This is a genomic window from Bradyrhizobium hereditatis (genome assembly GCF_020329435.1).
Taxonomy (GTDB): domain Bacteria; phylum Pseudomonadota; class Alphaproteobacteria; order Rhizobiales; family Xanthobacteraceae; genus Bradyrhizobium; species Bradyrhizobium hereditatis.
The window spans coordinates 438,871-521,736 of the sequence record NZ_JAGKJK010000005.1; the positions used below are offsets into that span (position 1 = coordinate 438,871).

Annotated in this window: 75 protein-coding genes, 1 tRNA gene and 1 riboswitch (1 of these 77 only partly in view); of the genes, 35 read left to right on the forward strand and 41 right to left on the reverse strand. The window is 63.5% G+C overall.

The annotated features are described in order from the left end of the window. From J6524_RS14850 to J6524_RS14865, 4 genes are all read right to left on the reverse strand, one after another. Positions 1-635, reverse strand: partial view of an FAD-dependent oxidoreductase gene (locus tag J6524_RS14850; RefSeq protein WP_225671655.1) — the 5' portion only. 1,579 nt of this gene lie to the left of the window's left edge; the window shows 635 of its 2,214 coding nt (coding positions 1-635); it begins with the start codon at positions 633-635; the stop codon falls past the left edge of the window. Positions 636-803: 168 nt separating this feature from the next. Next, complete coding sequence (locus J6524_RS14855) at positions 804-2,012, reverse strand: acetyl-CoA C-acetyltransferase (protein ID WP_225671657.1); 1,209 nt, start codon at positions 2,010-2,012, stop codon at positions 804-806. A gap of 64 nt (positions 2,013-2,076) precedes the next feature. After that, positions 2,077-3,867 (reverse strand): acyl-CoA dehydrogenase C-terminal domain-containing protein, encoded by a 1,791-nt coding sequence (locus J6524_RS14860; RefSeq protein WP_225671659.1) that lies wholly within the window; start codon positions 3,865-3,867, stop codon positions 2,077-2,079. Positions 3,868-4,052: 185 nt separating this feature from the next. Beyond that, the gene (locus J6524_RS14865) at positions 4,053-4,439 is read right to left on the reverse strand and encodes a nuclear transport factor 2 family protein (RefSeq protein WP_225671661.1); all 387 of its coding nucleotides are present in this window, start codon (positions 4,437-4,439) and stop codon (positions 4,053-4,055) included. Positions 4,440-4,568: 129 nt separating this feature from the next. On the opposite strand from J6524_RS14865, the gene J6524_RS14870 reads away from it, so the two are divergent. The 5 genes from J6524_RS14870 to J6524_RS14890 all read left to right on the forward strand — a co-directional run bounded on the left by J6524_RS14870 (position 4,569) and on the right by J6524_RS14890 (position 11,579). Further along, positions 4,569-5,162, forward strand: a complete 594-nt coding sequence (locus tag J6524_RS14870) for a PadR family transcriptional regulator (RefSeq protein ID WP_225671663.1) — start codon at positions 4,569-4,571, stop codon at positions 5,160-5,162. Between the two features lie 190 nt (positions 5,163-5,352). After that, a complete protein-coding gene (locus J6524_RS14875) occupies positions 5,353-8,682 on the forward strand; it encodes a tetratricopeptide repeat protein (protein ID WP_225671665.1) in 3,330 nt (1,109 codons plus the stop codon). 258 nt (positions 8,683-8,940) lie between these two features. Then, complete coding sequence (locus J6524_RS14880) at positions 8,941-9,591, forward strand: COG3904 family protein (RefSeq protein WP_312002387.1); 651 nt, start codon at positions 8,941-8,943, stop codon at positions 9,589-9,591. A gap of 282 nt (positions 9,592-9,873) precedes the next feature. Continuing rightward, entirely contained in the window at positions 9,874-10,800 is a 927-nt protein-coding gene (locus tag J6524_RS14885; protein WP_225671669.1) for a sulfite exporter TauE/SafE family protein, read from the forward strand. A 17-nt stretch (positions 10,801-10,817) separates the two neighbouring features. After that, positions 10,818-11,579: a TIGR02186 family protein gene (locus J6524_RS14890; protein ID WP_225671839.1), complete on the forward strand. Its 762-nt coding sequence runs from the start codon at positions 10,818-10,820 to the stop codon at positions 11,577-11,579. Between the two features lie 90 nt (positions 11,580-11,669). Here the strand turns inward: J6524_RS14890 and J6524_RS14895 are convergent, their stop codons facing one another. The 3 genes from J6524_RS14895 to J6524_RS14905 all read right to left on the reverse strand — a co-directional run bounded on the left by J6524_RS14895 (position 11,670) and on the right by J6524_RS14905 (position 14,839). Next, positions 11,670-13,028, reverse strand: a complete 1,359-nt coding sequence (locus tag J6524_RS14895; protein WP_225671671.1) for an NRAMP family divalent metal transporter — start codon at positions 13,026-13,028, stop codon at positions 11,670-11,672. A gap of 99 nt (positions 13,029-13,127) precedes the next feature. Continuing rightward, positions 13,128-13,910: an MBL fold metallo-hydrolase gene (locus J6524_RS14900; RefSeq protein WP_225671673.1), complete on the reverse strand. Its 783-nt coding sequence runs from the start codon at positions 13,908-13,910 to the stop codon at positions 13,128-13,130. A gap of 11 nt (positions 13,911-13,921) precedes the next feature. Continuing rightward, a complete protein-coding gene (locus tag J6524_RS14905; RefSeq protein WP_225671675.1) occupies positions 13,922-14,839 on the reverse strand; it encodes a DMT family transporter in 918 nt (305 codons plus the stop codon). Positions 14,840-14,936: 97 nt separating this feature from the next. Between J6524_RS14905 and J6524_RS14910 the strand changes: the two genes are divergently transcribed. Then, the gene (locus tag J6524_RS14910; protein WP_225671677.1) at positions 14,937-15,800 is read left to right on the forward strand and encodes a LysR family transcriptional regulator; all 864 of its coding nucleotides are present in this window, start codon (positions 14,937-14,939) and stop codon (positions 15,798-15,800) included. Between the two features lie 206 nt (positions 15,801-16,006). Here the strand turns inward: J6524_RS14910 and pdeM are convergent, their stop codons facing one another. The 4 genes from pdeM to J6524_RS14930 all read right to left on the reverse strand — a co-directional run bounded on the left by pdeM (position 16,007) and on the right by J6524_RS14930 (position 21,896). Continuing rightward, the gene (gene pdeM / locus J6524_RS14915) at positions 16,007-16,678 is read right to left on the reverse strand and encodes a ligase-associated DNA damage response endonuclease PdeM (protein ID WP_225671679.1); all 672 of its coding nucleotides are present in this window, start codon (positions 16,676-16,678) and stop codon (positions 16,007-16,009) included. A 51-nt stretch (positions 16,679-16,729) separates the two neighbouring features. Next, complete coding sequence (locus tag J6524_RS14920; RefSeq protein ID WP_225671680.1) at positions 16,730-19,327, reverse strand: ligase-associated DNA damage response DEXH box helicase; 2,598 nt, start codon at positions 19,325-19,327, stop codon at positions 16,730-16,732. Between the two features lie 306 nt (positions 19,328-19,633). After that, on the reverse strand, positions 19,634-20,863 hold the full coding sequence (locus J6524_RS14925; RefSeq protein WP_225671682.1) for an ABC transporter substrate-binding protein: 1,230 nt from the start codon (positions 20,861-20,863) through the stop codon (positions 19,634-19,636). Positions 20,864-20,969: 106 nt separating this feature from the next. Next, the gene (locus tag J6524_RS14930) at positions 20,970-21,896 is read right to left on the reverse strand and encodes a class I SAM-dependent DNA methyltransferase (protein ID WP_225671684.1); all 927 of its coding nucleotides are present in this window, start codon (positions 21,894-21,896) and stop codon (positions 20,970-20,972) included. A gap of 201 nt (positions 21,897-22,097) precedes the next feature. On the opposite strand from J6524_RS14930, the gene J6524_RS14935 reads away from it, so the two are divergent. The 5 genes from J6524_RS14935 to J6524_RS14955 all read left to right on the forward strand — a co-directional run bounded on the left by J6524_RS14935 (position 22,098) and on the right by J6524_RS14955 (position 27,487). Then, on the forward strand, positions 22,098-23,135 hold the full coding sequence (locus tag J6524_RS14935) for a ligase-associated DNA damage response exonuclease (RefSeq protein WP_225671841.1): 1,038 nt from the start codon (positions 22,098-22,100) through the stop codon (positions 23,133-23,135). Continuing rightward, positions 23,132-25,000, forward strand: coding sequence for a cisplatin damage response ATP-dependent DNA ligase (locus tag J6524_RS14940; protein WP_225671686.1), 1,869 nt, complete (start codon positions 23,132-23,134; stop codon positions 24,998-25,000). The genes J6524_RS14935 and J6524_RS14940 overlap by 4 nt, the downstream gene beginning before the upstream one ends. Before the next feature lie 97 nt (positions 25,001-25,097). Further along, positions 25,098-25,400, forward strand: a complete 303-nt coding sequence (locus J6524_RS14945) for a DUF6460 domain-containing protein (RefSeq protein WP_225671688.1) — start codon at positions 25,098-25,100, stop codon at positions 25,398-25,400. A gap of 24 nt (positions 25,401-25,424) precedes the next feature. Continuing rightward, positions 25,425-26,159, forward strand: coding sequence for an MBL fold metallo-hydrolase (locus J6524_RS14950; RefSeq protein WP_225671690.1), 735 nt, complete (start codon positions 25,425-25,427; stop codon positions 26,157-26,159). Positions 26,160-26,161: 2 nt separating this feature from the next. Then, a complete protein-coding gene (locus tag J6524_RS14955) occupies positions 26,162-27,487 on the forward strand; it encodes an MATE family efflux transporter (RefSeq protein WP_225671692.1) in 1,326 nt (441 codons plus the stop codon). A gap of 76 nt (positions 27,488-27,563) precedes the next feature. Here the strand turns inward: J6524_RS14955 and J6524_RS14960 are convergent, their stop codons facing one another. Continuing rightward, on the reverse strand, positions 27,564-28,661 hold the full coding sequence (locus J6524_RS14960) for a quinone-dependent dihydroorotate dehydrogenase (protein WP_225671694.1): 1,098 nt from the start codon (positions 28,659-28,661) through the stop codon (positions 27,564-27,566). Beyond that, the gene (locus tag J6524_RS14965; protein ID WP_225671696.1) at positions 28,658-29,002 is read right to left on the reverse strand and encodes a DUF952 domain-containing protein; all 345 of its coding nucleotides are present in this window, start codon (positions 29,000-29,002) and stop codon (positions 28,658-28,660) included. Before J6524_RS14965 ends, J6524_RS14960 begins: the two co-directional genes overlap by 4 nt. A 296-nt stretch (positions 29,003-29,298) precedes the next feature. On the opposite strand from J6524_RS14965, the gene J6524_RS14970 reads away from it, so the two are divergent. Next, positions 29,299-29,952, forward strand: a complete 654-nt coding sequence (locus J6524_RS14970) for a S24 family peptidase (protein ID WP_225671698.1) — start codon at positions 29,299-29,301, stop codon at positions 29,950-29,952. 1 nt (position 29,953) lies between these two features. Next, positions 29,954-30,469 (forward strand): mismatch-specific DNA-glycosylase, encoded by a 516-nt coding sequence (locus J6524_RS14975; RefSeq protein ID WP_225671700.1) that lies wholly within the window; start codon positions 29,954-29,956, stop codon positions 30,467-30,469. Between the two features lie 68 nt (positions 30,470-30,537). On the opposite strand, the gene J6524_RS14980 is transcribed toward J6524_RS14975, so the two are convergent. The 6 genes from J6524_RS14980 to J6524_RS15000 all read right to left on the reverse strand — a co-directional run bounded on the left by J6524_RS14980 (position 30,538) and on the right by J6524_RS15000 (position 36,027). Beyond that, positions 30,538-31,320, reverse strand: a complete 783-nt coding sequence (locus J6524_RS14980; protein WP_225671702.1) for a class II aldolase/adducin family protein — start codon at positions 31,318-31,320, stop codon at positions 30,538-30,540. Positions 31,321-31,736: 416 nt separating this feature from the next. Continuing rightward, on the reverse strand, positions 31,737-33,377 hold the full coding sequence (locus tag J6524_RS14985) for a lysine--tRNA ligase (protein ID WP_225671704.1): 1,641 nt from the start codon (positions 33,375-33,377) through the stop codon (positions 31,737-31,739). Between the two features lie 178 nt (positions 33,378-33,555). After that, the gene (locus tag J6524_RS14990) at positions 33,556-34,461 is read right to left on the reverse strand and encodes a transporter substrate-binding domain-containing protein (protein ID WP_225671706.1); all 906 of its coding nucleotides are present in this window, start codon (positions 34,459-34,461) and stop codon (positions 33,556-33,558) included. 91 nt (positions 34,462-34,552) lie between these two features. Continuing rightward, complete coding sequence (locus tag J6524_RS14995) at positions 34,553-35,143, reverse strand: SCO family protein (RefSeq protein ID WP_225671709.1); 591 nt, start codon at positions 35,141-35,143, stop codon at positions 34,553-34,555. 22 nt (positions 35,144-35,165) lie between these two features. After that, on the reverse strand, positions 35,166-35,291 hold the full coding sequence (locus tag J6524_RS37365; RefSeq protein WP_283812108.1) for a hypothetical protein: 126 nt from the start codon (positions 35,289-35,291) through the stop codon (positions 35,166-35,168). A 265-nt stretch (positions 35,292-35,556) separates the two neighbouring features. Continuing rightward, on the reverse strand, positions 35,557-36,027 hold the full coding sequence (locus tag J6524_RS15000) for a hypothetical protein (RefSeq protein ID WP_225671711.1): 471 nt from the start codon (positions 36,025-36,027) through the stop codon (positions 35,557-35,559). Positions 36,028-36,314: 287 nt separating this feature from the next. Here J6524_RS15000 and J6524_RS15005 point away from each other — a divergent pair, with 287 nt between their 5' ends. Then, on the forward strand, positions 36,315-37,973 hold the full coding sequence (locus tag J6524_RS15005) for an FAD-binding dehydrogenase (protein ID WP_225671713.1): 1,659 nt from the start codon (positions 36,315-36,317) through the stop codon (positions 37,971-37,973). Positions 37,974-38,121: 148 nt separating this feature from the next. Beyond that, positions 38,122-38,472 (forward strand): RidA family protein, encoded by a 351-nt coding sequence (locus tag J6524_RS15010; protein ID WP_225671715.1) that lies wholly within the window; start codon positions 38,122-38,124, stop codon positions 38,470-38,472. Between the two features lie 56 nt (positions 38,473-38,528). Here the strand turns inward: J6524_RS15010 and J6524_RS15015 are convergent, their stop codons facing one another. Next, positions 38,529-39,686, reverse strand: coding sequence for an alpha/beta fold hydrolase (locus J6524_RS15015; protein WP_225671718.1), 1,158 nt, complete (start codon positions 39,684-39,686; stop codon positions 38,529-38,531). A 234-nt stretch (positions 39,687-39,920) separates the two neighbouring features. Between J6524_RS15015 and J6524_RS15020 the strand changes: the two genes are divergently transcribed. The 4 genes from J6524_RS15020 (at position 39,921) to J6524_RS15035 (ending at position 42,242) form a co-directional block, all read left to right on the forward strand. Then, a complete protein-coding gene (locus J6524_RS15020) occupies positions 39,921-40,283 on the forward strand; it encodes a nuclear transport factor 2 family protein (protein ID WP_225671720.1) in 363 nt (120 codons plus the stop codon). Between the two features lie 199 nt (positions 40,284-40,482). After that, positions 40,483-41,166 (forward strand): RNA polymerase sigma factor, encoded by a 684-nt coding sequence (locus J6524_RS15025; RefSeq protein ID WP_225671843.1) that lies wholly within the window; start codon positions 40,483-40,485, stop codon positions 41,164-41,166. 222 nt (positions 41,167-41,388) lie between these two features. After that, positions 41,389-41,910 (forward strand): DUF4142 domain-containing protein, encoded by a 522-nt coding sequence (locus tag J6524_RS15030; protein ID WP_225671722.1) that lies wholly within the window; start codon positions 41,389-41,391, stop codon positions 41,908-41,910. 11 nt (positions 41,911-41,921) lie between these two features. Continuing rightward, positions 41,922-42,242, forward strand: coding sequence for a cupredoxin domain-containing protein (locus tag J6524_RS15035; protein ID WP_225671846.1), 321 nt, complete (start codon positions 41,922-41,924; stop codon positions 42,240-42,242). Positions 42,243-42,343: 101 nt separating this feature from the next. Here the strand turns inward: J6524_RS15035 and J6524_RS15040 are convergent, their stop codons facing one another. Beyond that, complete coding sequence (locus J6524_RS15040; protein ID WP_225671724.1) at positions 42,344-44,419, reverse strand: methyl-accepting chemotaxis protein; 2,076 nt, start codon at positions 44,417-44,419, stop codon at positions 42,344-42,346. A gap of 174 nt (positions 44,420-44,593) precedes the next feature. Further along, complete coding sequence (locus J6524_RS15045) at positions 44,594-45,169, reverse strand: hypothetical protein (protein WP_225671726.1); 576 nt, start codon at positions 45,167-45,169, stop codon at positions 44,594-44,596. A 296-nt stretch (positions 45,170-45,465) separates the two neighbouring features. On the opposite strand from J6524_RS15045, the gene J6524_RS15050 reads away from it, so the two are divergent. Genes J6524_RS15050 through J6524_RS15060 form a run of 3 tightly spaced genes read left to right on the forward strand, consistent with a single transcriptional unit; the run spans position 45,466 to position 48,772 of the window. Continuing rightward, positions 45,466-45,873 (forward strand): Hsp20/alpha crystallin family protein, encoded by a 408-nt coding sequence (locus J6524_RS15050; protein ID WP_225671728.1) that lies wholly within the window; start codon positions 45,466-45,468, stop codon positions 45,871-45,873. A 9-nt stretch (positions 45,874-45,882) separates the two neighbouring features. After that, the gene (gene lon, locus J6524_RS15055) at positions 45,883-48,276 is read left to right on the forward strand and encodes an endopeptidase La (protein ID WP_225671730.1); all 2,394 of its coding nucleotides are present in this window, start codon (positions 45,883-45,885) and stop codon (positions 48,274-48,276) included. Between the two features lie 25 nt (positions 48,277-48,301). Further along, positions 48,302-48,772 (forward strand): NUDIX hydrolase, encoded by a 471-nt coding sequence (locus J6524_RS15060; RefSeq protein WP_225671732.1) that lies wholly within the window; start codon positions 48,302-48,304, stop codon positions 48,770-48,772. Positions 48,773-48,838: 66 nt separating this feature from the next. Here J6524_RS15060 and J6524_RS15065 read toward each other — a convergent pair. Further along, positions 48,839-48,912: transfer RNA gene (locus J6524_RS15065), tRNA-Gly, on the reverse strand. 340 nt (positions 48,913-49,252) lie between these two features. On the opposite strand from J6524_RS15065, the gene J6524_RS15075 reads away from it, so the two are divergent. From J6524_RS15075 to J6524_RS15085, 3 genes are all read left to right on the forward strand, one after another. Beyond that, positions 49,253-50,092 carry a helix-turn-helix transcriptional regulator gene (locus J6524_RS15075; protein WP_225671734.1) on the forward strand — a complete coding sequence of 280 codons (840 nt, stop codon included), beginning with the start codon at positions 49,253-49,255 and terminating at the stop codon, positions 50,090-50,092. Positions 50,093-50,145: 53 nt separating this feature from the next. Continuing rightward, the gene (locus J6524_RS15080) at positions 50,146-50,505 is read left to right on the forward strand and encodes a VOC family protein (protein WP_225671735.1); all 360 of its coding nucleotides are present in this window, start codon (positions 50,146-50,148) and stop codon (positions 50,503-50,505) included. Positions 50,506-50,706: 201 nt separating this feature from the next. Continuing rightward, a complete protein-coding gene (locus tag J6524_RS15085) occupies positions 50,707-51,108 on the forward strand; it encodes an SRPBCC family protein (RefSeq protein ID WP_225671737.1) in 402 nt (133 codons plus the stop codon). Positions 51,109-51,130: 22 nt separating this feature from the next. Here the strand turns inward: J6524_RS15085 and J6524_RS15090 are convergent, their stop codons facing one another. Further along, a complete protein-coding gene (locus J6524_RS15090; RefSeq protein WP_225671739.1) occupies positions 51,131-52,573 on the reverse strand; it encodes an MATE family efflux transporter in 1,443 nt (480 codons plus the stop codon). A 231-nt stretch (positions 52,574-52,804) separates the two neighbouring features. Between J6524_RS15090 and J6524_RS15095 the strand changes: the two genes are divergently transcribed. The 5 genes from J6524_RS15095 to J6524_RS15115 all read left to right on the forward strand — a co-directional run bounded on the left by J6524_RS15095 (position 52,805) and on the right by J6524_RS15115 (position 58,302). Next, complete coding sequence (locus J6524_RS15095; protein WP_225671741.1) at positions 52,805-54,142, forward strand: PQQ-dependent sugar dehydrogenase; 1,338 nt, start codon at positions 52,805-52,807, stop codon at positions 54,140-54,142. A gap of 151 nt (positions 54,143-54,293) precedes the next feature. Continuing rightward, the gene (locus J6524_RS15100) at positions 54,294-55,514 is read left to right on the forward strand and encodes an acyltransferase family protein (protein WP_225671742.1); all 1,221 of its coding nucleotides are present in this window, start codon (positions 54,294-54,296) and stop codon (positions 55,512-55,514) included. An 11-nt stretch (positions 55,515-55,525) separates the two neighbouring features. Then, positions 55,526-56,659, forward strand: coding sequence for an ABC transporter permease (locus J6524_RS15105; protein WP_225671744.1), 1,134 nt, complete (start codon positions 55,526-55,528; stop codon positions 56,657-56,659). Positions 56,660-56,718: 59 nt separating this feature from the next. Continuing rightward, entirely contained in the window at positions 56,719-57,390 is a 672-nt protein-coding gene (locus tag J6524_RS15110) for an ABC transporter ATP-binding protein (protein WP_312002390.1), read from the forward strand. Positions 57,391-57,405: 15 nt separating this feature from the next. Then, on the forward strand, positions 57,406-58,302 hold the full coding sequence (locus J6524_RS15115) for an alpha/beta hydrolase (RefSeq protein ID WP_225671748.1): 897 nt from the start codon (positions 57,406-57,408) through the stop codon (positions 58,300-58,302). A gap of 24 nt (positions 58,303-58,326) precedes the next feature. Here J6524_RS15115 and J6524_RS15120 read toward each other — a convergent pair whose 3' ends face one another. Next, positions 58,327-59,433, reverse strand: coding sequence for a 2'-deoxycytidine 5'-triphosphate deaminase (locus tag J6524_RS15120; protein ID WP_225671750.1), 1,107 nt, complete (start codon positions 59,431-59,433; stop codon positions 58,327-58,329). A 122-nt stretch (positions 59,434-59,555) separates the two neighbouring features. Then, positions 59,556-59,635, forward strand: a riboswitch (SAM riboswitch). 73 nt (positions 59,636-59,708) lie between these two features. Here J6524_RS15120 and J6524_RS15125 point away from each other — a divergent pair. Further along, positions 59,709-60,902: an O-succinylhomoserine sulfhydrylase gene (locus tag J6524_RS15125; RefSeq protein WP_225671752.1), complete on the forward strand. Its 1,194-nt coding sequence runs from the start codon at positions 59,709-59,711 to the stop codon at positions 60,900-60,902. A gap of 170 nt (positions 60,903-61,072) precedes the next feature. Here J6524_RS15125 and J6524_RS15130 read toward each other — a convergent pair whose 3' ends face one another. The 3 genes from J6524_RS15130 to J6524_RS15140 are packed head-to-tail and all read right to left on the reverse strand — an operon-like array spanning position 61,073 to position 64,128. Continuing rightward, positions 61,073-62,110 carry an SGNH/GDSL hydrolase family protein gene (locus J6524_RS15130; protein ID WP_225671754.1) on the reverse strand — a complete coding sequence of 346 codons (1,038 nt, stop codon included), beginning with the start codon at positions 62,108-62,110 and terminating at the stop codon, positions 61,073-61,075. Between the two features lie 12 nt (positions 62,111-62,122). Next, positions 62,123-62,884 carry an SGNH/GDSL hydrolase family protein gene (locus J6524_RS15135; RefSeq protein WP_225671755.1) on the reverse strand — a complete coding sequence of 254 codons (762 nt, stop codon included), beginning with the start codon at positions 62,882-62,884 and terminating at the stop codon, positions 62,123-62,125. Further along, the gene (locus J6524_RS15140; protein WP_225671757.1) at positions 62,881-64,128 is read right to left on the reverse strand and encodes an OpgC domain-containing protein; all 1,248 of its coding nucleotides are present in this window, start codon (positions 64,126-64,128) and stop codon (positions 62,881-62,883) included. Before J6524_RS15140 ends, J6524_RS15135 begins: the two co-directional genes overlap by 4 nt. Before the next feature lie 238 nt (positions 64,129-64,366). Here J6524_RS15140 and apaG point away from each other — a divergent pair, with 238 nt between their 5' ends. Then, on the forward strand, positions 64,367-64,759 hold the full coding sequence (gene apaG / locus J6524_RS15145; RefSeq protein WP_225671759.1) for a Co2+/Mg2+ efflux facilitator ApaG/CorD: 393 nt from the start codon (positions 64,367-64,369) through the stop codon (positions 64,757-64,759). 916 nt (positions 64,760-65,675) lie between these two features. On the opposite strand, the gene J6524_RS15150 is transcribed toward apaG, so the two are convergent. The 3 genes from J6524_RS15150 to J6524_RS15160 form a co-directional block, all read right to left on the reverse strand. Then, positions 65,676-66,680 carry an Hsp33 family molecular chaperone gene (locus J6524_RS15150; RefSeq protein ID WP_225671761.1) on the reverse strand — a complete coding sequence of 335 codons (1,005 nt, stop codon included), beginning with the start codon at positions 66,678-66,680 and terminating at the stop codon, positions 65,676-65,678. A 213-nt stretch (positions 66,681-66,893) separates the two neighbouring features. After that, the gene (argF, locus tag J6524_RS15155) at positions 66,894-67,820 is read right to left on the reverse strand and encodes an ornithine carbamoyltransferase (RefSeq protein ID WP_225671763.1); all 927 of its coding nucleotides are present in this window, start codon (positions 67,818-67,820) and stop codon (positions 66,894-66,896) included. Further along, positions 67,820-69,028 carry an aspartate aminotransferase family protein gene (locus tag J6524_RS15160; RefSeq protein WP_225671765.1) on the reverse strand — a complete coding sequence of 403 codons (1,209 nt, stop codon included), beginning with the start codon at positions 69,026-69,028 and terminating at the stop codon, positions 67,820-67,822. Before J6524_RS15160 ends, argF begins: the two co-directional genes overlap by 1 nt. Positions 69,029-69,525: 497 nt before the next feature. On the opposite strand from J6524_RS15160, the gene J6524_RS15165 reads away from it, so the two are divergent. Next, the gene (locus J6524_RS15165) at positions 69,526-70,038 is read left to right on the forward strand and encodes a GcrA family cell cycle regulator (RefSeq protein ID WP_225671767.1); all 513 of its coding nucleotides are present in this window, start codon (positions 69,526-69,528) and stop codon (positions 70,036-70,038) included. Positions 70,039-70,234: 196 nt separating this feature from the next. On the opposite strand, the gene phoB is transcribed toward J6524_RS15165, so the two are convergent. The 10 genes from phoB to J6524_RS15215 form a co-directional block, all read right to left on the reverse strand. Further along, a complete protein-coding gene (phoB, locus tag J6524_RS15170) occupies positions 70,235-70,942 on the reverse strand; it encodes a phosphate regulon transcriptional regulator PhoB (protein WP_225671769.1) in 708 nt (235 codons plus the stop codon). 111 nt (positions 70,943-71,053) lie between these two features. Continuing rightward, positions 71,054-71,770, reverse strand: a complete 717-nt coding sequence (phoU, locus tag J6524_RS15175) for a phosphate signaling complex protein PhoU (RefSeq protein ID WP_225671771.1) — start codon at positions 71,768-71,770, stop codon at positions 71,054-71,056. A gap of 13 nt (positions 71,771-71,783) precedes the next feature. Continuing rightward, positions 71,784-72,605 (reverse strand): phosphate ABC transporter ATP-binding protein PstB, encoded by an 822-nt coding sequence (pstB, locus tag J6524_RS15180; RefSeq protein ID WP_225671773.1) that lies wholly within the window; start codon positions 72,603-72,605, stop codon positions 71,784-71,786. Next, on the reverse strand, positions 72,602-73,447 hold the full coding sequence (gene pstA, locus J6524_RS15185) for a phosphate ABC transporter permease PstA (RefSeq protein ID WP_225671775.1): 846 nt from the start codon (positions 73,445-73,447) through the stop codon (positions 72,602-72,604). Before pstA ends, pstB begins: the two co-directional genes overlap by 4 nt. 1 nt (position 73,448) lies before the next feature. Further along, on the reverse strand, positions 73,449-74,447 hold the full coding sequence (gene pstC, locus J6524_RS15190; RefSeq protein WP_225671777.1) for a phosphate ABC transporter permease subunit PstC: 999 nt from the start codon (positions 74,445-74,447) through the stop codon (positions 73,449-73,451). Positions 74,448-74,591: 144 nt separating this feature from the next. Further along, positions 74,592-75,602 carry a phosphate ABC transporter substrate-binding protein PstS gene (pstS, locus tag J6524_RS15195; protein ID WP_225671779.1) on the reverse strand — a complete coding sequence of 337 codons (1,011 nt, stop codon included), beginning with the start codon at positions 75,600-75,602 and terminating at the stop codon, positions 74,592-74,594. A 140-nt stretch (positions 75,603-75,742) separates the two neighbouring features. Beyond that, positions 75,743-77,044 carry a sensor histidine kinase gene (locus tag J6524_RS15200; protein ID WP_225671781.1) on the reverse strand — a complete coding sequence of 434 codons (1,302 nt, stop codon included), beginning with the start codon at positions 77,042-77,044 and terminating at the stop codon, positions 75,743-75,745. A 44-nt stretch (positions 77,045-77,088) separates the two neighbouring features. Continuing rightward, positions 77,089-78,147 carry a lysylphosphatidylglycerol synthase domain-containing protein gene (locus J6524_RS15205; RefSeq protein ID WP_225671784.1) on the reverse strand — a complete coding sequence of 353 codons (1,059 nt, stop codon included), beginning with the start codon at positions 78,145-78,147 and terminating at the stop codon, positions 77,089-77,091. Positions 78,148-78,425: 278 nt separating this feature from the next. Beyond that, positions 78,426-78,722, reverse strand: coding sequence for a hypothetical protein (locus J6524_RS15210; RefSeq protein ID WP_225671785.1), 297 nt, complete (start codon positions 78,720-78,722; stop codon positions 78,426-78,428). Between the two features lie 2 nt (positions 78,723-78,724). Next, complete coding sequence (locus tag J6524_RS15215) at positions 78,725-80,119, reverse strand: OmpA family protein (RefSeq protein WP_225671787.1); 1,395 nt, start codon at positions 80,117-80,119, stop codon at positions 78,725-78,727. A gap of 167 nt (positions 80,120-80,286) precedes the next feature. On the opposite strand from J6524_RS15215, the gene J6524_RS15220 reads away from it, so the two are divergent. Further along, on the forward strand, positions 80,287-81,345 hold the full coding sequence (locus J6524_RS15220; RefSeq protein WP_225671789.1) for a polysaccharide deacetylase family protein: 1,059 nt from the start codon (positions 80,287-80,289) through the stop codon (positions 81,343-81,345). A gap of 198 nt (positions 81,346-81,543) precedes the next feature. After that, entirely contained in the window at positions 81,544-82,344 is an 801-nt protein-coding gene (locus J6524_RS15225) for an SDR family NAD(P)-dependent oxidoreductase (protein WP_225671791.1), read from the forward strand. Positions 82,345-82,866: the final 522 nt, after the last annotated feature.

Sequence of the window (82,866 nt, forward strand, 5' to 3'; positions counted from 1 at the left end):
TCCTTGGCCGCCTTGATCAGGTCGGCGGCGGGCACGATGGCGTGAATCAGGTTGAGCGACTTGGCCTTCTCCACGGTGACAGGATCGCCCTTGAGGAGGATGGTCATCGCATCCTGGGGCGGCACGAGGCGCGGCACGCGCTGGGTGCCGCCGGCGCCGGGGAACAGGCCGACCTTCACCTCGGGCAAGCCGAGCCGGGTCTTGGGGTTCTCGGCCGCGACGCGGTAGTGGCAGGACAGCGTCACCTCAAAACCGCCGCCGAGCGCGAGCCCGTTGATCGCGGCCGCCCATGGCTTGCCGCAGGTCTCGATGCCACGCAGCACCAGCGAGAAGCGTCGGCTCTGGTCGAACAGCATCTGGTTAGCCTCGACCTCGCCCTTCTCTTTAAAGACCTTGGCGTATTCCTTGTTCATGCCCTCCAGCATGGAAAGATCAGCGCCGGCGCAGAACGCTTCCTTAGCGGAGGTGATGACGACACCCTTCACCGCGGCGTCGGCGGTGGTCTGCTTCAAAATCTCCTCGAGCTCGGTGGTCGAGGTCTCGTCCAGCACGTTCATCGAACGTCCGGGAATATCCCAAGTGACGAGCGCAATCCCGTCGGTGTCGGTCTCTAGCTTGAAATTCTTGAAGGCCATGTTGGTGCTCCCTCGGTGCCGCAGCCGATCTCAGGCGCGGCGGTTAAGCTTGAATTCGTAGGGTGGGTCAGCGAAGCGTAACCCACCAATCTCTTGCCGTGGCACGGTGGGTTACGCCTTCCGCCTTCGCTCGTTGAGCTACGGCGGCGGCTAACCCACCCTACGCACTCAGACTCGTTCGATAATCGTCGCCGTCCCCATGCCGCCGCCGATGCATAGCGTCACCAGCGCGGTCGACTTGTTGGTCCGCTCCAGTTCATCGAGCACGGTGCCGAGGATCATCGCGCCGGTCGCGCCGAGTGGATGGCCGAGCGCGATTGCGCCGCCATTGACGTTGATCTTCGCGTTATCGATGTCGAACGCCTGGATGTAGCGCAGCACGACCGAGGCGAAGGCCTCGTTCAATTCGAACAGGTCGATGTCCGACTTCTTCATGCCGGAGCGCGCGAACAGCTTTTCGGTGACATCGACCGGGCCGGTCAGCATCATCGCGGGCTCGGAGCCGATATTGGCGAAGGCGCGGATCTTGGCGCGCGGCTTCAGGCCGTGCTTGGCGCCCGCTTCCTTGCTGCCGAGCAGCACGGCGCCAGCGCCGTCGACGATGCCGGAGGAGTTGCCGGCATGGTGCACGTAATTGACGCGCTCGATTTCCGGATGCGACTGGATCGCTACCGCATCGAAGCCGCCCATCTGGGCCACCATGGTGAAGGACGGCTGCAGTTGCGCCAGCGACTGCATGGTCGTGGTCGGGCGCATGTGCTCATCCTTGGCAAGGATAGTCAGGCCGTTGATGTCCTTCACCGGCACCACTGACCTATCGAAGCGGCCCTCATCCCACGCCTTGCCCGCGCGCTGCTGACTCTGCACCGCATAGGCATCGACATCGTCGCGCGAAAAACCGTATTTGGTCGCGATCAGATCGGCCGAGACGCCCTGCGGCATGAAATAGGCCGGCACCGCCATCGAGGGGTCCATCGGCCAAGCGCCGCCGGACGCGCCGATGCCGACGCGGCTCATCGATTCGGCGCCGCCGCCGATCACCAGCTCATGCTGGCCGCTCATGATCTGGGCGGCCGCGAAATTCACGGCGTCGAGGCCGGAGGCGCAGAAGCGGCTGATCTGCACGCCCGGCACGGTCTCGCCGAGGCCCGCCTTCAAGGCGGCGAAGCGCGCGATGTCGCTTCCGGCTTCGCCGACCGGATCGACCACGCCGAGCACGACGTCGTCGACAACGTCTTCAGCGAGATTGTTACGCTCCTTCAGCGCCTGCAGCGGCACGGTGGCCAGCGCCAGCGCGGTGACCTCGTGGAGCGCGCCGTCGGGCTTGCCGCGGCCGCGCGGGGTGCGAACGTGATCGTAGATATATGCCTCAGGCATGACGCCCTCCTGGTATGAGGATCATAATATTATAGGCGAAAGATCGGAGAAACGGCGGAAAATCTCAGAACGCTTCCGCCGCCAATTCCATGGTCGTGGCGCAGCCGGACTGGATACGCGCAAGATGGACGTGAGTCTCCGGCAGCATCCGCTCCATGAAGAAGCGGCCGGTCACCAGCTTGGTGTTCAGGTAGGGCGTGGCGCCAGAGGCCGCAATCTTATCCTGCGCCACTTTCGCCATCCGCGCCCACATGAAGCCGAAGGCGACGAGGCCGAACAAATGCATGTAGTCGGTGGCGGCGGCGCCAGCATTGTCGGGCTTGGTCATCGCATTCTGCATCAGCCAGCCGGTGGCCTGCTGCAGGTGACCGAGAGCGGTCGAGAGCGGGGTGACGAACGGCTTCATCGCTTCATCACCGCCGTGTTCCTTGGCGAACGCGCCGACTTCGGCGAAGAACGCCATCGCGGCACGGCCGCCATTGCGCGGCAGCTTGCGGCCGACCAGGTCGAGCGCCTGGATGCCGTTGGCGCCCTCGTAGAGCATGGCGATGCGGGCATCGCGCACGAACTGCTCCATGCCATGCTCGGCAATGTAGCCATGACCGCCATACATCTGCTGCGCCAGCACGGTGTTGGAGAAGCCGACGTCGGTCATCATGCCCTTCATGACCGGGGTCATCAGTCCCATGTGGTCGTCGGCCGCCTCGCGGTCCTTGGGGTCGGCGGAGCGGTGGGCGACGTCGCTCTTCAATGCGGTCCACACCACCATGGCGCGCGCCGCCTCGTTGAAGGCGCGGATGGTGAGCAGCACACGGCGCACGTCGGGATGCACGATGATCGGGTCGGCCGGCTTGTCGGCCTCCTTTGCGCCGGTCAGCGCGCGGCCCTGCAGGCGTTCGCGCGCATAGGCGACGGCGTTCTGATAGGCGACCTCGGACTGGGCGAGGCCCTGCACGGCGACGCCGAGGCGGGCCTCGTTCATCATCACGAACATGCCCTGCATGCCCTTGTTCTCTTCGCCGATCAGCCAGCCGGTGGCGTTGTCGTAGTTCATCACGCAGGTGGAATTGCCGTGGATGCCCATCTTGTGCTCGATCGAGCCGCACGACACGCCGTTGCGCTGCCCGAGCGAACCATCGGCATTGACGAGGAATTTCGGCACGACGAACAGCGACACACCCTTGATGCCGGCGGGCGCGCCTTCGATGCGCGCCAGCACCAGATGGATGATGTTCTCGGCGAGGTCATGCTCACCGGATGAGATGAAGATCTTGGTGCCCGTGATTTTGTAGCTGCCGTCAGCCTGCCTCACCGCGCGAGTGCGCAGCAGACCGAGATCGGTGCCGCATTGCGGCTCAGTGAGGTTCATGGTGCCGGTCCACTCGCCCGCCACCATCTTCGGCACATAGGTCTTCTTCTGCTCGGCGTCGCCGTGCACGAGCAGCGCCGCGGTCGCGCCCATTGTGAGACCACCATACATCGAGAACGCCATGTTGGCCGCGCTCTGGAATTCGGTCACGACCTGGCTCAGCATCACCGGCAGCCCCTGCCCGCCGTACTCCGTGGGCGCCGAGAGGCCGAGCCAGCCGCCTTCGGCGACTTGCTTGAAAGCTTCCTTAAAGCCCTTCGGCGTGGTGACACTGCCGTCGTCATGCCGCTTGCAGCCTTCGAGATCGCCGACGCGGTTGAGCGGCTGCAGCACCTCTTCGGAGAGTTTTGCGGCCTCCCCCAAGATCGCCTCGCGCACATCGGCGGAAGCGTCGGTGAAGCCGGGCAGATTGTCGTAGCGATCGATCTGGAACACGTCGTTGAGCAGGAAGGTGACGTCTTCCACAGGGGCTTTGTAGATCGGCATGATGTTCTCCCGGCAGCGGCAAGATGGCTAAGGCGCTTGAAAAAGAAATTCGTCGTGGCGTTCCGGAACGAGACCTTATCTGGTTCCGGCAGTGCTAGGGAGTGAGCGGGCCAGCAAATATCCGGACAGCCATTGCGACATAAACGGCACCAGACATCGTCGTGGTCTTTGCTCCCTCGCCCTCATCACTGCTTGGCGAGTTGCTCCCCCATCAAGCGGTGCAGCAGATTGATTCCCTTCAGCGGACGCACCATCACCTTGAAGTGCGTGATCTTACCGTCATCGCTGAAGGTGATGATGTCGACGCCGTTGATCTTGATGCCGTCGATCTCGTTTTCGAATTCGAGGACCGCGCCGTTCGCGTTGCGCCATTCGCCGGTGTATTTGAAGCCGGGACCACCCAGCACCTTGTCGGCGCTCGCCAGATATTTGAAGGTGATGTCGCGCCCGCGCTGCGGCGTGTGAACGACGGGGCTTTCGAAGACAGCATCCGGATGCAGCAAGTCCCACAGTGCCGCCGCATCGTGCGACTTCATGTAGCCGTACCACTTGTCGAGGCCGCTCATGGTCATCATGTCTCCTTCATCGGGCGATGACGGGCTGGACGCCGGGGAAGGACCTCTCCGGAGCTTATGCGCATTGACGCATATGCAACTTTATGCATAATGTCAAATTACAATTGAAAGCCGGAGACCAGCGTCTTGGCGCTCGGAGATGCGATCCTTGCCTGCCTGACCGAACGTCCGATGACGGGCTATGAGCTCGCCAAGACGTTCGACAACTCCATTGGATTCTTCTGGAAGGCCGACCACCAGCAAATTTATCGGGAGCTCACCAAGCTGCGCGACCGCGGCCATATCCAGGGCCGCGAGGTGGTGCAGTCCGGCAAGCCCAACAAGCTGGTCTATACCTTGACGCCGGAGGGCCGCGCCGCGCTCCGGCACTGGGCTAAGCGGCCGAGCGTGCCGGCCTCGATCAAGGACGACCTTCTGGTGCGGCTCTACGCGCTCGACAGCGTCGACATCGAACCGCTGCGCACCGACCTGATGGCGCGCCTCGAACATCACCGCGATCGCTTCGCCCGCTACGAGCGCTTGCTCAACAAACGCTTCCCCGATGGCACGGCGCCGCCGGCCGATGTGGGCAAGCTGCTGGGCTTGCGCATCGGCCTTGCCCACGAGCGCGCCGTCGCGGAATGGTGCGAAGAGGCGATCGAGGCGTTGTCGGCGCTATCCGGCGCGGAGCGACCCAAGGTCGTGCCGATGGAGGCCAACAAGCGCGAGAATAGCGGCTAGAACCGGCCGACCGGCCGGCCCGGTAACTTTTGCGGCGGCCTGTTCCATTCCTTAACCCGTTATTTACCGTGACGAACAAAAGTCAGGTTCTGAGGCAGACGACCTGCGCGAAATTCGATTGTCTCTTCAGTGGGACGCGCGGGGAGGCTGATGGCGCAGGTGGGGCGCCGTAGCGGAACCGGACCAAAGCATGAATTCGCGCGTATCGTGGAGTGTTGACAGCATTGATCCTTCCGTTCGCGAAAGGGCCGAGGCGGCCGCGCGCCGCGCCGGCATGTCCCTGAACGACTGGCTCAATTCAACTCTCGGCGAATCCGCACCATCCAATTTCGGCGCGTCTGCGGCGCAGCGGCCAGCGGTGCCCGGCCGGCAGGTCCCCGATGTCGCCGACATTCACCAGCGGCTGGATTCGATCACGCGGCAGATCGAGCAGATCTCGCGGCCAACGCCGCGTGGCGAGCCGACGGTGGCCCGCCAGCTCAACGACGCCATTTCTCGCCTCGATGCGCGGCTCTCGCAGATTTCCGCGCCGGCCCGGCAAGCCCAGATGCAGGAGAAGCAGCGGCAGACCGACGTCGTCGAACGTGCCGCCGCGCAGGTCTATCGCCCCGCGCCGCCGCTCAGCCCGGCCTCGATGGATTTTGCGATTGCCGAAATCGCGGCGCGCCAGAACGAACTTGACAGCCCGCCGCCGCGGCAGGCGCCGCCGCGCAATGGCGCCGCTGCGCCTGTGCAGTCGTCCGCACAACCGGCGGCGCAAGCAGCGCCAGCCGGTCCGGATTTTTCGTCGCTCGAACGGCACCTGATCAAGATCACCAGCCAGATCGAGGCGCTGCAGCGTCCCGACCATATCGAGCAGTCGATTGCCGCCTTCCGCAGCGAACTCGCCGAAATCCGTCAGGCCATCACCGAGGCGGTGCCGCGCCGGGAGATCGAATCGCTCGAGAACGAAATCCGCTCGCTGTCCCGCCGCATCGATGACAGCCGCAGTAACGGCAGCGACGGCCAGACGCTGGCCAATATCGAGAGCGCCCTTGGCGAAATCCGCGAGGCGCTGGGTTCGCTGACGCCAGCCGAGCAGCTCACCGGCTATGACGAGGCGATCCGCAATCTCGGCGCCAAGCTCGACCTGATCCTGCGCACGAATGACGATCCGTCGACCGTGCAGCAGCTCGAAAGCGCGATTGCAGCATTGCGCGCCATCGTCGCCAACGTCGCCTCCAACGACGCGCTGGCCCGGCTCGCCGATGACGTTCACGCGCTATCGGCCAAGGTCGATCAGCTTTCCCGCTTTGACGGCAACAGTGATGCCCTCGGACAGCTCGAGCAGCGCCTGGCCGCACTAACCTCGACGCTGGAAAGCAGGCAACCGACGCTCGCGGGCGAACCTTCGGAGTATGTCGAGAACGCGCTGCGCTCGCTGTCGGAACGGCTCGACCGCATCCCGGTCGGCAACGACAATGCGTCGGCGTTTGCCCATCTCGAACAGCGCGTCGCCTATCTGCTGGAGCGCCTGGAAGCCTCCAACGATCGTTCCGCGGCGCCCACCATCGATCTCGGACGGGTCGAGGAAGGCCTGCACGACATTCTGCGTTCGCTCGAGCGCCAGCACGCCAGCCTGGTTGCACTCGCCGACTCCAACCGCAATGCCGGCGGCGCGGCGCAAGCGATGGATCCCGGCATCGTCGATCTGGTCAAGCGCGAACTGTCCGACATCCGCTTCAGCCAGTCGGAATCCGACCGCCGCACGCAGGATTCGCTGGAAACCGTTCACAGCACGCTCGGCCATGTGGTCGACCGCCTGTCGATGATCGAAGGCGATCTGCGCACCGTTCGCGCCGCGCCTAGCGCGCCCGCCTCTCCGCCTGCAGCGGCCGAGACGCACGAGGAAGTGTCGCGCCCGACCACGCCGCTAAAGACCTTTCCGCAGCAAACCAAGCCGGAATTGCCCAACCCAGCCGCGCTGCAGGCCGGGCCGCAGGAACATTTTGTCGCCGCCCCGCGCGAATTCCACGCAGCGCAGCCGCCGGCTGCGCCGGTCGCCCCGCCATTGCCGCCGCGCGCGATCAGCGAAATCCTGGAGCCGCATGCCGCCGCGCCGCGCACCGCGATCGCGCCGGACTTGCCGCCCGATCATCCGCTCGAGCCGGGCACAAGGCCGCCCCCGCGTATGGCTTCCCCATCGGAACGGATCGCAGCTTCCGAAAACGCAATCAGCGAGATCGCGAACGGGCCGAAGGAGCCGGTCAGCTCGTCGAGCTTCATTGCCGCCGCGCGCCGCGCCGCGCAGGCCGCTGCCGCTGCGCCCCCACCGGAGAAAGCCGGACGGGCGGCAAAGGCCGCGCCCAAGGACAAGGGCGGCGACAAGGCTAAGGCAAAGGCTGACGACAAGAATCCTTCGAACATTTCCTCCAAGATCCGCTCGCTGCTGGTCGGCGCGAGCGTGGTCGTGATCGTGCTCGGCACGTTCAAGATGGCGATGACGCTGCTCGATACCGGCAGCGTGTTGCAGCTGCCGATGATGGGGCAGCCGAGCGAGCCGGCCGCTCCGGCGCAGTCCCTGGCGCCGGCAGAGACCAACGCCAGGCCCGCAATGCCTGCGACGCCAACCCCGCCGCCCATGATGATTTCGCCGACGCCGGTCGAGAAGCAGTCTAACAATTCTTCCGCACCCAATACGCTCGATAGCGCGCGGATCGCACCGCCAGCGCAAGATCCGACGCCCCCGGCTGCGGCCGGCGACGTCACCGGCACGATCTCGACGGTGCCGGCGACCGGCGGCAAGCTCGCCATGATCGCGGTGCCACCAAGCGAGCGGCTGCCTGATGCGATCGGCGGCCCGGTGTTGCGCGCCGCCGCGCTGAAGGGCGACCCGGCCGCGGCCTACGAAATCGGCCTGCGCTTTGCCGAGGGCAAGGGCGTTGCCCCCAATCTCGACGAAGCCGCGAAATGGTACGACCGTGCGGCGCAGGCCGGCATCGTGCCGGCGCTGTTCCGGCTTGGCACCTTCTACGAGAAGGGGCTGAGCGTGAAGAAGGACGTCGATATCGCGCGCCGTTACTATCTGCAGGCCGCCGAGCGCGGCAGCGCCAAGGCAATGCATAATCTGGCCGTGCTGGACGCCGATGGTGGCGGCAAGGGCGCCAACTACAAGAGCGCGTCGATCTGGTTCCGCAAGGCCGCCGATCGCGGCGTCGCCGACAGCCAGTTCAACCTCGGCATTCTCTATGCGCGCGGCATCGGCGTCGAACAGAACCTCGCCGAATCCTTCAAATGGTTCAGCCTCGCGGCGGCCCAAGGCGATGCAGACGCCGGCCGCAAGCGCGATGATGTCGCCAAACGGCTCGATGCCCAGTCGCTCGCGGCGGCCAGGCTTGCCATCCAAACCTTTACGGTCGAGCCGCAACCCGACGACGCCGTCAACGTGGCCTCGCCCGCGGGCGGCTGGGATGCCGCACCGGCCACCACCAAGCCTGCGGCCAAGCCGGCCCCGGCCAAGCGCACCGCCGCCATTCACTGACCTGAGCCCACCGCGATGCCGACCGGCATCGCCGCCTATCCTCGGCCAAAAATTGGTATATTGCTTGGGGCGTGCCTGCACCCGAACGGGTCGGCCTGCAACGAGGACCGATTGTCGAGCGAAGACAACCAAGGGGAAAACCGCTTCCGCAGGTCACCGACGGGTCCTGTGGTGGCGCCGCCACGCATACCGCCCGGTCAGCCCCCGGTGCCGCCACGGCCGCCCCGGCGCCAACGGCATTTCTGGTCGATCGCGATCTTGGTCCTGCTGGTTGCCGGTGTCTGCATTCGCGCCTACCGGGACCTGTCGCAGCCGGATGCCTGGCACTACTGGAAGGACCAGTACGTCGCGCCGAGCCTGACGTCTGAGGTGATCGACACGCTTTATCTCGATGGTTCGAGCAAGGGCCGGCGTGCGCTGTTCGTCAGCGGCACGATCGGCCCTGCCGCCGCGAGCTGGTTTCGGAGCAGGCTGGACCAAGCCAATCTCGCTACGGGCGACATCGTCCTCTTGGCCTCCCCCGGCGGCGATTTGAACCAGGCCATGATCATGGGCGAGATTATCAGGTCGCGTTCGCTGGCGACCGCCGTCGGCAGCGCCGATGCCTCGGGCCGCATCAAACCGGGCTATTGCGCCAGCGCCTGCGTGCTCACCTATGCCGGGGGCAAACCGCGCTTCGGCGTATTGGGTTCGGCGCTCGGCGTTCACCGCTTTGTCACGACCAGGCCCGTGAACGACCCTGTCGCGGAGGCCCAGCGGATATCGGGCGCGGTGCTCGGCTACATGACAAAAATGGGCGTCTCCTCCTCGATCGTGGAAGCGATGTCCGAGACCAGGGACATTCGCTGGCTCAGCCCGAGGCAAGCGCTCACGATGAATCTCGTTACAGCCCCCATCGAAAAGCCCTGAGCCGCCTGGGCAAGGGCTGCGAAGGACCCGCCGGCCGATTGATGACTTCCGCGCCAGCGAACGACGGAAGCGCGAGTCTCTCAGGCAAAAATTTGCCTTTCCGGGCATTTTTAGTCCCCCATCCCCCCGAATTCAGTTATGCAAAGGTGCGGGAACCGGCGCTGCGCACGCAATGATGCATGCGCGAACTGGCTCCCCACTGCCGGCAAACCCAACAGAAACCACGCCCCGAGCGGCTTCCCTGGCCGTCTCGTACGGCAAAGCTACAAAAAGCAGGCGCGCGTGCAGCTCTACCTCCCGATCGCCGACATTCCGGTCAATGTCTTCCTCATCCTGGCGATGGGCGCAGCGGTGGGGTTCGTCTCCGGCATGTTCGGGATCGGCGGCGGTTTCCTGATGACGCCGCTACTCATCTTCGTGGGCATTGCGCCTGCGGTCGCGGTCGCCTCGGTCGCCAGCCACATTGCCGCCTCCTCGTTTTCCGGTGCGATCTCCTATTGGCGACGACGCGCGATCGATCCGGTCCTGGCGGTGGTGCTATTGACCGGCGGCAGTCTAGGCACGGCGCTGGGGGTTTGGACTTTTACGCTGCTGCGCTCGCTGGGTCAGCTCGATCTGATGATCGCGACGTCCTACGTGATCCTGCTGACCACCGTCGGGGGCCTGATGTTCTGGGAGGGCCTGCGTGCGCTGCTCCGGGCGCGCAAGGGCGGCCCCGTCACCCTGCGCCGCCCCGGCAGCCACGTCTGGATCCATGGATTGCCGCTGAAGATGCGCTTCAAGCGCTCGAAGATCTATCTGTCCGTGATTCCGGTCGTGGTGATTGGCCTGATCATCGGCTTCATCGGCGCCGTGATGGGTATCGGCGGCGGCTTCATCCTGGTGCCACTCTTGATCTACGTGCTGCGGGTGCCGACCTCAACGGTGATCGGCACCTCGATGGTGCTCACCCTCGTCACCATGGTGTTCGCCACCATGCTGCATGCTGTCACCAATCACCTGGTCGACGCCGTGCTGGCGCTGATCCTGATGGTCGGCGGCGTCACCGGCGCGCAGTTCGGCGCACGGGCCGGGCAGAAAATCCGCGGCGAACATCTGCGCCTGCTGCTCGGGCTGCTGGTGCTCGCCGTCGGTATTCGTTTTGCCGTTGAACTCGTGATCCGGCCCGAGGACCTGTTCACCGTGCGGGAAACAGGGGTGACGGGATGACCGCGCACCTCGCCCAGATGCTCGGATGGCTTGCGCTGGGCGCGGCGCTCGTGTCGTCACCGGTGCAGGCCGAACGGCTGATCGTGTCGGTGTCGAACCACCGCGTCACCGTGACGCCGAACTATTCCGGCGAGGAGCTGGTGCTGTTCGGCTCGGTGGAAAAGGACGCCAACACACCGCCCAATCGCAACTACGATCTGGTGGTGACGGTTGCCGGCCCGCGCGCCGACATGGTGACGCGGCGCAAGGAGCGAAGGTTCGGGATCTGGATCAACACCGACTACCGGCAATTCCTGAAAGTACCGACCTATCTGGCCCTGTTCTCCAACCGGCCGTTCGACGCGATCGCCTCGCCGGAGGTGCAGCGGCGACAGCAGCTCGGGCTGAACAATGTGTTGCTGACCCAGCGCGTCAGCGGCGACTACGCCGACGTGGTGCCTGATGATGCGTTCCGCAGCGCCTTCGTGCGGCTGCGCAAGCAGCATGGCCTGTATCGCGAGGAAACCTCGGCGGTGACATTCCTGACGCCGACCCTGTTCCGTACCGGCATTCCGCTGCCGGCCGAGGTGCCGATCGGTCTCTACAACGTGGAGATCAAGCTGTTCGCCGACGGCGCGCTGGTGACCAAAACGGATACCGCATTCGAAATCGTCAAGGTCGGCTTCGAACAATTCGTAGCGACCACCGCGCTGCAGCACGGCTTCGTCTACGGGCTGATCACTGCCTTCATGGCACTGATGACCGGCTGGATGGCGTCGATCGTGTTCAGGAGGGATTGAGCTAATTGCGTAGGTTGGCTGGAGCGAAGCGATACCCAACATCCGCCGCCGCATCACGGCCATGATGGGTGCCGCTTTGCTCCACCCATCCTACGATTCCCCAACAACAAACCCCACGCCCATCGCGACGACGCAGAGCATCATCGCAACCGTCGACAGCCATCCGAGCCAGTAAAGCGGCCCCTTGACGACGAACGTGCCCATCACGTCGCGTCGCTTTGCGACCAACATCAACAGCACCATCACGGGCACCGCGAGCACGCCGTTGATGACGGCGCTCCAGTACAGCGCCGAGATCGGATTGATTGGCGTGAAGTTGAGCGCGATCCCGATTCCCCCCGACAGAGCCAGCACGGCGTAGAAGGCGGCGGCTTCCTTCGGCTTGCGCCCAAGGCCGACTGACCAGCGCCGCCCCTCGCCGACCGCGTAGGCGGCGGCCCCGGCGAGCACAGGGACTGCCAGCAATCCCGTACCGACGATGCCGAGCGCAAAGATCGTTTCGGCAAACGCACCGGCGATCGGCCGCAGCGCTTCGGCGGCTTCCGCCGAGCTCTGGATATCGGTCTTGCCGGTCGCATGCAGCGTGGCCGCTGCGGTGACGATGATCGACAGCGCGATCAGATTGGAGAACGCCATGCCGATGATGGTGTCGGCGCGGATGCGGCTGAATTCCCGCCGCGCGCCGTAGTGCCTTTCGATCAGGGGACGCTTGGTCGCGTCGACGCGCTGGTCCTCGGCTTCCTGCGAGGCCTGCCAGAAGAACAGGTAGGGCGAGATCGTGGTGCCGAGGATCGCGACGATGGTGGTGAAATAGTCAAGGCTCCAGCTGACGCGCGGAACAAGGATCCCGGCGAGCGCGTCACCCCATTGCACCTTGGCGAAGGCGAGCGCCGCGACATAGGCGAACAGACTGAGCGTCAGCCATTTCAGCACCGCGACGTAACGACTGTAATCAAGGAAGATCTGCGCGCCGACCGAGATAAATCCGAACAACAATACGTAGACGATACTGTGGCCGCCGATCAGGAGTTTGGTCGCGTCCGCCATGGCGCCGAGGTCGGCGCCGATGTTGATGGTATTGGCGATGAATAGCAGCGCCACCACGACGTTCAGCAACCACCTCGAATAATGCCGGCACACATTGCCCGCTATCCCATGACCGGTGACGCGGCCGACCCGCGCGGAGATTTCCTGAATTGCCGCCATCAGCGGAAACGTCAGCAGCATGGTCCAGCCGATGCCGTAACTGAGCTGCGCGCCCGCTTGGCTGTAGGTGCCGATTCCCGATGGATCGTCGTCGGCCGCGCCGGTGATCAGGCCGGGCCCGAGCGCCTTCAGCCCATCGCGCAAGCTAAACGTCCGGCGCGACCGCTGCTTCACGGCCTGTTTCGGATGGCTGGAGGCCCCACTCGCAAGATGCTGCGAACTTAGTTTGGTGCGATTCGTCATGCCCGATCCAGTCGCACCGACAACGACCCTGAAGCGCTTCGGTTCCTAGGCAGGAACTCGCCTCAAGGCCGCTTGGGCCGGGCACACCGGCGCTGCTGTTTATGCTGCGTTCGGCGCCTCGATGATCGTCGCAACGCCCGGCTCCAGGATGCGCAATCGCGCACCAAAACCCAGCGTATCGAAGGTGGCGCGCAGGTCATTTGCGCTCTGGCGAAAGTGTTTCCACCCCTCGGTATGCACGGGGACGACCACCGCGTCGGAAAATGCGCGAGCGGTCTCAATCGTGTCGTTGGTATCCATGGTGATGTGGAAGGGCCCGCGGGTTTGCGCCGCACCTGCAAACGGCAGCACGATGCCCGCCTTGAAGCGCCTCGCGACTTCGGCAACGCCATCGTACCAGACGGTGTCGCCGCTGATATAGATCGGACGGCTGCCCGGTCTGTTCGAGGCGACGACGAAGCCGATGACATCACCCGCCAGCGGCTCGATGCCGGCCGGGCCGTGGCGCGCGGGCGTCGCGGTAATCGTGAGCGCATGACCGTCTTTGCCCGTCAGCTCGGTGGCCTGCCATGGCGCGAAGCCTTCTGCATGGCCGCCGAGCCGCTTCGCGCCGACTTCTGTCGTCAGTACGCGCTTGGCTGATTTGAGAAACTCGCGCCCCGCATGATCGAGATTGTCCGAATGCTGGTCGTGGCTGAGCAGCACGGCATCGACCGCGCCGACATCCTGCGCGCTGAGCGCCGGGCCAACCAGCTTCTCCAGCTTCACATGCGGCAGTTGATAGGCGCCGGGCGCATCGAAGGTCGGATCGGTGAGGAGGCGGAAGCCGTCGAGTTCGATCAGCGCGGTGGGACCGCCGATCAGCGTAATCGTCACTGTCATGATTTGCTCCTTTATGAAGACTGGCCGGCCGCAGCGGGGCGGGTCACCAGATAGATGCCAAGCGCGACGGGAATGATGCCGAGCAGGTCGCGGAATTCGACGTGTTCGCCGAGCACGAGGAAGGCGAACAGCATGCCGAGCGGCGGCATCAGGAAATGATAGGCACTCGCAGCGGTCGCCCCGCAAACTTTCAAGAGATGAAACCAGAGCAGATAGGCGAGGATCGAGCCGCCGAACACGAGGAACGCGAAGGCGCCGGCAAGCCGCGCGCTCGGCACGATATCGCTGAGGCTGGAGAGCGTGAACGCGAACGGCATCACCGCAAGGCCGCCAGCGATGTTCTGAATGCCGTTGCCGATCCAGAGCGAGCCCTTCGGCGCGAGGACCTTGAACAGGATGGTGCCAGCGACGATCGAAGCCAATGATGCCAGCGTGAACAGGATGCCGTGCCAATCATCTAACCCAACCGACATGCGATGCCAGACGATGAAGGTCACGCCGGCGATGCCAAGCAGCAGGCCCGTCACCTTGCGCCAGGTCATGGCTTCGCCGAGCAACAGCGCGGCCAGTATCGCGGTGAAAACGGGATTGGCCGACACGATCAGGCCGCCGAGGCCCGCGGACACCGTCTGCAGCCCGATATAGCCGAGGCCGAGATAGAGCGCATTGTTGGCAACGCCGAGCAACGCGAACACGGCGATATCGTGCCACGACAGATCCCATTTTTCGCTGCGAAGCGCGGAAATGCCGAGGATTAGGACGCCCGCCAGCGAGAAACGCGCGGCAAGCAGGATCAGTGGCGGACAATCGGTGACGCCGATCTTGCCGGCGACGAAGGCGAAGCTCCAGAGCAGGCAGAACAGCGCGATATAGAGCGGGAGTGCATTGAAAGCCGCGCGGGGAACCGCGACGGAGGGCGCGAGCGGCATGGGAAGTCTCCTTTGCCCATGATTTAGGGCCGCGCCTTGATATTTGGAAATTAAATGATAAACTGATATCCAGTGGATTTATAAATGGAGCATTGGAATGCTCGATCTGGAGCTCCTGCGCAGCTTCGTTTCCGTCGTCGATGCCGGCGGCTTTACCCGTGCCGGCGAACGGGTCCACCGCACGCAATCGACCGTGAGCCAGCAGATCAAGCGACTGGAGGACGATGTCGGCCAGCCGCTATTGATCCGCAACGGCAAGGACGTGACGCCGACCGAAGCCGGCGAGCGGCTGCTATCCTATGCGCGGCGACTGTTGGCGCTCGCCGAGGAGGCGCGCGACGTGGTGGCGCGTCCTGGCAATGAAGGCACGGTGCGGCTGGGCGTGACCGAGGACTTTGCCGCCTATCGCCTGACGAAGTTGCTCGCGTCATTCTCGCGCTCGCACCCCACGCTACGGCTGGACGTTCGCGCCGACCAGAGCGCCATCCTCAAACGCGAGCTTGAACGCGGCGAGCTCGATCTGGCGCTGTTCAAGCGCTCGGCCGGCGAGAAAGGTGGCATCGCGGTGTGGCCGGAGCGCGTGCATTGGGTAACGAGCAAGAGCCGTCCGCGCGACACCCGCACGGGCTCGGTGCCGCTGATCGGATTTCCGACGGGCTGCCTGTACCGCGCCGGTGCAATCCACGCGCTCGAGAGCGCCGGCCGCACCTGGCACATGGCCTATACCTCTTCCAATCTTGCCGGCATTCAGGCGGCAGTTGCGGCCGGCATGGGCCTGAGCATCCTGTCTGAGGTCGCGATCCAGGCCGATCATCGCGTGCTGACCGCCAAGGACGGCTTTGCGCCGATCGACAAGACGGAAGTTGCGCTGGTCGCCGCGCCGGATGCGAGCCCGGCGACGTTGCGGCTGGCGGACAAGCTCGCGGAGTTCTGCGAGACGGTGCAGGCAAAAGCGGCGTAGCGAGCGGCGACGGCGGTGCGCTCCCTCGCCCCGCTCTTCGCGGGGAGAGGGTTGGGGTGAGGGGCTGCCTCCGCGAGCACCGAACGCGGTTAGACCTGTACCCCCTCACCCGGATTGCACCGGACGATGCTTCGCATCGCCGAGGCAATCCGACCTCTCCCCGCAAGCGGGGCGAGGTTATGAAGGGATGTGGCGCCGACGAAGGATCAATAACACCGCGACGCGACGATCGAGTGCAGCCGGCGATCGCCGAGCACATGTGCCATGAAATCGGGCGCGCTAAAGATCTTTGCAAACGCCGGGTCGCGGATGCTGAGACCTCCGGTGTAGGCGCCAAACGCCGGCATCACCGCGCGCTCGCCGTCGGAAGCAAAGCACCGCCGCTCCATCGATCGTCCCCGGGTGGCGACACGCGCCTTGGGGTGCAAATGGCCGGCGATTTCGCCGGCGGCCCCGGTGGGCTCGTGACGAAACGCAATCGGCCCGATCGCGACTTCATTCGCCACCGTGCCGCCGAGATCGGGCGGCAGCGCCGGATCGTGATTGCCCGAGATCCAGATCCAGTCGCGCCGCGCCTGCATCGCCGAGAGTGCCTCGCGATCAGACGCCGATAGGCGCTGATGCGCATCGCGATCGTGAAAACTGTCGCCGAGCGCAATCACCATGCGCGGGTCGTGCCGCGCGATCACGGCGGCGAGACGGCTCAGCGTCGCCACCGTATCATAGGGCGGCAACAGCACGCCGCGCCTGGCGTAGCTCGAGCCTTTTTCCAGATGCAGATCGGAGACGACGAGCAGGCGCTGCTCCTGCCAAAACAGCGCGCCCGACACATCGGCGATAAACGTGACGTCGGCGATGGTGACCCTCGAGGCGCGCATCTGTTGATCGTCTTCCGAAGATTGCGCCCCCGCCGTCACCTGTCTTCCCGCCTATCCCATCGCCTCTTTGACGAGTTCGTCGGCCGCTTCCGCCAACAACTCGTCCCCTGCTTCGCCATAAACTGACTCGCGGCCAATTTCCAGCATCACGGGCACGGCGAGCGGCGAAACGTGCTCGAGTTCCCGATGGGTGATTCGTCCCTGAATGCGCGAGAGCATATCACCGAGCCGCTTCAGATCGAGCAGTCCGGTGGCCGCGTCGGCGCGCGCGGCGCGCAATAGTACATGGTCGGCCTGGTGCTTGCGCAGGACGTCGTAGATCAGGTCGGTCGAGAACAGCACCTGGCGGCGGGTTTTCTCCTCGCCGGTGAAGCGCCGCGCGATCAGGCCGGAGATGATCGCACAGGTACGAAAGGTGCGCTTCATCAGCGCAGACTCGGCGAGCCAGGCTTCGAGATCGTCGCCCAGCATGTCGGGTTCGAACAGCGCGTTGAGATCTAGCTTGCCTTGGCGAATCATGAACGACATGTCGCCGAGGCCCCACACGGCAAGCGCATATTCGTTGGCGACGAAGCCGAGCGGTCGCATCCGCGCCCGCTCCATCCGCCGCGTCAGCAGCATGCCTAGGGTCTGGTGCGCCAGCCGCCCCTCGAACGGATAGCAGACGAGGTAATGCTTGTTGGCGCGAGGAAAGGTTTCGACAAGCAGCTCGCGCACCGCCGGCACGCGGGAAAAATCCTTCTGCAGCGACAGCCAGTCGCGCACCTGATCCGGCAGCGCGTTCCAGGCGCGGCGGTCATCGAGCAATTTGCGGACGCGTTCGGCAAGATAGGTCGAGAGCGGAAACTTGCCGCCCATATACGACGGCACCTTGGCGTCCTTGTCATTGGCGCGGGAGACATAGACCACGTCCTCGGCCAGCGCCTCGTAGCGCACGACTTCGCCGCCGAACACAAATGTATCGCCGATGACGAGGCCTTCGATGAAGGCTTCCTCGATCTCGCCCAGCATCCGTCCACCGCGGCCGAGCGCGCCGGTCGAGCCAGAGCCGCCACCGCGCGAGCGCACCAGGCGCACTTTCAGCATGGTGTCCTCGACGATGGTGCCGACATTGAGGCGATAGCTTTGCCGCACTTTCGGATTGGCGACGCGCCAGCGCCCTTGTTTGTCCTGCTTGATGCGAGCGAAGCGTTCGTAAGTCTTCAAGGCATAGCCGCCGGTCGCGACGAAGTCGACCACGTCATCGAAGTCGGTGCGCGTCAGCGACGCGTAAGGCGCCGAGGTCAGCACTTCCGCATAGAGCTCGTCGGAAAAGAATGGCTCGCCGCAGGCGCAGCCGAGCACGTGCTGCGCCAGCGCGTCGAGTGCACCGGTTCGCAAAGGCGGCGTATCCTGCGCATTCTCGGCGATGGCATCGATCGCGACGCGGCACTCCAGAACTTCGAAACGGTTGGCCGGAATCAGGACGGCGCGCGAGGGCACATCGAGCCGGTGGTTGGCGCGGCCGATGCGCTGCATCAGGCGCGAAGCCCCTTTGGGCGCACCGACATTGATGACGAGGTCGACGTCGCCCCAGTCGACGCCGAGATCGAGCGAAGAGGTGCAGACCACACCGCGCAGCTTGCCGGCCGCCATCGCGTCCTCGACCTTGCGGCGCTGCGCGACATCGAGCGAGCCATGATGCAGGGCAATGGCGAGGCCGTCGTCGTTCATCCGCCAGAAATCCTGGAACAGCATCTCGGCCTGGCTGCGGGTATTGACGAAGATCAGCGTCGTCTTGTTGCGCTTGATCAGCTCATACATTTCGCCCAGCGCATGGCGCGCGGTGTGGCCGGCCCAGGGCAGCCGCTCCTGGGTGTCGAGCATTTCAACCACCGGCTCTGCCGCGCCGCCGGCCACGACGATGTCGGCGGCATCTTCCCTGCCCTCACGCTGCGGCACCAGAAACCGCGCCAGCGATTCCGGCTCGGCCACCGTCGCCGATAGCCCGATCGCGCGCATCTCCGGCGCCAGCCGCCACAGCCGCGCCAGCCCGAGCGACAGCAGATCGCCGCGCTTGGAGGTGACCAGCGCATGCAATTCGTCGAGCACGATGCGCTTCAGCGAAGCGAACAGAAACGGCGCGTCGTCCGACGACAATAGCAGTGCGAGTTGCTCCGGCGTGGTCAGCAGGATGTCCGGCGGATAGCGCCGCTGTCGCTGTCGCCGCGACACCGGCGTGTCGCCGGTGCGGGTCTCGACCTTGATCGGCAGCCCCATCTCGGCGATCGGCGTTTCCAGATTGCGCGCGATATCGACCGCAAGCGCCTTCAGCGGCGAGATGTAGAGCGTGTGGAGGCCGCCGGTGCGCTTCACACTGCGGCCGGTGGAGATGATCTTCCGACTTGCGATATGCGCCCCCTCCCCCGCAAGGGGGGAGGGAGAAGAGCGCACCGCCGTTGAGGCCGCACTCAGCTCTACCAGCGTCGGCAGAAATCCAGCCAACGTCTTGCCCGCGCCGGTCGGCGCGATCAGCAGTGCTGAGCGATCGCCACTGGCCTTGGCAAGCAACGCGAGCTGATGCTCGCGCGGCGACCAGCCGCGCGCGGCAAACCAGCGCCGGAAGCGCTCGGGCAATAGCGCAGCCGCTTCGAGCGGCGTGAAGGGCAAGGGTTGAGGCGACGGCACAGGGAAGAGGTAAGCCGTCGGAACGGGTTCGTCGAGGGGCCTCGAAAGTCACCTCGCCCCGCTTTTCGCGGCACTCTCCCCGTGAAGAACGGGATGAGGGAGCGCATGCGGAGACGTAGGACGCAGGTCAATCTCGCCCCGCTCGCGGGGAGAGGTCGGATCGCGAAGCGATCCGGGTGAGGGGGTGCAGGTCTTTCGGCTCGCACCGCCTGGTGGAGAGAGCCCCTCACCCCAACCCTCTCCCCGTGAAGAACGGGAGAGAGAGAGAATACAGTGCGCGTGCGCCTCTCACTCCGTCACCGGCTTATCGGAGATGTCCCAATCCTTGCCGTTGAAGATCGAGATGTAGAGCGTCTTCATCGGCGTATAGTCCTCGGGCGTGTAGCTGTAATTCACGCCGTCGAGGAAATAGGGCGAGTGGTAGCCGGCCAGCGTCGTCGCCTGCTTCAGCACGTTGGCGCGGGTGAGTTCGTCGCCGCAGCGGCGCAGGATTTCCGCCATGGTTGCGACCTGGCCATAGCCGGCAAAGGCGATGGTGTTGTCAGGGTCGACATTGGGCAAATATTTCTTCCGCAACTCCTCGAACGCCATCACGTCCGGATCCTTCTCGAAGCGCGGGACGCCGACTTCCTTGGCGTATCTGATCGCGACGATGCCGGAGGCGTTCTCGAAACCGGCGGCGCTGAGAATCGAACGGCCGGTTGAGCCCGCCGATAAGAGATGCAGCGGCTTCCAGCCGAGCTCCGCGACTTTCCGGATCGACTGCGACGACGCCTTACCGGTCGAGATGTTGTAGAAAACATCGGCGCCGGATTTCGAGAGATTGATGACCTGCGAATCGATCGTCGGCTCGGTCAGATCGTAGGTCTGCTCCATGATCACCTTGGCGGTGCCGCCGGCATCGGCCAGCACCTTCTTGAAGGGGCCAAGGAAGTCACGGCCGAAATCGTCATTCTGGTAGAGGATGCCGATCTTCGCGTTCGGCTTTACACTCACGACATGCCGGGCGAGGATGCGCGCTTCGGTCGGATAGAGCGGCAGACCAGCCATGGTCCATTTGAAGTTCTTCGGATCGTTCCATTTCGACGCGCCGGTGTTGAGCAGCAATTGCGGCACGCCCTTCGAATTAAGATATTTGTGCACGGCGGTCTGCGGCGCGGTGCCGAGCGAGCCGTATAGCGCAAGCACTTCCTCCTGCTCGACCAGCCGTCGCGTCGCCTCGACGCATTTCGGCGCGCTGTAGGCGTCATCCATGCTGAAGAATTTCACCTTGCGTCCATTGATGCCGCCTTTCTCGTTCAGCATCTGGAAATAAGCCTCGCCGACGCGCCCCAGCACACCATAGAGCGAGCCGGGACCGGAATGCGGCACGGTCTGTCCGATCTTGATTTCGGTGTCGCTGGCGCCCGGATCATATTTCTTTTCCGCGGCCCAAACGAAGGGCGCGGGCATTGCGGATGCAAGGACGGTGGCAAGTGCAGTGGCGCCAAATTCGCGCCGGGTCTGTTTATTCTTCATTGTTGTTCTCCCTTATGGGAGTCTTGATCCGCCATTCCGGCACGAGTGGCAATAGCGGACATGTCGCACGCAATGCCGCCATTCGCGGCGTGCGTAGCGTCTAGACTCAAGTTTTCGCGGCGACGACGACCAGCCCGGGAACCGGCGTGTTGTCCTCGTTGCGGGCGGAGCGGTTCTCCAGCAGGGACAGTTTGAGGCCGGCAGTTTCGACCTCGGCGCGCACGTGAGCTGGGGCATGGGCGTAGCGCAGACCCTCGCCGAGGATGACGCCGTCGCCGTCATGGGTTTCGGTGGTGAAGGCGATCAGTCCGCCGGAGACCAGCACACGGCCGGCTTCCTTCAGCACGGGCGCGATCTCGGCGACATACACCATGGCATCCGCGGCGAGAATGAGCTCGGCGCCGGCGTCCGGCCGTGCACGCAGTCCCTGTAGCATGTCGGCAACTTCCAGCTCGGCATAGAGGCCGGTGGCGCGCGCCCGCTCGATCATGCGTGGCGACAGATCGACGCCGATGAAATGATCGACCCCGCGGGCGAATGCCGATGCCGCAAGGCCGGTGCCGCAGCCGAGATCAATCGCGCGCTTGAAGAAGGCGGGCTTGCGTTCGGCCGATCGTACCGACAGCACGGCGCGGAACAACAGCTCCGGACCGCGATAGTCGAGATCGCCGACCAGGGAGGATTCGAAGCGCGGCGCGTATTGATCGAACAGGGTTTGCACATAAGCCTGCGACATACCGGTCAATGGCGCAGCGCCGAGCCGCATCAACCGAAGCGCTGCGCCATGGCGATCGCCGGGATCGCAGGCCTGCGCCCTTTGAAACGCCGAGACGGCCGCCTCGCGCTCGCCGAGTTCTTCGCGGATGCCACCGAGCGTGAACCAGGCGGATGCGAAATTCGGCGCCAGCTCGATCGCCTGCATGAGCAGGTCAGCGGCGGCGGCCAGGTCGCCCTTCAATTGCAGATCGCGCGCGAATTCGAACCGGCGGTCGGCCATCAGATCGCCGGAGGAGAGAAAAAGGCGGGCAGGCATTTCAAGGAACCAACTCGTCATTGCCGGGCTTGCCGACTTCGCCGAAGCTACGCCGGCCTGACACTGGAATGCCCGGCGAAGCCTTGGCGGAGCCGGGACCCGGCAATCCATCAAAGCAGGGACTCTTTGCGAAGATGGATGCGCGGGTCAAGCCCGCGCATGACGGCTAAACATTGCTGCCAAGGCACCTATATGTCTGGCATGCGTCCGCAAGACATCCTGATCCCCCTCCCCGCCGGTCTGTGCTGCAAGCCGGGCGGCTTCCATATCGATCCCGTGCGACCGGTCGAGCGCGCCGTGATTACGCATGGCCATTCCGACCATGCGCGAGCCGGTCATGGCGCGGTGCTCGCGACGCAGGAAACGCTCGACATGATGCGGCTGCGCTATGGCGACAATTTTGCGCGAACGACGCAGGCCGTCCGCTATGGCGAGGAAATTACGCTTGGCGACGTCAAGATCAAATTCCACCCCGCGGGCCATGTGCTGGGCTCGGCGCAGATCGCGGTGAGCTGCAAGGACACCTGCATCGTCGCTTCCGGCGACTACAAGGATGCGCCCGACCCGACCTGCACGCCGTTCGAAGTCGTGCCCTGCGATGTCTTCATCACCGAGGCGACGTTTGGGCTGCCGGTCTTCCGTCATGGCGATGCGGCCGAGGAAGTGAAGAAGCTTCTGGCATCGGTTAAGCTGTTTCCGGAGCGCGCGCATCTGGTCGGCGCCTATTCGCTCGGCAAGGCGCAGCGCGTGATCGCACTGCTCCGGGAGCAGGGCTATGACGCGCCGATCTATCTTCACGGCGCGATGGAGCAGATCACACATTACTACGAAAGCCGCGGCATCGCGCTCGGCGAGCTGCGGCCGGTCAGGGGCATGAAGAAGGCCGATCTTGCCGGCACCATCACGCTGGCGCCGCCCTCGGCCACATCTGACATCTGGACGCGGCGTTTTCCCGATCCGGTGACAGCATTCGCCTCGGGCTGGATGCGGGTGCGGGCGCGTGCCCGCCAACGCGGCGTCGAACTCCCGCTGGTGATCTCGGACCATGCCGACTGGGACGGCCTGACCGCAACCATCGAAGCGACCGGCGCGGGAGAAGTGTGGGTCACGCATGGCCAGGAAGACGCGCTGGTGCATTGGTGCAGGACGCGCGGGCTTGCCGCGCGCCCGCTCGACCTTGTCGGCTATGGCGACGAGGAAGAGCACGAGGTGGTTGCACCCGACGAGGCGGACGCATGAACCGCTTCGCCGAATTGCTCGATCGGCTCGCCTATGAGCCCGGCCGCAACAACAAGCTGCGCCTGATCACCGCCTATTTTCGCGAGACGCCCGATCCCGACCGCGGCTACGCGCTGGCGGCGCTGACCGGCGCGCTGTCGTTCAAGCATGCCAAGCCGGGATTGATCCGCGACCTGATTATGGATCGCAGCGATCCGGTGTTGTTTGGGCTGTCGTATGATTACGTCGGGGATCTGTCGGAGACGGTTGCGCTGATGTGGCCGAAGGGTGGGAGCCACTACGCAGAGTCTTTGCTGGGCGACCCCTCTCCCCCGCCCTCCCCCGCAAGGGGGGAGGGAGCGCAGTTGCGTGCGGGGCTCTCGCCACAGAACAATTCCAAGACCACAAACACCGCTCTCTCCGTCCCCTCCCCCCTTGCGGGGTCCGAGGCGAGCGAAGCTCGCTCTCGATGTCAGGGAGAGGGATACCACACGGGTGGTGCCAACGTTGACACCCGCCACAACAACCCGCCGCCGCCTACCCTCTCCGAAGTCGTCAGCACGCTCCGCACGCTCGGCAAGACCGAACTTCCGGCGCAGCTCGCGCGCTGGCTCGATGAGCTCGATGAGACCGGGCGATGGGCGCTGTTAAAACTCGTCACCGGCGCGATGCGGATCGGGATTTCGGCACGGCTGGCGAAGACCGCCGCGGCGGCGCTGGGCGACAAGGATCCGCACGACATCGAACTGATCTGGCCCGGCCTTGCCCCGCCCTATCTCGAATTGTTCGCCTGGCTGGAAGGCCGCGGCGACAAGCCGGTCAACCGCGATCCCGCGCCGTTCCGTCCTGTCATGCTGGCGCATGCGATCGAGGATACCGATTTCGCCAGTCTCGATCCCGCCGATTACATTGCCGAATGGAAATGGGACGGCATTCGCGTGCAGGCGGTCTCCGGCCGCGACGAGCGCGGCCACATGCAGGCGCGGCTCTATTCGCGCACCGGCGAAGATATCACCAAGAGTTTTCCCGATCTCGTTCCGTCGCTGCATCTGCCGGGCGCGATCGACGGTGAACTGCTGGTGTTGCGCGAGGGCCGCGTCCAGACCTTCAACGTGCTGCAGCAGCGGCTCAATCGAAAGGTCGTCTCGCCGAAACTGCTCAACGAATTTCCGATTCACTTGCGCGCCTATGACCTGCTCGGCGACGACGAGAACGATCTGCGCGAGCTGCCATTTGCCGAACGCCGCGCGCATCTCGAAGCATTCGTCCGCAAGCTCGACGATCCGCGCATCGACCTCTCGCCCACCATTCCCTTCGAGACCTGGGACGCGCTGATGGCGGCGCGCGCCGATCCGAAAAGCGCCGGCGCCGGCGAGGATGCCGATGCGGTCGAGGGCGTGATGCTCAAGCGCCGTGACGCGCCGTATCTGCCGGGTCGCCCCAAGGGCCAGTGGTGGAAATGGAAGCGCGATCCACACATCATCGACGCCGTGCTGATGTATGCGCAGCGCGGCCACGGCAAGCGCTCGTCCTATTATTCGGATTACACCTTCGGCGTCTGGACCAATGGCGAGGATGGCGAGCAACTGGTGCCAGTCGGCAAGGCCTATTTCGGCTTCACCGATGAGGAACTTTTGCAGATCGATCGTTTCGTCCGCCGTAACACGACAGAAAAATTCGGCCCCGTTCGCCACGTCGTGCACGAGCCGGACCAGGGCCTCGTGCTGGAAGTCGCCTTCGAGGGATTGCAGCGCTCGCCGCGGCACAAATCCGGCGTCGCAATGCGGTTTCCGCGCATCAGCCGCCTGCGTTGGGACAAGCCACCGCGCGAGGCCGACCGGCTGGAGACGCTGGAGCGGATGCTGAAGAACGTGACGGCAAATTAACATTCCAGGGACGCATGGCGGACATTGATTGCGAGGTGCGGGTTCCCCATGTGCCTCGCCGTGCCTATAATGCGGTACGTTCCGCGAGGAGAGCCCGATGCCCAACGACATCAGAGACCTGCCGGCCAGCAGTGACGGCCTGAACCGCTTTCTCGGCGGCTCGCCGCTGTCGGTGGCCTTCCGGCTGATCATGCTGTCGATCCTGGTCGGCGTGGTGCTCGCCGCGATCGGCTTTGATCCCTGGAATATCCTGCACAGCATCCGCATGCTGTTCCAGCGGCTGTGGGATCTCGGCTTCGATGCGGTCAACTGGCTGTGGCGCTACTTCCTGCTCGGCGCAGTGATCGTGATCCCGATCTGGCTGCTGTCGCGGCTGTTCGGCGCCCCGCGTGGGCGATAAGTTAGGGGCGAAAGGCTGCAGCCGATGCAAGTGCGATTTGTCGGCTGCGGCGATGCGCTCGGGTCCGGCGGCAGGTTCAACACCTGCTTTCACGTCACGGGCGCGAGCGTCAATTTCCTGATCGATTGCGGCGCGTCGTCACTGCCGGCCCTGAAGCGTCTGGGCATCGCTCGCGACGATATCGACCTGATCCTGATCACGCATTTCCATGGCGACCATTTTGGCGGCTTGCCATTCTTGCTGCTGGATGCGCAATTCACGCGCCGCTCCCGCCCGCTCGTCATCGCAGGCCCGCAAGGCCTCGAGACGAAGCTCGCTAAGTTAAGGGAAGCGCTGTTCGAGCATTCCTCCAAGACGCCGCAGCGCTTCGATCTTTCCGTCATTCCGCTTGAACCGGAGCAGAGCCGGACGTTCGGCAGCGTCAAGGTGACGCCCTATCCCGTGGTCCACGGCGAATCCGGCGGCCCGTTTCTCGCCTATCGGATCGAGGCCGAGGGCCGTATCATCACCTACAGCGCGGATACCGAGTGGACTGATGCGCTGATCCCGGCGGCGCAAGGTGCTGATCTCTTCATTGCGGAAGCCTACTATTACGACAAGCTCGTCAAGAACCATCTCAGCCTGAAGACGCTGGAAGCGCATCTGCCTGAAATCAATGCCAAGCTGCTGGTGCTCACGCATATGAGCGACGACATGCTCGGGCGATTGGGCGAACTGCCCTACACGGCGGCCCATGACGGCATGGTCGTCGAGCTCTAGGCATGCATTCACTTAAGTCCCCTTCCAGGGTCACGACGGCACAGGTGTTTGCCATCGCCGGTCCCGCGATGGTCGCAAACCTGACCACGCCGCTGATCGGGATCGTCTCGACCACCGCCATCGGCCGGCTTGGCGACGCCACCCTGCTCGGCGGCGTGGCGATGGCTTCCGTCCTGTTCGACTGCATATTCTGGCTGTTTGGCTTCCTGCGCATGAGCACGGTGGCTTTTACGGCGCAATCGCTGGGCGCCGGCGAGACGAGCGAATTGCGCGCGATCCTGATGCGCGGACTGATGGTCGCAGCGCTGGTTGGTGCGGCGCTGATCGCGCTGCAGATCCCGCTCGCCACGATTCTGCTGGGCGCGATGGGTGGCAGCGAGGGCGTCACGGGCGCGGCCAAGGCCTACTTCGTCATCCGGATCTGGTCGGCGCCGCTAGCGCTCGGCAATTATGTCGTGCTGGGATGGTTGATCGGGCAAGCGCACGCCAAACTTGCGCTCGGCATGCAGATCACCATCAATCTCATCAACGTGGCGGCGACCATCGTGCTGGTGCTGGCGCTCGACTTCGGAATTGCCGGTGCGGCAATCGCCGCGCTGATCGCGGAAGCCGCAGGCCTGGTGCTCGGCATGCTGATCGCGCGCCAGCTTTCGAAGGGGCAATTCGCAACTTCCCGCGCGTTGCTATTCGACCGCACCAAGCTGATGCGAATGCTCGCGGTCAATCGCGACATCATGATCCGCACCGCCTCGCTGATCGCGGCGTTCCTGTTCTTCACCTCGCAAGGTGCCCGTGCCGGCGACATGACGCTCGCCGCCAATGCGGTGCTCAACAATTTTCTGCTGTTCGGCGCCTTTTTTCTCGACGGCCTCGCCAATGCCGCCGAGCAGCTCTGCGGCCGCGCCTATGGCGCGCGCGACAAGGATGCGTTTGCAGGTGCGGTGAAGCTCGTCATCATCTGGGGCTTCGGCTTCGCGCTCGCAGTCGCCACCTGTTTCCTGCTGTTTGGGACTATGTTTATCGATATGATGACTGCAAGCGTGGAGGTGCGACGCATCGCACGCGATTATTTGCCGTTCGTCATCTTTGCGCCGCTGCTCGGCGTGTTCGCCTTTGCGTTTGACGGCATCTATATCGGCGCCACCTGGGCGCGCGACATGCGTAACCTGATGGTGGCCTCGCTATTGATCTTTCTTGCCGCGTGGTTCGTACTGCGATCATACGGCAATGCCGGACTGTGGGGCGCGCTGCTCGTGCACTATGCGGCGCGCGGTGGGCTGGAGGCGTTGAGGTATCCGGCGTTGCTGCGGAAGTCGTTCAGCTCGTAGCCCGGATGAGCGAAGCGACATCCGGGACGAAGGTTAGTGTAGCCCCGGATATCGCTACGCTCATCCGGGCTACAATCTACCTCACCGGCCAGTCCTCGGCGGTGATCGTCGCCGCATCGGCGCCGACGATCTCCGACAGCGAGTCGCGGCCCGTGCGCAGCAGCGTCGATGCAAGATCGCTCTTGATGTCACCCACCAAGCCAAGCCCCTTGTAGACCAGCGACGAATAGAGCTGGATCAGGCTGGCGCCGGCGCGGATTTTCGTCAGTGCGGCGCCACCGGAATCGATGCCGCCGACGCCGATCAGCGGGAATGCGCCTTCGACGCGGACATAAGTCTCCGCCACCATCCGCGTCGACAGGCGGAACAGCGGTCGCCCGGATAATCCACCCTGCTCTTTCCCTCGCGCCTGCTCGCGCAAGCTCGAGGGTCGCGCCAGCGTGGTGTTGGCGACGATCATGCCGTCGACGCCGCGCGAGCGCGCGATGTGCACGACGTCGTCGAGTTCGGTCAAACTCAGATCCGGCGCGATCTTCAGCAGCACCGGCGAATCGCCGGCATTCCTGCGCACGCGCTCGCGCGCATCGATCACCTTGGCGAGGAGATCGTCGAGCGCCGCCGATTGCTGCAGATTGCGCAATCCCGGCGTGTTCGGCGAGGAGACGTTGACGGTGAAATAGCTCGCAACCGGCGCGAAGGTCTCGATCAGCTTGACGTAATCGGCGACGCGGTCGGGCGAGTCCTTGTTGGCCCCGACATTGACGCCGACGATGCCGCCATGATGGGCGCGCGCGGCGAGGCGGCGCAGCGCGGCTTCAGCGCCGTCATTGTTGAAGCCCATGCGGTTGATCACGGCTTCGTCGCGTTCGAGGCGAAACAGCCGCGGCCGCGGATTGCCTCCTTGCGGCTTCGGCGTCACCGTGCCGATCTCGACGAAGCCGAAGCCGAGCCGCAGCAGCGCGTCGGGCACCTCCGCGCTCTTGTCGAAGCCCGCGGCCATGCCGATCGGATTGGGAAAATTCAGGCCGAAGGCGCGCACCGCCAGCTTGTGGTCATCGGCGCGCGGCTTGACAGGCGGCAGCAGCCGCAGGCCGTGGATCGCCATGCGGTGCGCATCCTCCGGATCGAACCAACGGAGCAGCGGCAGCGAAAAGGCGTCGAAGGCGCGGATCACGGCGCAAGCTCCGGAATATCGTGCGTGCCGTCGGACCGCGCGCGCATGTCGAGGATTTCGATCACCGCGCCGAGATCGAGCTCGCCATAGAGATGCGGGAACAGTTCGCCGTTGCGCGAGGGCTCCCAGCGCAGCGCGTCACCGAGCGCGTCCGCATCGACCGCGACCAGGAACAGGCCGGTCTGCCCGAAATAATGCTTTCGCGCCGTCTCGGCGACCTGCGAGGCGGTGGAGAAATGAATGAAGCCGTCGCGCAGATCATCCGCGCTGCCGCGGTAGACACCCTGCCGTTCGGCCTCGCGCCAGGCCGAGGCGGGAGTGATTTTGTAGATCGTGGGCACGGCGTTCCGGGCTTGTCGTTTAAGTCGCTTGGGATCTCCCGGAGGTGGCCGGGCTGGCGGCCGACCGTAAAGGCGGCAGCCCTCCAACTCAAGCGCAACAGCGGCATGGCGCGGCGCTTATTCGGTTCTGATTTCATCAGAACCGAATGTCAGTTTCTGGTTTTGACGCGTTTTCACCGAACCGGTGTCCGCCCCGGATCAGGTCCGGGGCACGCTTTCGCTCGAAAACGCTGGGCCAGATTTGCGCAAACCGGCCGGATCAGGCAATAATTCCTATACCGCTTCGGGGATTTTCGATGGCCAGGCAGTCCAAGGCACAACGTATCCTGACCCACGACCAGGTCTGGACCGCGCTGGACCGGCTGGCGGAACGCGCCGGCATGTCGCCCTCTGGCCTTGCCAAGCGCGCCGGTCTCGACCCCACCACCTTCAACAAATCCAAGCGCATCACCGCCGACGGCCGCGAGCGCTGGCCTTCGACCGAATCCCTGTCCAAGGCGCTGGCCGCCACGAATTCTTCGATCGACACCTTCGTGCAGTTGATCGGCGACGGCGCGCGCGGCAACCAATCGGTCCCGCTGCTCGCGCTGGCGCAGGCCGGCAGCGGCGGTCATTTCGATGAGAGCGGCTTCCCCTCCGGCAAGGGCTGGGACGAGGTGGCGCTGCCGTCGGCCAGCGACGAGCACGCCTATGCGCTGGAGATCTCAGGCGATTCGATGAAGCCCACCTACCGCGACGGCGACATCATCGTGGTGTCACCGGGCACGCCGATCCGGCGCGGCGATCGCGTGGTGCTGAAAACGTCGGACGGCGAAGTCATGGTCAAGGAATTGAAGCGGCGGACCACCAGGACGCTGGAACTCCAGTCGCTGAACTCTGCACAGGCCGATCGCACGCTGAACGCCGACGACGTCGCCTGGATCGCAAGGATCGTGTGGGCGAGCCAATAGGATGGCCGCTTTCGTGACGGATGTGCTCAGCGATCTACTGCAGCATTCCTTGCGCATCGTGTTGTGCGGTACCGCGGCGGGAACAACGTCCGCCGCCGAGCGGGCCTACTACGCCCACCGGCAGAACAAGTTCTGGAAGATCATCCACGAGACGGGGCTGACGCCGGAGCAGCTGCAGCCTCGTCAGTATCGCAGCCTGCTGCAACATGGAATTGGTTTGACGGATCTGGTGAAAGCGGGGGCAGGGATGGACCGCGCGACGCTGCCAAGACTGACAGCAGCAGATCGCGCGCGGCTGAACAATTCGATCGTGACATTTCGGCCGCAGTTTCTCGCATTCACAAGCAAGACGGCCGGACAAAAATTCTTCGACGGCAAGCGCGACTATGGCGAACAGCGTGAAGTGATCGGCGATACCAGGGTGTGGATATTGCCGTCGACTTCGGGCGCGGCCAATGGAAGCTGGCGGCCGGAAGTCTGGCACCGATTTGCGGAAGAGGTGAGAGCGGCGGAGTGACGAACTGCCCATTGCGTCGCCCCTGCGAACGCAAACGCAGGGACGACGGCAAGACCACGACGCGAAACTTACGTCGCGTAGTCAGGCTCTTTGCGATCCAGCATCCGCTTCAGCGCCGCGAAATGCCGCTCGGCCGGGGTCGGGCTCTTGTAGAGATGGTCGTCGATGTAATCGCGGCGGGTCTTTTCGACGACCGGCGCCGGCAACTGCTTCAGCCGCTGCCCGGTCCACATCGCATAGATCTGCACCTGCGCCGCGCGCTCGACGTAATAGAGCTTGTCGTAGGCTTCCGCGATGCTGGCGCCGACCGTAGTGATGCCGTGATTGGCCATGAACAGCACGGTCTTGTCGCCGATGACTTTTGCGAGCCGCGCGCCTTCCGCGGGATCGAGCGCAGGCCCGGTATATTCGTCGTCATAGGCGATGGCTCCTGATAGCCCGACCTCGGTCTGGCCGATCTCCTTGATGCGGGGATCTTCGAGCCGCGTCAGCGCGCTCGCATGCGGCATGTGGGTGTGAAACACCGCTTTCGCCTTCGGCAGCGCTTTGTGGATGGGCGCATGGATGCAGTAGCAGGAGCGCTCCACCTCGCCTTCGCCGCTCTTGACCTCGCCGTCGTCGATGCCGACTTCCATGAAGCAGGATGCGGTGACCTCGGACCAATGCGTGCCGAACGGGATCTGGTAGTAGCGATCGCTCTTGCCCGGCACCACGAAGGTCAGGTGGTTGAAGATGCCCTCGGAAAACCCTTGGATGAAGGCCAGCCGGTGCGCGGCGGCAAGATCGACCCGCGCCTGCCATTCCTCGGCGCTGTACTCACTGAGCGACTTCGGCGAAACCCTGAACTGCATGCGCGTTCTCCCTGATCCGCTATGTGGCCTGCCCCTCGGCGGAGCTTTGATGGCTGTTATGCGCGGCAGTGTAGCGCAATCCGGCGCGGCCGTGGTTGAAATTGCGGCGGGCCTGCCATCCCGGTTTGCGGCCACTAACCGCCTCAGCTGCTAGACTTTCGCGCCGCAACACCTGCGGAATTTCGACTTACGCCCGCACGGCAGAAGGACAGCCGCCGCTATGCGCTGCAGTCGGTTTGATCGAGCTGTCATTGCCGGGCTCAACCCGGCAATCCATCAACAAAAGGAGTCTTGCCAAGCAAGATGGATGCGCGGGTGCCGGCTACGCCAAAGGCTTCGCCGCGGCTATCCCGTGCGGCGCGCCGAAGCTTTAGCGGAGGCGGCAAGCCCGCGCCTGATGACTTTTGGTGCGGCGCCTACGCGCTTCTTGCCAATGCGCCGTCGATCATGTTCACCGCATTCGACACGCCGTACACTGCGACGAAGGAGCCGAAGCGGGGCCCCTTCTCCTGGCCGAGTAGCACCTGGTAGAGCATGTTGAACCAGTCGAGCGAGACGCCGGGCCGGCCGTCCTTGCCCTTCTTCACCGGATCCAGGAACGGCTCGCGTCGGCCGATCTCATAGACCACATTCTGGATTTCCTCCGCGCTTGAGCCTGCCGGCAACTGCGACAGCGCATCGCGCAAGTCCTGTAGGGCAGCGCGCTCGCCGGCGGTCGGCTCGCGGAACTGCTTGGTGGGCGCCACGAAGTCGCGATAGTAGTTGATGGCGTAGCCGACCATGGCATCGAGCTTCGGATGCGTCTGCGGCGTCACGCCCGGGCGATAGCGGCCGATGAAGCCCCACAGCGTTTCGGCGTTCTCCGCGTTCGACGACGACACCAGCGTCAACAAAAGCTGGAACGTGACAGGCATGTCGACCTTCGGCGGCTTGCCCGAATGGATGTGCCAGACAGGATTCTGCAACTGCTGCCGCGCCTCCTGCCGCGTGAAGCCGTCGAGGAATTGCTGGTAGTCGTCGACGTTGCGCGGGATAACGTCGAAATAGAGCCGCTTCGCCGCCTTCGGCTCGCGGTACATGAACAGCGACAACGATTCCGGCGAGGCATAGCGCAGCCATTCGTCGATCGTGAGGCCATTGCCCTTCGACTTCGAGATCTTTTGGCCCTTTTCGTCGAGGAACAGCTCGTAATTGAAGCCCTCCGGCGGCGTGCCGCCGAGCGCCGAGCAGATCTTGCCCGATAGCTTGACCGAATCGATCAGGTCCTTGCCGGCCATTTCATAGTCGACGCCAAGCGCGAACCAGCGCATCGCCCAGTCCGGCTTCCATTGCAGCTTGCAATGCCCGCCGGTCACCGGGACCGTGACGCGCTCTTTCGTTTCCGGATCGTCGTAGGAGACCGTTCCGGCCTTAACATCGTGCTCGACGATCGGCACATACAGCACCATGCCGGTGCGCGGACAAATGGGGAGGAACGGCGAGTAGCTCGCGGCGCGTTCCTCGCGAAGCGACGGCAGCATGATCTTCATGACCGCATCGAGCCGCTCCAGCATGCGCAGCAGCGCCGCATCGAACTTGCCCGAGGCGTAGTACTCGGTCGAACTCGCAAATTCATAGTCGAAGCCGAACTGGTCGAGGAAGGCGCGCAGCCGCGCATTGTTGTGCTGGCCGAAGCTTGGATGGGTGCCAAAGGGATCGGGGACCTTGGTCAAGGGCTTGCCGAGATGCTGCTCCAACAGCTCCCTGTTCGGCACGTTGTCCGGCACCTTGCGCAGGCCGTCCATGTCGTCGGAGAAGGCGAGCAGCCGCGTCTTGATCTTGTCCTCAGTCAGCACGCGGAAGGCGTGGCGCACCATGGTGGTGCGCGCGACCTCGCCGAAGGTGCCGATATGCGGCAGGCCCGACGGACCGTAGCCAGTCTCGAACAGCACCTCGTCCTTCGGGTTTTTCTTCAGCCGCGCGACAATGGCCTTGGCCTGCTCGAAGGGCCAGGCATTGGATTGTTCGGCAAGCGCACGCAGGTCGCTCGGGCTGGAGGCAAGATCGATAACGGACATTTTTTAAAGGCTCTCTCCGGAAGCCGCGGAAACTAGCGCTTCCGGGCGAAAATGCAAAATGACGGCGTCTTCGCCGTCATTCCGGGGCACGAAGCGAACCCGGAATCTCGAGATTCCCTGGTGTGCAATTGCACACCTGAGGTCTGGTGCTTGCGCACCATCCCGGAATGACCGCGCGTCAAAACGGACTGATCGAAAAATACCGCAGCCACAGATCGGTGAAGCGGCCTTTTTCCCAAATACGGAACAGCGCCCAGTTCAGCGAGGTCCGCAGGAGATCGTTGCCCTTGCGGACGGCGATGCCGATGCCCTCGCCGAAATAGCGGCTCTCGACGAAGGGGCCGCCCGAGAACGCGCAACATTCGGCTGAATCCGTGCCGTTGATCCAGAACGCTAGCGAGATCGCGTCGCCGAAGATGAAATCGACCTCGCTGCGCCGGAGCGCCAGCCGCAGTGCATCGTCGTTGGGGTACGACTTGATCTCGGCGTCGGTGAACATCGCCTTGAGATAGGCCTCGTGCGAGGTCCCGGCGATGACGCCGACCTTCTTGCCTTCCAGATATTCGGGCCGAATCTCCGGCATCACCGCCTCGCGCCGCGACACGAAGCGCGCCGGCGCACGATAATAGGGATCGGTGAAATCGAGCCGGGCGCGCAAGGCGGGCGTCACCGCCATTGAGGCGATGATGGCGTCACCGCGGTTGCTGGTGATCGCGTCGACCAGCGTCTCGAACCGGCGCATCTGGATGGTGCAGGAGATCTTGATCTCGTCGCACAGCGCCCGCGCCAGGTCGACATTGAAGCCGGCGGGATTGCCGTCGGGGCCGGTGAAGTTGAACGGGGGGTAATCGGTCTCGGTCAGGAACCGGATCACGGTCAGGCGCGACATATCGGGCCGGTCCGGGCGCCGGCGCGGATCCCAGAACCCAGGCACCGCCTGCGGCGCCGCCTCTACCGCCGGGCGGGGCTGGGTCTGGGCCGGAGCCGGGACACCGCCCGCGAACAGCAATGCGAACGCGATCAGCCAGATGCCGCCAGCGCGATGCAGTCCTGCAATGGTTAACGGGGCGGTAAGATATGGCATCGTCGGCAAACTAACGGAATTTCACGGCCTTATAGACCATCCGGCCTGCGATGCGAGCGCCGTTTTCGGCTTTCGGCTGGTCGGCTGACCTTCAGAGATACCGCTTCAAGTCCTTGGCGGCTTCCTCAGGCGTCCGTTTCAGGTTGAAGGGCGCGACAAAATTGCCGTTACGATCCATTAGATAGATCAGCGCAGTATGATCCATGGTGTAGTCACCATCCTTGAGCGGGACCTTTCGCGCGTAAACCCGGTAGGCCGAAAGCACTTTGGCCACGGCGGCGGGATCGCCGGTCAGCCCCTTCAGATGCGGATCGAAACTGGAGAGATAGTCCTTCATCGCCGCGGCCGTATCGCGTTCAGGATCGACGGAGACGAACCAGGCATTCACCTTGTCGGCATCACTGCCCATCGCCTTCAGCACTTCCGAAATCTCGAACAGCGCGGTCGGGCAGACGTCGGGGCAATGGGTGAAGCCGAAGAAGATCAGCGTCGGCTTGCCCTTCAAGTTCTGCTCGGTGACGGTCCGGCCGGCCTGGTCGACCAGTTGGAACGGCCCGCCGATCGCCGCCGGCGCGGTCACGGTTTTCAAACCGCCCATTACCCACAGCATGATCAGCAGCCCGACCGCGAGGCTGCCGGCGAAGGCAGCGATAATCACCAGCGGGCGAATGGCTCGGTCCATCGTCGATTTCCTTTGCGCCATGTCAGAAGCAGGCCGAGATGCCGGCTGAGATCATCTCGAAAAACACCGTGGTGCCGTAATGGAACCACAATGCCGCCGCGCCGAGCACGGCCAGCGCGCCGAGGCCGGCAGCACCCCAAACGATCATGGATGCCACCCTGCCCTGACGCGGGGTCGCCGCCATCGTTCCGGCTTGCGTGGAGATCGGCTGAACCATGGGGTTCAGATAGGGCCAGTTCCCGGGGCAGGCAAGCGGAATGGCCGCGCCTTAAATCACGTCCTGCGGAGCCTTGAAATCACGTCCTGCGGAGGCACCGCCGGGCGAAAGGTGCACCAAAAGCAAATGGCCGGGACATCTGCGCGAAGACGCGCTTCGCGCTTTTGCCCGGCCACAGCGTCACTGCTTGGCACGCTTAACGTGACGCTGGCTTGTTGGTGGAGGCCTGGGCGTCAAGATAGCAGGGCTTGTACATCGCCTGCAGTTGCTTGCCGCGCAGGAAGATCATGCGCTGGGTCAGGCCGCCGCGCGCCGCAATCCATCTGCGCACCGGCGGCGGATACATCGAATAAAGCATCTGCGTCGCCTCGGCGTTGGTGACAGCACGGCCGTTGGCGCCAAAATCCCAGGCAGCATGGAAGCCGAGATTGGCGTGCGAGGTGACGCAAATCCGGTCATGCGGAACCGCGCCGAGCACGATGGTGCAAGCGGAGGCGCACAGGCCATCGATGATAACGGTTTCGCCGGAGGAGCGCAGGCCCTGGTACTTGTCGACGTAGGTGCCGATCCGCCCGCCGCGATCATCGGCTATCCGCACTACCGCCTGACTCGCCCCCATCCCCGCCAGCAGCAGCACCGCGGCAAGCAACCCCGTCACCAGCTTCATATCCCAGCCCCAGTCCAAAGTGTCGAAACCGAATCCGATCGTCTTCGTGATGCAAGACAGGAGGTAGCGTCGTTTGAGAACGTGATTTTGTCTAGGCAGACACAGCTAGTCAAAACAAATTCAAATTAAGTGTTGCTTGGCCGCTGCACCCTCCGCGCGTAAAGGTCCCAAACCGGAACAAGCGACTCTCGTCGAGGTGGCGATGCGGTCACAGGCAAGAATCCGTTTGCCGTTGACCGCGCGCGAGGACGCGGGCTTGAATCAAAAATAGCACGGGGGAGGAAACAGTGACTCACGACACAGACGTAATCGTGGTCGGCGCTGGACTTGCCGGACTGGTCGCGGCGACGGAGATCGCAGACGCCGGCAAGCGCGTCATTGTCGTCGACCAGGAAGGCGAGCAAAGCCTTGGCGGACAAGCCTTTTGGTCTTTTGGTGGATTGTTTCTGGTCGATAGTCCCGAACAGCGCCGGCTCGGCATTAAGGATTCGTTCGATCTCGCACTGCAAGACTGGATGGGCACGGCAGGCTTTGATCGTGACGACGATCACTGGCCGAAGCGATGGGCGGAAGCCTATGTCGCGTTTGCCGCGGGCGAAAAGCGCGAATGGCTACGCGCGATGGGCCACCGTATTTTTCCGGTGGTCGGCTGGGCCGAACGCGGCGGTTATGACGCGATGGGCCACGGCAATTCGGTGCCGCGCTTTCACGTCACTTGGGGCACCGGCCCCGGACTCGTCGAGCCATTCGTGCGGCGCGCGCGAGAAGCGCAACAAAAAGGCCGGTTAACGTTTAAGTTTCGCCACCGCGTCGACACACTCATGATGACGGGCGGCGCGGTCGAAGGCGTCAGCGGTGCGCTGCTCAAACCTGACAACGTCGAACGCGGCAAGAGCTCGTCGCATGAAGTGGTCGGCGATTTCGCATTGCGCGCGCCGGCGGTGATCGTTGCCTCCGGCGGCATCGGCGGCAATCACGATCTGGTCCGGCAAAACTGGCCGAAGCGCCTTGGCGAGCCGCCGAAATTCATGATCTCCGGCGTGCCCGAACATGTCGATGGCCGCATGATCGGCATCACCGAAGCCGCCGGCGCGCGGCTGATCAACCGCGACCGGATGTGGCATTACGTCGAGGGCATCCGTAACTGGAACCCAATCTGGCCGCGCCACGGCATCCGCATCCTGCCCGGCCCGTCCTCGATGTGGTTCGACGCGACCGGCAAGCGCCTGCCCGCGCCGCTCTTCCCGGGGTCGGACACGCTCGGCCAGCTGCAATACATCATGGGGACCGGCTACGATTATTCCTGGTTCATCCTGACCCAGAGCATCATCAAGAAGGAATTCGCGCTCTCCGGCTCCGAACAGAATCCCGACCTCACGGGCAAGAGCTGGCGCATGACGATCAAGCGCGCCACCAACAAAGGCGCACCCGCGCCGGTGGAAGCCTTCAAGCAGAACGGCGCCGACTTCATCGTGCGCGACAATCTCGCCGACCTCATCAGTGCGATGAACGTGCTCGCCGGCAACGACCTGCTTAAAGTCGATCACATCAAGACACAGATCGAGGCGCGCGACCGCGAGATCACCAATCCTTACGTCAAGGATGCGCAGGTGATGAACCTGCACAATGCGCGGCGCTATATCGGCGACAAGTTGATCCGCACAGCAAAGCCGCACAGGATTCTCGATCCCGAACACGGCCCGCTGATCGCGGTGAAGCTCAACATCCTCACCCGCAAGACGCTGGGCGGCTTCGAGACCGATCTCGACTCGCGCGTGTTCGGCACCAACCGCGAGATCATCAAAGGGCTATATGCAGCGGGCGAAGCCGCCGGCTTTGGCGGTGGTGGCGTGCATGGCTATCGCTCGCTGGAAGGCACCTTCCTCGGCGGCTGTCTGTTCTCGGGCCGCAATGCAGGACGTGCGGCGGCGAAGGCTGTGGGCTGATTTCTCGCCGTCATGGCCCGGCTTCGTCCGCGGCCATCCACGTCTTGCTTACGTTGGGGTAATGGCGCGGACGGGCGATGCAAATAACGCAGTAGCCCTCGAGGCGTCGGCGCGCTAAGAAGCCGCCGCCCCCTATCAGGAGAACAATATGACCATCCAGCGCTTCGAAACCGGACCTCGCATGAGCCAGGCCGTCGTCCACGGCAACACCGTCTATCTCGCGGGCGTCGTCGCCGGCAAGGCGGCCGGCAAGAGCGTGACCGAGCAGACGCAGGACATCCTCTCGATCATCGACGGCCACCTCGCGAAAGCCGGCACCGACAAGTCGAAGCTGTTGTCAGCCACGATCTACATCACCGACATGAAGACGTTCGGCGAAATGAACGCAGTGTGGGACGCCTGGGTTTCGGCCGGCAACACGCCGGCGCGCGCCACCGTCGAGGCCAAGCTCGCGGCACCACAGTACAACGTCGAGATTATGGTGATCGCGGCGAAGTAACCTATCTGTCGCAAGATTTTTCGCTGCCCCGGATTGCCACCGCAATCCGGGGCTTTTCATTTGCGCTTCACGCGCTGATTCCTCGCGCCCGCGACGCCGCCGAGATCGGCCTGAAGCCAGCGCGCGATCCCGCGCCAGGTTTGGCTCAAGACCTTTTGTCCCATGAAGAGGCTGAGATGACCGCACGGCTCGGTGACCCGCTCCAGCAACGCCGGTGGCGTGCCCAGCAGGGGCACCGTTGCTAACGCCTGATCGCGCGGGACGACGATGTCGTCGTCGCCGGCAAGCAGGAAGATCGGCACGCGCACCTCGGCAAGATCGACCCTGCGGCCGAGCGCGACGAAGCGGCCTCTTGCAATCAGGTTCTGCCGGAAGACCTGCTCGGTCACTTCGAGATAATAGAACCCGGGCAAATCCAACGTCGCGCGATCCCAGCGCTCGAAACGATCCAGCAGCCGCTTCGCCTCGTCCGATCCGTCTCCGAGATTCCGTTGGAGCGTTGCCTCCACATTCTGCTGGCTGAACGGAATGTTCCAAAACCGCAGCATATGCTCGCCACTGACGATGCCGTTGCCCTGCCGTACCATCTGCTCGAAAGCCTGCTGCGGAAGTGCGGCCACCATCTTCGAGAGCTCTGACGGCGTGGAGATATCGATGGGGGCACCAGCCAGCACAAGCCGCCGCACCTTGCCGGGAAAGCGCGCGGCATAGACCAGCGACAGCCATCCGCCCTGGCACAGGCCGACGAGATCGACCGGCGCGCCGATCTCGTCGATCGCCACATTGAGTTCGGCAAGATAATTGTCGATTGAAAGGTTACGCATTTCCGGCGTCGCCGAACGCCAGTCCGTTACGAAGACGCGGTTCATGCCGTCTCGTTGCAGCGCCTCGACAAGACTATGGCCCGGTGCGAAGTCCGCGACCAGCGCCCCGTGCAGCGCGTACGGGGCGCAGACGAGAACTGGCTGCTGCGCCGTATTCCCTCGCGAAAACTTCCGCAACCGCATCGACTGAAGTTGCAGCACCACCGCGTTCGGCGTGGTCCAGGCAAGCGGCGTCTGATCCGGCGCGGGCGAGGGCGCAGGCTTCTGATCGACGAACCATTGCATGTAGCTGTCGAGCGCCAAACCGGCGGCCTTGAACGGCCACAGCCACACCTGCTGCGCCCAGTCGGCGTCCGCATGCTGCTTCGGCGCCTTGGTTTCTTCTGCCACCGATCGATCGCCCCACGATGAGGAGGACGGCAAGCCAAGCCTTGACGTTTGCCTATGAACCGAAAAGGTCGAGATCATGCTTTTACGCCAAATCCGGCGCGGGCCCCAGCCCGATCATTGATCAGGGTACCGGCACGATCCGACAATTCTTGACCTCAGAGGTAATCGAATGGCGCACGCGGATTTCCGATAGTCGGTCAGCCGATCAATGCGGCATAACCGAAGGAGATACTCATGACCGACTTTCACGGCATTGCCCGCAACTATATCGACCTGTGGAACGAGCGCGTCCCGGCTCGCCGTCGCGAGATGCTGGCGGCGAACTGGACAGCCGACGCGAAATATATCGATCCGCTGATGAGCGGCGACGGTCATGATGGCGTCGACGCGCTGATCGCGGGCGTGCAGCAGCGCTTTCCAGATTTCAAGTTCAAGCTGATCGGCGAGCCCAACGGATTTGGCGACCACGTTCGCTTCTCCTGGGGCCTCGGCCCCGACGGCGGCGACAGCCCGATCAAGGGAACGGATTTCGCCGTGCTTAGCGACGGCCAGATCCGCAGCATCACCGGGTTCCTCGATCAGGTGCCGGCGGCGTAATGAAAGCGTAGGTGGGGTAGTTAGCCGACCGCGTCCGCCGTAGCTCAACGAGCGAAGGCGGAAGGCGTAACCCACCGATTTCTTGGCGAGATGGTGGATTACGGCTTCGCCTAACCCACCCTACGCAGCGGAAATATTTTCGGGAACCTGATGGCTCCTGCCGCATCCAACCCCCAATACCCTGTTATTGGTGGACATCATGCGCCAGGCACGTTTACCGCAGACCGCTCCCCGCGACACCGACGACGCCGAGTTGGTGCGCCGCGCCCGCGCCCGCGATGAGGCCGCCTTTCGCGCCATCATGCAGGGGAACAACCGCAGGCTCTATCGCCTTGCCCGCGGCATCCTGCGCAATGACGCCGAGGCCGAGGATGTGGTCCAGGAAGCTTATGTTCGCGCCCTCACCCATCTGGAAGATTTTCGCGGCGATTCCAGCCTGTCGACCTGGCTGTCGCGGATTGCGATGAACGAGGCGCTGGGTCGCCTGCGCCGCCAGCGGCCTGCCGTGGACCTGGACGCGCTGCCGCCAGGCAAAATCGAAGCAGAGATCATCCAGTTTCCCCTCGCCGCCTCAGACGATCCGGAAAAATCCATGGCCCAGCGTGAAATTCAAGCCGTCGTCGAGCATGCCGTCGATGAATTGCCGGAGGCATTCCGTCTCGTCTTCATCACCCGCGTGATCGAGGGGATGAATGTGGAGGAGACCGCCGAGATTCTTGACCTCAAGCCGGAGACGGTGAAGAGCCGGCTGCACCGCGCCCGCACCATGCTGCGCGACATCGTCGAGCAGAAGATCGGGCCCGTGGTGATGGAAGCGTTTCCCTTTGCCGGCCGGCGCTGCGAGCGGCTGACGGATGCCGTGTTGAAGCGGCTGGGGTACTGAGGCAGCTGGGCTTTCATCCTTCGAGACGCCGCTGCGCGGCTCCTCAGGATGAGGTCTGACCGTGACCCTCATGGTGAGGAGCGCGGCGAAGCCGTGCGTCTCGAACCATGCAGACCTCGATGCCGCAGCAACGGTAATTTTCCCGGAACCTCGACGCGCCTCCACCATCCAACTCCTGTGCATCAACAACGCGCGGCTCGCCGCGCCACAGGAGTGTCAGACATGTTCATTCGATTGAGCGCGGCGATCGCCGCGTTGAGCCTTCTCGGCAGCCCCGCGCTGGCGCAAGGCGCAAAACCTACCGACCCGCAGATCGCGCATATCGCCTACACCGCCGGCGTCATCGACATCAACGCCGCCAAGCAGGCGATCGCGAAAGCCAGCAACAAGGAGGTCAAGTCGTTTGCACAGGACATGGTGCGCGACCACGAGGCCGTGAACAAGCAGGCGCTCGACCTCGTCAAGAAGCTGAAGGTGACGCCGGAAGACAACGACACCAGTAAGACGCTGTCCAAGCAGGCCGCCGACAAGCTCGCCGAACTCGACAAGCTGAAAGGCGCCGAATACGACAAGGCATACGTCGCCAACGAGGTCGCGTACCACAAGGCCGTCAACAGCGCGCTGGAGACGCAATTGATTCCGTCAGCCAGCAATGCCGAGCTGAAAAGCCTGTTGCAGACCGGCCTGAAGATCTTTCAGGGCCACCAGCAGCACGCCGAACAAGTCGCCGCCAAGCTGAAGTAGAGGTCACCGTGATGCGCTCGGGATACTATCTGCCAATCGTGGCTGTCCTGTTGTTCGGCGCGATGATTGCCCGGGCGCTGGCGGCGACTATACAGATCACAACGACCGATCTGGTGTTCGCGCCGGCCGAGGTTTCGGCCAAGGTCGGCGACACCATCCAATGGATCAACACCGACGTGTTCGTGCATACCGCGACCGCGCACAACGGCGACTTCGACGTGATGATGCCGCCGAAAACGGCCGTGACGTCAGTCCTGACCAGGGCCGGCACCGTCGAATATTACTGCCGCTTTCATCCGAACATGAAGGCGGTGCTAACGATCGCGCCCTAGCGGTCTTGCGGATGAAAGAGGCGGGAACGCGAGACCCGCCGACGCTGGGCATCCTGCGGCTTACCCCGCGCACCCCTGCAGTCCTGAAACCGCTAGACGGCTCAGGCTGCCCGCACCGAGCTGAGGAACTTGCCGACCTCACGCCTGAGGCGCTCGCTTTCGCCGGACAGCGATTTCGCCGCGCCGAGCACCTGAGCCGAGGCGGATCCCGTTTCGCTGGCGCCGCGCTGCACGTCGGCGATGTTGGCGGAAACCTGCTGCGTGCCCTGCGCAGCCTGCTGCACGTTGCGGGAAATTTCCTGTGTTGCCGCACCCTGCTCTTCGACTGCGGCGGCGATGGTCGAGGCAATCTCCGACATCCGCCCGATAGTGTCGCCGATTTCCTTGATCGCCGCGACCGATTCCTGGGTTGCTGCCTGGATGCCCGTTATCTGCTGGCTGATCTCGCCGGTCGCCTTCGCGGTCTGCTCGGCCAGCGCCTTCACCTCGGACGCCACCACGGCAAAACCTCGCCCGGCTTCGCCGGCCCGCGCGGCCTCGATGGTGGCGTTCAGCGCCAGCAGATTGGTTTGGCCGGCGATGGTGTTGATCAGTTCCACGACGTCGCCGATCCGGGCAGCGGCCCTGGCGAGCTCAGCGACGCGGTCGTTGGTCTTCTGCGCCTGCTCCACCGCCTCACCTGCGATTCTAGCAGAGCCCTGCACCTGACGGCTGATCTCGTTCACCGAGGAGGCCATCTCTTCGGTGGCGGATGCGACCGATTGCACATTAGTGGAGGCTTCCTCCGAAGCCGACGCGACCACGCCGGTCAGTTCCTCAGCACGTTCGGCGGTCGCCGTCAGCGTGCCGGCGGAGGCTTCAAGTTCGGTCGAGGCCCGCGACACGACCTCGACGATATCGCCGATCATCGCTTCGAAATCGCTGGTGATCCGGTCGACGCGCTGGCCGCGCTGGATCTTGGCATCTGCTTCCACGGCGGCTGCCTCGTCGGCGGCCTTCTTGGCAATCAGGGCGTCCTTGAAAACCTGCAGCGACCCTGCCATGTCGCCGATTTCATCGGAGCGGCCGATGGTCGGAATGGAGACGTCATGTCGGCCGGCAGCGAGTTCGCCGACGACGCCGGTCAGGTTCGCCAGCGGCGTGACCACGCGCCGGCGCAGCATCACGGTGACGCCGGCGAGCACGCCGAGCAGCGCCACGACGGCGATGCCCGCCAACGCCAGCATGGTGAGCGCCGCATCGCGGGCGGCGCCGATGCGCTCGGCGGCTTCAGCGAGTGCTGCATCGCGGACCGCGAAGAAGGCCTGCACTGCGGGCACGATCGCGCCGGCGAGTTGGTTGGCGTTGATGGCGTAGTTGCCGTCGGCGCGCCCGGCCGCCATCTCCTTTTCCAGCCATCGCGCGGCCTTGCCGAAATAGCCCTCGATGGCGTCGTTCATCGCCTTGGCAAGACGCGGCGGACTTCCGATCTGGTCGACGCCGGCTTCGATCCGCTCGCGGTCGAGATCGACGCGACCCTGGGCGCGGTCGGCGATGGAAATTTCAGCCGCCGTCAGCGGCCTGCGCGTGCTGATCGCCAGCGACATGGTGGCAGCGCGGCCGCCGGCCGAGATCCGCAGGTCCTGCGCGGTACGCGCGACATTGAGCAGCGCGGTCAGCGAGGCATCCGCCATCGCCACCTGGTTTTCCAGCCGGTTTAGCAGCGGTTCGATAATTCCGACGACCGCGGCAATGCCTGGTAGGAAGCCCTTGATATCGGCGGGATCACGCGCGTTCATCGGCAAGGCCAGCGCGCGATCGCTGGCCGCGCGAACCTCGCCAAGCTTGGCGGCCGCCTGGTTAAGTCCCTGCACGAGCGCAGCGCCATCATTGAGCGCACCGACGATGGTGCGCGCCTTCGCGAATGCTGCGTCGGCCGCCTGCACCGCTTTTGCAGCGGTCTCGATCTGCGCCGGCGTCGCTGCGGCTTCCTGAAACAGCGGCCCAACATACGGCGCCCGGTAGCCGGCAACCTGCTGGCCAACCGCCAGCACCGCCCCGTAAGCGTCGACGGTCTTGATCGCCTCGCTCTTGCTGGCGAAGGTGCGGTATTGCGGGATGAGCGCCCCGGCGCCAAGGATGACCGCCAGGACTGTCACCGACAACATCGACAACGCAAAAAGCCGACCAATCCGCATATTGAGATTCCGCTGGGTTAAGGAGCCGCCAACGTGCACAGAACTCGGCTAAAGCCGCCTTAATGCAGACGGCTCGGAACGATCGTGCCGGCTCCGTATAACTACTGTGTTCGACTATCGCGCGATCGGAATGAGTCGGTGTTCTCGATTGAGACTGCGGAGAACGATGAGCGATCAGGATCGCAGCACAACCGCCAGCCGCACCGCCACCGCCGCCTGCCACACCGGATAGAGGAATGAGATCTTGTCGAGCCCGAGTGCATCGTCGAGCGCGAGCAGCGTGCCTGCGAGCGCGCCCGTGATCAGCATCGGCCACCACTGCGCCGGCTGCCGCGACCCAGCCGGCAACAGCCCGATCCCGAGCGCCATTACCACCGTGCCGACTAGACCGCCGGTCAAACCGGCGAGCAGATAGCGCATGATCCGCGGCGCATCGCCGGTATTGCCCTCGACGAGGATCGCCGCATTCACCGCACAGACGAAAGCGATCATGGTGACGACGGCGGCAACCAGCGCCGCCCACCCGCGATTGGTGCTGAAGCGCCGAACCAGAATGCAGACGAGCACGGCGAATGGCACCGCGATCAATGCAATGCGCAATTGCACGAGCGGAAATCTGCTGCCAATGCCGACGATGTTGTCGACCAACGCCGGCAGCAGGGACGTGAGAATGCCCGAGACGAGGCCGCCAGCGGCGACGATGAAGAGGTTCTTCTGGGAAGCGTCAGCGGAAGTGATCGCCTGCTTCATGGCTGCTCCATCTATGGCCCTGTAGATAGCACGAATTCCTTCGGGAATCGCCGAGATAGCCAGATGGTCGTGTTCGTCCCGTGGATGCCCTGCAAACGCTCCGACAGACACGCAAAGCGCTGCGTTCGGCCCGCTCAGCCCGGATGTCTTGGACAGCAATCACTTCTCCACGGCAATTTGATCGATTTCGGAACTGTGAACGTGACAGAGACTTATTCCGTCGCCTTGGTGCGGATTCTAGCTATCTTTGTTTCAGCTCGAAGCAAGCGATGGGATCGATGTAACGGAGGAGCGGTATGGCGCCGAACGATCCAATCAACTGGATGCTGTCTGACGCGATCGAGACGCTCGCCCGGGCCGAACGCCTCCACCAGCAGTTCCTGAACCTGCAGCCTTTGGCAGGCACGCGCGAGCCATGTTGGGAGCCGCCCACCGATGTGCTGGAGACAGATCGCGAAATTTTCATTCTGATCGCGTTACCGGGCGTCGATCCGAACGAAGTCGAAGCAGTGATCGAGAACGGGACGCTTGTGGTGAGCGGGCGCCGTACGCTTCCCGCAGAACTGCGCGAGGCTCGCATTCTGCGGCTTGAGCTCCCTCAAGGGCGCTTCGAGCGTCGCATTCGGCTGCCGTCAGGCAGCTACACGATTACCCGCTTTGCCGCCCACGGCTGCATCGGCTTGCGCCTTGCCAAGTCCATTTGAGAGTTGGCCATGTCTCAGAACAACGGAGCGTCCCGCCCCAATCGGTCGTCCGATCAGGCATTCGCTATTCCAAGTGACGCGCTGATCATCGTACCCGTGCGTAACACAGTGCTGTTTCCCGGAGTGGTATTCCCCATCACGATAGGGCGTCCAACATCGATCGCAGCTGCGCAGCAAGCTGTGCGCGAACAGCGGCAGATCGGAATCCTGCTTCAGCGCGATCCGGAATTGGGTGATCCGGGCCCTGACGATCTGCACCGGGTAGGCACGATCGCCAATATCGTCCGTTACATCACGGGACCGGACGAGAGCCACCATATCGTCTGCCAGGGCATACAACGCATGCGCGTGCTCGATTTCCTGCCGGGCACCCCCTATCTGGTAGCACGCGTTCTGCACATCCCGGAGCCGGCCACCAGCTCACCCGAGATTGAAGCTCGTTTCCTCAATCTGCAGCGCCAGGCTATCGAAGCCGCGCAGCTGTTGCCGCAGGCGCCTCAGGAATTGATCGCCGTGCTGCAAGGCACCACCTCGCCGTCGACGCTTGCCGATCTTGCGACTTCATACATGGATATCAAGCCGCAGGAGAAGCAGGAAATTCTGGAGACGATCGATCTCTCTCTTCGCATGGAGAAGGTCTCACGTCATTTGGCCGAACGCATCGAAGTGCTTCGGCTGAGCAACGAGATCGGCCAGCAGACCAAGGCCACTTTCGATCAGCGTCAGAGAGAAGCGATCTTGCGCGAGCAGATGGCGACGATTCAGCGCCAACTCGGCGAGGGCGAGGGAAAAGCGCAGGAGGTAGCCGAGCTGAGTGAGGCGATCGCCAAAGCCAACATGCCAGCCGAAGCTGAAAGCCAGGCGCGGAAAGAGCTTCGCCGCTACGAGCGGATGCCCGACGGGGCCGCCGAAGCCGGGATGGTACGAAGCTATCTCGACTGGTTAATCGAATTGCCGTGGAGCCTGCCCGAGCAGAAGCCGATCGACATCAGCGAGGCAAGACGAATTCTCGATGAGGATCACTACGGCCTGGAAAAGATCAAGAGCCGGATCATCGAGTTTCTCGCGGTAAGGAAGCTGGCACCCGGCGGCAAGGCGCCGATCCTGTGCTTCGTCGGTCCGCCCGGCGTCGGCAAGACTTCATTGGGCCAATCCATAGCACGTGCGATGGCGCGTCCTTTCGTGCGCGTCAGCCTCGGCGGCGTTCACGACGAGGCTGAAATCCGCGGCCACCGCCGCACCTATATCGGCGCATTGCCCGGCAACATCATTCAGGGCATCAAGAAGGCGGGCGCTCGCAATTGCGTGATGATGCTGGATGAGATCGACAAGATGGGCCGTGGAATCCAGGGTGATCCCTCGGCTGCCATGCTCGAAGTACTCGATCCCGAGCAGAATGCGACATTCCGCGACAATTATCTCGGCGTTCCCTTTGACCTTTCGCATGTGGTTTTTCTGACCACCGCCAACATGCTCGATACCATTCCCGGTCCGCTTCTGGACCGGATGGAGGTCATCAGTCTCGCCGGCTACACGGAAGACGAGAAGCTCGAGATCGCGCGGCGCTACCTGGTCCGCCGCCAGATGGAAGCCAACGGGCTCAAGGCCGAGCAGGCCGAGATCGATCCGGATGCGCTGAGACTTATCATCCGCAGCTATACTAGGGAGGCCGGCGTTCGCAATCTGGAGCGGGAGATCGGCAAGGCCCTTCGCAATGTGGCGGTGCAGATCGCCGAAGGAAGCACCGACCGGGTTCGTCTCTCGTCGAAGGATATCGCGACCATTCTGGGCCCGCCGCGGTTCGAAAACGAGATCGCCATGCGTACCAGCATTCCCGGAGTCGCGACCGGATTGGCGTGGACGCCGGTCGGAGGCGATATTCTCTTTATCGAGGCCTCCCGAGTGCCTGGCAAGGGAAGGCTGATCCTGACCGGCCAACTCGGCGAGGTCATGCGCGAAAGCGCGCAGGCAGCTCTGACCCTGGTCAAGAATCGCGCATCCGAGCTTGGCATCGACCCTACACTGTTTGGACAGAACGACATTCACGTTCATGTCCCCGCCGGCGCAACACCGAAAGACGGGCCAAGTGCAGGCGTTGCAATGTTTACCGCGCTTGCCTCCCTGCTGACCAATCGCACGGTACGGAGCGATACGGCGATGACCGGTGAGATTTCGTTGCGCGGCCTGGTGCTGCCTGTTGGCGGTATCAAGGAAAAAGTCGTCGCCGCAGCCGCTGCAGGCCTCGCGCGCGTGATGCTGCCGGCCAGGAACCGCCGCGACTTCGACGACATCCCACCGAGCGCCCGCTCGAAACTGGAATTCATCTGGCTCGAGCGGGTCGATGATGCGATCGCGGCAGTGCTGGAGGCAAAGAGTCAGGCAGCGACGGCCGCTGCGGAATGATTGGGATCATCGCAGGTCAGGTCTGATGGCGGCAACCAGTGCTGGCATCCTGATGTACCGCCAGAAAATCGCTCTCGAGGTCCTCCTGGTTCATCCGGGAGGCCCTTTTTGGCGCTCGCGCGATTTGGGCGCATGGTCGATCCCGAAGGGAGAATTGGACGGCAAGGAGGACCCGGAAGTCGCCGCACGGCGCGAATTCGCGGAAGAGCTCGGCATCGAAGTCTCAGGCTCTTTGCAGTCGCTTGGCCAGGTGCGCCAGCGTGGCGGCAAGACCGTTTGGGGCTATGCGCTTGAAGGCGAGCTTGATACCAGCTGCATCAGGTGCAACGAGGTTTCGATGGAATGGCCTCCTCGAAGCGGGCGGACAATTAACTTCCCAGAGGTTGACCGGGCGGCTTGGTTCACCCTGCCCATCGCCAAAGAGAAGATCCTTGCAGGCCAGCAGCCGTTCCTCGATCGGCTTGAGCGGCTTTGCGAAGAAGTCTCGGAAAGATGATCCGTTCTTACGGACCTCGGACTTTGGAGGTCTGCGAACTGCCTTCCCATGTTCCGGCAAATTGCTTGGAGCGGGCGAAGGGAATCGAACCCTCGTATGCAGCTTGGGAAGCTGCCGTTCTACCATTGAACTACGCCCGCGGGGTCGCTCTTTCTATCGAGCACGATCTCCGCGCAAACGCAACTGCGTTTGTCGCGAGGGAAAACCGGCGACCACTTTCCGGATCATGCTTGTCATGATTAGCCGACTGCGCGCCATTCGCCAAGCTGTTCCGTTGGCCGCGCAACGTCGCTGTTAACTTCCTGCAAAATTCCAGTTGCGCCTTTTCGGGCCGGTGCCGACAAGATCTCGCCGCATGGCGGGGCGATCTCCAAGCGGCGTCTGCTCTCCATCGAGAGCGCCAGCCGGATGCCGGGCAGGACGCTGATCGATGTGCTGCTGCCGGTTGCGCCGCCCTGCGCGCATCCTTAACTAGGCGGGATGATCGCAACCACGCTGCTTGAACGCAAATCCGTATCCGTCTTCGACTTTCGCTGCACCGCGGGACCGGGCGACAAGCCGTTCGCGGAACAGCATGGCGGCCACTCGATCTCCTATGTGCGCAAGGGCAGTTTCGGCCTGCGCAGCCGCGGCAAATGCAGCGAACTGGTGGTTGGATCAGTGCTGATCGGCCATCCCGGCGACGAATATACCTGTACCCATGAGCACGTCTGCGGCGACGAATGCCTGTCGTTCTTCCTCGCCCCCGAACTGGTCGAGACGATCGGCGACAGCAAGGCGCCCTGGCAGATCGGCTCCGCGCCGCCGCTGCCGGAGCTCGTCATACTCGGCGAGCTGGCGCAATCGGCAGCAGATGGCAGCAGCGACATCGGCCTCGACGAGATCGGTCAGGTGATGGCGAGCCGCTTTGTCGAGCTGGTTTCCGGCAAGCCGCGTAAATCCGGTCCTGACGCCGCGCGCGACCGCCGCCGCGCGGTGGAAACTGCGCTGTGGATCGATGCCAACTCGCATAAGCCGATCAATCTGGAAGATGCCGCCGCGGAGGCCGGGATCAGCCCGTTCCATTTCCTGCGTCTGTTCTCGCGGGCACTCGGCGTCACCCCGCATCAATATCTGGTGCGCTCGAGGCTGCGCCATGCCGCGCGGCGTCTCGCCGAAGATGACAGTCCGATCACCGATATCGCCTATGACGTCGGCTTTGCCGACCTTTCCAATTTCGTGCGCACCTTCCATCGCGCCGCCGGCGCGTCGCCGCTGAAATTCCGCCAGGCCTCGCGCGGGAGGCGCAATATTTTCCAAGAACGGCTCGCCCTCCACTAGCTAGGTTTTCTCCAGGCCGCGCAAATTCGCGGCGCTTTTGACTGGAGAACATCATGTACGACCACATCGGATTGCGCGTCGCCGACCTCGACGCCAGCGTGCGCTTCTATACGGCGGCGCTCGCGCCGCTCGGGTTCGAGCTGTGCTCGCGCGACGATTCCGGCGCGGGCTTCGGCCCGAAGGGCGCGCCTGCGCTCTGGCTGCATTTGCACAAGGGCAAGGCCGGCACCGGCGCGCATGTCGCGTTCCGCGCCAAGGACCACGCCGCGATCGAAAAATTCCATGCCGCAGGCCTGAAGGCTGGCGGGCGCGACAATGGCGGCGCGGGTCTGCGCGCGGACTACAGCCCGACCTACTACGCTGCGTTCCTGATTGATCCCGACGGCAACAACGTCGAGGCGGTTTGTACGTGATGTGACGTGTCGCTCTCTGCCCGTCATTGCCTGCGACAAACGCGAAGCTTTGCGCAAGGGAGCGAAGTGACAAAGCAATCATGCCTCCGCACGTGGCGAGATGGATTGCTTCGCAGAGCCTGTCATCGGGCGCGCATTCGCGCGACCCGTTGGCTCGCAATGACGGCTGAACATCCAGCTCTTTCAAAAGGACTCAGCACCATGGCTTCCATTCACAAAGAGATCATCATCGACGCGAACCCTGACCTCGTCTGGGACGCGCTGCGCGATTTCGGCGCGCTGCATACGCGGCTGGTGCCGGGCTTCGTGACCGACACCAAGCTCGATGGCGATGCGCGCATTGTCACGTTTTCGAACGGCACGGTGGCCCGCGAAATTCTGGTCGATTGCGACGAGACGCGGCGGCGGCTGGTCTATGCCATCGTCAGCGAGCGCATCAGGCAGCACAGCGCTTCCGCGCAGGTTTTTGCCGAGGGCGACGGTCGCACCCGCTTCGTCTGGATCGCCGACGTGCTGCCGAACGAGATCGCCCCCTACATGGCTGGGCAGATGGATCTCGGCCTCGCGGCGATGCAGAAGGCATTCGGACGCAACGCCGCCTGACGGGTTGACGGAACGACAGCCATCATGAAAGCGCCGGCCTCACCTCCGGCGCAGGCTGCGGCTTCGGTCCCCAGCGGGTCAGGATCACGCTGGCGCAGGACAATACCCCGAGCAGCACCATCGATGCCGCCGCCAGCACGAAAAAGCTCTGCGCGCTCGCACCGTGCGTCAACAGCCACCAGCCGCCGGCGCCGATGAACACCAGCCGCGCAGTCTGCGCCAGCACGGGGCCGATCACCTTCGCCGCGCCCTGTGATGAAAAATAGGATGTCGTGGCAAGCCCGAGGAAGGCGTACATCGGTGCCGCCGTCGACAGATATTGCCGGCTCGCGGCTCGCACGCCCGCATCATCTGTGAAGAGGTTGACCCAGATATCGGGGAAGACGGCGATGGGAATCGCGACCGCGCCGACCGCAACGAAAGCGACGAGCCCTGCGGTCCAAGCGATCTTGCGGGCACGTGCGATGCGCTGCGCACCAACCGCCATGCCGACCATCGGCACGCAGGCGATGCCAACGGCGAATGCAATCGACGTCAACATGAATTCAAGCCGCGCGCCGATGCCGTAACCGGCGAGGATTTCGGTGCCGAAGCTCGCCAGCATGTGGGTGAAGATGCTGATCGTGAGCACTGATTGCAGCGGCGAGAAGCAGGCGATCGCGCCAACCTTCAGGATGTCGATGAACATCGCCCATCGGATGCGAAGGCCGCGGACCTTGGGGATGATGCGTGCGCGGCTCGAGAACAGATACCATGACATGACGGAGATACTGATCAGGTAGGCGATCAGCGAGCCGGCCGCGACGCCGCGCATGCCGAACTGCGGGATCGGGCCGAGGCCGAGACCCAACGCGCAGCCAAGGATGATCTGGCAAGCCGACGACGAGAGCATCAATAGCGACGGCAGCTTCATGTTGCCGGTGCCGCGCAAGATGCCGGACATCGTATTCATCAGCCACGGCACGACGGCGCCGCCGAAAAAGATCTGCGTGTAGGCGATCGCCTGCGCGAGGACGTTGCCCCGTCCACCAAGCAGCTCCAGCAGCGCGGGGCCGAAGATCAGCATGCCCATCATGAATACCAGCCCGAAGCAGAGGCCGATCAGCAGTGCATGAGACGCCAGTGTCGATGCGCGATCGATATCGCCGGCGCCGAGCGCGCGGGCGATCGCCGAGGCCACGCCGCCGCCCATCGCGCCGCCCGACATGGTCATGGTCAGGATCACGGTCGGGAATACCAGCGCCATCGCTGCCAGCGGCTCGACACCGAGCCGGCCGATATAGGAGGTTTCGGCGATCACCACGCAGGTGCCCGCGGTCAGCGCGATCACGTTTGGCCAGGCCAGCCACAGGAGCGTGCGCAGGATCGGCCCGTCCAGCAGCGCGTTCTTCGCCGGCGCTGCCGGCGGCGGAAGCGGACGTTCCTTCTGGTCTACAGGAATTTCGGCGACGCCGAGGTCGGACATTTCTGCTCCCCGCGCGCGGACTTGGGTGCCACGGCGCGCTGTTTCCTAGCATGGCAGGGGGTGATTCCGCGTGCGCGGTTTGCAATGGGGGCCTGCGGGATTGCAGGCGGCGGCCGTTGCCAGGCCAATGCAACCGGACCGGGCGTGCCATTTCACGGGGATTTCATGCTCCCCACCCGAACGTTCGGCCGCGCGCTGCATTGTAACGGCGAGCCCCCTGAGGAACCGGCCATGCGCAAGCACATCCTCCTGGCCGTTGGCGTCGGCGCACTGGCGCTGCCGCTTGCCGCCTGCAGCGATCCCAACGACACCGCAACCGTGGCGCAAAGCTATGGCCCGTCGCCTTCTCTGCCGCCGCCGGAACATTCGTGGATCCCGACGGTGGATATCGCCTCGGTCAACCGCTGGCCTGAAGGCGCCAAGCCGACGGCGGCTAGCGGCATGACGGTTGCCGCCTTCGCAACCGGGCTCGATCATCCCCGCACCGTCTACACGCTGCCCAACGGCGACGTGCTGGTCGCTGAGAGCAACGCGCCGCCGAAGCAGGACGGCATCAAGGGTATCAAGGGCTTTATCTACAAGCAGGCGCAGAACTGGGCCGGCGCCGGCGTGCCGAGCGCCAACCGCATCACACTATTGCGCGATGCCGACGGCGACGGCGTCGCGGAATTCCGGAGCGTCTTCCTGAGCAACCTGAATTCGCCGTTCGGCATGGCACTGGTTGGCGAAGACTTTTATGTAGCCAATACCGATGCGATCATGAAATTCCCCTATCGTGAGGGCGATACCAAGATCAGCGTATCAGGTGTGAAGCTGGCAGACTTGCCGGCCGGCACGCTCAATCATCATTGGACCAAGGACCTCACCGCGAGCCCTGACGGCACCAAGCTCTATGCGACCGTCGGCTCCAACAGCAATGTCGCGGAAAACGGCATCGAGGCCGAGAAGAATCGCGCCGCGGTGCTGGAGGTCGACCGCGCCAGCGGGGAGTGGCGCGTGTTCGCATCGGGCCTGCGCAATCCGAACGGTCCGGCCTTCAATCCGAAGACTGGCGAGCTTTGGGTCGTCGTCAACGAGCGCGATGAGCTCGGCAACGATCTCGTCCCCGACTACATGACGTCAGTGAAGGACGGCGCGTTCTATGGCTGGCCCTACAGCTATTTCGGCGATCATGTGGACACCCGCGTGGAGCCGCGGCGGCCCGATATGGTGCAGAAGGCGATGGCCCCAGACTACGCGCTCGGCGCGCACACGGCTGCGCTCGGACTTGCCTTCAACACCGGCAACCTGTTTCCGCAGGAAATGGAAGGCGGCGCCTTCATCGGCCAGCACGGCTCGTGGAATCGCAGGCCGCGCTCGGGCTACAAGGTGATCTTCGTGCCCTTCAAGGACGGCAAGCCATCGGGCGGGCCGCAGGACGTGCTGACCGGCTTCCTCAACAACAGTGGCGAAGCGCAGGGCCGCCCGGTCGGCGTGCGACTCGACAAGCAGGGTGCGTTGCTCGTCGCCGACGACGTCGGCAATACCGTGTGGCGGGTAACGCCGGCGGCGAAATCCGCATCGCGGTAGTGGCACGCGGTACCCCAGCCTGGTCAAGCGAGGCGAACCTGCAACATGATCGCGCGCCTAGTTCCGCCCGCTAGCGGGAACGAGCATCCCTCTGCCACGTTGTCCTCCGACGGTTCCCTAGTCGGTGCGGCTGCAGCGTGGACGAATTGCCGTGTCACAGGTCAACGTGCCCCTCAGCAACTTGCGCGCGGTCACCATCATCATCGTGGTCGCGTTTCACTCCGTGCTGCCGTATCTCGCGTCGCAACCTGCCAATCCATTTCCGTTCGACGCACCGCCCTATCGCTGGATCGCATTTCCCATTCTCGACCACGAGCGCTGGTTCGGATTCGACCTGTTTTGCGCCTGGCAGGACGTCAGCCTGATGTCGCTGATGTTTTTCCTCGCGGGGCTGTTCACGCCGTCCAGTCTGGGCCGGAAGGGAATTGTCGCCTACCTGACGGAGCGCTGGTGGCGGATCGGCTTGCCGTTCTTTCTTGCAGTCGCCTTTCTCAGTCCCCTCGCCTATTTTGCTTCCTACCGCCTGACTGCGACCGATCCCTCCGCGACAGCGTTTTGGCAACATTGGCTCGCGCTGCCGATGTGGCCTGCGGGCCCACAGTGGTTCCTGTGGCAGGTCTTTGTCCTGGGCGCTCTTGCGGCTGCTCTCCACGCGCTCGCCCCGCATTGGCTCAGGACGTCAAGTGATTTCGTTGCGCGCTTTGCTGCCAACCCGCTGATGTTCTTCATCGGACTTTCAGCTGCTTCCGCGCTCGCCTATGTGCCGCTGGCAATGGCTTTCACGCCGTGGGAATGGACTTTTCTCGGACCATTTTCGTTTCAGCTCAGCCGGCCGTTGCACTATTTCGTCTATTTCCTTGCGGGTTTTGCGATTGGCAGCCGTGGCCTTGATCACGTCATCCTTCGTTCCGACGGTCCGTTGGCCCGCCATTGGCCGCTCTGGCTTGCGGCCGCCGTCGCGAGCATGTCCGCCTGGGGTGGGCTGACATCGCTGACCATGCCGGACTGGCAGGCAAGCGAGTTCGCCTACCGCGTCGCTGCGGCGCTCGCGTTTCCAGTCGCATCCGCGGCCGCCATGCTGTGCCTGCTTGCGATCTGCCTCCGGCTATTGCAATCGCGCCACCGCTTGCTCGATAGCCTCTCAAGCAACGCCTACCGAATCTATCTGCTGCACTACACCGTCGTCGTGTGGCTGCAATACGCGCTGCTCGATGTTGACATCAATGCCATCGGCAAAGCGGCCATCGTGTTTGCCGGCGGGCTTACGCTGAGTTTGGCCGCAAGTCTGGTCATGAGCGCGGGACTTAAGACGATCGTCGTCCATCATTCGGAGCAGCGGGGCGATAGAACCATGGTCAATCAACCGCGGTAAGGGATGTCGACATGTCACTGACATTGACGCTTGCGTCCCGTAACCTCTTCCACGATCGCCTGCGCTTCGTCGCGACCCTCATCGGAATCGTCTTCTCGGTTGTCCTAGTGATGATACAGATGGGCCTGTTCCTCGGATTCGGTCGAATGGTCACGACCATGATCGACCACGCCCCGGCGGACCTTTGGATATTGCCCAAGGGCGCCAAATGCTTCGAGGACCCTTCGCTCATCGACGTCAAGGTGCGCGACCGCGTCGCCTCTCTCGAAGGCATTAATTCGGCAGTGCCGCTGGTCATCGGCTTCTCGGACTGGCGAATGGAAAGGGGCGAAGTGACGCCGGTCTTCATCGTCGGAGCCGATCAGCGCGACAGCGGTCTGCAACCCTGGAACATCGTCGAGGGTAACGCACAGACCTTGCAACAAGGCGGTAACGTCGCGGTCGATCGTTCCTATTTCGAAAGATTGGGCGTCAGCGGCGTCGGTTCGACGGCAGAAGTCCGCGGCCGTAAGGTGCGGGTGACCGCCGTGACCGACGGAATCAGATCGTTCGCCACGACGCCTTACGTGTTCGTGGACATGAAGAACGCTCGCAACTACACCGGAACGCCGCGTGATCGCGCGAGCAGCATTCTGGTTCAGCTGAAGAGCGATGCCGATCCCGAGAAGGCTCTCAGCGCCGTCCGTGCCGAGGTCGGCGACGCGGAGGTTCTCACCGCCGACGAATTCCGCAAGCGAAGCCGGTCATTCTGGCTGTTCGGAACGGGCGCCGGCGCAGCTCTGTTTGCGGGTGCATTGCTCGGGGTTATCGTCGGTACAGTGATTGTCGCGCAGACTCTCTACTCCAGCACCAAAGATCATTTAACTGAATTCGCCACATTGCGCGCGATGGGTTCTTCGAACGCCTATATCTACAGCGTGATCATTTATCAGGCCCTGCTCAACGCAGTCATCGGGTTCTGCATCGCCGCCGGCATCGGCTCGATCGTCGTTCAGATGACCGCAAAAAGCGCATTGCCGATCGTCATCACGCCATGGCTGATGGCGGCGCTGTTCGTCCTGACGGTGGTGATGTGCGTAGCGTCAGGCATCGGAGCGATCATCCGTGTCGTTCGTATCGATCCAGCCACGGTGTTCATGCGATGAGCAACTACGTAATCGAAGCCAAATCGGTCGAGAAGACGTTGGGCAGGGGCGCCGGGGAGGTGCGAGCGTTGCGCGGCGTCGATCTCTCGCTGCGGCGTGGCGAGTTGACGTTGCTGATGGGCCCGTCTGGAAGCGGCAAGACCACCCTGCTGCTGGTCCTCGGCTGCATGCTGACGCCTACCTCAGGCAGCGTCACCGTATGCGGCACGTCGACGTCCAATGCCGACAGGGAAAAGCTCGCCAAGATCCGGCGCGAGCATGTTGGGTTCGTGTTCCAGTCTTATCATCTGTTCCCAACCATGACGGCCGCCCAAAATGTGCAGTTGGCCCTGGACATCCGTCACGAGCGTGGCGCCCGCGCCGCAAAAAAGTCTCGAGCGGCACTTGAGATGGTTGGGCTTGAACAGAAGGCGGATGTCTTGCCGGGCGGGCTCAGCGGCGGTGAGCAGCAGAGGGTCGCCATAGCGCGCGCCCTCGTCGCAAACCCCTCGGTTGTTCTCGCGGATGAACCGACCTCAGCCCTCGATGGAAAAAACGGTCAGAGCATCATGCGCATTCTTGCCGATACTGCACATGAGCACGATCGAGCGGTCCTTGTCGTCACTCACGATCCCCGCGTCGTTCCATTCGGCGATCGCATCGTCGAGATCGAGGACGGCCTCATTGTGGAAGATCGGTGGGGCAAAACCGACCGGCCGCGCATGCCAAGGACCGCGCCCTTCGGGGCTTGAGTCCACGGACCAGCCATGAGCCTGCGCGCCGAACTCCTGCGTCTCGGTATTCGCACGTTGCTTAAGCGCCGCAGTGGACCTTTCAATATCGAGGAATGGCGGAAGAGCATGCGCGCGATGGAGCGGTTTGTGCCGCGCCCGCCTGCCCGCAGCCAAACGGTCATGATCAAGGCCGGCCGATTGACGCTACATCGCGTTACCACCGATGCGTCTTGGCCGGAGCGCAACGTGCTTTATCTGCACGGCGGAGCCTACGTTTCCGGTGCACCAATCTATTATCGGCATTTCCTCTGGCGGATTGCGGACGCGCTGCGAGCCCGCGTCTGGGCGCTTGAATACCGCCTGGCTCCCGAACACGCTTTTCCGGCTGCCCTTGAGGATGCCGTCGAAGCCTATGATTGGCTTGCCGATCACACGCCCGACATCACTCAGCTGTTTGTAGCAGGAGATTCCGCCGGAGGAGGCCTGGCGCTGTGCTTGCTGTTGAAGCTTCGTGACGCGGGCAAAGCCCTTCCTGCGGCTGCGATCGCCCTGTCACCGTGGACTGATCTGGCCCTGACCGGTCCCTCCTTGCAAGTGAATGCCAAGGCCGATCCGATGTTGAATGTCGAGGATCTTCCCGAACTGGCGAGGATCTATCTTGGAGCAGCCGATCCGCGTCTGCCCTACGCTTCGCCGCTGTACGGCGACACCGTCGGGTTGCCGCCGGTCCTCATCCAGGTCGGCAGCGATGAAATTCTGCGGGACGACGCCGTCCGCATGACAGAGAAGTTGCGGTTACATAATGCCCGCAGCAGATTGGAGGTCTGGCACCGCATGCCACATGCCTGGCAATTGTTCGTGCCTGTGCTGCCCGAGGCGCATCGGGCGATTGCGCAGATTGGATCGTTTGTCTCCGAGGTGCAGCGCTGAGGCGAAGCGTGGCTGCGCTGGCGGTCACACCCGGAAATGCTTGCTGAGCTTCAGGCCCTGCGCCTGGTAATTCGAGCCGATGCGCTGGCCGTACATCGCATCGGGCCGCGACAGCATCTTCTCATAGACCAGGCGGCCGACGATCTGGCCGTGCTCGAGGATGAACGGCACCTCGCGCGAGCGCACTTCGAGCACGGCGCGCGCCCCCTTGCCGCCGGCGCCGGCATAGCCGAAGCCGGGATCAAAAAATCCCGCATAGTGCACGCGGAATTCGCCGACCAGCGGATCGAACGGCACCATTTCGGCGGCATAGTCCGGCGGCACCTGCACGGCCTCTTTCGAAGCCAGGATGTAGAACTCGCCGGGATCGAGAATGAGGCTGGCGTCGGGTCGCGCCGGGATCGGCTCCCAGAATTCGTCGACGGCATAACCGCCGCGGCGGTCGACATCGACGACGCCGGTATGACGCTTGGCGCGGTAGCCGACAAAGCCGCCGGTGTTCTGCCCGGACAGATCGACCGACAGCGCGACGCCATTGGCGAGATCGGCATCGTCGATATCGACCAGCCGCTCGGCGCCATGCAGCGCGTCGAGCTCGTCCGCGTTGAGGATGGCGTCCCCGGTGCGGAAGCGCACCTGGGAAAGCTTGGAGCCCTCGCGCAGCAGCACGGGAAACGTCTTCGGGCTGATCTCGGCATAGAGCGGGCCGTGATAACCGGCGCCGATCATGTCGAAGCGGCGCGTGCTGTCGGCAATCACGCGGGTGAAAACATCGAGCCGACCGGTGGAGCTTTTCGGATTGGCAGCAGCGACGATCTCCGGCGGCAGCGCGAGGCTCTCCAAGAGCGGCACGATGTAGACGCAGTTGGTCTCCAGCACCGCACCGTCCGAGAGGTCGATCTCGTGCAGCTTCAACTCATCGATCCGTTCGGCGACGGTGGCGTCCGGCCCGGGCAGGAAGCTCGCGCGCACGCGATAGGCAATATCGCCCAGCCGCAAATCGAGGCTTGCCGGCTGGATCTGGCTTTCGACAAAGGGATATTCGGGCAGGATCAGGCCGGCATCCGCCATCGCCGCAATCATGCGGTCGGGCAGAATTCCATTGGCGTCGGGCGGGAGCGTGAACGGCACGGCGCGATCCTCTGAGGTGGCCCTTCCGGATATCCAAATGGCATCCAGACCTCATAAATATGGGCTTTTACGGGTTATCCGATGGCCGCCTTGACTGAAAGGGCGCAAGCGAATATCAGCATGACTTATCCCGTGGTGATTTGAGCCGGCCGGCTTGCAGCCACGTTAAATAAATCGCTAAACAGGCCGGGGACATGTGTGATCCCGGCCTGTGGAAACGCTTCCAGGCCGGTTTTTTTGTGGCCATTTTCCATGGTGGTCACGTCGGAGGTCACATGTCTGAATCTAGGTTTGCCGCCCGCTACCGTCCCGAAACCCGCCTGGTCCATGGCGGCACCCTGCGCTCGCAATTCGGCGAGACTTCGGAAGCGCTGTTTCTCACCCAAGGCTACGTCTACGACAGCGCGGAGCAGTGCGAGGCGCGTTTCAAGGGTGAGGACCCCGGCTTTATCTATTCGCGCTATTCTAATCCGACGATTGCGATGTTCGAGCGCCGGATGATCGAGCTTGAGGGCGCCGAAGCCGCGCGCTCGACCGCGACAGGCATGGCCGCCGTAACGACCGCGATCCTCGCACCGCTTCGGGCTGGCGACCACGTGGTTGCTTCGAAAGCCCTGTTCGGCTCGTGCCTTTACGTCGTGCAGGAGCTGTTGCCGCGCTACGGTATCGAGACGACGCTGGTCGACGGTCTTGATCTCGATCAGTGGCGGCGCGCATTGCGACCGAACACCAAGTCGTTTTTCCTGGAGAGCCCGACCAATCCGACGCTCGACGTCCTCGATATCCCGGCAATTGCCGAGATCGCGCACAAGGGCGGCGCACGGTTGATCGTCGACAACGTCTTCGCCACGCCGATCTGGCAGAGTCCGCTGTCGCTTGGCGCTGACGTGGTGGTCTATTCCGCGACCAAGCATATCGACGGCCAGGGTCGCTGCCTCGGCGGCATCATCCTGTCGTCGGAAGCCTTCATCGCCGAGCACATCCACAATTTCATGCGCCAGACCGGTCCCTCGCTCTCGCCGTTCAACGCCTGGGCTCTGCTCAAGGGATTGGAGACGCTGGGCGTGCGCGTGCGCGCGCAGACCGAGACGGCCGCCAAGGTGGCGGACGCGCTCGCCTCGCATCCGAAGATCTCGCGACTGATCTATCCGGGCCGCGCCGATCATCCGCAGGCCGCGCTGGTGAGAAAGCAGTTGCGCGGCGGCTCGACCCTGATCGGCTTCGAGGTCAAGGGCGGCAAGGCGGCCGCGTTCCGCTGCCTCAATGCGCTGCAGATCGCGCGCATCTCCAACAATCTCGGCGACGCCAAGAGCCTCGTCACGCATCCCGCGACGACGACGCATCAGCGCCTGACGCCGGAAGCGCGCGCCGAGCTCGGCATCAGCGAAGGATTCATCCGTTTCTCGGCGGGGCTCGAACATGCGGATGATCTGATCGAGGATTTTGCGCAGGCGCTGGAGAAGGCGTGAGGTGACGCTACGCACGTAGTCATACATCAGGTGTCGTCCCTGCGAACGCAGGGACCCATAACCACAGGGCGTCATGAGTTAAGCAAGGCGTCAACCACCGCCTCTCATCAGTCCAGCCGCGGCGTATGGGTCCCTGCTTTCGCAGGGACGACGGCGTAGATTGCGCCCGGCTACATCGGCCGATATGTCCGCACGTCGGCGGGCACGTTGACGCCGAGCTTGATCTGGCCGACCGATTTGATGATGTCGTCGCCGAGCAGTTGCGCGAAGCAGGCGTAGCCCCAGTCGCTCATGTGCAGGCCGTCGGAGATCACGAAATTCTCGATCGGGATCGCCTGCCGCTCGTGCCAGTCTTTCATCACAGCGAAACGCGGGAAGATGCCGACCTTGCGCAGCTCGGCGACCTTGTTGAGCAGCTTCATCATCTTGCCGGCGCTTTCGGCGTGCTCGTTGACCCGCGGCGAATATTGCGGATCGATCAGCACGACGTCGGAGCCCGCGGCCTGAATACGCGTGATGCCTTCCTCGACGAGCTTTGCCGTCTCGTTCGGATCAAGGTTGCGCAGCACGGCGTTGGTGCCGACCTGCCAGATCACCAGATCCGGATGCAGATCGATCACCGTCGTCTTCAGCCGCTTCATCATTTCCGGCGCGTCCTCGCCGCCAATGCCGGCATTGATCACCGTGATGTCGGCGGTCGGATATTGCCGGCGCAATTGCGCGGCGAGACGGTTGGGATAGGTGAATTCCGGGGAGCTGGAGCCGTAGCCTTGCGTCGAGGACGATCCGAACGCAACGATCACCACCGGCTGCCCCGCAACCAGCCTGCTCGCCACGCGCGGCAGCGAGCCCATTGATTTCGAGCCGCCCTTGGGCGGCAGGCAGGGAACGCGACTGAAGATGTCGCCCGCAGATTTGGCGACCTCCTTCACCTTTTCGATCGCCTTGCCGGTGACACCCTTCTGCCCGGTCGGACCGGCGTTGGCCGATGGCGCGGCCTGCGGCGAGGTACTCTCAGCCGAAGGCTTCTGTTCGGTATTGAGTTCAGGCTTATTTTCAGATTTGGCGTGGTCGGACAGCGCGGCGTGTTGACCGCTCTGTTGCGGAACCGTCTGGGCACGCAGCGGCAAGACCGGCGTCAACAGCGCCAGCGCTGCGGCGGCGACGGCCAGCAATGTCGACAAACGAAAAGGGTAGTGAGAACTCATTAACGCTAGTTCCTAGTTCTGCTGCGCCTGGTCGAGGCGGGCCGCATCGAGCACGAATTTCGACAGCGCGCGGCCGAGGCAGGCATGAACCCGTTTGGCCATGTCGGTGCCGTGGAAAGTACTGAACAGATCGAAATCTCCGGCGTCATTCCAGTGACGCATGATGGCAAAGCGGTCGAACAGTGGAACCCCATGCTGCTGCGCCACTACGCGCATATTATCTAGGTACGGCGGCGCGGAAATCATGGTTTCAGTGCGCGGGCTGTATTGCAGATTGACCAGCACCACATCGGTTCCCGCATTTTGCAGCGCAACAACCCCGTCATCGATGGCGCCGCGAAAATCGTCGGGATCGACGGATCGCATAGCATCGACGGTTCCGGTCTGCCAGATGACCAAAGTAGGCCTTTTTGCTTCCACCAGCTTAACGAGGCTGTGGTCGACCTCCTCGGCGGTCTTGCCGGTCTGTAGTTCGACGGAGAGGTTGACGGGGATCGAAGGCAGCTTCTCCTTCAAGGCCGCCTGCAGCTTGGCCGGATAGGCGCTGTTCTCGGAGGACAGGATAGTCGATGAGCGGCTGCCCACGACCAGGACGGTGAGCGGCCGGGCGTTCCTGACGGCCTCGGCGACCTTCGGAAGCGTGCTCTCGGTGGACAGGAGGTAGGGCGGAACCTCACAGGTCTGGGGGGCGGCATCCTGGGCCCGCGCGGTAGCAGCGGCTGCAAGACCCGCGAGCAGCGTCAGGGCCAGCACAGCTCCGGAGCCGGGCCTCATACGCTCCCTCCCGCCATGTCGGCATTGATAACTGGCCTTTTCGTTTTCGAGGCTCCCTTGTCGGCCGAATGCTTGTACCACGAAATCACCCACGCCACGCCCCACATGATGAGGATTCCGACAAGGCTGACCAGGGCGTGCGTGAGAGCACCCCCGCCAACCTCGGCCAGCACGAAATGCCCTGCAAAGGCCAGGAAGACGCCGAGGCAGAATATCTCAAGGGAATGCTGGCCGCAGAGGATCAATGGTCGCAGCCAGGGCGATTTGAGGCCCGACCAATCCTTACGCAGGAAGCGCACGGTGAGCGCGGCCAGCGCCAGGAAATGGGCAAAGCGCAGCACGTCGAGATCCGTCTTGGTGATCGGATACATCCACTGTTCGAGCCGCTTTGGCATCAGGAAGCTTAGCTGGGGAATGTGCCAGGTGAGCGTGACGAAGAACGCGAACACGAGATAGACAACGCAAATCCACAACGTTACCGGCGACGACAGGATGCGGGACATCCGCTGCGCCCCGCCCAGCGCACACCAGGCGCCGAACACGAATAGTAACTGCCAGCAAAACGGGTTGAAAATCCAGAAGCCGCTCGGATAGGCCGTGAGATACCAGTCGAACTGCCAGGTCAGCGCGTACAATAGCACCGACAAGCCCAGTGCGACATCGGCCCGCCATTTCATCAGCCACAGGATAAGCGGCAGAAACAGCATCAGCACGATGTAGAGCGGCAGCACGTCCATGTTGACGGGCCGGAAGCGCAGCAGCAGCGCCTGGACGATGGTGACGTCGGGCTGCTTGAGGAAATCCATGATGCCCATTTCTTCGCTGTAGAGCGGGTTCTCGAAACGGGTCGCGACGTAGGAGATTTCAGCCAGGAAGATTGTGAACAGGAACACATGCGCGACGTAGATCTGCCAGACGCGCCGCAGGATACGCGCAGTCGCCACCACGAAACCGGCTTCCAGCATCGCGCGGCCGTAAACGAAGGCAGCGGTGTATCCGGAGATGAAGATGAAGATTTCGGTGGCGTCGGAAAATCCGTAATTGCGGATCGTGAACCAGGTCAGGATATTGGCCGGCAGATGGTCGATGAAGATCAGCCACAGCGCCATGCCGCGAAACAGGTCGAGCCGCAATTCGCGCTCGCCGGCCACCGGCACCGCAATCGCCGACGCGGCGGCCTTGGCCTCGCTAGCCTTGGCATCGCTGAGAGGCGTTCCGGCAACTGGATCGGCAATGGACGACATTGGGCACCGTTGGTTGAGTTTTTACGCGTGCACTGTCCGGAAAAGATAATATCGGCCCGCAACTTGCACACAAAATACGCCAACTGGAGGTACGGGCCGGACTGCGCGCGGCCAGCGCTTTAGAATGGAACTGTGTTGAAAGCGCGATCAGACAAGCGACAAACCGGGCGGGCCGGAGATTGGTTCCGGCGGTTTTCCCGGCTATGATAGCGCGCAGGATTTCCGGAAGCTTGCTCGCATGTATCGCGCCGTCACCCGCCAGATCGAAGTCACCGTCGAACCGAACTTCCTGCCGGAGCGCTCGTCGGTCGATCGCGGCCAGTATTTCTGGTCCTACACCATCGTGATCACCAACACCGGCGATGAGACCGTGCAGCTGCGCACCCGGCACTGGATCATCACCGATGCTACGGGGCGCAAGCAGGAAGTCCGCGGCGAAGGCGTTGTCGGCGAGCAACCTGTCCTTGGGCCGGGCGAGCGCTTCGAATACACCAGCGGCGTGCCACTGCCGACCGCCTCGGGCTTCATGAGCGGCCGCTACCAGATGGTCAGCGAAAGCGGCGAACGGTTCGAGATCGACGTGCCGACATTTTCGCTGGACAGCCCGGATAACCGGCGAGTGTTGAATTAGAGGCAGCGCGCAGCTCCATCCCCGGCATTGCGAGCGCAGCGAAGCAATCCATCCTTCCGCGCATGAGGTGGCAATGGATTGCTTCGCTGCGCTCGCAATGACGGGGAGATAGCGCCATACATACGACCGTCATCCCCCGCGCATGCGGGGGGATCCAGTACGCCGCGGCTTATCGGTTTGATCACCGCTGTCTCTGGAATACTGGGGTCACCCGCCTTCGCGGGTGACGACAACGGAGAATACGGTCGCGATCTCGCGACATGAACTGCCCGAGGTTTGCTAAAAAAACTTCCCGCCCTCTCATTCAGAGGGCGCAGGGAAGACCGGGTGCTGGCTGCACCCGCGGTCCCGTGTGCAATTATGCGCAAAAAGCACGCACACGAGCATACAGGTACAGCGGAAACACTCCGGCCTTCCCTGCGCAATGGCTTTACGGCTTACTTCATGCTCTTCCTGGTGAACGGCTTTATTGCCACCATCGCCCGCGAAAACTTAGCTCTCGCGGACTTAACGCCAGCACCGCGGCATCAGAACCACACGACTTCGCCGTACGCTTCCGGCGCGCAACGTCTCTCGCGCCATCTGCGTCCATCGCATCTCACCGCGCGTTCGTGACGTGGCCGCCGCCCCTCATCTTGCCGTGAGACGAGCGGAGTTATGCGACTGATTTGGGTGAAAACGGAAGCGGAATATTTTTGATTCCGGGGCTTGACACGATTTCTGAAAATCAGAAGTGATTTGCCCGTCGTGCCAGTTTGCCGCAGGCGCTGCATGAAAATGTTCTTGTGCGCGCGAGCAAATCACTCCGCAGCCGTCGGGTGGGCAAAGCGCAAGCGTGCCCACCATTTAACAGCACGATCGGTGATGGATGGTGGGCACGTCGCTTGCGCTCCTCTGCACCCTACGCATCTGAACGCTACTCCTCGACGCCCGCCTCATGCGGAGTGAACTGGTAGACCGAGGAACAGAACTCGCAGGTCACCACCACCTTGTCGTCTTTCACCATCTCGGCGCGGTCTTTCGGCGCAAAGCTCTTCAGCATGGCCGAGACAGCCTCGCGCGAGCAGGAGCATTGCGCGCGCAGTGGATGCGGCTTGAACACGCGCACGCCGCGCTCGTGAAACAGGCGATACAGCAAGCGCTCGCCGGAGAGATCGGGATCGATCAGCTCGACATCCTCGACGGTGCCGATCAGCGACTGGCCCTCGACCCAGGCATCATCCTCGGCGACGGAATGAGCAACCGTGCCCTCAGGCGCATCGCCGGGATGCAGATCGGCCTGTCGCGCGCGTTCGGGCGCCTTCGGCAAAAACTGCAGCAGCATGCCGCCGGCGCGCCAGCGGTGCTTGCCGCCATCGCCGCCGCGCCATTCCTCGCCGACGGCGAGCCGCACGCGGGTCGGGATCTGCTCGGAGCGCAGGAAATATTCGTGGGCCGCGTCTTCCAGGCTGCCGCCATCGAGCGCGACGAGGCCCTGATAACGGCTCATGTCGCCGCCCTGATCGATGGTCATCGCCAGATGCCCCTTGCCGAGCAACTGACCGGAACTCAGCCCGTCCTTCAGCCGTCGCGCGTCGTAGCGCGCATAAGCGCGCAGCCGATCGGGCGACTGGAAATCGACGATCAGGAACGACACCGGACCATCGGTCTGCGTCTGCAGGATGAAGCGGCCCTCGAACTTCAGCGCCGAGCCGAGCAGCGTCGTCAGCACAATCGCTTCGCCAAGCAATTTTCCGACCGGCGCCGGATAATCGTGCTTGGTCAGGATGTCGTCGAGCGCGGGACCGAGCCGGGTCAACCGTCCACGCAGATCGAGGCTGCCGACTTCGAACGGCAACACCGCGTCATCGACGGGAACAGACGAGGGCGCGCGAACGGGCGTCTCGATTGTGATTTTCATGTCGGGGGATTCAGAAACCATGGGCCTCTATCTGGGGTCTGCGAAGCGAAGTGAAAGGGGGTTGATTGAGGTGAACTTGAGGACGCAATTCGCCTCAATCTCATGTCCCGGACGCGGTGCAGCGTGTAACGCTGCTCCGCAGAGCCGGGACCCATTGTGCCTGCGATATGGACCCCGGCTCTGCAGCGCATCACTACGTGCTGCGCAGCGTCCGGGGAACGCACGCGAAGAGACCTACGCCACTTCGTTAAAACACCAGGCCAGAATGCCCTTTTGCGCGTGCAGGCGGTTTTCAGCCTCGTCGAACACGACCGATTGCGGGCCGTCGATCACTTCGTCGGTGACCTCCTCGCCGCGATGCGCGGGCAGGCAGTGCATGAAGATCGCCTCCGGCTTGGCGAGCGACATCAGCTTGGCATTAACCTGATAGGGCTTGAGCACATTATGGCGGTGCTCGCCGTCCTTGTCGCCCATCGACACCCAGGTGTCGGTGACGACGCAATCGGCGCCGCGAACCGCAGCCTCGGGATCGGTGCCGAGCACGATCGGCGCTTGCGTCGCCTTGATCCAGTCGCGCATCGCCTTGTTCGGCGCGAGCTGCGGCGGAGTTGCGATATTGAGGTTGAACTTGAACCGCTCGGCGGCATGCGCCCACGAGGCCAGCACGTTGTTATCGTCGCCGGTCCAAGCCACCGTCTTGCCCGCGATCGGCCCGCGATGCTCCTCGAACGTCATCAGATCGGCCATCACCTGACAGGGATGCGAACGCCGCGTCAGGCCGTTGATCACGGGCACGGTGGCATGCGCGGCGAGCTCCAGGAGCGCATCGTGATTGAGGATGCGGATCATGATCGCATCGACATAGCGCGATAGCACGCGCGCGGTGTCGGCGATGGTCTCGCCGCGGCCGAGCTGCATCTCGGCACCTGTCAGCATGATGGACTCGCCGCCGAGCTGACGCATGCCGACGTCGAACGAGACCCGCGTGCGGGTCGAGGGACGTTCGAAGATCATCGCCAGCGTCTTGCCTTCGAGCGGCTTTTTGCCCTTCTCGTGCGCCTTCAGCTTCGCCTTCATGTCGGCGCCCAGGGCCAGCATGTTGCGCAATTCGGCGAGCGGCAGCTGGTTGATATCGAGGAAATGGCGGACGGACTTGCTCATCATCCGGCCGCCTTCTTTAGCTGCGCGCTCGACAGCGCGACGCAGGCGCGCTCCAGCATCTGAACGGACTGATCGATCTCACCCTCTGTGACGATCAGCGGCGCCAGGAAGCGCACGACGTTATCGCCGGCGCCAACCGTCAGCAGTTTCTGGTCGCGCAACGCGTTGACGAGATCGCCCGATGGCACCACGGCCTTGACGCCGACCAGAAGGCCCTCGCCGCGCACTTCCGCGAGCACGGCGGGATAGCGATCGACCACGGAGGCCAGCTTCTGTTTGAGCAGGAGCGACATCTTCTGCACGTGCTCGAAGAAGCCGGGTTCGAGCATCACGTCGAGCACGGCATTGGCCGCTGATATCGCCAGCGGATTTCCGCCGAAGGTCGAACCATGCGAGCCCGGCGTCATGCCGGAGCCTGCCTCCGCGGTCGTCAGCACCGCGCCGATCGGGAAACCGCCGCCGAGCGCCTTCGCCAGCGACATCACATCCGGCGTCACGCCGACGCGCTTATACGCGAAGAGGTCGCCGGTGCGGCCCATGCCGGTCTGCACCTCGTCGAATGCGAGCAACAGGCCGTGCTCGTCGCAGAGCTGGCGCAGCGCCTTGAAGAAGGCCTGCGGCGCGGAGCGCACGCCGCCCTCGCCTTGCACTGGCTCGATCAGGATGCCCACGGTCTGTGGGCCGATCGCCTTCTTGACGGCTTCAAGGTCACCATGCGGCACCTGGTCGAAACCGTCCATCGGCGGCCCGAAACCTTCGAGATATTTGGCGGAGCCGGTGGCGGCGAGCGTCGCCAGCGTGCGCCCGTGGAACGCGCCCTCGAAGGTGATGAGGCGGTAGCGCTCCGGATGTCCTTTCGAGGCGTGATAGCGGCGCACCACCTTGATCACGCCCTCCATCGCCTCCGCGCCGGAATTGCAGAAGAACACGAGGTCGGCAAAGCTCTGCTCGCACAGTCGTGCGGCGAGCTTCTCGCCGTCGGGCGACTTGAACAGGTTCGACATGTGCCAGAGTTTGGTCGACTGTTCCTGCAGCGCCTGAACAAGATGCGGGTGGCAATGGCCCAGCGCGTTCACCGCGACCCCCGAGGTGAAGTCGAGATAGCGCTCGCCATTGGTTGCGGTCAGCCAGCAGCCCTCGCCGCGCTCGAAGCCGAGATCGACCCTGGCGAAGACAGGGAGCAGATGCGACGTGGCGCTATTGGTCATGGCAATCACTTGACGTTTGAGACCAGCCCTTAAGACCTGCCGCAAAGCCCACGCATTGACGCGAACGCGGCTGCCGGTCTTGCGAAAACGAAACGTGCCGCCTCTTAAGGGCGGCACGCGAGGGCATTCTATGTGGGCGGGAAGCGCTGTCAACACGCCACGGAACGCCCTTTATGCGGTGCAAGATAGGTGAAATCCGTAGGATTGCGGTGTGGTGGAAAACACGCAGTGCAATGCCTAGATGTCAGAACATGTGGACGTTCGGCCCCGGACTCTTGCGCCAGAGTCACGCCATATTGTAGCTTTTGGGCTGTCGGGTACGACATCTCGTGCGGCAGTTTTGATCCCTTAAGAGTCTTCTGTGCAAGCGTAAACGTTCGGGCGCCCTTGCCGCGCCCGGCGAGGGCTAAGGGATTCTGACCGCAGGGATTTTTGAGATGAATGACATCGCGGGCGCTGCCCCGCCTTGGCCGGCGCGACGCGAAGGGAAGCATACGATGACGGTATTGACCTGGTCCGACGATCGCGTCGAGCAGCTGAAGAAGCTCTGGGAAGCCGGATTATCGGCAAGTCAGATCGCCGCGGAACTCGGAAATGTGACGCGAAACGCCGTAATCGGCAAAGTGCACCGGCTGGGCCTCTCCGGCCGCGCCAAGAGCCCCTCCTCGGCAGCCCCGCGGCAGCGCAAGGCGCGCCCTGCCGCCCAGCCGATGATGCGGGTGTCGCGGCCGGTGTCGCGCGGCAACACCGCGCTCGCGCACGCTTTCGAGATGGAGCTCGAGCCTGATCCGGTTGCCTTCGACAATGTGGTGCCGATGAGCCAGCGGCTGTCCCTGCTCGAGCTGAACGAGGCGACCTGCCACTGGCCGGTCGGCGATCCCGCCAGCCCGGAATTCTTCTTCTGCGGCGGCAAGGCGCTCACCGGCCTGCCCTACTGCGCGCATCACTCGCGTATCGCCTACCAGCCCGCCGCCGATCGGCGGAGGCAGGCGCCGAAGCAGACGCGGTAGGCCGCGCCGGGCTATCTCAACGCTGTCGTCCCTGCGAACGCAGGGACCCAATAACCACGAGTGCGCGTGGTTATGTCGAGCGGGAGCTCCAGCGTTTTTCAACAATCAGTATTGGTGGCTATCGGTCCCCGCGTTCGCGGGGACGACGGTGGGGTTCGCAGGGGCGACAGCCGAGTGCGCTGAGATAGCAGCGGAGCTAAGACTGCTCCGCCTTCGCAAACCTGTCATCCAGCGCGTAGCCGGCGCCGCGCACGGTGCGGATCGGGTCCTGCTCGCGGCCGGGGTTGAGCAACTTGCGCAGGCGGCCGATGTGGACGTCGACGGTGCGCTCGTCGATATAGATGTCGCGGCCCCAGACGCTGTCGAGGAGTTGCTCGCGGCTGAAGACACGGCCGGGATGCTCAAGGAAGAATTCAAGCAGCCGGTACTCGGTCGGGCCGAGATCGATCTGGCGGCCGGAGCGCGCGACGCGGCGCTTCTCGCGGTCGAGCTCGATGTCGCCATAGGTCAGGACGGTGGCGAGCCGCTCAGGGCTCGCGCGCCGCAATAGGCCCTTCACCCGCGCCAGAAGTTCCGGCACCGAGAACGGCTTGACGATGTAGTCGTCAGCGCCGGTCGCCAGCCCGCGCACGCGCTCGCTCTCCTCGCCGCGCGCGGTCAGCATGATGATCGGCAATTGCTTGGTTTCAGGACGGGCGCGGAGCCGGCGGCACAGCTCGATACCCGACAGGCCCGGCAGCATCCAGTCGAGCACCACGAGATCAGGCACGCGCTCCTTCAGCCGCGTATCCGCATCATCGCCGCGGCCGACGGTTTCGACCTCATAGCCTTCAGCGTCGAGGTTGTAGCGCAACAGCGTGGTCAGCGCTTCCTCGTCCTCGACCACCATAATGCGTGCGCTCATTCTTCTTTCGCCTCTTCTGTTTGTCGCGTTTTCTACGCAGATAAGCCTACGCAATCTGCGTAAACTTGATTGCTACGCGAACCGGTCTCCACTTCGCTTGAATATGATTTGTCAAGTATTGGGGACCGTGTTCGCAAATGTCGTCATGTCGCCCTTCGGGCGCTTGTCGAGCATCTGCTGGCCCTCGATCATGTAGAACACAGTCTCGGCAATGTTGGTGGCGTGGTCGCCGATCCGCTCGATGTTCTTGGCGCAGAACATCAGGTGGATGCAGAACGAGATGTTGCGCGGATCTTCCATCATATAGGTCAGGAGTTCGCGGAACAGCGAGGTGCAGATGGCGTCGACTTCCTCGTCGCCTTTCCATACCGCCATCGCCGCCGGCAGATCGTGCGCCGCGTAGGCGTCCAACACCGACTTGACCTGCGACTGTACGAGATCGGTCATGTGTTCGAGGCCGCGCATCAGCTTCAGCGGCTGGAAATCGTTCTCCAGCGCCGCGACGCGCTTGCCCATGTTCTTGGCGAGGTCGCCGATCCGCTCCAGGTCGGTGGCGACGCGCATGGCGCCGACGATCTCGCGCAAGTCCACCGCCATCGGCTGGCGGCGGGCGATGGTCAATACCGCGCGCTCTTCGATCAGATGCTGCAGGCGGTCGATCTCGACGTCCGAGGCGACGACGCGCTTGCCGAGCGCGACATCACGGCGGACCAGCGCGTCGACGGATTCGGTGATCATGCGTTCGGCAAGACCTCCCATCTCGGCCACGAGACGGGTCAGTTCCTGAAGATCGCTGTCAAATGCCTTGGCGGTGTGTTCGGAAGCCATTTCCTAAGTCTCCTCAACCGAACCGGCCGGTGATGTAGTCCTGGGTGCGTCGATCGCCGGGCGAGGTGAAAATCTTGTTGGTGTCGTCGAATTCGATCAGTTCGCCGAGATACATGAAGGCGGTCTTGTCGGAGACGCGCGCCGCCTGCTGCATATTATGCGTGACGATGGCGATGGTGTAGTCCTCCGCCAATTCCTGGATCAGTTCCTCGATCTTGGCGGTCGAGATCGGGTCGAGCGCCGAGCAGGGCTCGTCGAACAGGATCACCTCGGGCCTGACCGCCACCGTGCGCGCGATGCAGAGCCGTTGCTGCTGGCCGCCGGACAGCGAGAGGCCGGAGGCGTTCAGCTTGTCCTTGACCTCGTTCCACAGCGCGCCGCCGCGCAGCGCCTTCTCGACCCGGTCGTCCATCTCCGACTTCGAGATCTTCTCATAAAGTCGGATGCCGAAGGCGATGTTTTCATAGATCGTCATCGGGAACGGCGTCGGCTTCTGGAACACCATGCCGACGCGGGCGCGCAGCAGATTGAGGTCGAGCTTGGGATCGAGGATGTTGGTCTGGTCGAGCAGCAGCTGGCCGGTCGCGCGCTGGCCGGGATAGAGATCGTACATCCGGTTGAAGATGCGCAGCAGCGTCGACTTGCCGCAGCCGGAGGGGCCGATGAAGGCGGTAACTCGATGGGTGCCGAGCGTCAGGTTGATGTTCTTCAGCGCGTGATGCTCGCCATAGTAGAAGTTGAGGCCGCGGGCGGTCACCTTCGGCGCCGCTTCCGGCAGCGGGGTCTGCGGAATAGGCCCGTTCGCGTTACTCACGGATACAGAGAGTTCGGTCATTTGGATGTCCTCTCGGCGCCAAGGATGCGCGCGCCAATATTCAGGGCCAACACGGTGAGCGTGATCAGCAGGGCCCCGGCCCAGGCCAGCTGCTTCCAGTAGGCATAGGGGCTCTGGACGAAGTTGTTGATGGTGACCGGCAGGTTCGCCATCGTCCTGGTCAGGTCGAGGCTGAAGAACTGGTTGGACAGCGCGGTGAACAGCAGCGGCGCGGTTTCACCGGCGACGCGGGCGGTCGCCAGCAGGACGCCGGTGATCAGGCCGGCGCGCGCCGCACGATAGGCGATCCGGCGGATCACCAGCGAGCGCGGCATGCCGAGCGCGGAGGCCGCCTCGCGCAAGGGGTTGGGCACCAGCCCCAGCATGTCCTCGGTGGTACGCACCACCACGGGAATCACGATCACCGCAAGCGCCAGGCAGCCGGCGATCGCCGAGAAGCCGCGCATCGGGATAACGACCGCGCCATAGATGAACAGGCCGATGATGATCGAGGGCGCGGAGAGCAGGATGTCGTTAATGAAGCGGATCACCGAGGTGAGCTTGTCGTGCTTGCCGTATTCGGCAAGATAAGTTCCAGCAAACAGGCCGAGCGGGGCGCCGATGCCGACCCCGATCACGGTCATCATGATCGAGCCGATGATGGCGTTGCGCAGGCCGCCATCAGTCGAACCGGGCGGCGGCGTATCCTGGGTGAAGACGGCGAGATTGAGCCCGGTGATGCCATTGTAGAACAGCGTGAACAGGATCAGCGCAAGCCAGGTCACGCCGAACGCCGCGGCGCCCAGGCACAGGAACTTGACGATGATGTTGTTGCGGCGGCGGGAGACGTAAATCGGATTCATGTCAGTTCCCCGCCTTCATTTCCAGACGCATCAGCATCAGCCGCGCGGCCGCAAGAACGAAGAATGTCAGGATGAACAGGAGCAGGCCGAGCAGGATCAGACCGGACTGGTGCAGCCCGTCGCTCTCGGCGAATTCGCTAGCGATAGCCGCCGAGATCGTGGTGCCGGGCGCGAAGATCGAGGACTGAATCTTGAACGAGTTGCCGATGATGAAGGTGACCGCCATGGTCTCGCCGAGCGCGCGGCCAAGCGCCAGCATGATGCCGCCGATCACGCCGACCCGGGTATAGGGGATGACAACGTTGCGGACGACTTCCCAGTTGGTGCAGCCGACGCCGTAGGCCGCCTCCTTCAGTACCGGCGGCACCGTCTTGAATACGTCGACCGAGATCGCGGTGATGAACGGCAGCACCATGATCGCCAGAATCAATGACGCGTTGAACAGGCTGAGATAGGAGGGCGGGCCGGCGAAGACCGCGCCCAGCACCGGAACGCCGTCGAACACGCTGATCATGAACGGCTGGAACGAGTTGGCCAGGAACGGGCCGAGCACGAAGAAGCCCCACATGCCGTAGATGATCGAGGGGATGCCGGCGAGGAGTTCGATGGCAAGCCCGATCGGACGGCGCAGCCAGATCGGGCAGATTTCGGTCAGGAACACCGCGATGCCGAGGCCGACGGGAATCGCAATCATCATCGCGATCACGGAGGTGACCAGCGTGCCGTAGACCGGGCCGAGCGCGCCGAGCACCGGCGGATCGGCTGACGGCGCCCACCGCTGGGTCCACAGGAAGGCCGCGCCATATTCCCGCAGCGCCGGCCAGGCGCCGACGATCAGCGAAACGATGATGCCGCCGAGGATGAGCAGAACCGAGATCGCGCAGGCGCGCGTGATCCAGTAGAAGGTGACGTCGCCGACCTTGAAAGCGCTGAGGGCACGCGCACGATCATAAGGTCCGGCAGCTTCCATTACATTGCTTTCGACCGCCATATCTGCCACGCCCAATCCCCTTTACTACAGCCCAATGACCCCGGACTTCGGTGCGCGGCCGCTCCGGCCCGCGCATTGTTCTTGCCCTCTCTTGTCCAGAGAGGGGGTGCTCAACCCGGGCGCGCCCGGGTTGAGCGATCGCGTTGCGCGCCGTCAGCTCTTGATCTCGGAGGACCAGGTCTTCTCGATCTGCTTGACCACCGAGTCCGGCATCGGGATGTAGTCGAGCTCTTCGGCCATCTTGTCGCCCTTCTCGAACGACCATTTGAAGAACTTGAGGGCCTCAGCGGCGGCTGCCTTATCCGTCGGCTCCTTGTGCATCAGGATGAAGGTCGCGCCTGTGATCGGCCACGACGCATCGCCGGGCTGGTCGGTCAGGATGACGAAGTAGTTCTTGGCTCCAGCCCAATCAGCATTGGCAGCCGCAGCCTGGAATGCCCCAATGGTCGGCTGCACGGTCTTGCCGGCCTTGTTGATCATGGCGCCATAGGTCAGCTTGTTCTGCTTGGCATAGGCGTATTCGACATAGCCGATCGAATTCTTGGTCTGGCTGACATTGCCTGCGACGCCTTCGTTGCCCTTGGCGCCAACTCCCGTCGGCCACTCGACCGCGGTGCCGGAACCTGCCTTCGTCTTCCACTCGGCATTGGTCTTTGACAGGAAGTCGGTCCAGATGAACGTGGTGCCGGAGCCGTCCGAACGGCGAACCACCGTGATCGCCTCAGAGGGCAGCTTGACTTTGGGATTGAGCTTGGCGATCGCGGGATCGTCCCACTTCTTGATCTTGCCGAGATAGATGTCGCCGAGCAGCTCGCCGGAGAATACCAGCTCACCCGGCTTGACGCCTTCGAGGTTCACGACCGGCACCAACGCGCCCATCGCCTGCGGCCACTGGATCAGGCCGTCCTTTTCAAGCTGCTCGGGCTTGAGCGGCATGTCGCTGGCGCCGAACGTCACGGTCTTGGCCTGGATCTGCTTGATCCCGGCGCCGGAGCCGATCGACTGGTAGTTCAGTCCGTTGCCGGTCTCCTTCTTGTAGGCGTCAGCCCACTTCGAATAGAGCGGGAAGGGAAAGGTCGCGCCTGCGCCAGTAATGTCGGCAGCGAAGGCTCCCGTCGACGCGGCGACCATGCCGGCGGCGACGATCGTTTTGATGAAATTCATGGCTGGTCTCCATCTTGGTGAGCGAAGCGCCGGTGCGCCCGATCGCGCTCACACCGCCCGTGTAGGAGCGGTCGATAGAGCTTTTACGACGGTTAGATGACAGTTGGATGACATTGCCAAGCAATTGAAATCACTTGCGTTTAGTGCGTTACCGGGGGTTTTGCCTGGGGAAAGCAGGCGGTAAAGGTGGCCCCGTTCCGGGGCACGCTTTCGATCAAAAGCCGGCCGCGATGGCGGTTAAGAATATGTTTTACTAGAGATAAACCAAGCCCGGTTCCACCTTGCGCGCGGCTGTCGCCGACGTCGACCCGGTAGAAGCGTTCGGTCAGCCGCGGCAGGTGCTCCGGCGCGATGCCGGGGCCGAAATCGCGGACCATGACGCGGACTTCCGGCGTGCCGTCGCCCGCGGTTGCCTGAATGAGGGAAACGATCACCCGCCCACCTGACGCGCCATATTTGAGCGCGTTCTCGATCAGGTTCTCGAACAGGCGCAACAGCTCCTCGCGGTCGCCCGCGATCGTCACGGGCGTCGGCGGCAGGTCGATTTCGATTTCGACCTGGCGCTCCTTGGCCAGCGGTTCCAATCCATCCGCGACCTGCCGAATGATGGGGACGATATCGACCGAGGACTCGGGCCGGACATGCGCCGACAATTCGACCCGCGACAGCGACAACAGATCGTCGATCAGCCGCGCCATCCGGGTCGCCTGCGTATGCATGATGGAAAGAAAGCGCTCGCGCGCCTTGGCGTCCTCCTTGGCAGGGCCCTGCAGCGTATCGATGAAGCCGGACAGGGCCGCCAGCGGCGTCCGCAATTCGTGGCTGGCATTGGCGACGAAATCGGCGCGCATCTCCTCCACGCGCCGCAGCGGCGTCTGGTCGTGGAAGGTCAGCAGCATGCATTTCTCGGTGCCGCCGAACGTTGTCGGCACCGGCACCGGCGTGACGATCAGTTCCATCCAGCGGTCGACCAGCCCCTGGTCGAGATAGGTCGCCCGGCGCGGCTCGGTGGTCGCGATCGCCTCGCGCAACGCGGTGATGATCTCGGGCGAACGCAGCGCAAACTGCGCCAGTTCGTTCTTGCGCAGCGCGGGCGCGAGTTCAGCGGCCGCTGCATTGAGATGAATGACACGCCCGGCGCGGTCGAGCAGCACGGCTGGATCCGGCATGCCGGCCACGACCGCGCTGACGGCGGGGGCCTCGACGGGGCGGACCGCGCCGACGTCCTCGCGGGACCTGACGGCATCATGCAACCGCCACGGCACCAGCGCGGCGGCCGCGATGCAGATGAAAACGGCGATGGCGCGCGCCGGCGAGAGATCGGCCAGCAGCACCAGCGCGCACAGCGCAAGTCCCGCCGCCAGCAGGATGATGGCCGAATGCCTGAGCCGGTCCGGCCACGGTGCAAAGAAGGAGGACGGGTTGGAATCGTCAATCGCCATGGCGCAGGCTTTCTTCCTCTATTCGTGAGGCGCCCGCCGCTTCGTCAGGTGCCTGTCTCTCCACGCTCACGCACATAGACGGCGGCCTCGTGCCTCGGCTCGGGGTCAGCGGCAGCCGCCAGCTGGCGCAGGCGCTTCGATCGCGCGCCGATGATAATCTCCCGAAGCGTCAGCAAGATTACAGATATGACAAATGGCCCAATATAGTAGAGGACGCGGAACAGCAGCATGCCGGCGAGCAGTTCCTCCCGGTCCATCTGCCAGAGGCCGACCAGCATGGCGGCATCGAAGACGCCGAGCCCACCCGGCGAATGGCTGGCAAACCCCAATAGCGTCGCCGAGACGAAGATCACCGCCACGACCACGAAGCCGATCTGCGGCTCGTCCGGCACCAGCATGTACATCGCCAACGCACAGAAGCCGAGATCGACGATGCCGATGGCGATCTGCAACAGCGTCAGCGGCCCGCCCGGCAGCGTCACCGTCCACGGCCCGCGTCCGACGCTGCGTGGCTGGGCCCAGACCCAGGCCACATATCCGATCAATCCGATAATGATCCCGAACGCCGCAACGCGGTTGAGCCAGGCCGGCAGTTGGTCGATCGAGGCGGCGGCCTCCGGGTGATAGGCGATGCCAAGGCCGAGCACGGCGGCATTGCCGAGCCAGAACGTCAGCCCGGCGAGAAAGCAGATCTTGGCGACGTCGATCGCGTTCAGCCCCCAGGCCGAATAGATCCGGTAGCGCACCGCGCCGCCAGTAAAGACGCTGGCGCCGACATTGTGCCCGATCGAATAAGAGGTGAAAGCGGCCAGTGCGTTGACGCGATAGGGCACATGGTGCTGGCCGATGGCGCGGACCGCGAACCAGTCATAGAAGGTGAGCGTGAAGTAACCCGCCGCCACGAACAGCGCCGCCAGCGCGATCTGGGTGGGCTCGGTGCCCTTGATGGCATCGATCACCTCATTGATGTCGATGCCGCGGAGCATGTGATAGAGGACGTAGCACGCAACGGCGATGACCGTGATGCTGATCAAGACCCCGAGCTTATGCAGGACCTGCTTCTGGCGCAGAAACGACGTCGCCCTGCGTATTGCTTCCAGCATCTACACCTCGAATTGCGTTTCTGCGGCGACGGCAATGCCACGAACCCTGCCGCTGACGCTACGCTCCCTGGTCTCTCTGGTAGCGCGTTTTGGGCCGCAGTGGAATTCGCCTGACGACAATAAAACGCGCTTGTTCAACATATTAGGGATGGTTGACGACAGCAGTAGCACCGTTTTGCTGCATTCCCGCCGCCCCGCGGCAGGGTCGGACCATGGCAGAGACTGGTCAACAACCCGTGACAAAGACGACGGTGTGGCTGGCCGGCGCATCATGCGGGTCAGGCCGACGGCGCACTGCGCGAGACCACCCAGTCGCGCAACCATGATCCGACCGCACAGCCGCACAGATAGAGCGCGAACATGATCAACCCGAGGTCGAGCCAATAGCCGAAGCGGCCGGGCACGACCCGCGTGAGCGCGGCGGCGATCAGCGCGGCGACCAGAGCCGAAAGCCACCACCGCAGCTTCCGCGAAATACCATCGCCGCGCTGAACCACGGATATCCAACCCATGGCGAAGCCGAGCAGCACCGACCCCAGCAGCCAGCCCCAGTAGAATGTGGTCAGATAGGCCATGCTCACTTCACCACGAAATCGATCCGGCGGTTCTGCGCCTTGCCCTGCTCGGAATCGTTATTTGCAATTGGCTGTGTCGAACCGTAGCCGGCCACGCTGAACCGGCTGGCCGGCAGCCCCGCCTTGACCAGATAGTCGGCGACCGCCTGCGCGCGCTTTTCCGACAGCGCCTGATTGGCCTCTCCGTCGCCGTCGCTATCGGTATGGCCCGCGATCTCGATATTGGTGGTCGGACAGCGCAGCGCAGTTTCGATCAGCCGGTCGAGCAAACCAGCGGAGTCAGCGACAATATCGGCCTTGCCGGGCTCGAAGCGGATCCGGGCCTTGCCGAGCAGCTCAGTAAATAATTGCTGACAGACCGTCGCATCCACCGGCGCCGCCGCCGGCTTAACCGAGATTTCCGGCTTGAACTGCCAGCGCTGCGGAAAATCCTTGCCGAGGCCGGCGCGGATCTCACTGGCGGCATTTTCATGGAGGGCATCGCCGGACAGCTTCACCTCCCGGTCGGTCACCACGAGCGTCCCGGTCGACAGCCGCGACAGCGCGCCGAGCGCAGACACCACTACCTCTGCAAAGCCCGGCGGCGCACCGATACTCTCCTTGAGGTTGTCGACGACCTTTTCGCTGAAGAACTTGCGTCCCGCCGCAGCCACCAGCGCGGCGTGGACCGTCTTATCTGGCACGTTGCCGGTTAGCGTCAGCGTCACCGCGACCGGATCCTTGTAGGCCTGGAAGATGTAGGGTGGCGCCTTGACGTCATTGGCCGCGACGGAAAAGCCCTCGGGCAGATTTTTCAGCGCGGCGGCGATGGCTTCGCGTCCGCCGAGCTCGCGCGCCATGCCGGACAGGCTGACACTGGTGTCCGACAGCGTGATCTTGCCGTCCTTCAATTTGCCGATCTGATCGAGCAGCAAAAGCGCGGCGTGATCAAAACGCGGCGGCGCCCCGCGCGCCAGATTCATCCGGTCTACCACTTCGACGCCGCCGAGATTGGCGCGGGCCGCCTCCATCAGGCGGCCCTTGATGGCCGGCAGAGGCGAACTGCCCGATAGCGTCACCCGGACGACGTCGCGTTCCGCAGACCAGACGAATGGCTTGGCTTCGGGAACGAGCCGGGTTTCATCATTAACAAGACGTACGCCCGGGACGCCTTCCACCGACGTCACCGCACTCTGGCGGCCGCCTTCCGAGAACGCATCCGCCGCAAGCGTGACGTCGCGGCCTGCAACCGAAATTCGCCTTTTGTCGAGGACGGTATCCTTGAGGGCCGCGACCGAACGTTGCGCCAGATCGGCTTCCAGCGGCTCAGTGCTCGTCCAGGCCGCGATAGCCCAAAACATGACCAAAGGAATGACGCCCGGCCACCATTTGCTACTCCACCTGAAAAGTCCGTGCATTCGAGTTCCCGCGGGGTCCGAAACGGAGAGAAAACAAACCCTTGCGGGACTGTCAAACACGAAATGTCGCAGGGGCCGGAGAGCTCTGCAATCGGTCCGGCTAACTGTTTCTTCAGCTGTGTTTCGCTAATTTCTCCCCGTAAATAACCGGGTAGCGTCACCTCTCGATGAAAATGCTTCGCAACACCGTCATCCGCGCCGGACTGGAAGCGCTGTACTTCTCCGGAGCGCATTATCTGCTGCGACCAATCTTCGCAGGTGTCGGCGTCATTTTCATGCTGCATCACGTCCGCCCCCGGCGCGACGGCGAGTTTCAGCCTAATCATCATCTTGAGGTCGAGCCGGAATTCTTGCGGGCGATGCTGGCGCATGTTCGCACGCTCGACATCGACATCGTCACCATGGACGAGGTGCATCAGCGCCTTCAGGAGCGCAATTTCGCGCGGCGCTTCGCCTGCTTCACCCTCGACGACGGCTATCGCGACAACCGCGATCACGCCTTGCCGGTGATGCGCGAATTTGACGCGCCGCTCACCGTCTATGTGACGAGCGATTTCGCCGAAGGCACCGGCCGGTTGTGGTGGGTCGCGCTGGAGCGGGCGATCGCCAAGGCTTCGTCGATCGAAGTGCCGATCGGCGGCACAAAGATCCGGCTCGACGCCTCGACGCCGGCAGCCAAGCAGGCGGCCTTCGACCGCATGCATGACTGGCTACGTTTACTACCGACCGAGCACGACTTGCAGCGCGAAATCTCTGCGCTATGCACGCGATATGAGGTGGACGAGACTCTGATCGCCCGCGAACTCTGCATGTCCTGGGAAGAACTGAAGGCGTTCGCCGACGATCCGCTGGTAACGATCGGCGCACACACCATCACGCATTGCAATCTCGTACGGCAGAGCGAAGAGACCGCTTCGTTCGAACTGGCTGAAAGCCGCGCGCGGATCGAAGCGGCGCTGCAGCGACCGGTGCTGCATCTCGCCTATCCCTATGGCGACCGCATCGCCGCAGGCCGGCGCGAATTCGCCCTGGCAAAGGCGGCGGGATTCAAGACGGCAGTGACGACGCGACCGGGCATGATCTTTCCTGAGAGCGCCGAGCACATCACGGCGCTGCAACGCGTTTCGCTCAACGGCAACTACCAGGACGCGCGCATCATCCCCGTTCTGACCTCCGGCGCCGCCACCGCAATGTGGAACGGTTTCCGCCGCATCGATGCGGCGTAGGATTTCATACGTCGTCCCTGCGAAAGCAGGGACCCATACGCCGCGGCCTGGCCGTTGAGCGATGGGGTAGTTATCTTCTGCAACAACCGAAGCTTGTGATTATGGGCCCCTGCGTTCGCAGGGACGACCAAGATAAGCTTCCTTGACTCGCACTGCTCCCCCGCCCAAAACCGGCGGCAAGACAAGGGAGGAACGAGAATGTTCAAGGATCTGTTTTCGCTCAATGGCCGGATCGCGCTGGTGACGGGCGGCTCGCGCGGCATCGGCAAGATGATCGCGGCCGGATTTCTCGCGCAGGGCGCGGCCAAAGTCTACATCACCGCGCGCAAGGCCGGGCCCTGCGAAGCGACCGCGCAGGAGCTCTCCGCCGCCTATGACGGCGAATGCATCGCGCTGCCGATCGATATCTCCACCGTCGCAGGGTGCGAGAAGCTCGCTTCCGAAATCATCAAGCTTGAGCCCAAGCTCGACATCCTCGTCAACAATGCCGGTGCGGCGTGGGGCGCGGAATTCGACGAATTCCCGGAGAGCGGCTGGGACAAGGTGATGAACCTCAACGTCAAGTCGCTGTTCTTCCTGACCAAGGCGCTGGCGAAACCGTTGCGCGCGGCGGCCTCGCCCGAACGGCCCGCCAAGGTGATCAATATCGCTTCCATTGACGGCATCTTCGTCAACCCGATGGAGACTTATTCCTACGCGGCGAGCAAAGCCGCGGTGATCCATCTGACGCGGCGCATGGCGACCAAACTGATCAAGGACAACATCAATGTCACCGCGATCGCGCCCGGCGCCTTTGCATCTGATATGAACCGCGCCGCGCGCGACCAAGCCGATGCGGTGGCCAAACGCGTTCCGGCCCGCCGGATCGGCACCGACGAGGATATGGCGGGTGTTGCGATCTATCTCGCCTCGCGCGCGGGGGATTATGTGGTCGGCAACACGATCGCGGTCGACGGCGGCGTGGTGTACGCGACAGCGGGAAGCGAGATTGCGGGTTGATTGAGCGGTAACCCACGGTCGTCATACCCCGCCAACGGGTCGCGCGAATGCGCGCCCGATGACAGGCTCCGGCGGAGTATCCAGTATGCCGCGGCCCAACCGCGTCATTGCGAGCGAAGCGAAGCAATCCATCTTTCCGCGTGTGAGGTGACAATGGATTGCTTCGCTGCGCTCGCAATGACGGGGAAAATAGCGGCGCAGACACGATCGTCGTCCCCGCGCAGGCGCTAGCAGATGCACAGATTGCGGCTGCGACGGAATGACTCGGTGTTTTGATTTGGCCTTCCGCGGCGACGGGCTGCTGTGATTCTGTATCTGGCACTTCGATTCCATTGAGGTGCCAAGATGTTGAATGAACAATTCAGGCTTGGGCGGTTCGGGGATGGTCGTCTCGATAAAGGGGGGCGGCCCTGCTCGAAGGGATGGTCACGCGCGCGAGCTCGTGCCTGCGTCGAGCGGCGGATGGCGATCGGGCCAAGATAGTCCGATACGGCCGATTTCTCGCCAATGAGAACGTGAGCT

Bases quoted from the DNA above. Each gene is read 5' to 3' on its own strand.
- J6524_RS14855 (WP_225671657.1), bottom strand. From the start codon at position 2,012: ATGCCTGAGGCATATATCTACGATCACGTTCGCACCCCGCGCGGCCGC.
- J6524_RS14860 (WP_225671659.1), bottom strand. From the start codon at position 3,867: ATGCCGATCTACAAAGCCCCTGTGGAAGACGTCACCTTCCTGCTCAAC.
- J6524_RS14865 (WP_225671661.1), bottom strand. From the start codon at position 4,439: ATGACCATGAGCGGCCTCGACAAGTGGTACGGCTACATGAAGTCGCAC.
- J6524_RS14875 (WP_225671665.1), top strand. From the start codon at position 5,353: ATGAATTCGCGCGTATCGTGGAGTGTTGACAGCATTGATCCTTCCGTT.
- J6524_RS14890 (WP_225671839.1), top strand. From the start codon at position 10,818: ATGCTCGGATGGCTTGCGCTGGGCGCGGCGCTCGTGTCGTCACCGGTG.
- J6524_RS14895 (WP_225671671.1), bottom strand. From the start codon at position 13,028: ATGACGAATCGCACCAAACTAAGTTCGCAGCATCTTGCGAGTGGGGCC.
- J6524_RS14900 (WP_225671673.1), bottom strand. From the start codon at position 13,910: ATGACAGTGACGATTACGCTGATCGGCGGTCCCACCGCGCTGATCGAA.
- J6524_RS14905 (WP_225671675.1), bottom strand. From the start codon at position 14,839: ATGCCGCTCGCGCCCTCCGTCGCGGTTCCCCGCGCGGCTTTCAATGCA.
- J6524_RS14910 (WP_225671677.1), top strand. From the start codon at position 14,937: ATGCTCGATCTGGAGCTCCTGCGCAGCTTCGTTTCCGTCGTCGATGCC.
- pdeM (WP_225671679.1), bottom strand. From the start codon at position 16,678: ATGCGCGCCTCGAGGGTCACCATCGCCGACGTCACGTTTATCGCCGAT.
- J6524_RS14925 (WP_225671682.1), bottom strand. From the start codon at position 20,863: ATGAAGAATAAACAGACCCGGCGCGAATTTGGCGCCACTGCACTTGCC.
- J6524_RS14930 (WP_225671684.1), bottom strand. From the start codon at position 21,896: ATGCCTGCCCGCCTTTTTCTCTCCTCCGGCGATCTGATGGCCGACCGC.
- J6524_RS14935 (WP_225671841.1), top strand. From the start codon at position 22,098: ATGCGTCCGCAAGACATCCTGATCCCCCTCCCCGCCGGTCTGTGCTGC.
- J6524_RS14940 (WP_225671686.1), top strand. From the start codon at position 23,132: ATGAACCGCTTCGCCGAATTGCTCGATCGGCTCGCCTATGAGCCCGGC.
- J6524_RS14945 (WP_225671688.1), top strand. From the start codon at position 25,098: ATGCCCAACGACATCAGAGACCTGCCGGCCAGCAGTGACGGCCTGAAC.
- J6524_RS14950 (WP_225671690.1), top strand. From the start codon at position 25,425: ATGCAAGTGCGATTTGTCGGCTGCGGCGATGCGCTCGGGTCCGGCGGC.
- J6524_RS14955 (WP_225671692.1), top strand. From the start codon at position 26,162: ATGCATTCACTTAAGTCCCCTTCCAGGGTCACGACGGCACAGGTGTTT.
- J6524_RS14970 (WP_225671698.1), top strand. From the start codon at position 29,299: ATGGCCAGGCAGTCCAAGGCACAACGTATCCTGACCCACGACCAGGTC.
- J6524_RS14975 (WP_225671700.1), top strand. From the start codon at position 29,954: ATGGCCGCTTTCGTGACGGATGTGCTCAGCGATCTACTGCAGCATTCC.
- J6524_RS14980 (WP_225671702.1), bottom strand. From the start codon at position 31,320: ATGCAGTTCAGGGTTTCGCCGAAGTCGCTCAGTGAGTACAGCGCCGAG.
- J6524_RS14985 (WP_225671704.1), bottom strand. From the start codon at position 33,377: ATGTCCGTTATCGATCTTGCCTCCAGCCCGAGCGACCTGCGTGCGCTT.
- J6524_RS14990 (WP_225671706.1), bottom strand. From the start codon at position 34,461: ATGCCATATCTTACCGCCCCGTTAACCATTGCAGGACTGCATCGCGCT.
- J6524_RS14995 (WP_225671709.1), bottom strand. From the start codon at position 35,143: ATGGACCGAGCCATTCGCCCGCTGGTGATTATCGCTGCCTTCGCCGGC.
- J6524_RS37365 (WP_283812108.1), bottom strand. From the start codon at position 35,291: ATGATCGTTTGGGGTGCTGCCGGCCTCGGCGCGCTGGCCGTGCTCGGC.
- J6524_RS15000 (WP_225671711.1), bottom strand. From the start codon at position 36,027: ATGAAGCTGGTGACGGGGTTGCTTGCCGCGGTGCTGCTGCTGGCGGGG.
- J6524_RS15010 (WP_225671715.1), top strand. From the start codon at position 38,122: ATGACCATCCAGCGCTTCGAAACCGGACCTCGCATGAGCCAGGCCGTC.
- J6524_RS15020 (WP_225671720.1), top strand. From the start codon at position 39,921: ATGACCGACTTTCACGGCATTGCCCGCAACTATATCGACCTGTGGAAC.
- J6524_RS15025 (WP_225671843.1), top strand. From the start codon at position 40,483: ATGCGCCAGGCACGTTTACCGCAGACCGCTCCCCGCGACACCGACGAC.
- J6524_RS15030 (WP_225671722.1), top strand. From the start codon at position 41,389: ATGTTCATTCGATTGAGCGCGGCGATCGCCGCGTTGAGCCTTCTCGGC.
- J6524_RS15035 (WP_225671846.1), top strand. From the start codon at position 41,922: ATGCGCTCGGGATACTATCTGCCAATCGTGGCTGTCCTGTTGTTCGGC.
- J6524_RS15040 (WP_225671724.1), bottom strand. From the start codon at position 44,419: ATGCGGATTGGTCGGCTTTTTGCGTTGTCGATGTTGTCGGTGACAGTC.
- J6524_RS15045 (WP_225671726.1), bottom strand. From the start codon at position 45,169: ATGAAGCAGGCGATCACTTCCGCTGACGCTTCCCAGAAGAACCTCTTC.
- J6524_RS15050 (WP_225671728.1), top strand. From the start codon at position 45,466: ATGGCGCCGAACGATCCAATCAACTGGATGCTGTCTGACGCGATCGAG.
- lon (WP_225671730.1), top strand. From the start codon at position 45,883: ATGTCTCAGAACAACGGAGCGTCCCGCCCCAATCGGTCGTCCGATCAG.
- J6524_RS15060 (WP_225671732.1), top strand. From the start codon at position 48,302: ATGGCGGCAACCAGTGCTGGCATCCTGATGTACCGCCAGAAAATCGCT.
- J6524_RS15075 (WP_225671734.1), top strand. From the start codon at position 49,253: ATGATCGCAACCACGCTGCTTGAACGCAAATCCGTATCCGTCTTCGAC.
- J6524_RS15080 (WP_225671735.1), top strand. From the start codon at position 50,146: ATGTACGACCACATCGGATTGCGCGTCGCCGACCTCGACGCCAGCGTG.
- J6524_RS15085 (WP_225671737.1), top strand. From the start codon at position 50,707: ATGGCTTCCATTCACAAAGAGATCATCATCGACGCGAACCCTGACCTC.
- J6524_RS15090 (WP_225671739.1), bottom strand. From the start codon at position 52,573: ATGTCCGACCTCGGCGTCGCCGAAATTCCTGTAGACCAGAAGGAACGT.
- J6524_RS15095 (WP_225671741.1), top strand. From the start codon at position 52,805: ATGCGCAAGCACATCCTCCTGGCCGTTGGCGTCGGCGCACTGGCGCTG.
- J6524_RS15105 (WP_225671744.1), top strand. From the start codon at position 55,526: ATGTCACTGACATTGACGCTTGCGTCCCGTAACCTCTTCCACGATCGC.
- J6524_RS15115 (WP_225671748.1), top strand. From the start codon at position 57,406: ATGAGCCTGCGCGCCGAACTCCTGCGTCTCGGTATTCGCACGTTGCTT.
- J6524_RS15125 (WP_225671752.1), top strand. From the start codon at position 59,709: ATGTCTGAATCTAGGTTTGCCGCCCGCTACCGTCCCGAAACCCGCCTG.
- J6524_RS15130 (WP_225671754.1), bottom strand. From the start codon at position 62,110: ATGAGTTCTCACTACCCTTTTCGTTTGTCGACATTGCTGGCCGTCGCC.
- J6524_RS15135 (WP_225671755.1), bottom strand. From the start codon at position 62,884: ATGAGGCCCGGCTCCGGAGCTGTGCTGGCCCTGACGCTGCTCGCGGGT.
- J6524_RS15140 (WP_225671757.1), bottom strand. From the start codon at position 64,128: ATGTCGTCCATTGCCGATCCAGTTGCCGGAACGCCTCTCAGCGATGCC.
- apaG (WP_225671759.1), top strand. From the start codon at position 64,367: ATGTATCGCGCCGTCACCCGCCAGATCGAAGTCACCGTCGAACCGAAC.
- J6524_RS15150 (WP_225671761.1), bottom strand. From the start codon at position 66,680: ATGGTTTCTGAATCCCCCGACATGAAAATCACAATCGAGACGCCCGTT.
- argF (WP_225671763.1), bottom strand. From the start codon at position 67,820: ATGAGCAAGTCCGTCCGCCATTTCCTCGATATCAACCAGCTGCCGCTC.
- J6524_RS15160 (WP_225671765.1), bottom strand. From the start codon at position 69,028: ATGACCAATAGCGCCACGTCGCATCTGCTCCCTGTCTTCGCCAGGGTC.
- J6524_RS15165 (WP_225671767.1), top strand. From the start codon at position 69,526: ATGACGGTATTGACCTGGTCCGACGATCGCGTCGAGCAGCTGAAGAAG.
- phoB (WP_225671769.1), bottom strand. From the start codon at position 70,942: ATGAGCGCACGCATTATGGTGGTCGAGGACGAGGAAGCGCTGACCACG.
- phoU (WP_225671771.1), bottom strand. From the start codon at position 71,770: ATGGCTTCCGAACACACCGCCAAGGCATTTGACAGCGATCTTCAGGAA.
- pstB (WP_225671773.1), bottom strand. From the start codon at position 72,605: ATGACCGAACTCTCTGTATCCGTGAGTAACGCGAACGGGCCTATTCCG.
- pstA (WP_225671775.1), bottom strand. From the start codon at position 73,447: ATGAATCCGATTTACGTCTCCCGCCGCCGCAACAACATCATCGTCAAG.
- pstS (WP_225671779.1), bottom strand. From the start codon at position 75,602: ATGAATTTCATCAAAACGATCGTCGCCGCCGGCATGGTCGCCGCGTCG.
- J6524_RS15200 (WP_225671781.1), bottom strand. From the start codon at position 77,044: ATGGCGATTGACGATTCCAACCCGTCCTCCTTCTTTGCACCGTGGCCG.
- J6524_RS15205 (WP_225671784.1), bottom strand. From the start codon at position 78,147: ATGCTGGAAGCAATACGCAGGGCGACGTCGTTTCTGCGCCAGAAGCAG.
- J6524_RS15210 (WP_225671785.1), bottom strand. From the start codon at position 78,722: ATGGCCTATCTGACCACATTCTACTGGGGCTGGCTGCTGGGGTCGGTG.
- J6524_RS15215 (WP_225671787.1), bottom strand. From the start codon at position 80,119: ATGCACGGACTTTTCAGGTGGAGTAGCAAATGGTGGCCGGGCGTCATT.
- J6524_RS15220 (WP_225671789.1), top strand. From the start codon at position 80,287: ATGAAAATGCTTCGCAACACCGTCATCCGCGCCGGACTGGAAGCGCTG.
- J6524_RS15225 (WP_225671791.1), top strand. From the start codon at position 81,544: ATGTTCAAGGATCTGTTTTCGCTCAATGGCCGGATCGCGCTGGTGACG.